Raw genomic sequence first — 115343 nt, 5'->3', positions numbered from 1 at the left:
AAAATCTGTTTTTCCGCCGCTTGGATGCTCGGTTGCGCCGCTAAATCCTGCTTTTCCGCCGCTTGGACTCGCTACTTAGCCGCTAGAATCCTACTGTTAAAATTCTTCATACAATGCTTGTATAGGTTTTACTAAAATGCGGTTTACCTCTTCAATTAGCTTACTTAACTGCATTTCTGCTTCAATCATTTTAGTAATTTTTTCATTTTGTTGGGCAAGCTGTGCCGTTTTTTGGGCATAGATCAGCTCATCTTCCAGTAAATCCTCGCCAGCTAATTGTTTTTGCTGTAGGTCCATTTGAATCTTACGGAAATTTTTAAATAGATTAAATGCCTCTTCATCTTCCTTAACAACTGTAACTGCTTCTTTCAACGCTTGAAATTCCGGTGTTTTACGGAAAGTCGCCTCTAACGCATTAATTTCATTATAAATATTAATCATAAACACATTTCCCCTTTTTAAATAAAGTAGACTATTAACCCTTGCACAATCCCAATCAATCCACCAAGAACTGCACCAAGTACTGTAATCATTTTAAATTCACGCTTTGAAATACCTAGTACAAGCTCCTCTAACTTCTCTACTGGGAAAGAATCCACCTGCTCTCGTACTACTTCTTGTAGATTTAAACGTTCCAAAACATCCTCTAATTTGTCTTCAGCTTTTACAAAAGCTTTTTCGATAACTTGTGGAATTATTGTTTCCTTCATCCATGAATTACCTTCTGGCCAGTAATGCGAAATTGGATGATTTAAGCGCTCTTCAACTGCTAATTGCTCTTTTACATAAGTTTGTAATTTTGATAATATCGGTTCAAAATGAATATCCTGCATGAAATCCATCGCTGGGCGCTCTTTTAATTTCTCCCATTCCTGCGTAAAAATTTTCGTTAATAACGCTGATGTTCCTGGTGCTTGCATAAATTTCACAAGCTCACGCTGGACCTTTGCTACGAGCGAAGAAGAATCACCTAAAAACATATTAATCATTCCGCCAAGCGATCCTTTTGATGATAAGAAGTCATCAATCATCGCCTTAATTGTCATCTCGCCCTCAGGTGATAAAAAATAATCCTCACCCTTTTCTAAAATATGACCAACCGCTAATGGAATCTTTGCATCAATTGCATTTTGAATATCTGCTGATAGTAGTGTACGAATTGATTTCGTTGATAGTGTATTCTTAACTGATTCAAATTGTCCCTCAACAATTGCTTCAACCTTTTGTTCAATTGTTGCTGGCATATTGGAAAATCCAGCTAATGTTAGCCAATCCTGAATCGTTTTATCATTTGTAAAAATCGTTTCCTCTACCTTTGTTTGAACAAATTGTTCCACCTTATCTTGAATATCTTTTGAGAAAAATTTCTTTCTAAAGGTTTCAGGTGTTAATAAATAATTCACAACTGTCAGTCCAAGTTGTTTTGCTAATTCATCACGTCTCTTTGGAATAAGGCCAGGTGTAAATGGTACTCGCCAATTTTTAATATAAATAGCTTCGTGTGGTCGAAAAAGCATTTTAATGGCTAGATGATTCGTTACACCACCGATTGCAGCTCCAATGACTGCCATAAATAATAATGTCACTAAAAAATTATCCATTAGTATCCTCTCATTTCAATTGTATTCACAATTGGCGTATTTTGTCGCCTAATGCACTCATTATAGCAGAGCAATGATTTTCGACGAAAGAAATATCTCTATTTAATTATATCTAATCATACACATCTCTACACACATTCCAATTCTTTAAGGTGATAGTTGCAAAATTACCACTATCCTTGAATAATAAAACTACATATATAAGAAATGGGGTTTGGTTATGATTCAGCATTTCAGCTTTAAGCCTTTATTTGAAAATTCTCAGCTCCCGGGATGGTCTATATCATTCTTTTATCAACGTGAACGTTATACAGCGGAGTACTTAAAAGATGGCGTTATCCAATGGAGTGAAGCTATCCCTCCAAATGAAGAGGATGTAAAAAAAATGATTCATGAGCTCATGTTGTACCATATTTACGACTAACAAAAGTATATTTTCCTGTACCCACACTGTATAAATACACATCTTTTTTACTATTTTAAGCACTGCTATTATCTTAAAATTGTTTAAGTATATTGAAATTCCCTTTTTATTTTTATACATTTATGTTATCAAGTATCAAATGTTTTTTTTGAAGGGGCAATTTCAATGAGTAAAGTCACTCTTTCGGATGACTTAAACAGTTATAATTCAAAAGCATTAATTCGTACAAAAGTATAAGAAGTTTTTTCCGAATTTTCCGCTAAAATTTTCGAGTTAGCGAATGAAGCTGACACTATTGATAGTAAAAAATTTGAGGCTCTTTCTGGCTTTAAAAGTGATTTTTACAATGAATATTGTAGTCAATTAAAAGCCTTTTTCAATTCATCTTCTAGTACTTTAGGTAAAAGACCTGTTAAGAATATCTATTTAACGTATAACGGCAAAAATTATATTTTTACACAGCAAGGTATCACAGAAAAAGCACCTGTTACCATTTCACTTTATTCAGGTGAAATACCGTTAAAAGAAACGCTACACGATGTGGAAAAAGCGTGCTTGAAATTACGTTTTCAACAAGAATAAAAATAGTGCAAACAGAAGGAGCCACCTCATATGAATGAGATGGCTCTTCGGCGAAAAGAGGGGTTGATTTCCGTTCCGACTGAGCGCTTTCCTGGGGGCGTCCGATGAGCCGCTTCACTCGCGTTGCTCGCTCCAGGGTCTCATCTGTGACGCTGATCCCCAAGGAGTCGCTCAGTCTCCACTCCAATCAACCACTTTGCTTAGCATGTATCTTCTGGCATGTCACTTTAATATATAGTGACAAACTGACAAACGAAATTTCAGTAAATCTGTGCGAAAGCGAAGTGCTACGTAGCAACAGCAATAACATTAGCGAAGGAAGAGGCTCAACGTTCCCACATAGGCAAGCGAGTAGCCTGGAACGGAAATCACCCTCATTATAAAGAGCCACCTCATACGAATGAGATGGCTCCTTTTTGGTTGCTATTAAAATAATTCATTTAAAAAAATCTGCAAGTAAAGCTCTCTTGAGATTTTTGACGTGTCGTTATATATGAGATGCATATGCTTCTTTCTCTAAACAAACTATCTTCTTTGCTCCATTTAAAGTTAGCATAACGGATTTTTAATTTCAATCATTTGATACTTGAAAATATTATTTTTTTCCAATTTACGAATTGAAATTCAAGTAAAAAAATTGATGTCAATATTTGTGTTTTGCCTGTAAATATTTTATGATTAAATCATCCAACAATTTTTTAAATCATAGGAGGTGTACACTTTGTTTACTTCCCTCATTCGGGCGGGGACAAAGGAATTATTTGGACGGAGACATATTGGGAATAACCATAAGGTTGGCGGCATTCGCCCTACTAATAATAATGACAGGATTTTTCGTTGCAACTGAATTTGCAATCGTTAAAGTAAGGACTACACGTATTGATCAATTGCTTGCAGAAGGAAATAAAAAAGCAAAAAATGCAAAACGTGTTGTTTCAGATTTAGATGAATACTTATCTGCATGTCAGTTAGGTATTACCATCACTGCTTTATTTCTAGGTTGGCTTGGTGAGCCTACATTTAAGATCATCTTGAATCCAGTGTTTGAATTTCTAAATCTGAGTGATAGCTTTACATCTATCCTTTCATTTATTCTTGCGTTCTCAATTGTAACGTTTATGCATGTAGTTATGGGGGAATTGGCGCCAAAAACATTAGCCATCCAAAAAGCAGAATTTGTCACATTACATCTTGCTGGCCCATTAATTTTATTCCACAATATTACTTATCCGATCATTAAGCTGTTGAACGGATCTGCACGTGCTTTAACAGGTCTTTTCGGCTTAAAAATGATGTCAGAATCAGAAGTAGCCCACACTGAAGAAGAGTTACGTATGATTTTGTCGGATAGTTTAAAAGGTGGAGAAATTAATAACGCAGAATATGAATATGTTAACAGTATTTTTGAGTTCTCTGATCGCCTTGCGAAAGAAATCATGGTCCCACGTACTGAAATCGTCGGAATTGAAAAAGAACTTACGATTAAAGAAGTTTTCGATTTAATGGGTGTTGAGCAATATACGCGTTACCCAATTATCGATGGTGACAAGGACCATATTATCGGCTTAGTCAATATGAAGCACTTATTAACCGCTTATATTAAAGACCCAGCAAATGGCGATAAACTAGTGATTGACTATATGCAGCCGATTATTCGCGTTATGGAAACCACGCAAATTAATGATTTGCTACTTAAAATACAGCGTGAACGCATTCATATGGCCATTTTAATGGATGAATATGGCGGAACATCTGGTCTAGTTACAATTGAAGATATTATCGAGGAAATTGTCGGCGACATTCAAGATGAATTCGATGAAGATGAAATCCCAGAGGTTCAGGAAATTGCAGAAAATCATTTTATTTTAGATGCAAAGATGCTACTAGAAAATGTTAATGATATGCTAGGTACTGACATAGAAGATGATGATATTGATACAATTGGTGGTTGGTTCATGACAAAGCGCTTTGATGCGGTCGAAGGAGACAGTATTGAAGAGCAAGGTTATGAATTTATCGCAAAAGAATTAGATACTCACCATATTTTATACTTAGAAGTTCTGAAATTACCTGAACGTGATTTATCAAATGAAAACGATGTAGACTATAATTAAATTGCCTTGTCGTATTTGCTGTGGTACGATTAAAATCATGCTTGTATGATTCAGGCTATAAAAATGGTTTTTAGCTCACAACCTATAATGGTGGGGCTTCTACTGATATAAAGTTAATATTTACGCAAAAAACGACTCCCTTACACGAGAAGGGGGTCGTTTTATAATGCCCGAAAGTTTTGCAAGGAGGAAACAAAATGGAGCTCTATACAAATTTACGGCAAGGGGAAAAAGGTGCTTGGTTATCAATCGGTACATATATAATACTGAGCTCGATCAAGCTAACGATTGGCTATATCGGAACATCGGAAGCACTAAAAGCAGATGGACTTAACAATACAACTGATATCATCGCCTCCATTGCTGTACTCATTGGATTGCGAATTGCCCAAATACCACCTGACTCTAATCACCAATATGGGCATTTACGTGCAGAAACCGTTGCGTCGCTTGTTGCATCGTTTATTATGCTAGTTGTTGGCTTACAGGTACTTGTTAATTCGATCAAAAGTCTTTGGGAGCCAGCTGGCACAGAACCATCGCTATTAACGGCCTATGTGGCAATCGGAAGTGCGGTAGTGATGTATATTGTTTATCGCTATAATTTGGCATTATCCAAAAAAATAAAAAGCGCTGCTGTTAAAGCGGCAGCCTATGATAATCGTTCGGATGCCCTTGTAAGTATAGGTACAGCAATCGGGATTTTTGGCGCAATTTTTGGTTTTCCTATTATCGATACACTAACAGCACTGCTTGTCGCTCTTCTTATTATTAAAACAGCCGTAGAAATTTTTTGGGAGGCTGTTCAGAGTCTCACAGATGCCTTTGATATTGACGAAGTCGAAACATTATCTGTATTAATACGTAATGTTGACGATGTGATCGAGCTTTTGGATTTTAAAGGCCGCTCACATGGCAATATGTATTTTATAGACGTGACCGTTTCAGTTGATCCTTATTTAAATGTTTTAGAAAGCCACCGCATCACTGAAGAAATTGAAAAAACTGTTATGAGAGAATGTTCCTTCTGTGAGGTTCTTGTGCATATTGAACCTCATGTTGAATTAAATCCCCCAGCAAATGACAACAAGTCTCCTACCAAATGATTGGTAAGAGACTTGTTTTTTATTTAATCGCAATATAAAGATCGACCTGCGCTTCTTGTGGGTTGGCGCAGCGTTCATCGTACAGTTCAAAGTCACCAGTGTACGTTCGTTCTACCCCTGAGTTTGCGAACCAAGCCCAGACATCCTGCCAAGCTTTCACGACAACTTCTACAAATGGACCTTTGTCAGAAGTAAATACTAAATAGTTGGCAGCTGGCACTGTTTTTACAACCATCCCTTCTGGAACTTCATCTGCAGCTAATACTTCCATTCCAAGTGTAATTGAATACTCTCCATTAACATCCGTTTCATAGTCAGAATATAGACCGTATGTTACTTGGTTTACTGGATTAGGTATTTGCCCTACTACATCTTGCTGATAAAAGTTCGTCCATAATTGTGGGATTTTTGCTTGAGAAGTTATTTCATTCGCATTGCTTGTTCGCGTTGAGATTCCTACGATTTGAAATGATTCTTTATTCATCACAACCGGTTCTTTTATTTCATGTGTTCGCCATCTTTTTAAGCTTGGTAAAAAAGATGCCAACATTTGACGTGCTTCTTCTTCCGCCATTCCATCTTCCTTTAAATGCGGCACACCAATTTCGATCATTTCTTCAACTGTCAGATTTGGCTGCTTAAACTCTCCTAATTCATAACAATATGTGCAATAATCCTGATTTTTGTGTCCTTCTTTTTCTGTACCAAGTAATGCCTCATCCACCAATGGCATTCCACAACTTTGACAATAACTTTGCATAATTAAATCCACCCTTCGTTCTATTTGTTATGACTATAACAAAGGAAACCTGACATCTGTATGTCATCAATTGCATGGAAATTATTTTTATTTATACAACTGCACAATTTCCTGTGCTCGTTTTTGCACAATCTCACTTATATGAGGTGGTTCTAACACTTTTACGCGATGACCAAAGCTAAGAAGAAAGCCATATAGCCATTCGTCCTCAGGCAATGCAATGTTAATAGTTGAACTCTCATGATCTACATGCTCAGCGCCAAATGATTCTTCTACTAATGTTGTTATTGCCGCATCGAAAGACAACGTAAGGTTGACTACATTTTGAGGGTCATGCCACTTTTTATCCCATGGAAGTTCGGATAAGTTGACTTCTTTACGCTGGAAGGTCGTCATCTCTTCTTTTAAATTTTTCATTCTCGAAATTTTAAAGAAGCGAAAATCTTCTCTCCATGTGCAATAGCCGTAAACATACCAAACCTTCCCTTTTTGGACTAACGTATGTGGCTCCAATAAGCGATTTGTTATGCGACCATGTGTAGTAGAATAGGAGAAACTTACACAATGCGCGTGTTCAATTGCTTTTTTTAATAATGTAATCTGATCCTTAAAAATGACATTCGGTCCCCAAGGGCTTAGGTCAATAAATAGTTGATCAATCGATTGTTTCACTTTTTCATCAGCAACACTCGTTAATTTTTCAAGCACTGCTTCGGCATGTGAATCTTCATATGTTGTTAGTGCACTTTTGATAGCAATAGAAAGTGACGCGAGCTCCTCCTTCGTCAGCACTTGCTTATCGACACGATAACCATCAATTAAACTTATACCACCATTAACACCCTGTTGGCTCATGACAGGAACCCCAGCACAGCTCAGCGTTTCAATATCCCGGTAAATAGTACGGACTGACACATTAAATAAATCGGCTAGCTCCTGGGCCTTCACCTTTTTTCGATTGATTAAAATCATCGTCATCGTTAAAAGACGCTCTAATTTCATGTTTGTACTCCTTACTTTATTTTTTCTATGTTAACCGCATTTTAATTACTAATCCTCTATCTATTTTAAGTATTTTTATAGTTTCATTCATTAAAAAACGACGGGCTACTACACTTTGTAGGAACTCGCCGTTTACTTATTTTTCAAGGTCTGTACTATTCATTAACCTTTATACACCACTACCCTCCGTCAGCCCGTGCTTCACAGCATAAAGAGCCGCCTGAGTTCGATCCTGTACATGTAGCTTCGTGAAAATATTAGAAATATGAGTTTTCACTGTTTTTTCTGTAACGAATAAGGAGGACGCAATTTCTCGATTACTTTTCCCTTTTGTAAGCTCTGCAAGCACATCCTGTTCACGAGGCGTTAGTGGATTTAACACATGAGGTGCATTTTTAGATTCTTGACGGTCCATTTCAAGAGTCGTTGTTGCTTCTGGATGTAATGTGTTTTCGCCTCGCATAATACGCCGAATAGACAATACCAATTCATCAGGCTCAATATCTTTTAACTGATACCCTGCCGCTCCAGCCTCCATTGCTGGCACCACATGATCACGGTCTGAAAAGCTTGTAAGCATTAAAATTTCTATTTGTGGAAACTTAGCTTTAATGCGCTTCGTTGCCTGAATACCATCCATTTCAGGCATAACTAAGTCCATGAGTATAATATCTGGCTGTATACTTTCTGCTAAAGCTACTGCCTCCAGTCCATTTTTCGCTTCTCCTACAACTTCAATATCTTTCTGTGTTTTTAAGAAAAATAATAATCCACGACGCACAACATGATGGTCGTCTGCGATTAATACACGTATCATTCTTTCCCCCCTTAATATGGTAAGCGGATTAATAGCTCTGTTCCTCTTCCAAGTTCACTCACCCAGTCAGCTGTACCACCAACTGATTTTGCACGATCCTTTATAGATTGCAAGCCCATTGAAAGTAGCTTCGTGTTGTTATCGATGACGAAGCCTCGTCCCTCATCACGAATAACAAGTAGAATATCCGTAGAAGTGACCGTAATATAAAGTGCCACTTCCAGTACACCAGCATGACGACGAACATTATTAAGTGCTTCTTGAGCTACTCGAAATAATGTTTCTTCGATCCGTGAAGGAAATTGCAGTACACCTGAGACTGTTACATGAAGCTTCAAGCCAAGCATTTCAGCATACACTTTTATCGCTTCAAGTAAACCATTTTCTAATCCTTTTGGACGGAGCTGCCAAATAAGAGCACGCATTTCCGTTAAGGCATCCTGTGTTAAATGCTGAATCTCTTTAAATGTTTCCTTAACATCACAATCATCCGTCATTTCAATACCAGCTCTCGCAGTTAAAGTAACTGAGAAAAGTAACTGGTTTACAGAATCATGTAAATCTCTAGCTAGACGGTTACGCTCCTTTACAAGTGCCATTTCTTGCTCCTGTTTTGTCAGTAAAATTCGCTTAATAGCTGATCCCATCTGAAATGCAACCGATTCAAGTAATGCTAGCTCTTCTTCTGAAAAACGCACGGTATCCTTTGATGCAACATTTAAGACACCAAAACGCTCTTGTCCCGATTGAAGTGGCACTGTTGCATGGTGTGTAATGCCCTCGTGATCACCAACATTTGCTGATATTGCGCTTTCAATTCGTTGACACTCAATAATATTAGAAGCTTTTTTTAATTCCTCATTACGATAACGAGAAACACACCAGCAGCCTCCTTTTTCTAAATAATGGCAACCTTTATACGCCAATGCCTCCGGTAAATTTTCATGGACAACAAGCTCTGACCGCCCTTTTTCATCGATAAAAAAAATCCAGCCTGTTTCAAAATTTGTGCCATTTAAAAACTTCACAAGTGCTCCCTTTAACATCGCCACTATTTCAGTTTCTTCATTTAATAACTCTGCAATTTCTTTTAAAATACTAATATTGGAATGCTCATTTTCCCTCACAAAAACACCTCTTCTTCGGCATTACTAATTTTATGATAACATTTCAAAGTCTGGAACGTCTGCCTCAGCCATTCATACTTTAGTCTGAAATTCATAAGAAAAGTATTTTGCTTATCTTTGTTAAGGTAATTTACTTCTAAAACTAGAACAACTATAATCGAACAAGTACATGGTTATAATAAGGGGAGAAGTTATATGTCTAAAAAAGAGGAAAATGGCTTATTATTTATTTGGATTGTCTCTGTCGTTGCTACACTAGGTTCCTTATACTTTTCTGAAATTCGTCATTATGAACCTTGTAAAATGTGTTGGGTCCAACGGATTTTCATGTATCCAATTGTCATTATGACTACTATTGCCTTTATTCAAAAAAATGCACGTATCGCTGTAACAACTGCTGTTTTTGCCATTATGGGCGGCAGTGTATCACTATACCATTATGGAATTCAAAAGCTTAGTTTCTTAGCTGAATCTGCACCTGCTTGTGGCGCTGTTTCATGCACAGGACAATATATTAATTGGCTAGGTTTTATTACAATACCATTTTTAGCGTTAACTGCTTTTATTTTAATTGCAGGGGCAAGCTTCTATTTAATGAAAGCTAGTAAAACAACAAATTAATTAAGGGGCCGTGTTCTAAGTTAGGAATACGGTCTTTTCTACGGAGGAAGATATATGTTTCATTATGAAATAAATACTAATAATTTGACAGTCGAGGACCTATTACGCAATCATTGGCGACTCGGTAAAAAACTGGTCCATGAATTGCGAATGGCAAAGGCTATCACAACAGTTGACGGAGAGCCTATTCAATGGAAAGATCCACTACAGGCAGGAACTATTATAAAATTTACATTTCCTATTCCACCATCTAATTATCAACCGACACCGGTTTGTGCTATAGATGTCGTCTATGAGGATGATCACTGCTTGATCGTTTCTAAACCAAAAGGCATGTCGACCCATCCAAATGATGCACGTGATACCCATACTTGTATGAATCATGTTATCGCACACATTAAAGAGCAGGGTGGCACTTATGCAGAGCATGTGCATCGATTAGATAGAGGGACACAGGGTTTGTTACTTGTAGCAAAGCATCCACTGGCTAAGTCAATTTTTGATCGTATGATCGAAGAAAAATCCATAATTCGAACTTACGCAGCAGAGGTACAAGGAAATCTACGTTCTTCAACAGGCACAATCGCCGAATCTATCGGAAAAGACCGACACCATGCAACAAGACGTGTTGTTTCAAAAACGGGACAGCATGCAGTAACACACTATGAGGTTGTCGCTCGCTATAAAAATTCTTGTGTTGTCCATTTAATTCTAGAAACGGGTAGAACACATCAAATCCGTGTACATTTAGCACATATCGGTCATCCGATTATTGGTGATACGATGTATGGAGCAAGAGAAACTGCAAGTGGTGACTATGAACTCCATGCCATTCAATTGGAATTCGAGCATCCATTTTTAAATAAACAAATCGTTGTAAAAGATCAACAGTAATTACCGCACTGCACTTCCCATTGTTAGACATTAGCTAACAATTGGAGGTGCAGTTTTTTCATGCCTTTTTTGTTTCTGACGTGCGAAAGTGCAACGACAGCAGCGACAAAAGCGGCTCATCGAAGACCCCAGGAAGCACCCAGTCTGAACGGAAATCACCCCCACGTTATAGTAATGATCCTTTACTTCAAACTTTTTACTTTTAATTATAAAAAAGTATAAATATAGCATTTACCATTTCTTCGTTTATTTTTTACAGTAAATTTAATATACATTTCCATTATTGGTAATGACGATGGATTTCTTTCATGATAGAATAGAGTAAATTGTCAGTCATCTGACATATTATGAGGAGGAATTTATTGATGAAATGGGTTAAAAGTATTGCAGCAACAACTCTAGCTGCGAGTTTACTAGCTACACCCGGTTTTGCTGCACACGCTGCAGACACAACACCAACAGCTAAGAAGGATGATTTCAAGTTAACAATTCTACACTCAAATGATACGCATGCACACGTTGAAGCTGCTCCACAGCGTGCAACAAAAGTAAAAGAACTTCGTGCTGCGAATCCAAACTCACTTCTTTTAGATGCTGGTGATGTTTTCTCTGGTACTCTCTACTTCAATCAATTTTCTGGAGAAGTTGATATGAAGTTAATGAACTCCATGGGCTACGATGCAATGGTATTTGGTAACCATGAGTTCGATTTAGGGTCAAGCCCAGAAGGACATGCTGCACTTGCGAAATTTGTTAAGGGAGCAGAATTCCCATTAGTAGGAGCTAACTTAGATTTCTCAAAAGATTCTTTATTTGACGGCTTACAATTCCAAACAGTTACAAAAGACTTTGAAAAAGGTAAAATTTATAACGGTATTATTAAAGAAGTCGATGGCGAAAAAGTAGGTATTTTTGGTTTAACAACTGAAGAAACACCTTCCATTTCAAGCGTTGCTAATGTTCAATTTGCAAACTATATTGACTCTGCAAAAAAAACAGTAGCAGAATTTGAAAAACAAGGTGTTAACAAAATTATCGCACTAACACATTTAGGCTTTGATGATTCAAAAGATTTCGATAACGACCAATTACTAGCTTCAACTGTAGAAGGTATTGATGTTATCGTAGGTGGTCATACACATACAAAATTAGACAAGCCTGTGAAAGCAGAAACGCAATTCAAGGACCCTACAATTATCGTTCAAACAGGTCAATATAGCGAAAATTTAGGTGAACTAGATTTAACATTCAACGATAACGGTGCAGTTGTTGACTACTTCGGTCAATTACATGCTTTAAATGATAAAGAAAAACCAGTAGCAGCAGATCCAGAGGCAGCTAAACTTTTAGCTCCATATTCTGAAAAAATTACTGCAGTTAAACAACAATCAACAGGCAATACTGCTGTGTCGACACTAGATGGCAAACGTGGTCTTTGGGGCGTACGTGCTGGCGAAACTAATCTTGGTAACTTAATTACTGATGGTATGCTTGCGGGTGCAAAGAAAATTGATCCAGAAGTACAATTTGCATTCCAAAATGGCGGTGGTATCCGCGCAAGTATTGACACAGGAGATATCACTGTTGGTGAAGTCATGACAGTTATGCCATTCGGTAATGCGCTTGGTATCGTAAAATTAACGGGTGCTGAAATCTACGAAATTGTAGAACATAGTGTGAAAGATTTCCCGAAAGAATTCGGTGGCTTCTTACACTTCTCAGGTTTACAAGTAGAGTTTGATGGCAAAGCACCAGCTGGTAAACGTGTAAAATCTATTAAATTAAATGGTAAAGAGCTAGATAAAGCAGCATACTATAAAGCTGCAACAAATACATTTACTGCCAAAGGTGGAGACGGCTACGAAACACTTGCAAAAGTATATGCTGATGGTCGTGTAAGTGAGCCTGGTACAATTGACTATGAAATGTTTATCCAACACTTAGATACACTGAAAAAAGTTGATCCAAAAGTAGAAGGTCGTATTATTGCCACAATTCCATTTACAGATATTGCAAAAGGCTCGGAAACAGAAGGCTATGTTCGCGATCTTTATTACCGTGATTTAACAAAAGGTACTTCTGCAACAACATATTCACCAAACGCAAACTTAACTCGTGCTCAAGCTGCATCATTTATCTCACGTGCATTACATCTTGAAGCTAAAGGTCAAGCAACATTCTCGGATATTGCTAACTTAAATCCTGCAACACAAAAAGAAATTACAGCACTTGCTGAGGCTGGAATTGTACAAGGTGTAAATGGTAAATTCAATCCTGATGCAAAAGTAACTCGTTCTCAACTTGCATTAATGTTTGCTCGTGCATACGACCTACAACATGATGCAAAAACGGGTTTAAAAGCTGATTTCAGTGATGTTTCTAAATACGATGCTGAAACACAAAATGCTATCGCACTTATGAAAGACTTAAAGATTGTTAGCGGCGCAAACGGCAAATTCATGCCTGGTAACAACGCTACACGTGCACATATGGCAAAAATGCTTTCTAACTACATTCCTTATGTAAAAGAATCTAAATAATATTATTAAGAATCCCGCTTCTCTAATTAGAGAGCGGGATTTCTATTAGAAATTAAATTTAAAATGATCTGGGTCCTGCCCAAATCGTTCATTACGATTTAACGTAGCCATTTTATCCATTTGAGCTACTGTTAATTCGAAATCGAAAATCTGTGCGTTTTCCTCAATCCGACTAGGTGTAACAGATTTCGGAATAACAAGTGTATCATTTTGTAAATGCCAGCGAAGGACTACCTGTGCAGCTGTCTTCCCTATTTCGCGCCCAATTTCCATAATCGTTGGATGATCAAGGACACCACCACGACCTAGTGGAGACCATGCCGTAACAGCAATTCCATGCTCACTACAAAATGCTCTTAATGCGTCTTGCTGTAAATATGGATGCACCTCTACTTGGTTAACCATTGGTGCAATATTTGCTTTGGCTAATAATTTTTGCAAATGATGCTCATGGTGATTCGAGACACCTGTTGCACGAATTAATTTTTCATCATATAAACGTTCAATTGCTCTATACGTTTCTTCAAATGTTTCAGGTACTGCCCAATGGGTTAAATATAAATCTAAATAATCCATATTTAATTTTTTTAATGATACTTCAAAAGCACGTAATGTTTCATCATAGCCTTGGTCATTATTCCAAACCTTTGTCGTCACAAAAATATCTTCACGTTTAACGCCTGAGTGACGAATAGCTTCGCCCACCTCAGTTTCATTACCATAAAGAGATGCTGTATCAATAGCTCGGTAACCAAATTGAAGAGCTTTATCAATGGCATTCAAAGTTTCATCACGCTCTGTCATTTTATAGACACCTAAGCCAAAGCGAGGCATTTCCACACCATTTGCTAACGTTTTTGTTGAATGTAAATTCAAAAATAACAACCCCTTTCTTTCCCTAGTTCCATTATACAAAAAATTGGTTTTAAGAAATATAAGGAAAATTTTCGGGGCAATTTCTTAATGTTTTTTTGTTTCCTCTTCAAGATCATCTACTTGGATAGGGTCTGGAATTCGATCGTCTTCCGCAAGCTCCAAACCATCACGTAAATGCTCCATTTGCTTTCCTAAATCCTTTAAATCTTGAAAGTTTCTAGCCATTGTACCGTTCTCGATATTCGGAACTTTTTTTTCCATTATCATCACCTCTCTTATAGTTTTCCCGAAATAGTTATTTCTGAACCATTTCTGACATATTTTATTCCGCTATATCGTTTCATTTTTATAGTGGATAGGCTATACTAAAAAGAGATGTCTTTATAAACATGAGGAGGGTTCTTCCATGAGTTTACTATTAATTATTGGTGTAACTGTAGCGTTCTTAGCTGCTATTTTCACTGCTGGTTACGAAGGCGACTACAGAGCAGACAAATAATACCTCAAGAAATCACTAAGCATGCATATGCTTAGTGATTTTCTTTTTTTTGAGAAGGACCTCGTCAGTTACTTCTCTTTTTTTTGGAACAATATAATTACTTGACTTTCAACACTTTATAAAATAAACTTACTTACATAAAGTAACTTAATAATTAAATACAACTTATATTTGGAGGTAATCTACTATGCATTTTCATGAAAAACCTAACACATATGTTACAAATGTTGAAATTAAAGTGAGTGATTTACAACGTTCATTAACTTATTATCAGGAGGTAATTGGCTTTAAAGTTTTACATCAGGAATCTCATAAAGCAACTTTAACAGCAGATGGCAAAACGGCTTTACTAACAATCGTCCAACCCGAAACAGTGGAAGAAAAAACGAGCTTAACAACTGGACTCTATCACTTTGCAATTTTATTGCCTACTCGTCGTGATTTAGCCAATATCATTTCTCATTTCCATAACAACGGCGTGTACTTCGGAGCATCCGACCACGATGTAAGTGAAGCATTATATTTAAATGATCCTGATAAAAACGGCATCGAGGTTTATGTTGATCGCCCTGAAAGTGAATGGACTTGGCATTTCGACCAAGTTCATATGGTTACTGAACCTCTTAAAATTCACTCTATATTAGAGGAAGGTGATGGTAGATGGAATGGTCTGCCTACTAATACGGTTATGGGGCATATTCATTTATCAGTATCTAATTTAGCTGCCGCAGAGGAATTTTATACAAAGGGATTAGGATTTGATGTTGTCACTCGCTACGGTGCACAAGCATTATTTATCTCAACTGGCCGCTATCACCATCATATCGGTTTAAACACTTGGCACTCTGAAAACGCACCAAAGCTTGGTGAAAATATGGTTGGCTTAAAAACATTTTCACTGCGTCTAGACAATGAAGAACAAGCAGCAACAATGAAAGAAAATCTTCGTGCAATTGGTGCACCGGTTACTAATATAGATGGAGGATTCCAAACAGAGGATCCAGCAGGTAATGTTGTTTTATTGAAATTTTAAAAGTGGTGCGGGTCTTTCCGTCAGTCAGTTTGAGGATTGTATCCGTCGCTTGACGGGCTTTCCGTCGCTTGCGAAGTTCTTTCCGTCACTTGATGGGTTCTTTCCGTCGCTTGACGGGTTCTTTCCGTTGCTTGACGGGTTTCTTTCCGTCGCTTGAAGGGTTCTTTCCGTTGCTTGACGGGTTTCCTTCCGTCGCTTGACGGGTTCTTTCCGTCGCTTGGGAAGTTCTTTCCGTCACTTGATGGGTTCTTTCCGTCGCATGCAGAAATAAAATAAAAAAATTTCACATCAGAAAAGCGCGAGAAATCAATGTTTCTAAATTGATTTCCCGCGCTTTTGAGGTTTTGACCAGTTATGTCCCAGCCTCTTTAATTTAACCCTGGGTATCCCTGTTGACGCAACGCTTCATAAATAACAATTGCTGCTGTATTCGATAAATTTAGTGAACGGACATGCTCACTCTGTGGAATGCGTAAGCACATTTCTCGACGCTCATACGCAAAATCCTTTGGTAAGCCAGTCGTTTCTTTTCCAAACATAAAGTAAATATCACGATCTTTATCACTAAAATCATGTGTCGTAAATGGCTCTTCACTATATGTCTCAATTAAATAAACGTCGCCATTTTTTGATGCCTCTAAAAAATCTTCTAGTGAATCATGATACACGACATTAACACTATGCCAATAATCCAAGCCCGCACGTTTTAGCATTTTATCGTCTGTAGAAAAGCCTAGTGGGCGGATTAAATGTAATGAGGTATTTGTTCCAGCACATGTGCGTGCAATATTTCCCGTATTCGCTGGAATTTCTGGTTGATATAAAACGATATGCAATGGCATAACGGTACACTTCCTTAACTAAAAAATTGTAAACCTTTGTTAATTTCAACAAGTACTTCCTCGTCTTGTTCTTTTACTTTTGCTTCAAGTAATGCAGATTGAGCCTGCTCCCCGCCGATTTTACCTAAAGCCCATGCTGCCGTTCCTCGAATAACAGGTCGTTCGTCCTTTTTAAGAAGTGCTACTAAATCTGGTACAGCAGCCTCCTCTTTAAAATGTGCGAGTGCCAAAATAGCATTACGTTGAATAGGCTTCTTCCCCCGCCATGAACCTGAGACATGTCCAAACTTTTCTTTAAAGTCACGATTTGAAATCGTTAAAAGTGGCACGAGTAGTGGCTTTGCTAGCTCTGGATCAGGCTTAAATTCCTCGTGTATCCAGTTAATCTTTCCTTTATTTTTTGGGCATACGGTCTGGCACGTATCACAGCCATACAAACGATTACCAATATGACTACGAAACTCATCAGGCAATGTTCCCTTCGTTTGCGTTAAAAAGGCTATACAACGTTGAGAGTTTAGCTGTCCCCCTTCGATTAACGCACCTGTTGGACAAACATCTAAACATAAACGGCAATCTCCACATTCATCCTCCATAGGCTTATCGGGTGCGAAGGGTATATTCGTAATAAGCTCCCCCAAATAGACGTAGGAACCAAACTCAGGCGTAATAATCGAGCAGTTTTTCCCGCCCCAGCCTATTCCTGCGCGTTCTGCTACTGCCCTATCCACAAGTGCACCTGTATCCACCATTGATTCAATGCGTACACCTTCTATTCGTGCTTCAAGCCAAGCAGATAATAATTTCAGTCGCTCACGTAATGCTGTATGATAATCGACACCCCATGAAGCGCGGCAAAAAATCCCACGCCTTGCTCCCTTCTTGCCAACAGGTGCATTTTGCATACGCGACGGATAGGCTACAGCTATCGCCACAATACTTTCTGCTCCCTCCAACAATTGTAGGGGTTCGGTACGTTTTTCAATATCACTTTCTTCAAAGCCCGACTGATAGCCAAGCTCTTGTTGGCGGCGCAGTCGATTTTTTAATTCTGTAAATGGAGCTGCTGTTGTAAAGCCAATTTTATCTACACCAATGGACATTGCATACGCCACAAATTCACGTTGTAGGTCATGTATGTTCATTTTATTTCCAACTCCTTACATGGTACAATAATTGAAATAAACAAAGTAGGTGATGTTTTATGCAAATTTCAATTAATCAATCTCTATTGACACAACATCCCGAGCTAAAAATCGGCATTATTCATTATACCAAAATTGTCGTTGCAGAATCGCCTCAAATGATTAAAGGCCGCATGCAATTGTATCAGGAAAATCTCTATTTAGAAATGCACGATAATCCTGTAACACAACGTGACGGTATCGCAGAATGGCGACGATTATGGAGAGAGCTTGGCGCTGATCCTAATCGTTATCGTCACTCAGCAGAAAGCTTAATGCGCAGAATTAGTAAGCAAAATTATTTAACACCGCTTCACTCTGGTGTTGATTTAAATAACCTCTTCTCCTTGCAATATGAAATTCCAGTAGGCTTATATGATATAGCTAAACTAAAAGGGAATATAGACATTGCACTTGGCAACGAGGAAACTGGCTATGAGGGCTTAAATGGGCGTTTTAATTCATTAAAAAATATCCTCTATAGCGGTGATGCTGAAGGAGCATTTGGGTCACCATTTGTCGATTCTAAACGTACGTCTGTTTCAGAAGAAACGACTGAGGCTCTACATATTTTCTACCTTCGCCCATCACTGTCAGAAGAAAATGCGGAAGAACTTCTTGCATCTGCTGGCAAAATGTTTAATCAAATTCATGGCGGCGATTATAAAATAGCCTTATTATCAAACGCAGCACCATCTACTACATTGTAAAAGGACGTGTTTTCATGATTAATCTTGCAGAAGCCGTTAAGCTAAAAAGTATTTTATCAAAAAAAGTTCAGGAGCTTGTTAGCGAATTACATCGTAGCGCCTTCGTAACTATTGAAAAAGGACAAACACCCAAAACAAGTAATCGTGCAATGAAAGTAATTGAAGCTGAATTAGCTCAAGTACGTCTCGATGTTCGTACATTGGATCGTTTAGTATATGAAGCAAATATAAAAAACTCAGTAGACTTTAAAGGCGGAAAACTAGCTTTAGTTGAAGCGATTGAGCTCGCAACACAGCTTCGTGCAGATGCCGAACTTTGCAAACAGTTTAGCATGCATGAAAAAGAAAGTGTACGCATGGGCTATGGTGAAAATACAATGCTTTATGAAATGGCTATGTATGAACCAGATGAGTACCGTGAACGTGCGATTACACTTGAAAAAGATGCACATAAATTATCGAATCTTATCAATACAAAGAATTATAGTGTTGAAATCGATTTCGATGATTCTCGTTATTTCTAATCAGGTCGTAAAATACTCAATAAAAAAGCATCCTTTTTGAACTGTACCCCAATTGTGTTTAACAATTGGGGATGTAGCTCATTTAGAGATGCTTTTTGTATTACTTTGTTAAATCATAATTAAATTCAAATTTTCCTGAATCGATATCAGTCCCATCATGAACTGCATCTCCAATCGTTAGTTAGTGTCAAACAATTGAGGTGTAGTTCATCACGAAGAGGTCTCTATAGGTTTTATTCAATTAACGCTCCTGTTTTAGTTTATAATTTAAGTTTCGCTTGGCGGAATTATTCCCCAAACAAGTAGAACAAAGAATACTAATCCAATTAAAAAGAAGATAAATGAAGCAGTAAATACTGGACCTATTGTATAAGTGAAGCGTTCTCTTTTCTGAATAATACCTGTTTTCCCACTAACCTGAGAAGCATATAACCTAGACATTGCTCCACCACTACTTGAAAAGTAAAACGCTCCTCCAGCAAAAGCCATACCAGTAAAAAACATTACTTCGATGAATCTTACAGAGAAAAATGAGGCAATAAAATACGTAATAATAACTTCTAGAATAAATGTCACTATCATAACAGTTATATTTTTCCTATTCATATAATCCCCCCTACTCTTCAAATTTAATGTTCCTTACTATGTATACGATTGAATCGAATCGAAGTTCCATCTTTTACTTAATTATACAGTTTGTTTTCGAAATTTTCAGTAAATATTTCGCTAGTCGTTTGAATTCCATATTTGCTTTTGCTGAAATTTTAAGGTGGGAGACCTGTACTTGACGCTTTGAGCTTTTCATATCACTTGAAACTGTATACAATAGATTTATGGGGTCGATGAGACTTCATATTGAATTGGATGTGCTGTTTTCAAAACTAGCTTTTGGTGCTAACTTAACTAAACCAATGACAAGTTACCTGTTACTGTATGACCAATGACTAATAACCAACTATAAGCAATGGCCATACTCAAACAACTTACAATTATTTGAAAAAGCCATCCAAATAGCTCTCTTACATCTTGTGTGTAAGAGAGCTTTTTAAAAGGTGAGGTAGAAAGACTAAATTTAAAATAAAATCAATTTATTAGACCATTGTTTATGGTATGAAACCCCCTAAAAAAAGCATTCTTTAGCTCTCTTCCATCTCATGTGAAGGAGAGTTTTTTCATGTCTATTTGTTCACTAACATGTACACAATGGATATATCTAAAGAAAGGGGCTAAACAATGACAAAACAACATGATTCAACAAACGAGCATGACATGACTTTGACAAATCGACAAGGACACCCTATTACTAACAATCAAAATATACGAACTGTCAGTAATCGTGGACCTGCAACACTTGAAAACTATGATTTTATAGAGAAAATAAGTCACTTTGACCGTGAAAGAGTACCTGAGCGTGTTGTACATGCCCGAGGTGCAGGGGCACATGGCTATTTTGAGACATACGGTGTTGTTGGGGATGAGCCTATTTCTAAGTATACAAGAGCAAAAGTATTTCAGGATAAGGGTAAGCAGACGCCCGTTTTTGTGCGCTTCTCAACAGTTATTCACGGCGGCCATTCACCAGAAACATTACGTGATCCACGAGGCTTTGCTGTAAAGTTCTATACTGAGGATGGTAACTGGGATTTAGTTGGCAATAATTTAAAAATCTTCTTTATCCGTGATGCCATGAAATTCCCTGATATGATTCACGCTTTTAAGCCTGATCCCATTACAAATATTCAAGACGTTGAACGTTTTTTTGATTTCTGTGCAAGCTCTCCAGAAACCTTCCATATGGTGACATTCGTTTATTCGCCTTGGGGGATTCCAGCTAACTATCGAATGATGCAGGGTTCTGGTGTTAATACGTATAAATGGGTTAATAGTGAAGGTAAAGCGGTATTAGTAAAATACCATTGGGAGCCACTACAGGGCATTAAAAACTTAACACAAAAAGAAGCGGAAGAAATCCAAAAGAAAAACTTCAATCATGCCACACAGGATTTATACGACGCAATTAAAAACGGTGATTATCCTGAATGGGAATTAAACGTACAAATTATGGAGGATGGGCCACACCCCGAGCTCGATTTTGATCCACTAGATGATACGAAGCTTTGGCCTAATGATCAATTCCCATGGCTTCCAGTAGGTAAAATGGTGTTAAACAAAAATCCAGAAGATTATTTTGCTGAGGTTGAACAGGCCACTTTCGGTACAGGTGTACTTGTGGATGGATTGGATTTCTCGGATGATAAAATGTTACAGGGTCGTACCTTCTCTTACTCTGATACACAGCGTCATCGTGTAGGTGCGAACTATTTACAGCTTCCTATCAATGCTCCTAAAAAACGAGTAGCAACCAATCAAAACGGTGGTCAAATGATGTACAAGCGTGATTTAGCTCCAGGGCAAAATCCTCATATTAACTATGAGCCTTCGATGTTAAATGGTTTAAAGGAAGCTACACAAACAGCTAAGGAATATACACCACTAGTGGAAGGCAATCTCGTTCGGGAATCCATTGATCGTCAAAGTAACACGAAGCAAGCTGGAGAAACATATCGCAATTTTGAACAGTGGGAGCGAGATGAGCTGCTTGAAAATTTAATTCGTGATTTATCAGTTTGTAATAAAGCCATCCAAGAAGCAATGATTGCATTAGCGGAAGAAGCAGATGAAGAATACGGTCTTTTATTAAAAGAAGGATTACAAAAAGCTCGAAATGATTCATCTTCATCTAAGCCGCTCGGTAATATTGATGGAGATGAAGCCCCTAAAGAAGCTGTAGATAAAGGACATGGCGCAGAGCCTTATTAATATTCATAATAAAACACTCAGCACAATATAAAGTGCTGAGTGTTTCTTTTAATGCACACCAGGCAAAATCTTCAGTACCTTTTCCTGTGCATCTAAAATTGCATCTACTCCTAACGGAATAGCAATATTTGTTTCTTCATGGCCAATTTTAAAGCCTGCTACAACTGGAATACCTAAATCTGCAAGATATTCTTTAATTAAACAGCTCTCTTACATCTGATGTGTAGGAGAGCTTTTTATGTGCATATAATTACCTCATCTTGCTTTAACGAATAAAGTAGCAACATGAAGAAACCATCTTAGCAATAATACTCCACCGAAAATTAACATGATTAAAAATCCAGTATAGTTAAACCGTTATGTAGCATTTTCTATCTCTCCTCATATTCATTTAAAAACTCCTATTATAAGAAACATTCGACAAATTAATCTTTAAAGTTTGTTTATGTTCATTTTAAGTTTATCAAAAGATGTTAAAAAACCTGAAAAAGCTGATTCTGAATATTTCGGAATTAATGCTATTATTTTTAATAAGTTTGGGATAGGTGTCGTCACGGTGAGCACTGCCGCTAAGTTTTCGCCTATTTTTATAACAAAAAAATATATTTATGAAAGTATATAGAGAGTTTATGATAAAACGTAATATTCTTTCTGACTATTCGGAATAACGAAGGGTGGGTTATATTATGTTAAAAAAAGGAACTCATTTTGAAATGTCTACAATGTATTGGGTTATATTATTAGGACTATTTTTACTTCTTAGTTATAAAAATTTATTCTTTGGTTGGTCAATACAAAACTATTTAACAAATAAAATAGAATTAGGAATTTTTAGCAGATATGTATTTATTTTATTCACAAGTTTTATAGAATCGTTTATTTATATTTTATTTATCCGTTTTTCTGTTTTCATATTCAATAGGGCTTTTTTTAAAAAAAATGAGTAAATTGATCACTTTTGGCTATTCTGAGGTCAAATCTTTATAAGAATATAACAATCCATAATAAGTAGCAATTAAAGAAATAGAGTTATTTTCTTATATATATAGCCATCCAAGAAGCAATGATTGCATTAGCGGAAGAAGCAGATGAAGAATACGGTCTTTTGTTAAAAGAAGGATTACAAAAAGCTCGAAATGATTCATCGTCATCTAAGCCGCTCGGTAATATTGATGGTGATGAAGCCCCTAAAGAAGCTGTAGATAAAGGACATAGCGCAGAGCCTTATTAAAAATAAAACGCTCAGCACAATATTACGTGCTGAGCGCTTCTTTTAATGCACACCAGGCAAAATCTTCAGTACCTTTTCCTGTGCATCTAAAATTGCATCTACTCCTAACGGTATAGCAATATTTGTTTCTTCATGGCCAATTTTAAAGCCTGCTACAACTGGAATACCTAAATCTGCAAAATATTCCTTCATTAAAGTAAACAGTGCCGCTTCATCCGCTCCTGTTTGCGTAAAGGAACCAATAATAACACCCGCTAACTGCTCAAGCTTTCTCGCTTGCTTTAAGTGCTGTAGCATCGAATCAATATGTGGAATCGTCTCCGCTAGCTCCTCGATCAATAAAATTCTACCTTCCGTGCGAACTTCAAATTTTGTACCTATCGTATTTACTAGGCGTCGTAAATTTCCTCCAATAATCTGGCCACGAGCTACACCAGGTGCAATCGTTGTTAATGGTGAAATATCCTCCGTATACTGTAATTCCATCGGTGAAAATAACTGTAAAAACATTCTCTTTGATACAGCATCTATTCTTTCTACAGACATAAGTAGAGGCCCATGAAACGTTACTAGATTCGCATATTCATTAATGGCGCAATGTAAATATGTAAGATCGGAGAAGCCCCAGATAATTTTTGGATTTTCCACTAATAGTTCATAGTCAATCTTTTCCGCAATTCGAGCAGAGCCATAGCCACCCTTCACACAAAAAATTGCCTTTATCTCTGGATTTTTTACCATCTCATGAAAGTCAGCTAGACGTTCTTCGTCGCTACCTGCTAGATAATCATGCTTTGCCTGAATCGTATCCCCAATAATATATTGAAGGCCTAAATCATCAAGAAAGGATGTCGCATCCCCTAGCATTTCGGGCTTCACTAGACTTGATAAAGCCACCAGACCTACTGTATCGCCCTTCTGTAAATGTGGTACGGTACTTTTCATCCTAATCCCTCCTATTGTTTTCACTATTCTAGCATATAGACAATATTGTAGCATTGATTAGTAGTGAAGCTAGTCCCTATAACATCTAAACTTCCGGGTGAATGGTCCGACTTTGGCTCTTCTAGCCATCTCTTTGGTGGGGCTATCCGTGACTTTAGCTGCTCTATCCACGACTTTGACGGGGCTATCCACGATTTTTGCTGCTCTATCCACGACTTTGACGGGGCTATCCACGACTCTGGCTATTCTATCCACGACTTTGACTATTCTATCCGTCGCTCTCGCCTTTCTATCCGTCGCTTTGGCTATTCTATCCACAACTTTGACTCTTCTATCCACGACTCTGGCTATTCTATCCACGACTCTGGCTATTCTATCCACGACTCTGGCTATTCTATCCACGACTTTGACTCTTCTATCCGCCGCTCTCGCCTTTCTATCCACGACTCTGGCTATTCTATCCACGACTCTGGCTATTCTATCCACGACTCTGGCTATTCTATCCACGACTTTGACTCTTCTATCCACGACTCTGGCTATCCTATCCACGACTCTGGCTATTCTATCCACGACTTTGACTCTTCTATCCGCCGCTCTCGCCTTTCTATCCATCACCTTGGCTCTACTATCCGCCGCAATAAACTCAAAATAAAAAAGCGCAGACTTTATATAAAATAAAGTCTACGCTTATTTTTTATTTTGTTCCGCCGTAAATAACCGTTACATTTGGATGGTTTAATAATTGACTTGCTGGGAAATCTTCCGTCACAATACCACTTTTTAATTTTTCGATAGCTTCTAGTTTCTTCTCACCAAAGGCAATTAACACGATTGCCTTCGCATTCATAATAGAGTGAATGCCCATTGTAATAGCATGTGTTGGTACATCTTTAAAGTCATCAAAATAAATTGCATTTTCAGTGCGTGTAGATTCAGTTAGCTCTACAATATTAGTTAGTGAATCAAAAGGCGTGCCCGGTTCATTAAAGCCAATATGTCCGTTAACGCCAATACCCAGAAGCTGTAAATCAATTCCTCCGGCTTCCTTGATGCGAGCATCGTATGCTACACACTCAGCATCTAACTCTTCAGCCTTACCATTTGGTAAATGTATATTTTCTTCCTTAATATCCACATGATTGAATAAATTCTCATGCATGAATGTCCAATAGCTTGCTGGACTTGATTGATCGAGACCAACATATTCGTCTAAGTTAAACGTAATAACGTCGCTAAAAGATATAGTTCCAGCTTGTTGGCGTTTCACTAATTCCTTATACATCCCTACAGGAGAACCACCCGTTGCTAATCCTAAAATACTTGCCGACTTCACTTGTAATTGCTTAGTGAAAATATCCGCTGCTACTTCGCTCATTTCATCGTAAGAATTTACTTCTATCCATGTCATTTTAGTTGTCATAGTCATATATATACCTACCTTGTAATCTTTATTATTAACTAAATTGGTAAATAGTTCACTAAATAGTAGCTAACACATTAATTTTACTAGTTATCCATCTAATTTTCTATTATTTTCTTTTTGAATATTATACGTGTATTCCCAAGCCATTTCGGTTATGTTATTTAATAAGGAAGTGAGGCGATTTAATGAATTCACAAATACAGCAATATTTGAAACACCTTCTTTTTCAAGGACCTTTAACTGAGCCGTCTATTAAACTACTTGGTCAATTACAAACAAGACATTTATACACCATCCCGTATGAAAACTTGGATGTTGCCTTGAAACAAGACATCTCCTTCTCAATTCCTGATATTTTTCAAAAAATAATTGTTCACAAACGTGGAGGCAATTGCTTTGAGCTAAATATTTTATTTAGCTGGCTACTTCGTGAACTCGGATTTTCTGTGACCAATCGCTACGCACAGTTTTGGCGCAACATTGAAGCAGATACTCCTACCGAAGATGTCCCTATGCATCAGCTCTTGCTTGTTAATTTTGCTGACCAATCCTATATTTCCGATGTTGGTGTAGGTGCATTAGCTCCTTGTAAGCCAGTTCCACTCATTGCTGGGCATCTCTACCGTGAAGGCAATGAACTTTATAAAATTGTACAAGATGATGCGAACGGCTGGATGCTGTACGAACAAACACAACACAATTGGCGTTTGCTCTATAGTTTTTTTGATGACGCTAACGATGCAAAGTTTGCTCCAAGACTTTCTAAACAACAAAATAAAATCGCTATGATTCGTACCCCTCGTGGACGACATACAATGCTTAACGACGAATTCCGAATATACGAGGGACACTCCCTAACAACCTATACAACACATAACGAAAAGGAATGGCTACAAGCACTTCAGCGTTTTTTTCATATTTCATTAGATTAGATGCTTCATGAATCGAGTAGGAGACTAGCCATTAATTGACTAGTCGACCTCTCACACCACCGTACGTACGGTTCCGTATACGGCGGTTCGAAAGTTTTATGGTTTTAAAATGATTTGGGAGAGACTTTTTAAATTTTGTTTCTCCCAGTATTTATTATTTAGGGCTCTATTTATGATTGGATTATTGGATGAACGCCAATATCCCTTTCGGGTATTTGCTATTCTGTAAGCGTCGTTCGGGCAGATACCAAGTTTCTTAAGGTTGCGATACTTGGTTGTGGTTTTCTTCCACTCTTTCCATCGACACGCTCTCAATCTTCGGCGTATATGGGCATCCATCTTTTTAGCGTATTCTCCAATGTCCGCGATTTTAAAGTAATTAACCCATCCCTGAATCAGGTAGTTGAGGCATTTAATTCTTTCATCCATTCGCATGCTTCGATTGCGATTCGTGAGATGGCGGATTCTATCTTCCAATTTCTGTTTACTTTTCTTCGGCACGTAAATCCTTGTTTGTTGCTTGTTTCGGTAGAAACTCACTCCTAAGAATGTCCGTGCTCTCGGCTTTCCCACTGCGGATTTCTCCTCATTTACCTTAAGCTTTAGTTTCTTTTCGATAAATGTTGTCATCCCTAATTTCACACGCTCTCCTGCTTTTAGACTTTTAACATAGATATTGCAGTCATCTGCGTAACGGACGAATCTGTGACCTCGTTTTTCAAGCTCTTTATCTAGTTCATGGAGAAGGATATTACTAAGTAGTGGACTCAGTGGGCCACCTTGTGGCGTGCCTTCTTGGCTATGTACTACGACCCCATTTGCCATAGTGCCAGCGTTGAGAAACTTACGGATTAGCTTTAAGGTTGGCTTATCCTTAATATATCCCGCAACTAGTGACATCAGTTTATCGTGTTGGACACGGTCAAAGAATTTTTCAAGGTCCATGTCTACCACGAATTTGTAGCCTTCATCCATATAAGATTGCGCTTGTGTAATTGCTTGATGGGCACTTTTATTTGGACGAAAACCATAGCTATAGTCACTGAAAATTGGGTCGATGATTGGTGTTAAGATTTGAACAACCGCTTGTTGAATAACGCGGTCTGTTACAGTTGGGATTCCCAATTTTCTCGTATCACCATTTCCTTTCGGAATTTCTACCCGTTTTACCGGTTGCGGTGTATATTGCCCTGTTTGAATTTGGCGAGTAATCTTTTCTTTATTTTCTTTTAAGTATTGGCGTGTTGCCTCTATATCTTTCGCATCGACTCCGGCAGCCCCTTTATTTCTACGTACCTTCTTAAAAGCTTCATTTAGATTATCTCGGTCTGTTATTAAATAAATTAGTCCATTTGTATCCATATGTTCTCATGGTATAGGTATGCATATGAACAGTTCCACTCTTTTCGTTGCGCGATTCACGTTCTGCGTTTCAAGGCAGCGAAAAGTCTTACGATTGGCTGTGTCTTCACTGTCATATAATGTGCCCTTCCATGTTCACTCCTTTCGTTCAGCCCTTCCCATTACTGGTACTATGGCTTCTGCTGACTTCTGATGATTCAGCTATCTATCACTAAATAGGTTCTGTTTCCAGGTATTCATCAGATCTCCCGGGGTAAGTCCGTCCACTTTCACCTCATATATCCGCCACATTTATTGCCCTGACTTCCGTGGATATTTTGGATTTTGATTTGTTTGGCAATCTCGTCCAGTCAGGACAACCTCGAATGTGATTCGTGTACCTCGGACCAAGGTTTTACCGCCTGCTTCCTTCAGATTCCGTGTCACCACGGACACCCTTGCACTTGGCTAGTGGTTCGCATATCCCAACGCCCACAGTGAACTTTCATCACCTAGTTGACGGACATGCCCGGCACACCAAAAAGCAAGCCTCCTCGTTACAGGAGACTTGCTTTTCCTATGGCTAACATTTAATTGGCTGTACGATCAAGCAGCTCAAAGATAACAACATCATTGTAAAGCTCCTTAACTAAACCGATACCATCTACAAAGTAATATGTCCATACTCCATCACTGTAAACGGACGTTTCTTCTAAAACAATAACATTATTATAATTAACACCACCTGCTTGGACAGTGCCATCTGTTGCTTTAACAGTATTTCGGACTCCTGTAATTACCCCGCCTTCATCCTCATGTAAAATCACGCCAATTCTAAGTGGTAATCCTAAATATAAATCGTAATGTGTACTAGACTCAGCGTCATTTGCTTGGCCATAAAACTCATCATCGCTAAATAAAAGCTCATCATTAAACAGCTTTTTCGAACTCAAATTTGTTACTGTCCACACATCATTTTTATCGTCATTATGACTATACTGATATTTTAATGTATAGTGATTTTTATCAGTCAAAGAATAATACGAATATGTATAGTCATACGCAGTATCTTTTAATAGATTCGGATTCGATAGCGTTAATGCACGAGCTAAAAATGCTGAAAAATGAGCTCGCGTTAAAGGTAAATTAGGCTTAAATGAACCATCATCATATCCTCTAGTTATGTTGTTACTAGAAATTGCTGAGATTTCCTTATAGCCTCTTGTCTTAGCTGAAACATCAGTAAAATAACTCTCTGATCCCTTTAATTTAAATGCTCTTTGCAACACAATTGCCATGTCCCCTCTTGAAAGAGTTGCATTCGGATTAAATTTCGTTGCTGAATCGAAAATACCAGCATTTTGCACTGCTGCAATTTCTTTATAATAGGGATGTGTAGTAGGAACATCCTGATACTTTGGATCTTTTACATTAGTTGTCTGTAATCCTAATGCACGTGTTAGCATGACAGCTACTTGTGCTCTCGTTACATATGCATTCGGTTTAAACAGGTCATTAGGATAGCCATTAATAATCCCTTTTTCTACTAAGTAATCAATTTCCGTTATCAATGTATTATCTTTGGACACATCTTTGAAGCTCGCTGCATGTGCGCCTTCCATAGGTATGAAGCAAACAGCCATCAATACCACACATACTATTTTCAACATTTGTTTCACGACTTTCCCTCTCTTTCTCCACTATTCATAATATACTTTTTTAGATATTATTTCCAATACACTTTTTTGCTTTAATTAATGTAAGCATCCAATGTCCACTTTTGTTGATACTCCTCGACGGCGGGGCTGGAGCCATCTCCTATATGTAAAAATCACTATTGCAGGCATACTCAAAAATAAGCCTTATTTGTCCAATGCCAATACGTAAAACAATAGATGTTATCTCCTTCTTTACACAGGGCATTAATGAGAATGGACTGTAAAGTAAGCCGAAAAGCTCGATCAACATAAACATTTCAGAAAGGCTTTCTTCCTAAGTGGTAAAAAACCGCTATGCATTCCACCCGATCAGGGCAATATATGTTTTTATGTGCGAAAGCGAAGCGTCAGCCAACAAGGCGTGTGGCTCCTTCCTTCATTTTTCATATACACTTCCTCGTAAATACCATTCGCAGGAGTCTCGCGGCTTTTTACCTTTATATTAAAGATAACTAAAACACAAACATTAATTAACTCCTTAAGAGACAGTTAGCGATCTTCTTCATGCTTCTTATAAATACCTAAGAGTAATATAATAAGCCCTATGACAAAAATCATTGGGAATAAAAACATCATAATCGATGCTGCCCAACCATTTCTAACCGTCATTGCATACGTTACGCCAATTAAAAAAGATAAAGATGGGGCAAATGCAATCATCGTGATGGTACCCCAAATAATATATTTGCCTTTCTCCGTCTTTTCTTCGCTTAATTGGAATGCCGCTATTAATCCTACTAATGCAATTATTAATGCAATGACAAACGCCATAAAATCACATCCCCTTTTCTTCTACAATATGCTGTATTCGTTAAATGGTTTGGTAACTTTAACACAAAGCTTCTTAAAAATATCCCTGTCATTCATCTAATGCCGTTATTTAATCAAAAAAATACCACAACCATCAAAATTATGGTTGTGGCTCTCTAAAATTTTATGTTGCCCGAACTAAAGGGCATCTTGCAAAATGACACCATCGCTCATTTTAATAATACGATCCGTATATGCAAGCATCTCTTCATCATGTGTCACCATTAAAGTAGTAATGTTTAAGGTTTTAGTCAAATCTCTAATTAATAACATAACCTCTTTTGATTTTTTAGAATCTAAACTTGCCGTTGGTTCATCTGCGAACAGAACTTTCGGTTTATGAATAATCGCCCGGGCAATGGCTACACGTTGCTTTTCTCCACCTGATAATGAAGAAGGATAAGAATCTTTCCGATGGTCCATCCCTACTAATTTTAGTATTCGATCAACTTCATTTTTTTGTTCAGACTTCTTTAACTTGGACTCAGAAACATCTAGCATTAACAGTAATTGTTCCTCAACTGTAAGAAAAGGTACAAGGTGTGCAAACTGAAAGACGAATCCAAACTTATTTGCTCGTACTTTTCGAACTTCTTCAGAGCTCATTGAAGTTAAATTGTTATCTTCAAATATAACTTGCCCATCTGATGCAGGCTGAAGTCCCGCAGCTATTGTTAGAAGCGTACTTTTACCAGAGCCCGATGCACCTACCAATGCTATGATTTCTCCTTCTTTTAGAGAAAGGTTTATGCCTTTTAATATTTCTTCTTTTACTTCGCCATTAGTAAACGTTTTTCTAACCTCATCAATTGTAAATAAAGTCATATTAAGCCTCTCCTTGCTGTATCGCTTGTAATGGTTCAATTTTTCTAATTTGAAGTCCTGAAATTGTAGCCCCAATAAATCCAATAATTAGGAACACTATCGATAATTGCGTCGTTGTCGCGATTGTTAAAGTGAAAGGCATCCCTTCTGGCGCTACCATATTAAATGCTTGGCTAAAGGTTACAGACAAAATAAGTGAAATAACTGTAATGATGGCCATCTGTGTCCATATCAATTGGAATATCTTACTTGTTTTCAAACCAATCGCTTTTAAAATTCCGTATAAGCCAATTTTTTGAACGTTCATCATATAGAAGAAGATAGCAAACAGCATCCCACTAATGACTACTAAAAACCAAACAATCATATTTAAAGACATTTGTTCTGCATTATAGCTTGGAATTGTATTAAGAAACTCTTTATTTGAAAATGATTCTAATCCAGCAAATTCTTTTGAAGAATCCCCGTCTGGTAAGAAAATCATCTGCATTTCATCAACACGGTAAATTTCTTTATAATCCTCTTCATTAATATAGGCAACAGGTGCATGACTATATTTCTTTTGATCGACAAATCCCTTTACTACAAACTTGCCACTAAATTGATTATTCGTTAATGTATCTCCTACTTTAATTCCTTTATCTTTCATTGAGCTGTCTAAAACGACTTCCTCATGTTTCACATCTTCAAATAAATCTGACTCAGTAGATGTAACAAAGGCAACACTTTGCTGCTTATTGTCCTTATCATTCAAAAAGCCCATTTGTAATGAAAAAGCTACTGCATCTTTTTCTTTGCTCAATATTTCGTTTTGTGTACTGTTATCTATTTTGGACAGATTATAAGTTTGATCTGCATCTTCATTCATATAAAATTGCCCTTGCGGTAAATCTTTAATTAGGGCGGCATTATCTTGTGACAATCCATTCGCCAAACCAGAAATAATAAATGTTAAAAAACTAACAAGAAAAACAATTGAACCTAATATTAAAAACCTTACTTTATTTTTCTTAATTTCTTTCCATGCAAGATTCATATTGAACTCCTCCATTCCTTTTTACATCCTTATCATAAAATCCTTAAATGAACGGAAGATGAACTAATTATTAAAAATGAGATGTTTTTAACTTCTTTCAGCAAATGTTTTATGTAACGTAAGTGAAACGGCAGTTACAAATGTTTTATGTAGCGAAAGCGAAGCGTCAGCAGAAATCCCCCACCTCTATAGTGGTGAGATAAATGCGGATTTAATCTACTTTTCATTACGTATACAAATACTAGCTGAAAGAAGTTAAAGCCTCCGGCGGATGTCACGGAATCGGAAAAGAATTCATAAAGGATGTTAGCCTAAAATCATCGCATCCATGCGATAACGGCTAACTGACCTGCATCACGCAGGCCTAAGCACAAAGCCGATTCCAGACGCAATTATGTCGAGGCATAATTGATCAAAAAAAAGCTCGTAATCCTTTTCTTTTTTGGTTTACGAGCTGATCTAATATTCATCATTATTATAGTAGTAGGCTTTTTTCCTTTGTCTGTACATTATGCAACCAACCACTTCATACATTTACAGATTTATTGGTCATCTAAGTGAATAACTGCCTTTTTATAATATTTCGGGGTTTCCTCTACCCTCGATTCGTACAAAATCACTTCTTTCACTGGAAATTGAGGAAGCTGAAACTCTTCTTTTAGCAACTCTTCGAATAGAAATTTACCGAATGCCTCATCCCATTTTCTCGCAACAGTTATATGTGGTGTAAAAGGCTTCATATCTAATTCAAATCCAGCTTTAATACAATCACGGTATACTATGTCTCTCACAAAACTTAATTGCTCAGATTCGAGCAGATCCACCCATAAAATTCTTGGATATTCTCTTCTTCCAAAAGTATTGAATCCTTGAATTTTTAATTCGAACGGAGAAACATTCATCAGATTTTTCCTCGTTTCATCCACTACAGCCTGTAATTGCCCTTCATCCGCATGACCTAAAAAAGCCAAGGTGATGTGATAATCTTCCCGGTGAACCCATCGTTTAAAATGAAAATCTGTTTTCATTTTTTCACATCTTGCATGAAGAGCTTCTTTAATATCTGAAGGAAGTGGAACTGCAATAAAAAAATGTCTGTTCATGTTCTTACCCTCTCTATGCATTGTAAATGTAACTTCCATCCCTACCTTATAGAAATGCAGGAATTCATGTATTATCATCAACCTAAATTTTAAAAGTATACTAAAACTGGCTCATCACCATAACGTGTGATTGATTTCCGTTCCGACTGGGCGCTTTGTCGCTGACGCTTCGCTTTCGCACAGAGCAGAGCTTCCTGGGACGTCCGATGATCCCCAAATAGTCGACCGACCAGCCTCCACTCCAATCTTTAAAATTAAGCCATACTCAGTAAATCGAATTTTTTTATTCTATATTCAAATCGAAAACAAAAGTTGATTTTCCTTCATTCAATTTTGCAATAACTTCGTAAATATAATATCCTTTTTCCGTTGGAAGGGTTATTTCGTTATTTTGAATTTCAATATTATCAATTGTACCATCTTCATTCTCCTGATTTACAATTATTGAAGGTGGGTTTTGATCAATTTCAATTCTTATTTTATCTCCCTTTTCAACAGTTAATGTTTCAAATTCTTCTGCTAAGCCATATTTATCAGGTGAATTAAGACTTCGAATTGTAACGTCATCATCTTTCAATTCGAAGTCGCCAATCTGCATCATGTAACCTTCATCATCTACAATAACTCGCCCCACTGGGTTTCCAAAAGAATCGGAATGTGATGAAGGTATTCCGTTACAACCAGCTATAATCATCACAATGAACATTAAATAAAACAAATTTTTCATAGCCACTCCTCCTCAACATCAATCACTATATAATAAAGTACCTTTTTTTACATATTTTATCATTGTTTTAATCAAAATAATTAAATTTACCATTATTAGTGTTATGTTTTAATCGATCAACTAAGGTAGGTTTGTTATGGGAAAAATTTTATGAGGTCTTTTCTTAGTAGGTGGCCGTTTTATATTTTATGATGATGCCTCTGCCTCAGAGATAAATGATAATTCTGGTGAGCAATTGCAGCTTGTAGAACAAGAAGAGGTAGAAACTATTTATTTTATTGAAGATCAAGATTGTATATTCTTAAATTAGTTTTGTCATGATTAGGTGAGGGGTTTTTGAAATCAAATTTGAAGGTTGCTACAGCACCTCAAATGATTAGAATCACTTGTATTCTACTCTTTTTAATGAGTGCTGGCGTGTCTGTTTCACCTGCAAATGCAGAGAAACTAAAACTAGAGAATAAGCGTGTTTATTAGGAAAAAATAAGTTTATTATTGAGCGAAAAAGGATTTCTTTGTTGCTATTTTGCTAATATATTCCAATCTTTACGGTACCATGCTGCTCATAAAAAATCCTCTCAAAAAATACATTTTGAGAGAATCTTAAATGCTATCTATAAATTTACTACAAATAAAAAAGAATCCTATCAAGGATTCTTTACTAAATATGATACCGGTGGTCGGGGTCGAACCGACACTCCAAAGGAACACGATTTTGAGTCGTGCGCGTCTGCCAATTCCGCCACACCGGCATAATGGAGATAAAAAAAATCGGAAAATCCGATTAAGAAATAAATTATGGAGGCGGCAACCGGATTTGAACCGGTGGTAAAGGTGTTGCAGACCTGTGCCTTACCACTTGGCTATGCCGCCATCATATTTGGAGCGGAAGACGAGGTTCGAACTCGCGACCCCCACCTTGGCAAGGTGGTGTTCTACCACTGAACTACTTCCGCAATAAATGGCTGGGGTACCTGGATTCGAACCAGGGCGTGACGGAATCAAAATCCGTTGCCTTACCGCTTGGCTATACCCCAAAAGTTAAATATATAAATGGGGCGACTGATGGGAATCGAACCCACGAATGCCTGAACCACAATCAGGTGCGTTAACCACTTCGCCACAACCGCCATATTACTATATATTTTATTGTTTTAAATTAAATGGGGCGACTGATGGGAATCGAACCCACGAATGCCTGAACCACAATCAGGTGCGTTAACCACTTCGCCACAACCGCCATGAAATTAATTAATTGGCAGGGGCAGTAGGAATCGAACCCACATCAAAGGTTTTGGAGACCTCTATTCTACCGTTAAACTATGCCCCTATGAATAAAAAACTGGTGGAGGGGGACGGATTCGAACCGCCGAACCCTAAGGAGCGGATTTACAGTCCGCCGCGTTTAGCCACTTCGCTACCCCTCCGGGAATACATGGTGCCGGCGATAGGAGTCGAACCCACGACCTACTGATTACAAGTCAGTTGCTCTACCAACTGAGCTACACCGGCAAAAAAAATATGGTGGGTCAGGACGGAATCGAACCGCCGACACTTAGAGCTTCAATCTAATGCTCTACCAACTGAGCTACTGACCCATATTTTTAAAAAAAATGGCGGTCCCGACCGGGATCGAACCGGCGATCTCCTGCGTGACAGGCAGGCATGTTAACCGCTACACCACGGGACCATTTTGGTTGCGGGGGCCGGATTTGAACCAACGACCTTCGGGTTATGAGCCCGACGAGCTACCACTGCTCCACCCCGCGATAATAAGGTGATTTATTTAAATAATGGTGGAGGATGACGGGCTCGAACCGCCGACCCTCTGCTTGTAAGGCAGATGCTCTCCCAGCTGAGCTAATCCTCCATCTGGGTATTGAATAAATGGTGACCCCTACGGGATTCGAACCCGTGTTACCGCCGTGAAAGGGCGGTGTCTTAACCACTTGACCAAGGGGCCTTCGTTTGGAATTAAAAATCCTTAAAGTGCTGGCGGAGAGTAAGGGATTTGAACCCTTGAGACAGTGTTAACCGCCTACACGATTTCCAATCGTGCTCCTTCGGCCACTCGGACAACTCTCCAAGAATGGCTCCGAAGGCAGGACTCGAACCTGCGACAACCTGATTAACAGTCAGGTGCTACTACCAACTGAGCTACTTCGGAATAATTTTAGTATATAGCCTAGCGACGTCCTACTCTCACAGGGGGAAGCCCCCAACTACCATCGGCGCTAAAGAGCTTAACTTCCGTGTTCGGTATGGGAACGGGTGTGACCTCTTTGCCATCATCACTAGACTATTTTAAAGACAAGATTTATTATAACGTATTTTTATTATAATTGCAAGCTTTTTTTAAAAAAACTATCTTATTCTTTCAAAACTGGATAAACGTGCATTGAATGTTTCAAACATTTTGGTTAAGTCCTCGATCGATTAGTATTCGTCAGCTCCATGTGTCACCACACTTCCACCTCGAACCTATCTACCTCATCGTCTTTGAGGGATCTTACTTACTTGCGTAATGGGAAATCTCATCTTGAGGGGGGCTTCATGCTTAGATGCTTTCAGCACTTATCCCGTCCACACATAGCTACCCAGCGATGCCTTTGGCAAGACAACTGGTACACCAGCGGTGTGTCCATCCCGGTCCTCTCGTACTAAGGACAGCTCCTCTCAAATTTCCTACGCCCACGACGGATAGGGACCGAACTGTCTCACGACGTTCTGAACCCAGCTCGCGTACCGCTTTAATGGGCGAACAGCCCAACCCTTGGGACCGACTACAGCCCCAGGATGCGATGAGCCGACATCGAGGTGCCAAACCTCCCCGTCGATGTGGACTCTTGGGGGAGATAAGCCTGTTATCCCCGGGGTAGCTTTTATCCGTTGAGCGATGGCCCTTCCATGCGGAACCACCGGATCACTAAGCCCGTCTTTCGACCCTGCTCGACTTGTAGGTCTCGCAGTCAAGCTCCCTTGTGCCTTTACACTCTACGAATGATTTCCAACCATTCTGAGGGAACCTTTGGGCGCCTCCGTTACCTTTTAGGAGGCGACCGCCCCAGTCAAACTGTCCGCCTGACACTGTCTCCTACCCCGCTAAGGGGCATGGGTTAGAATTTCAATACAACCAGGGTAGTATCCCACCGACGCCTCCTTCGAAGCTGGCGCTCCGAGATCTCTGGCTCCTACCTATCCTGTACAAGTTGTACCAAAATTCAATATCAGGCTACAGTAAAGCTCCACGGGGTCTTTCCGTCCTGTCGCGGGTAACCTGCATCTTCACAGGTACTATAATTTCACCGAGTCTCTCGTTGAGACAGTGCCCAGATCGTTACGCCTTTCGTGCGGGTCGGAACTTACCCGACAAGGAATTTCGCTACCTTAGGACCGTTATAGTTACGGCCGCCGTTTACTGGGGCTTCAATTCGCAGCTTCGCTTGCGCTAACCACTCCTCTTAACCTTCCAGCACCGGGCAGGCGTCAGCCCCTATACGTCACCTTACGGTTTTGCAGAGACCTGTGTTTTTGCTAAACAGTCGCCTGGGCCTATTCACTGCGGCTCTCATGCGCTTGCACGCTCAAGAGCACCCCTTCTCCCGAAGTTACGGGGTCATTTTGCCGAGTTCCTTAACGAGAGTTCTCTCGCACACCTTAGGATTCTCTCCTCGACTACCTGTGTCGGTTTGCGGTACGGGCACCTCTCACCTCGATAGAGGCTTTTCTTGGCAGTGTGAAATCAGGAACTTCGTCCATACGGACTCGCCATCACAGCTCAACGTTACAGTGTGCGGATTTGCCTACACACACGCCTTACTGCTTGGACGCGCACAACCAACGGCGCGCTTACCCTATCCTACTGCGTCCCCCCATTTCTCAAACGGTGAGGAGGTGGTACAGGAATATCAACCTGTTGTCCATCGCCTACGCCTATCGGCCTCGGCTTAGGTCCCGACTAACCCTGAGCGGACGAGCCTTCCTCAGGAAACCTTAGTCATACGGTGGACGGGATTCTCACCCGTCTTTCGCTACTCATACCGGCATTCTCACTTCTAAGCGCTCCACCAGTCCTTCCGGTCTGACTTCAACGCACTTAGAACGCTCTCCTACCACTGACATCGTAGATGTCAATCCACAGCTTCGGTGAATCGTTTAGCCCCGATACATTTTCGGCGCAGCGTCACTCGACCAGTGAGCTATTACGCACTCTTTAAATGATGGCTGCTTCTAAGCCAACATCCTGGTTGTCTGTGCAACGCCACATCCTTTTCCACTTAACGATTACTTTGGGACCTTAGCTGGTGGTCTGGGCTGTTTCCCTTTTGACTACGGATCTTATCACTCGCAGTCTGACTCCCGTGTATAAATATCTGGCATTCGGAGTTTGTCTGAATTCGGTAAACCGGGATGGCCCCCTAGTCCAAACAGTGCTCTACCTCCAGTATTCTCATCACGAGGCTAGCCCTAAAGCTATTTCGGAGAGAACCAGCTATCTCCAAGTTCGATTGGAATTTCTCCGCTACCCACACCTCATCCCCGCACTTTTCAACGTGCGTGGGTTCGGGCCTCCAGTAAGTGTTACCTCACCTTCACCCTGGACATGGGTAGATCACCTGGTTTCGGGTCTACGACCACGTACTAATTCGCCCTATTCAGACTCGCTTTCGCTGCGGCTCCGCCTTCTAAAGCTTAACCTCGCACGTAATCGTAACTCGCCGGTTCATTCTACAAAAGGCACGCTATCACCCATTAACGGGCTCTAACTACTTGTAGGCACACGGTTTCAGGATCTCTTTCACTCCCCTTCCGGGGTGCTTTTCACCTTTCCCTCACGGTACTGGTTCACTATCGGTCACTAGGTAGTATTTAGCCTTGGGAGATGGTCCTCCCGGATTCCGACGGAATTTCACGTGTTCCGCCGTACTCAGGATCCACTCAGGAGAGAACGAACTTTCGACTACAGGGCTTTTACCTGCTCTGGCGGACCTTTCCAAGTCGCTTCATCTAACTCGCTCTTTTGTAACTCCGTATAGAGTGTCCTACAACCCCAAGAGGCAAGCCTCTTGGTTTGGGCTCTTCCCGTTTCGCTCGCCGCTACTCAGGGAATCGATTTTTCTTTCTCTTCCTCCAGGTACTTAGATGTTTCAGTTCCCTGGGTCTGCCTTCAAGACGCTATGTATTCACGTCAAGATACTACGCGATTAAACGTAGTGGGTTCCCCCATTCGGAAATCTCCGGATCAAAGCTCACTTACAGCTCCCCGAAGCATATCGGTGTTAGTGCCGTCCTTCTTCGGCTCCTAGTGCCAAGGCATTCGCCGTGCGCCCTTAATAACTTAACCAAGTTATTAAGCCTATAAAAAAAACTTAAAAAATAAATGTGTTTGTTACAATTTCAATGTCGTTTTATCCAGTTTTCAAAGAACAAGTTTTGAAGTATTTCATTCAGAAGAATGAACCTTCAAAACTGAACGCAAAACGTAATCTTACAAACCCTAGGTTTGTATTCCGAAAATATCCTTAGAAAGGAGGTGATCCAGCCGCACCTTCCGATACGGCTACCTTGTTACGACTTCACCCCAATCATCTATCCCACCTTCGGCGGCTGGCTCCAAAAGGTTACCCCACCGACTTCGGGTGTTACAAACTCTCGTGGTGTGACGGGCGGTGTGTACAAGGCCCGGGAACGTATTCACCGCGGCATGCTGATCCGCGATTACTAGCGATTCCGGCTTCATGTAGGCGAGTTGCAGCCTACAATCCGAACTGAGAACGACTTTATCGGATTAGCTCCCTCTCGCGAGTTGGCAACCGTTTGTATCGTCCATTGTAGCACGTGTGTAGCCCAGGTCATAAGGGGCATGATGATTTGACGTCATCCCCACCTTCCTCCGGTTTGTCACCGGCAGTCACCTTAGAGTGCCCAACTAAATGATGGCAACTAAGATCAAGGGTTGCGCTCGTTGCGGGACTTAACCCAACATCTCACGACACGAGCTGACGACAACCATGCACCACCTGTCACCGTTGTCCCCGAAGGGAAAACCATATCTCTACAGTGGTCAACGGGATGTCAAGACCTGGTAAGGTTCTTCGCGTTGCTTCGAATTAAACCACATGCTCCACCGCTTGTGCGGGCCCCCGTCAATTCCTTTGAGTTTCAGTCTTGCGACCGTACTCCCCAGGCGGAGTGCTTAATGCGTTAGCTGCAGCACTAAGGGGCGGAAACCCCCTAACACTTAGCACTCATCGTTTACGGCGTGGACTACCAGGGTATCTAATCCTGTTTGCTCCCCACGCTTTCGCGCCTCAGCGTCAGTTACAGACCAGAAAGTCGCCTTCGCCACTGGTGTTCCTCCAAATCTCTACGCATTTCACCGCTACACTTGGAATTCCACTTTCCTCTTCTGCACTCAAGTCCCCCAGTTTCCAATGACCCTCCACGGTTGAGCCGTGGGCTTTCACATCAGACTTAAAGGACCGCCTGCGCGCGCTTTACGCCCAATAATTCCGGACAACGCTTGCCACCTACGTATTACCGCGGCTGCTGGCACGTAGTTAGCCGTGGCTTTCTAATAAGGTACCGTCAAGGTACAGCCAGTTACTACTGTACTTGTTCTTCCCTTACAACAGAGTTTTACGATCCGAAAACCTTCTTCACTCACGCGGCGTTGCTCCATCAGGCTTTCGCCCATTGTGGAAGATTCCCTACTGCTGCCTCCCGTAGGAGTCTGGGCCGTGTCTCAGTCCCAGTGTGGCCGATCACCCTCTCAGGTCGGCTACGCATCGTCGCCTTGGTGAGCCGTTACCTCACCAACTAGCTAATGCGCCGCGGGCCCATCTTATAGCGACAGCCGAAACCGTCTTTCAGTATTTCACCATGAAGTAAAATAGATTATTCGGTATTAGCCCCGGTTTCCCGGAGTTATCCCAAACTATAAGGTAGGTTGCCCACGTGTTACTCACCCGTCCGCCGCTAACGTCAAAGGAGCAAGCTCCTTCTCTGTTCGCTCGACTTGCATGTATTAGGCACGCCGCCAGCGTTCGTCCTGAGCCAGGATCAAACTCTCCATAAAAAGAAATTTGATTAGCTCAAATTGTTTTGCTGGCATCATGTTTGATGTCCAAAATTTTGTTCCGTTCACTAACTCAAGGTTAGCTACTAAAAACTTTATTGATTACGTTTTGCTTGTTCAGTTTTCAAAGTTCATTTATCATCGCTCGTTTTCGGCGACTTCTTTATATTAACATCTCACTCAAATCATGTCAACAACTTTTTTTCGAAAAAGTTTTTTTCTTCATTTCGTTGAGTTATTTTGTTATGTCTTAGCGACAATTAATATAATACAATATCGATATATTAGTCGTCAACAACTTTTTCAAAAAAATATCGAGGTATTTTTTTTACCTCGATATTTAGCATACTACAGTCCTTGCTCCATTTCTAGAGCTTCTTTATTTACCTTATAATGACGGTGGAATATCATTTCGCTTTTCGCAACGATAGGTTCAATTTGAATATAGCCTTTATCCACTAAATATTCTATAAACACTTCTAAATCCACTGAATAATTCATAAGCTCATCATGGTCGTGCAATTCCTGAATCGTCCAACTTTCTTTTGCTTGCATTACTTCTAAAATATGTTGAGCGCCGTCTCGAGTACGAGAATGTATTAAAAACTCACTTGCTAAAAACAATAACTCTAATCGTTTTTCAATCGGCTCATTACTCGTTACAAGCTCCTCATATAACTTATAAATCGCCGGCTCGATTTTTTTCACTTGTGCCCAAACAGTTACTTCCGGATAAAGTCCACTATCAATAATGGATAAACGCCCTAAATGATGTAACGAATCTACTACATGATTATAAGCATCAAGATAACTACCCTTATCAAAGTACTCTTTCCCTTCTAAGTAACGTCGAATTAATTTTGAGAATTGAATACCCGTTTTAATTTTACGACCGCTAAACGGAAATTCCTGTAATTCAATTTTTAATTTATGAAGAAATTCATTACGATCAAATAATACTCTACCAAAGAAAATCCAATCGACCACTTTTTTATTTGAGCCAATTAGTAACCATTTTCGTATTATTTTCTCACTAACAGTATGTAAAGCTACTTTATTCCCTTCATATACGTAATGTTTCGTAAAGACTGGCTTTTCCGCTTCTTTTACAATAATAAGTAAGACTGTATCAAAAGTATCTGTAACATTACTTTGTTCCTCACGTTTTTCCACTAAAATAACGCCTAATGTATTCGACTGACTTGCACGTTCCTGGTATATCGGACGTAAAACTTGCTCCATGTTCAGCCCTCCTCTATTTGCTTATAACCTTTTATCTTCATTCAGCGGATGTCACGGATTTTCAAAATCCTTACGCATAGTTTGTCTGCAGCTAAAGCGCAGCGTCAGCTACAAATGTTTTCTGTGCGAAAGCGCAGCGACAGCAACAATTACGCCAAGGCGAAATCGATTTCGTTAAAATTTCGACATACTCTAAAAGTATTCCTTCTTTCTATACTCCCAAAGCTAAAATACTTTGTTCTTATATGTTATAGTAGATTTTAGATTGGGAGGCAAGATGTTAAATGAAACCTTACAAAAGTAAAATTAATAAAATCCGTTCATTCGCATTAGCACTTATTTTTATCGGCTTTGTAGTTATGTATGGGGGAATCTTCTTTAAAAACAGTCCTATTCTAGTATTAATTTTCATGTCCCTTGGTGTACTTTGTATTATTGGTAGTACAGTCGTATATGCATGGATTGGTCTTCTCTCAGCACGAGCTGTTCAAGTAGAATGTCCTAATTGCCAGAAGCACACAAAAGTATTAGGCCGTGTAGATATGTGTATGTACTGCAATGAACCATTAACGCTGGATCCAACTCTAGAAGGAAAAGAGTTCGACCAATCTTATAATAAGCAAAAAAAATCCTAGCCCTTATATAAGAGCTAGGATTTTTCATTACACCTTTGCAGATTCATCTTTACACGTTGGACAAGTACCGTAAATCTCTAAACGATGCGAATGCACATCAAAGCCTGTTACTTGTGATGCAAAATGTTCAATTTCATCGAGACCAGGGTAATGGAAATCGACTATTTTCCCACAGCATTCACAAATCATATGATAATGATCATTTGTAATGAAATCAAAGCGACTTGAAGCATCACCAAATGTTAGTTCTTTCACTAAACCAACTTCACGGAATACGCGAAGATTATTATAGACAGTCGCTACACTCATATTCGGGAATTTCCCTTCAAGTGCTTTATAAATTTCATCCGCCGTTGGATGTGCCATAGATTGAATTAAATATTCTAAAATCGCATGACGCTGAGGAGTAATACGTACACCAGTTGTTTTTAACGTGTCAAGTGCATCCTGTAAATGCGTTGCAGACATCGTCATGCACCTCTTTCATAAATATTATTAATTTATAATAGTTATAAATAGTGTATCGAATTAGACTTACTTCTGTCAACATTCGTACATTTTCTAAATCAATAACATTTAAATATTAAGGGACATACGCTATCTATTGCTTAATACATTACTGGCCCCATTTTGCAATATATTGATAAACGCTAAGAACCGATTCGTATACCACTTCAATAGCCTCTTGATAAATCCATTACATTTTCTAAATCTGTTTCACCACGTAACCACTTCTCTAAACTTGGCTTAAAAATCTCTAAGCTACGTTCAACATATCGGGATGAGTGACTTGAAATATGTGGAGATACAATAACATTCGGTAAAGTCCATAAAGGATGATTAGTAGCTAAAGGTTCTTGTTCAAATACATCTAAAACAGCATAACCAATTTCACCTGATTGAATAGCATGAACCAGAACGTTATCCTCTACTAAGTTTCCACGACCAAAATTCATAAATATAGCATCATTTTTCATCGCTTTAAAATGTTTTTCTTTCAATAAATGTGTAGTTTCTGCTGTTTTAGGTAATACAGAAATGACAATATCAGCTTTTGGTAGAGCTTCGATTAATCGATCAAAGCTCACCATGTCATTCATATAAGCCGCTTCTTTCCCTGAACGGTTACAGCCAATTGTCGTAACACCAAAAGCTTGCAATAAACGACCTACTTCCGAGCCGATTGCTCCTGGCCCTAAAATAAGTGCTGTACTATCACGCAACTCGGTTTGTTTCGCTTTTTTTGACCATTCGCTTTTCTTTTGCTGCTCATACATCCAAGGCAGTGCACGCTTAATCGCTAAAATATGGGCAAGCATTGATTCTGCCATTGGTGTTTTATGAATGCCACGCACATTTGAAACTAAAATCCCTCGTTCAACAATGGCTTGAGCTGGCATTTTTTCTATTCCCGCTGAAGCTACAAAAATCCACTTAAGATTTATGGCATACTGAATATTTTCATCATTTAAATCTTCACCATATGTTACAAGCACATCTGCTTTTTGTAGCTCATCGTTTGATAATCCACTTTCAAAAATAAAATCAACTTGTGGAAATTGTGCTACCAGTGGTTCGCGTAAGTCTGGTCTTGGTTCAAATGTAAAATATATTCTCATTGCTTTGCCTCCCATTCTGTTAAATATGTATATACTTCTTCTATATGATTTTTCACACGTACTTTACGCCAAGCCTTTACCAAATTTCCTTCTATATCAATTAAAAATGTTGAACGTTCTATCCCCATATATTCACGTCCATACATTTTCTTCAGCACCCATACTCCATACGCCTCTGCAACTGCATGATCTTCATCCACTAATAATGAAAATGGTAATCCGTGCTTATCTATAAATTTGGTATGCTTTTTTGCATCGTCAGGACTAATGCCAAGTACAACTGCATTTAATTGACTAAAATCTTCATGCTTATCACGGAAGTCACATGCCTCCGTCGTACAGCCTGGTGTCATATCTTTAGGATAAAAATATAAAATAACATTTTGTCCCTTACAATCCGCTAACTTTACAATTTCTCCTTTTTCATTCACAAGGGAAAAATCTGGTGCTTTTTTTCCTTCTATTAAAGTCATATCAATCTCCTCCTCTGTATGATTCATTTTACTCTAAGAAACAAAACAAGTCATATTCCTTAATTTCTTTGGATTTCTTGCACTGATAGGTCTACAATAGATGAAGTATAAAGATTTAGGAGGCAATATATATGAATCACACAAAATCTGAGGCAGTACACGCAGAAGCGCTACAGCATATCGTTGGTGGTGTAAATAGCCCTTCTCGTTCTTATAAAGCAGTTGGCGGAGGCTCACCTGTTGCCATGGTCCGTGGGAAAGGTGCTTATTTTTGGGATGTTGATGGCAACCGTTATATCGACTATCTAGCAGCTTACGGCCCTATCGTTACTGGTCACGGTCATCCACATATCGCAAAAGCAATTACAAACGCTGCTGAAAACGGCACTTTATTTGGTACTCCAACTGAATACGAGGTTACTTTTGCAAAAATGCTAAAAGAAGCAATTCCATCAATGGATAAAGTACGCTTTAATAACTCTGGTACAGAAGCAGTCATGACAACAATACGTGTCGCGCGTGCTTATACTGGTCGTACAAAAATTATGAAGTTCGCTGGCTGCTATCACGGTCACTTTGACTTAGTACTAGTAGCTGCTGGTTCTGGTCCTGCGACTTTAGGTACCCCAGACTCAGCAGGTGTTACAACTTCAACAGCAGAGGAAGTAATTACTGTACCATTTAATAATCCTGAAGCATTTACAGAAGCTATGGATAAATGGGGCGATCAAATTGCCGCTATCTTAATAGAGCCTATCGTTGGAAACTTCGGTATTGTAGAACCAAACCCAGGCTTCCTAGAATTAGTTCATGCAACAGCCAAGGAAAAAGGCGCATTAACAATTTACGATGAAGTGATTACTGCATTCCGCTTCCACTATGGTGGTGCTCAAAACTTATTAGGCTTAACACCTGACCTTACTGCACTTGGTAAAGTAATCGGCGGTGGTTTACCAATCGGTGCATATGGTGGCCGCAAAGAAATTATGGATACAGTTGCTCCACTTGGTCCTGCCTATCAAGCAGGTACAATGGCCGGAAATCCTGCATCCATGCAAGCTGGTATTGCCTGCCTAGAAGTATTACAAACGCCAGGTATTTATGATGAAATGGACCGTCTCGGAGGCATTTTAGAGGAAGGTATCTTGGCTGCTGCGAAAAAACATGATGTAACAATTACTCTTAATCGTCTTAAAGGGGCTCTTACAATTTACTTTACAGATGTGACAGTAGAAAACTATGAGCAGGCCGAAAACTCAGACGGCGAAATCTTTGGCCGCTTCTTTAAATTAATGCTTGAACAAGGCGTTAATTTAGCTCCATCGAAATATGAAGCATGGTTCTTAACAATAGCGCATACAGAAGCTGATGTTCTTGAAACAATTAAAGCAGTAGATCATGCATTTTCTCAATTGTAACAAAGGCGCAAAAACGTCTGTTCAACAGTTTCTTTCAAGCTGAAAGGGGCACTTTTGCCTCATCGTGAATAGAGCAATTTAGTGTTGACGAAATCAGCGTCTTAGTTTAATTACAACTATAAATGAAAGGCGGCTCTCTTAAGAGTCGTCTTTTTCATTTAAATGACATACAAATCTATGTATTTTATGAACACTTCCTTCTATAATGTAAAGAAGCATCCATTATGCCTCGGCATAAAGAAGTTAAAATTTTAGACAGAAAGGACATCCATTTTCTATGAAATTAGGTGCCCGTGTATTTAAAACTGGTGTAGCCATTGTGTTCGCACTATTTATTGCTGAGTTGCTAGAGTTACCTTCACCTGTTTTTGCTGGAATTGCAGCTATCTTTGCGATTCAGCCATCTATTTATCGCTCCTATCAAACGATCGTTGAGCAAGTACAGGCCAATATTATAGGTGCTACTATCGCGGTCATTTTCGGCTTACTTTTTGGTCACCATGTAGTAGCAGTTGGCATTGCCGTCATTACTGCTATTGGCTTAATGTTAAAATTTAAACTTGAAAAATCGTTGTCTCTAGCACTTGTCACAGTTGTAGCAATTATGGAGATTCAGGGTGATGACTTCATTACATTTGGCCTTATTCGCTTTATTACCATTTTAGTTGGGGTGTTAGCAGCATTTGTCGTCAACCTATTCTTCCTGCCACCAAAATATGAAGTAAAGCTTTTCCGTAAAATTTACTTTTTACAGGATGATATAATTCGCTGGACGAGACTTGCTGTGCGTCAAGCATCTGAGCATACTTCTACAAAAGAAGCATTAAGCAAATTTAAGAACCGTATGCAACGAGTTGATACACTGTATGATTTTTATAAGGAAGAGCGTAATTACTTAAAAAATAAAAAGTATGTAAAAGCACGTAAATTAGTTGTTTATCGCCAAATGATCACAACGTCAAAGAAAAGCTTGGAGCTGCTTCAGCGTCTTCATAATCACGAAAACGAATTAGCACAGCTACCGACACAATTTCATTTAATGATTCAAGAGCGGCTTGATTTCCTGCTAACTTACCATGAGCAGCTACTGTTAAAATATACTGGGAAATTGAAGCCCGAACATTCAGAGTGGAGTAAAAACATCGATTATGTTCAGCGCAATGAGTTAATGGAAATATTCATTAAACAAATAACTTATGCACATGATGAAGGCGATACAGAATTCTCGAGCTATCACTTGCTTTATATTTTATCGCGTATTTTAGATTACGAAGAAAACCTAGAGCATTTAGATACGCTCATCGTGTCTTATCAAACTCATCATGGTCATGAAATCAATGTGGAATTTGAAGAGGAATTTATTTAATATCAAAAAACATACAAAAGGGCGAAGGGTTGGCATTATATCCATCTCTTCGCCCTTTTCTATTAACTTTTCATTTTCGGATCAAGTGCATCACGCAGACCATCCCCCATTAGATTAAATCCAAGAACCGTTAACATAATAGCCAAGCCTGGGAATATCATTGTCCACGGTGCCTTCAATAAATAGATACGTGCATCCGCAAGCATTTTTCCCCACTCTGGTGATGGTGCTTGAGCTCCTAATCCAAGGAAGCCTAGTGCTGCCGCTTCAATAATCGCTGTCGCTATCGCTAGCGTTCCTTGTACGATGATTGGCGTCATTGAGTTGGGTAAAATATGCGAGAATAAGATTCGTGAATCACGCATTCCAATCGCCTTTGCTGCTACGATATATTCCTCTTCTTTAACACTCAATACTTTCGAACGAATTAAGCGTCCAAAGTTCGGTACATTAATAATCGCAATAGCAATCAATGCATTTTGTAATGATGGCCCAAGTACTGCTACTACTGCAATAGCTAGTAAAATACTAGGGAACGCTAACAAAATATCGAAAATACGCGAGATAATCGTATCAATCCATCTTCCATAATACCCCGCAATAATGCCAAGTAAACTACCTACAATAACAGAAAGAATAACAGAAAAAAAGCCTACCGATAAAGAAATACGAGTGCCATGTATGATTCTAGACAAAATATCCCGACCAAAGTCATCAGTGCCAAACCAATGCTCACTTGACGGCGCTAATAAACGCTTCGTTAAATTTTGTTCATTAATACCTTCAGGAGCAATCATCGGACCAAACATAGCAATTAAAATGAAAAATAGTACAATGCCTGCACCTACTAGGGAAATTTTGCTCTTTTTAAAGCTACGCCAGCCTTCTCTCCAAGGACCTGACGCACGTTCACGACTTGGTGCTGCCTCTGTTTTTATATTTATCGCTCCAGTCATTATCGCATCTCCCCTCTACTTGTATTTAATCCGTGGATCGATCACTGTATACAGTAAATCCACAATCAAGTTAATCATGATAAAAATAAAAGCAATTACTAAAATACCTGATTGAATAACAGGATAATCTCGGAAGCCAATCGCATCATAAATATAACGACCAATTCCAGGCCAGCTGAAAATTGTCTCTGTTAAAATTGCACCGCCAAGCAATAAGCCTGTTTGCAAACCGATTACTGTTAACACGGGAATCACTGCATTTTTCAAAGCATGTTTATACACTACAATAAACATTTTTTGTCCCTTTGCCCGTGCAGTACGTACATAGTCAGAGCGCATGACTTCAAGCATCGACGACCTAGTGATCCTCGCGATAATCGCCATCGGAATTGTCGCAAGTGCCATCCCCGGCAATACTAATCTCTTTAAAACCTCAATAAATTGATCAAAGCGTCCTTGTATAAGCGTATCCAGTAAATAAAAATGAGTAATGGAAGTGATCGGATCTCGTACATCCTCTCGTCCAGACGTTGGAAACCAGCCAAGCTGATTACTAAAGGCCCACTGTTCCATCAAACCAAGCCAGAAAACGGGCACGGACACCCCAACTAAAGCAACAACCATTGCTACATAATCAAACCACGAGTTTTGAAACCATGCCGAAATAATTCCAGCATTCACTCCAACTACCACTGCGATAATCATTGCAAATAGTGCGAGCTCAGCTGTCGCTGCTAAATATGGAATTATTTCCTCTGAAACAGGTAACTTAGTTCGTAGTGATATCCCTAAATCCCCCTGAAAAACGCCACCTAAATAACTAACATATTGCGTATACCATGGCTGATCTAATCCTAAACTTGCGTTTAATGCTTCGACCGCCTCTTTCGTTGCCTGTTGCCCTAAAATTACTTGCGCTGGGTTACCAGGGATTGCACGAATTAACATAAAGACGATAAAAGTCATTCCAAGCAAAACTGGGATTAATTGAAATACACGTCTTCCCATATAGTGAAGCATCTTCTTCACCCCTCTGTTATTTTCATAATATACTTTTGCATCAGGTGTATTGATTAATCGTTTTTGTCCACTTTTTTAAATTAGAGGATTGTCACCATAACGTGGGGTTGATTTCCGTTCCGACTGGGCGCTTTGTTGCTGTCGCTTCGCTTTCGCACAGATAAAACATTTGCCGCTGACGCTTCGCTTTCGCGCAGATAAAACATTTGTTGCTGCCGCTACGTTAGCACTACGCTTTCGCACAGAGCAAAGCTTCCTGGGGGCGTCCGATGAGCCGCTTCGCTTCGCTCCAGGGTCTCGGGGCAACAGGATGTTGGTCACGAAGGCGTTATCACAGGACGTGATAGTTTTAGCCTTCGTTCCTCTAACGCTGATCCCCAAGGAGTCGCCCTGTCTCCACTCCAATCAACTTATATACATGGCGTTTTAACAATGGCATTCCCAACTTTTGATGATGCGTCACATAAAAAAATAACTCTAGCCTACCAAAAAACGAGTATTTTCATATAATTCTTTAGTAAAAAGAATCTGCGAGATTTCTACGGCTTACCCGCAGAAAAGCAAGCAGATTCTTCTAAATCCTTATTAAAATAGAATTCTACTATCTACTGCATATCTACTGCATCTAAACGGTCAGAACCTGTTGGATGTGCAATATAGTTTGTAACTTTAGTGTTCGCAGCTAAAATTGGAGTAGAGTGAGCAAGTGGAACCCATGGAGCATCCTTAGAGATAATCTCTTGAGCTTGCTTGTAATATTCATTACGCTTGTCCTCATCAATTTCAGTTTGTGCAGCCACTAATAGTTTGTGTAGTTCTTTGTTGTCATAGAACGTATAGTTGTTAGAGCCAATATTGTCAGCGTCTAATAATGTGTAAAGGAAGTTATCCGCATCTCCGTTATCGCCTGTCCAACCAAGTAAGAACGCATCCGCTTCACCGTTTTGCGCTTTTTCTAAATACGTAGCCCATTCAAAAGAAACAATTTTAGATTTTATGCCAACATCCTCTAAGTTCTTTTGAATAGCTTCCGCTACTTTTTTACCGTCAGGCATGTATGGACGTGGAACTGGCATAGCCCATAGCTCAATTTCTTTTCCATCATAACCAGCCTCAGCTAATAATGCTTTTGCTTTTTCTGGATCATACTCATAACCTTCAACCTCATCGTTGTAGCCCGCGATTACTGGAGGTATCGGATTTTTTGCTGGCTCCGCTAAGCCTTCAAAGAATGCATCTACTAATGCTTGTTTATCAATTGCATAGTTTACTGCTTGACGAACTTTCACGTTATCAAATGGTGGACGTGTTACCGTTAATCCAAGATAACCAACATTCATAGATGGACGTTCGATTAATTGTAATTGTGCATTTGATTCGATTGAAGCTTTATCAGACGGGCTTAGACCATCTGCAATATCAATATTGCCTGCCGTTAAATCATTTAATCGCGCTGAGTTATCTGGAATTGAACGATAAATAACTTTATCTAATTTTGGTACACCATCAATATAGTAATCTGAATTTTTTTCAATAGTAATCGCATCATTGCGTACCCAGCTCACAAATTTAAATGGACCTGTACCTACTGGATTTGTAGATAATCCTTCTTCATTTGCTTCAAAAGCTGTTGGAGAAGCAATTGCAAAAGGAGACATTGCTAAATTTTTCAGGAAAGGTGCTTGTGGTTGGCTAAGCTTGAATACAACAGTATAATCATCTTCAGCAGTTACCGATTCAATAACTTGCTTATCACCCACTACAAATTGAGAACTAAAATAAGGGTATTTGTCAGTATCTGACTTCCAACGCTCAATATTTTTAACAACTGCTTCTGCATTGAAATCAGTGCCATCATGGAACTTTACACCTTCTTGTAACTTGAATGTGTATGTTAAACCATCTTCTGACGGCTCCCATGATTTCGCTAAACCTGGTTGAATCGATACATCTCTATCACCGAAATTAACTAGTGTTTCATAAATATTAGCTGTAACTGTAAAGGACTCTCCGTCTGTAACAACAGCAGGATCTAGTGCGACAGAATCTCCACCACGACCATAGACTAATATTTTTGGTTCACCACTGCTAGCTGTATCGCCACCAGTTGAAGTATCTTTACTACCCGTATCCTTAGTATCTGAGCCACCACAAGCAGCTAAGATTGTCGAGAGAACAAGGATAAGCATTACACCCAGAGTCCAAAGCTTCTTTTTCTTCATTGATTTTCCCCCTAAGTTTTTTTATATCATTGAATGTTGGATTGCGGGATAAAGATGGCAAGCAACATAATGACCCGGCTTCACTTCTTGCATTTTTGGGACTTCTTGAGAACATTCTTCCTTTTTAAAAGGGCATCTCGTATGGAAAGTGCAACCACCTGGCGGATTTGAAGCACTTGGAATATCTCCAGAAATAATGAGCTGTTCACGTTCAAACGTAGGATCTGGAACAGGTACCGAGGATAGCAGTGCCTGTGTATAAGGGTGAAGTGGCTCAGCATATAAATCCTCACTAGCCGTAAGCTCTACTAACTTTCCTAAATACATCACACCTACACGATTACTAATATGGCGTACAACTCCCAAATCATGGGAGATAAAAATATAAGTTAACTTTAAGTCCTTTTGTAAGTTTTGCAATAAATTCAATACCTGAGCCTGTATGGATACATCGAGTGCAGAAACGGGCTCGTCCGCAATAACCATACGAGGATTCGTCATAAGTGCACGGGCAATACCAATACGCTGCCTTTGACCACCACTAAATTGATGTGGGTACCGTTTCACATGGTATTCATTTAACCCTACGATTTCGAGAAGCTCTAAAACTTTTTGTTTCCGTTCCTTTGCATTGCCTATTCCATGAACAATAAGAGGCTCCTCTAATATTTTCCCAATATTATGTCTCGGGTTAAGAGAGGCATAAGGATCTTGGAAAATCATTTGAATATCTCTACGCGCTTTACGCATTTCATTGTTGGATAATTCTGAAATCATTTTGCCTGCAAATTCAATTCTTCCCTCTGTTGGCTCAAGTAATCGCATTAAGAGTCGACCAGTAGTTGATTTGCCACATCCCGACTCCCCTACAATGCCTAAGGTTTCCCCTTCAAAAACCTCAAAGGAAACATCATCCACTGCCTTTACATCGCCAACCTGTGTATTAAGGATGCCTTTCCGAATCGGAAAATACTTTTTTAAGCCATCAACCTTCAATAACACTTTCGACATGTTGCTCCACCTCCTGTTTCCCTAGTAAAAAACATCTGGATTTATGCTGCTCTGCTGCTTCATATAAAGGTGGTGTTTCTTGTACACAACGATCCATCACAAATTCGCAACGCGCTGCAAAACGACAGCCTACCTGAACACTTCCTGGTTTTGGTACACTGCCCGGTATAGAGTAAAGATTGTCCTTTTTATAACGCATATCAGGTACAGATTTAATAAGTCCTTGTGTATAAGGATGCTTAGGATTAGCGAAGATCTCTTGAATAGGCGCCTCCTCTACAATCTGACCAGCATACATGACAATTACACGCTCGCATGTTTCTGCTACAACACCTAAATCATGTGTTATTAATAACACAGCTGTATTTAAACGTTTATTTAAATCTTTCATAAGCTGCAAGATTTGAGCTTGAATCGTAACATCTAATGCAGTAGTCGGTTCATCAGCAATTAATACCTTCGGATCACAGACAAGTGCCATCGCAATCATAACCCGCTGTCGCATTCCACCTGATAATTGATGAGGATAATCTTTTAATAATTCCTCAGCACGCGGTAAACCTACAAGCTTCATAATTTCTATTGCCCTTGCAAAGGCTTTCTTTTTCGACCACTTCGGATTATGAATTAAAATCGCCTCTTTTAGCTGATCCCCAATAGTAAATAAAGGATTTAAGGATGTCATAGGCTCCTGAAAAATCATCGCCACATCTTTTCCACGAATTTTCTGCATTTGTTTATCAGATAATGTCGCGAGATTTTTGCCATCTAATAGTATGTCTCCACCCGTTATTTTTCCTGGTGGTGATGGTATTAATCCCATAATAGATAAAGAGGTGACACTTTTACCGCTTCCTGATTCCCCTACAATCCCTAAAATTTCTCCCTCATGTACAGAAAAATCAATATCATCTACGGCAGGAATTTGTCCATCATCTGTAAAAAAGGTTGTCTTTAAACCTTTTAACTCTAGTAGCTTTTTCCTCATGATTAATCGCCCCATCCTACCTATATTTTACTTAATTACATATGTCCTAAAAAAACTATTCTAACTATCATTTTTTTCTATATTTTCAGATAATTCTATCTAAAAAATATTACTCTTTCAATCATTATTATTCTTCAATAAACATAAATTTTCTACATCATTCGATTTTTGTATTAATAATATCTTATTAAACGAAAGTAATTTATAAAGATAACAAAAAAATAGCCTCCCATTTACATTTAAATGGAAGACTTTTTATAGTTTATTTACTATTAACGTGCATATGCATCCTCAGTGACTTTATCTTGAATATCTCAATCTAAATGTTGCACTTGGAATAAATTATAGTATGTTCCCTCTTTTTGCATTAATTGCTCGTGTGTACCACTTTCAATTAATTGACCATGATCGATAACAAGAATTTTATCAGCATGTGTAATTGTAGAAAGTCTGTGAGCAATAATAATTGTTGTACGCTCATGCGCAAGTGCATCTAGTGATTCTTGAATAAGCGCTTCACTTTCTAAATCCAATGCAGAGGTTGCTTCATCTAGTATTAAGATAGGTGGATTCTTTAAAAATACACGAGCGATCGCTACTCGTTGCTTTTGGCCACCTGATAACTTCACACCGCGCTCCCCGACCTTTGTGTCATAGCCATTTGGCAAGCTCATTATAAAATCATGTGCATTTGCCGCCTTGGCAGCAGCAATGACCTCTTCATCAGACGCATCTGGCTTACCCATTAAGATATTCTCTTTTACTGAATCACTAAACAAAATATTATCCTGTAGGACTATGCCAATTTGTGAGCGTAAAGAATGTAATGTTACATCTTGAACATCATATCCATCAATACGCACTGTCCCACTCGTTGTATCGTAAAAGCGTGGAATCAAACTAATAATGGTTGATTTACCTCCACCGCTCATACCTACAAACGCTACTGTCTCTCCAGCATTAATAGTGAAATTAATATTGTTTAAAATTTGTGAGCCATCAGCTTCATATTGAAAGTTCACATTGTCAAAGCGGACCTCACCATTTGCCCGAGGTAGCTCTAACGCATTCGCCTTGTTTACTACTTCATATGGTTCGTCTATCAATTCAAACATTCGATCCATCGATGCAATGGACTGTGTTAACATCGTTGATGAACTTACAAGACGACGTAGTGGACCATAAAGGCGTTCTATATAAGCAATAAAGGCAACCATCGTTCCAACTGAAAGAGATCCATTAATAACCTGATAACCTGCATAAGCAATTACTAAGAGAGGTGCTACATCCGTGATTGTATTCACTACTGCAAAGGATTTAGCATTCCATTTTGTATGGTCCAGTGCCTTCTCTAAAAATTCACCGTTTGCTTCATCAAATAATTTTTGTTCATGTTTTTCTAGTGTGAAGCTCTTAATAATGCTCATTCCAGCTACACGTTCATGTAAATAACTTTGTACACCTGCAAGTGCTTGCGAACGTTTACGTGTTAAAGACCGAAGTTTACCAAAGAAGAACTTCACACTAAATGCATAGAACGGGAATGCAACTAGTGCTACTAGCGTCAGCTTAACATCCATTGCAAACATAATACCGATAGCAATAACGATTGTCGCAAGGTCGAGCCAAATATTCATTAAGCCTGTCATGACAAAGGTTTTTGTTTGTTCCACATCATTAACAACTCTTGAAATAACATCACCAGCTCTTGTATTTGCATAGTACCTTAAACTTAGTCGCTGTAAATGCGCATATATTTGTTGTCGAATATCAAAAAGCACTTTGTTACTAACATGTTGAGCAAAATATTGACGGTAATATTCAATCGGTGGTCGAATAATAAAGAATACAATGATCGTACCACCTAACCAGTAAAACAGCTCTTTCGTTTTCTCAGCATCCGTTAGATTGTCTGCAGCGATTATATCATCTAACACAATTTTTATGAGTAACGGGATAAATAACGGAATTGCAAATTTCACTATACCGATTAATATTGTTAAAATAATTTCCCATGTATATGGTTTTACAAACTTCATATAACGCTTTATGCTATCCAATTCATATCACATCCTTATCAAAAAGCCTCACACTTTTTGTGGCAAAAATTGAGTATCTCATTACATGATTATCATTTGACTTATCACTTTGCCACACAAAAAGAAACAGACATCCAAAACTGAATGCCCAAACGTATTATAGCAATATTTCGTTTGAAGTACAGTTAATATAACTTTGTCACTAACTATTTTGGAATTAGAATAGCCAATTCACGCCATAAAAAAACACCCATTAGTAAAACTAATAGGTGCTACTAACAATCATCTGCTTGCATATCGAGCTGAAACTTATATCGATTTGTCCAGGCATCGATGAAATCAGGTGCAAAGGGTCCTCTTTTTTGTTGAATCCAGCTAATTAATTTATCGACATTGCGCTTTAAAATTTTATCAATGACATCTGGATAAGACATTTCCTTCCGATGCAACTCATATTCATCCTCATCTAGGAGTGAAAAAGACATGTCAGGAAAAACTTTTATATCCAAATCATAGTCAATATATTTAATGGCATTATTATCGAAAACAAATGGTGAGCTTAGATTACAATAATAATACACACCGTCCTCACGTAGCATGCAGATGATGTTAAACCAGTGCTCCGCATGGAAATAACAAATAGAAGGCTCTCTCGTTAGCCAAGTACGACCATCGGATTCTGTCACAAGTGTCCGTTCATTCGCACCGATAATGATATTTTTCGTTCCTTTTAACACCATTGTTTCTTGCCAAACACGGTGGATACGGCCATTGTGCTTATAACTATGTATTTGTATCGTTTCTCCTTCTACCGGTATTGCCATTTTTGAAGCCCACCTTTTCGTCTATGCTACCTAAATCTAGCAGTCTCTAGTATATTATAGCAATGTGTACGCGAAAGGTGTAGTTAGAAAACCACAAATTTCCCTGCGCTCTTTTAAATTTGTACAAAATTTTGTGAATTTGAAGCAAATTTAATCAAAACGATCACTCAATTGGCGTTTTTTGTTTCTAATTTTCATATCGGAGCTGGCGGTTTTTCTTTTGACCCGAGCAGGTTTCTTGGCTACCTGAGCAGTTCTCCTTGACACGAGCACTTCTCTTGGCTACCTGAGCAGTTCCTCCCCTGTCCCGAGCAGTTCTTTCGTCTGCCTGAGCGTTTCAGTTTCTCACAAGTCCCGCTTTTCTAAATAGAATTAAAAAGGAGCTGCCTTTTTTAAATCTTTTCGATTTAGACAGCTCCTTAGAGGTAAATGCAGCTATGCAATTACAAAGTGTTATTCACCAAGGTCTTGGTTAGTTTTTTTGAAGTTTCCTGAAGCTGGAGCTTTCTTTTGCTCTGCTTTAGCATTTTGCTTTTGCACTTCAGTAACGTCTGTTTCATAACCAAATTCTTGACTTTGACGTTGCATGTTTTTATTTGGCTGGAAATTTTGGTTGTTGTTCTTTTTCATGATCATTCACCTCCACGCTAATTATTGTGTACCGAGGTAAATGTTTTTATGCCCATAAATTTTTATAAAAATAATTTTGTCGATTAATCCTTTATTTCTTGCCAGATTTTCAGCATCGGAACAGGCATTGGTAATAACTCTATCTGTTCGCGAGTCAGCCATTCGCCCTTTACTGTTGAATTACATTTCATAAAATAGCTATTTAGATGCCATGTTAAATGTGAAAAAACATGTTTAAATGTTAGCAAATCTTGTTGAGATTGAACTTTTATAGCATAGTCATTCATAAAAGTATCTATTGAATCTTTACCATGTTCAAGCATCGGAAACTGCCATAGATTAGCTAATAAACCCTCTGCTGGACGCTGCTCCAATAAAATTCGACCTTTGTCATCTTTACATACAAGAACATCATACGTGATATGCTTCATCTTTACTTTTTTAGATTTAACAGGCAGTTTTTGGGGCTCACCTTCATTAAATGCAGTACAATATTCCCGAACTGGACATAATAAGCACTTTGGGGAAGTGGGTGTACAAATAAGCGCCCCAAGCTCCATTAAACCTTGATTGAAGGACGATGCATTTTCAGGATCGATAAGTTCTTCAACTGCCGCTTCAAAAATCTTTTTAGTCTTTGGAAGTGCTATATCATCATGAATAGTAAGCACACGACTTAAAACACGCATAACATTGCCATCAACTGCATGTTCGGGTTTATTATAGGCAATACTTAAAATAGCTCCAGCAGTATACGGACCTACACCTTTTAATTTTGAAATTTCATGGCGATTATCGGGTACTACCCCACCGTAGTTCTCTAATACCTCGCGAACACCCGCTTGTAAGTTACGTGCACGGGAATAATAGCCTAGGCCTTCCCAATGCTTCAATAAATATTCTTGTGGTGCTTCGGCGAGTAATTCTAATGTTGGAAAACTTTCCATAAAGCGATTGTAATAAGGAATAACTGTGTCGACACGTGTTTGCTGTAGCATCACTTCCGATACCCATATTTGATAAGGGTCCGTAGTATGCCTCCAAGGTAAATCACGTTTCTCAACATTAAACCATTCGACTAAAGATTGTCGAAATTCTGTTACATATGGATAATTCACAATGACCTCCAGTGTATTTACGATTTAAATTATGGTAAAAAGGGTATACAATTAAGATAAGATCATTTGTGTGAGACGTCTTAAAACAACATATTCAGCACAAATGTTCATTAAGTAAATATCAGGTATTACGAATTATTGAAATATACATGTATGCAAATTGTACGCTAATTTTATGCATACTAGGAGTGGATATTTTTGGATTCAGGTACACATTTCGTTATGGGTATTGCCCTCGGTGGTCTTGCATTAGCCGATCCCGTAATAGCAAATCATTCAATGACATTTACTGCAGTAATTGCAGGTACGATTATTGGCTCACAGGCGCCTGATGTCGATACAGTATTAAAACTACGCAACAACGCTGTTTATATTCGACATCATCGTGGAATTACACATTCACTACCAGCAGTAGCGATTTGGCCCATCTTAATTACAGCAGTTTTATCATTTATTTTTCAAGATGCAAATGTGTTTCATTTATGGCTTTGGACGTTTTTAGCTGTAGTACTTCACGTCTTTGTTGATATCTTCAATGCGTATGGTACACAAGCATTCCGACCATTTTCTAGCAAATGGGTTGCACTCGGTGTCATCAATACATTTGATCCTATTATTTTTACACTACATTGTCTTGGCATTTTACTTTGGGTATTTGGTGCAAATCCAATTTGGACATTTAGCATCATGTATGTCATTATCATCGTTTACTATATTTTACGATTTGCAGTTCAAAAGGCTGTTAAGAACGCTGTGCATAATACTCTTCAGGATGAGGAGTATGTAATTGTAGCTCCTACAATGCGATTCTTCCACTGGCGAATTGCTGCAAAATCAAAAACGCATTATTACGTTGGTCGTGCATACGGGCGAACTGTTAATATTTACGATAAATTTGAAATAGAACCTTTACCAAAAACGCCTCTTATTGAAACAGCCATGAAAGATCGCAATCTCGCTGCATTCACGTCATTTTCGCCATTATATCGGTGGGAAATTTCAGAGCTTGAAAATGGCTTAACAGAAGTGAGATTAATTGATCTGCGTTACCGTAGTGAAAATCGCTATCCTTTCGTTGCTGTCGCTCATTTAAACGATGACAACGAAATTATCACATCATACACAGGCTGGATTTTTACAGAAGATAAACTCCAGAAAAAATTACAGATTGGCGCAAGTAATTAAACAGCAAACCCTGACCAGCATTGGTCAGGGTTTTGTTATTGCACCATATCATCGCTAGCATCAAGTAAATGTGAGTATTTGGGATTGCGTCCTGCAAATGCATGCAACTTATCACCATAGCTAGTAATTAATTGACGTACTAAATTTTCAGTGTAATCTGCCCCACGATAGTTATAGCCAGCTTTAGCAGATGTTGATTCAAAATCACTCCATAAAAGTTCAATCCATACTCGTGCACGCCCTACGGACATCTGTGGATTTTTTGCAAGTAACTCCGCTGTAAGCTTTTCGATTTTTTCTTCCACTTATTTGCCCACCTTTATTGGAGATAGAATTGAAACAGGTAGCGCTTCTTGATATTTTTCGCCCCCTAAACGATGTCCCCAAGCAAAGCGTCCTTTTAAATAATCCACTTGAAAAAATTCATTTTCAGAGCCGTCTATACGATACATCTCTCCAGGAATTATTGTATCTAAATCCACTAAATACGCAGCCACCATTAAAGCCTTACGCTCATACACTGCAAATTCATTAATGATTCCTAGCTGCTCCGCCTTTCGTGATTTTTCCTTAAGCATGGCTATTTCTTCTCGTAATTCATGCTCTGACATTACAGCATAATTTTTTTCGTTCATTCCTCATTCTCCTTTTCTTCTATAAAACGATCGATAACCTCTATAGGAAAACCCTTTTGATAGAGCACCTGCTTTATTTTCATTTTCAGTTCATAACCAGTATACTTCGATGAGTACTTTTTCCAAACTTTTTCGCCTTGTACATTAAGTAGCTGTTGCCATTCATCTTCACCTTGTTCAAGCTCTATTTGCCCCAGCACCTCATCTACAACAGTAAAAGAATACCCTTTTCGCATTAAAAAATCTTGAATTTTAGCTTTTACTTGCGTTGGCGTTTTCTTTTTTTCTGATCGAACGACCTTGCCAGCCAGCTGTGTCGCAAGTTTTACCTGTTCCTCATGACTATATGTAGCAAGTACCTCATCCTGTAAGCTCTTATCAATCCCCTTTTTCATAAGATCTTGTCTAATCGCCTTAGGACCTTTTTTCATAGTAGCCTTTTTCGTATCGAGTAATGCTTTGGAGTACGTTTCATCATTTAAAAAGCCATATGATTTCAACTTTTGTATAGCCTCTAAAATAACTGCCTCCCCAAATTCTAATGTGAGAAGCTTTTTCTTTACTTCATGCTCACTCCGCATTTGATAAGATAAAAAATTTAGCCCTTTATTAAAAGCTTTTCGAATCTCATCCTCATAGGCAATTTCCTGTATATCAAATTCCTCAAGCACTTTCCCCTTTGTTAATCCAAATTGAAGGAGAATTGCCTCATCTACAGGAAAAGCATATTCTTCGTTCAAATATATATTATAACGCTCTGGATTGTTTTTTTGACGTGCAATTTTCGTAATAATACGCATTGGTAACACCTCACTAATCACCATTATAACATTTTTCGTGGGTATTGCTTTTTCCCCACAGTATTCGCATGTTCGCGGGTATTTTCACGTTGCGCGCGGATATTCACTTTCCTTCGCGGGTATTTTCTCGTCTCGCGCGGATTTGGAGGTTCTATCCACGACTTTGGCGGTTCTATCCATCACTTTGATGATTCTATCCACGATTTTGAAGGTTCTATCCGTCACTTTGGCAGTTCTATCCACGATTTCGAAGGTTCTATCCACCACTCATAGTTCTATTCGCCATTTCAGAAGTTCTCTCCGTTATTTGATTGATTTCTATACTGACCATTCCATTTAGACAGGAATGGATAAAAAACAACTGCCCTGGAAATCGGTTTTAATGATTACTCATCATCCAAAATTTGCTTCTCTTCCGCGGGTATTACTTCAGAGAGATTAACATTGGTAATTAGATAGATGGTAAACTTGCTCATATAGAGTAGTTTAAAAAAGGGAGGGATTCTTATGAAGATTGTTATTGCAGGTGGTACTGGTTTTGTAGGGAGAGCTCTTACAAAGCTATTGCAGGAAAAAGGACATGAGATCATTATTTTAACCCGGAACAAATCAGGTCGAGAAAACGATATTCAATATGTACAATGGCTACAACAAAATACACGACCTGAACAGTTGTTAGATGATGTCGATGCATTTGTTAATTTAGCAGGAATTTCTTTAAATACTGGACGTTGGACAAAAAAACAGAAGAAAGCCATTTATACGAGTCGTATGGAAGCGACACTTGAAATAGTACGTATTATGGAGCATCTTACCTCAAAGCCAAAAGTGCTTGTCAATGCAAGTGCAGTCGGGATCTATCCTACTTCTACAACGACTATCTATACCGAAGACTCCACAGACTATGCAACTGATTTTTTAGGCACGACAGTTTATGATTGGGAACGCCATGCAAAACGTGCTGAGAAATTAGGGGTTCGAGTTGCCCTTGCACGTTTTGGTGTTATTTTAGGTCGTACTAGTGGTGCACTTCCTTCCATGTTACTACCATATAAATTGCATATCGGAGGCACAATAGGTTCAGGTGAACAAAGGCTTTCATGGGTTCATGTCGAGGACGTAGCACGAGCTATATATTTCGCAATTACGAATAATGCTATTCATGGCCCTTTTAATGTTACTGCACCTCATGCAACACGCATGAAGGATTTCGGAATAACAATTGCAAGTGTAATGGGAAAACGCCATTGGATGCCTGTACCAAGCATTGCAATGCGTTTAGCGTTAGGTGAGCAAAGCACGCTTGTATTAGAAGGTCAGCATGTGTTACCAACTGTTTTAGAAAAACTTCATTTTACATTTAATTTCCCACATTTAAACGACGCTCTTAAAGATTTATTGTAGAATCTAGTCGGATATTTTTTTGAATATAACGCATCCTAATGAAAAAGAAAGGATGCGTTTTTATGTGGAAACAGCATATAGTAGGAGCAACAATCGCTACTTTTATTATTGCCGCAGCAATTAGCTTTAATCCATTTTCTGCTTTTAGCTCTGATGAATACAACTGGGGCTTTAAACGAGCAAAAAACGGTGAACAAGCCGAGGCTGGAGCTCAGCTTGATCAGCTACTTGAGCAATATGATGCTATTTATAAAGGTAAGCCTGATAAAAAGGTTGCGTATTTAACCTTTGATAACGGCTATGAGAATGGCTTTACAGAAAGTATTTTGGATACTCTGAAGAAGGAAAACGTACCAGCTACCTTCTTTTTAACTGGTCATTACTTAGAAAGCGCCAGTGATTTAGTGAAACGCATGGTTAAAGATGGCCATACTATTGGTAACCATTCATACGGACACCCAAATATGGCGAGGCTAACTCCCGATGGTATGCGTACTGAATGGAAGAAACTCGACGATAAGTTACGTGAATTAACAGGCATTGAACGTACAACATATGCCCGACCACCTGAAGGTACATTTAATGCGAAAGTATTAGAGGTAGGCAATGCTGCAGGCTATCGTCATATTTTTTGGTCTGTTGCCTTTAAAGACTGGGTAAGAGATGAACGACGTGGTGCAGATTATGCGTATAATGCACTAATGGAACAGCTACACCCTGGTGCTGTAATTTTAATGCATACAGTTGCTCAAGATAATGCAGAAGCACTTCCAATGTTTATTGCTGAAGCGAAAAAACAAGGCTATACATTTTTATCTCTTGACGATTTAGTTTTAGAACATGAAGATTTCCCTGTCGCTTTGCAATCGTCTACTCCTTAGTTATAATGGGGAGATGATATTAAAAGAACAGGGACGTGGAACGCTTGACGCAACAAACAACAATGGAAGTAGGACAACAATTCCCACTAACAATAAAAAGACTTGGTATTAATGGCGAAGGAGTAGGCTTTTATAAACGCAACGTTATATTCGTAAAAGGCGCAATTCCTGGTGAAGAAATTACAGCACAAGTGACGAAAACACAGCGAAACTTTGCCGAAGCTGAAATATTAGCAATTCGCAAAGCTTCAAAATATCGTCAGGAAGCACCTTGCTCCGTTTACAACGAATGTGGTGGCTGTCAGCTTCAGCATATGACCTATGAAAAACAGCTAATCGAAAAGCGTGATATCGTTATTCAAGCATTAGAACGCTATGCTAAGCCTTTAGCTAACACAGTTGACGTGCGCAAAACGCTAGGGATGGAAAATCCATGGAATTATCGTAACAAAAGTCAATATCAAGTACGTAAAGAAGGTAAGCGTGTCTATGCAGGGCTATTTGCGGAAGGTAGCAACAAGTTACTAAACATCAATGATTGCCTTGTCCAACACCCAGTTACATCAAAAATTACGGTCGCAACACGTAAAATTTTGCAAAAACTAAATATTACTATTTACGATGGTCGTACACTTGATGGATTAGTACGTACGATTGTTGTACGTACAGGAATTCGTACTGGTGAAACGCAAGTCGTGCTCGTAACAACACGTAAGGAAATTCCACATCTAGCGGAACTCATTACACGTATAAAGAAAATCGACCCAAGTATCGTATCGATTGCACAAAATATTAACCGCGAGAAAACATCGTTAATCTTTGGCGATGAAACGATTGTTCTCGATGGTAAAGATACGATTCATGAGGAGCTTGGCGAATTAGCCTTTGATTTATCAGCTCGTGCCTTTTTCCAACTGAATCCAACACAAACCGTTCATCTCTATGATGAAATCAAAAAAGCAGCAGCATTAACAGGCAAAGAAACAGTTGTTGATGCTTACTGCGGTGTTGGGACAATCGGTCTATGGCTAGCTGACAAAGCGAAAGAAGTTCGTGGAATGGATGTTATTCCAGAAAGCATTCAGGATGCACGTAAAAACGCCCGAAACCATGGCTTCAAGCATACAAAATACGCAGTCGGCACAGCAGAAAGTGTATTAGCAAAATGGCGCAAAGAAGGATTCACACCAGATGTTATTACAGTAGACCCACCACGCACAGGTCTAGCACCAGAGTTCATACGTACGGTGTTGAAGCTAAAACCGAAGCGCTTTGTCTATACGTCTTGTAATCCTTCAACATTGGCGAAGGATTTAAATGAATTATCGAAGTTTTATGATGTGGAGTATATTCAGCCTGTGGATATGTTTGCACAGACGGCGCAGGTGGAGTGTGTGGCAAAGCTTGTGTTGAAGAATAAATAGTGATGAAAAAGGACGTCTTCTATCGGGGACGTCCTTTTCTCCATTTTATATCATTTCAAAATCAAAACGATTGCAGTACATATAAAATAAATGATAGGGAATAGAACATTATAGAGACTTATTTCTATTACCAATTCCAACAAATGTAAAGCATATTTTCAATATGTAAACCACTGAGTTCTTACAAATATATATTATTCTAGCTATAATTTATCTATAAACACAAAATTAAAAGGAAAGGGGTATCTTCATGTTCAAAAAAATATTAGCTTTCACTCTTACCATCACTGCTTTATATCTATTTGTAAATATTAGGAATAAAGCAGAAGCCAGTTCATTAGAAAATGATACTATTGAAGAAGGAAAAACTATTGCTACATTCGATTTAAACAATCCAGAAAAGCAAGAACAAGAAATCACATTATCAAATAATGAAACAGCTGTAGTAGGACTAGAGCCAGTATCAAATCCTTTGACTAGAGCATCAAATGGAACTTACAAAGCTTATTGGTATTCTGGAGTAGCTAATGCTCACTTCTATTTCACTGTTAGTAACAATAAAATCACACAAGTATATGATGGATGGCACTTGTTCGTGGGAACTAGTGTAAAATCAGCAAACTTAACATTAGACTCTTCAAAACAAGCTACGTATTATTTTGAATTTGGGACTCCAATTTGGGATTTTGGTGGATGGAATGGATGGTTAAGAGCAAAAATTGATAATAATAATAATGTCAAATACTCTATTAAATAATTAAAGGAGATAGAGAAATGGGTCTAACCTATATAATAATGACACTTATCAGTTTTATAGTCATAGCTTTTATTGTTACCATTGCCTTTAAATTAATAAAAAAATATGTAGTATTAAAAAAATAAACCACTCTCACTCTCAACAAACTGCCATGAAAACAAGTTGTACTTACCTGAGCGTTTTAACATAAATAGGAGGCACTGAGTGACGTTTTTGAGACAGTAATAAAACACCTTATTCTACAACCAGTTGACATTATAAACCCGCGACTGGTTGTTTAATTTCGTTTTATCTTAATATTGTTATAATAGTAAATCTATTCTTCGACAATGTTTATTACTCACGTATTTATCGTGCGATAAATATCATCAAGGTAGAACATTTCACAATATAGCGAGAAGTGAAACATTTCAAGTGAGGAATTACAGCTGACATACCCTTAAAAAAACCTTTGAGATACTTGGGCTATTTTAAGTTGTCAGAATCATGCAAGAGCCTTCAAAGTACTGGATTATATTAGGGAAAAGAAAAAGCACTCGTTGTGAGTGATATTACATCGAATGCTTTGTATTATTTGCTTCACCACATAACGTTTGTTTAAACGCTTAATTATTTTGTTTTTTAACTTATAGAAAAAGACATTTCCTTTATTTTCCTATTCCTACATCAAAACAATAAATTTATTTTTTCTTCAATTGCATTTGATTAATACAATAATTCATCAATTGAAACCTCGTAAATTTTTGCTAATATTTTCAAATTATCAATGTCAGGATATGTACGATTATTCTCCCATTTCGAAACCGACTGTCTAGATATATTTAATTTTTTAGCTACTTCTATTTGAGTTAAATTTTTCTTTAACCGGTATTCTTTTAGTCTATCACCTATTTTCATAAATTCTCCTCCTCGTATATTAGTAGTAAAAGAATTTCCAGCTGATCCGGACAGTTAAAGGATTTCTGTTTGATTATCTATCTAAAGGAAGTAGTTACCTTAAGGATTCTCAATTTTTTATATCTTATTTGTTTGAACCTTGCATTGCAGAGGGAGCCAAATAGGAAATTGTACAAACTTATGTTATTCAAAGAATATTCCGATAATTACACTCTGTATGAATACCATACCATTTACTCTAAAAGTTTCAAAATCACTATTTGTTGAAAAATGAACAAAAAGTGATAAAAATCTGAATATTAAACACTTTTAATAGTTCTTCATAAAACTTGTTAAAATGTTCTTAGAAAATTATTTTGTTTTGCATAAGGACATTATAAAGTTATATTGCTTGTAGCCGTATATAAAGGTAGAAAGAAAAATATATTAAATAGAAACAAATTAAATAGCAGCAAAAAAAGGCGTCTCCTAAAATTAAGAGACGCCCTCATTTTTTATTTTTATATGTACTGCACAGCTCAAGCTGCCTGGTGGATGACGGACGGTCCAGAAAAATCAGCACCTTAACCAATAACCCAGGATTTAAAAGATTTTTATACTTTAAGTTTTTAACTTTAATTAAAAGAACTTTGAAACGTAAACTTTGGTCTTTCAACTTTTATCTTTGAGCTTTCAACTTAGTTTGTTTAAAGCATCAATTGTTGTAAGGCATGTTTAAGGTTTTAACTCGCACACATGCCTTGAAGCGCGAGCGACTTTTCGTTTTCCGTTTTCGCTAGGCCATGCATATTTAGTTACGCTTGCACTTCAATAAATGTCGTTGCGTTTGATTCCGATAATACCGCGTCGACCTCTGATTCAAATTCTTCAATTCGATTATTTAACGCTTCAATTTTCTTTTTAACATTCATCGGATCAATTAACTCGTACTCGTTTCTTTTCATAAATGTCTCCGTATGTAATTTTACTTCTTCTGGAGATTGTTTTTCTTTATTTCCTAATATATTCACTAAATACGTTTCTAGCTTTGCTGGCAACGCATCATTTTCTTTAGCAACCATATTTACCGCTGAACGATATTGCTGTTGCATGACTTCTAACAGTTTCTTTTCATATTGAATGGACTGTTTGCGTTCAATTGCTTCTGCTACAGTCATTTCTTCTTTTCCTACAATTACTTTTGTTTTAGCATTGGACTCTACAACTAGTGCCTTAATTCGGTTGCGGTAGTCAATTAAGCTAACTACTTTATCGTATGAAGCTTGCATTTGCTTTTCATATTCTTGCATTTCTACACCATTAATTTTGCTATTACTTTTACGATTGGCTAACACTGCACTCACTTCATTCGTTGCTGCTTCAATGCGGTGGTTTAGCATCTTTAACTCTGTTAATGCACGGTGGATCGATATTTTTTTATAGTCAGTCATAATTTAATCTCCTTAAAATAATTAGTAATCTAAGCGAGTGTTCTTCTATTATATAGAGATAGAAATCCAAAGTCCAAATATTACCTATCTACTAATTTTATTTGATTTTATGAAAGCTTGTCTGTATAATATGATTCTAGGTGCCAAACCTATGTGACATGGACGGAACATCCTTGTCACGCAAAAAACGCCATAACAGCACGGATTTGCTGGGCGTTTTTTGTTTTATGAGCGGGAGATGAGCCCCGCTCTTTTTATTTTCTCTAAAAACAGTCTCCGAGCTGAGTAATTCTTCTGATTCCCCGAGCGTCTTTAAGGATAATTTCCAAAAGACAATACCCCTTACACCGACACTGGTTGCTTATTTTTATTTCGTCCAAATACTAGTAAAACAATGGCTACAGCTAGCAAAAGCATTGCTACCAGTAAAAGAAGGCTATAATTTTTTACATATTCTAAATAAATGCCACCTAAAAATGGCCCTGTTAAGCTACCAATACTTAGTGCAATGCCGCAAAGGAGATTTCCGGTAGGCAGTAGTTCCTTTGGTGTTAATTCAGCCATATAGGTAATCCCTAATGAAAACATTGAACCGACTAGTGTTCCTGTAAAGAAAAATGCGATGGCTACTGCAATTTGTGAATGCTCTAAAAAACTGGCAATGCCAAAAATAACAGCTCCTCCAAACGAGCCGATCATTAAGACATTACGTCGTCCTACTTTATCCCCTATGGCTCCAAGTGGCACTTGTGTTAAAATCCCACCAAATGTAAAGACTGATAAAATAATAGGAATCATATTTACATCGAAATCTTTACGTAAAGCATAAACTGGGAACAGCGCATTTAAAGAAGATTCTAAAAACCCATAAACAAATGGCCCTAAAAATGCAATCCACCCAAATACAATGGCCATTTTATAGCGCTGCCAGCCTCTTGCATGTAAGTCTCCCGTTAAACGCTCTGGCTTTTCATTTTGTAAGAGGAATACAAAAGACCACGCGAATAAGCACATAATTGAGGACACAATAAACGGTAATGCCTCTGAAATTTGTATTAGTTTTACCATTAATGGACCAACTGCAAAGCCCGTGCTAAAGGATAAGCCGTAAATCGCCATCCCCTTCCCTAAGCTTTTATAATCTGAGGTGCTTGTAATCCACGTCTGTGTTGCAAAGTGTAATGCATGATCCCCTACCCCAATAAGTAAGCGAAGGATAAACCAAAAAGTTACACTCTTCCATAAAGGAAATGCTAATAGTGAAGCGAAGACAAGTGCACCACCAATTAAAATAATCGGTTTATAGCCCCATTTTCTTAATGGTTGCTCGATAAACGGTGAGATTAATAAAGTTCCTATGTATAAACCTGTTGCATTCAATCCATTCAACGCGGAGGATACTCCATCACGTTCGAAAATAATTGAAATCAGTGGTAAAAGCATCCCTTGTGAAAAGCCTGATATAGATACAATTAACACTAAAATGGCAAATCTTTTTTTGCTGTAATCTGAGAAGTATGTCATTTTTCCCTCCAACATCAAGTCTTTTTCCAAATAACAGCATATCAAAAAGCCTTAGCGCTCACCACATGTGATTTTACGCTAAGGCCTAACTAACACTTATCTCCATTTAATTGTATAAACACGAATTTCGGCTTTTACATTGGCCGAGTACTTGTTTAAACTCCCTCCTTTTCGAGTTAGAGTTTTTAGGACTTTTAAAATCAGCTCCTTTACTTTTTCTTAATATTAATTTAACACACAGAATCAATATTGTAAATATTCTGTCTATTATTTTTTTAAAATAATCGCATAGTCCTAGGTGTTTACCTAAGCATTGAAATTTAGTCCCAAATCAGCTACTATGGAGGGGACGAAATGAGGTGTATGTATGTCAAATCCAATCAATGATAAAAAGCAGCAAGTGAATTACTTAAGAGAACGTCTTGAAATATTTTTAGAAGTTTTAGATGCGATTGATCCTGAAACAACTGAATTAGAGGATATTGATCGTTTAATTCAAATGATGGATGATTTAGAAGACAAAATGGAGCAATTTAACGCTCGTGAAAAATAACTGATAAAAGCAAGTGGAGAGCTTTTCCACTTGCTTTTATCTTCTGTTATTTAATAGCAATCCCAATTATAAAGAACTTTACTAAAATCTTTACGTTTCAGCTCATCCTCTGTAATGAAAAAGTTGCCGACCCCAACATCCCCCCATAGAATATGATCGCCTACACTGTCAATCTGAAGCAACAAGACTGTTGAATCTGTATAGTCCCCATAAGCTCGTGGATCATCCTGAGTAAAAAATGGATATCCCCCGATTTTATGACCTGTACTATTTAATGTTTCATAAAATGAGTCTACTAAATTATCATTGTCTTCTATATTAGCAAGAATCTTCGCATAGGGTTTTTCACTTCTAAAGTCATTTGCTGATAATGGTTCATAGCTTTTTTCAAAAGATAATGCCATTTCTTTTTCCACTGGAAAGTAAAATTCTTCTTCTTTCGCTTCAACAAATGAGAAGTCTTGTACTAACTGCGACTCATCACTGACAATATGCTCGTGGAAAATGACGCGGAAGCCTTCCTGATTTTGACCATCATCAAAGTCCATCCCAAGCACATCATCGTAGCCATCAATATAAAACTGTAAGATTCCCTCTTCAGGGAAATGCGGTAAATGCTTAGGTACATCTGCAAAATTAATTTGTGCTAGTAATTTTAATGGTTGCCCTTCAGGACTTTTCGGATATTCCATTGACAACGGAAAATACGGATCGCCTGCAAACTTACTTTCAAATAAAGATGTTTTTCGTTCTTCCGTTTCAATAAATACGGTTGGCTGAATCGTTTCCTCTATTACTGTCCTATATTGTTCAAATGCTTCAGGTAAATTAAGTAGCTTCATGGTATAACCTCCTAAAGTAGACTTAGCACCATTATAGAACAAACGTTCCTTTTTAACAATCTTTATTTTGATGAAATTATCGCTTTTGTATAAAGAAGGAAACCTTCGTTCATCGGTAGAAATAGTCAACTAAGTGCTAAAATAAAATGACCGCTCTGGACATTTGATCAGCTTCGCTCCAAAAGCAATCAGCCCCGCCCTAAAAGAGATCACCTTCTCGGAAAATGCCTTCGTTTCCTACTATTACTTTTCTTAAGATATTGTTTATTCCCCTGCTTCAATTATCTTAATAATAGCTTAACGATAGATAAAACTTTATTAACATAATTTCACATTAAAATTACCTCTTTTTGAGAATAGACCTTTAATTCCGACCACAATGAGTTGTACTCTTTTTTTCATTAGTTGAAAAGAGTATAATGTAACGTGGAAATAATCAAATTTTCTATGGGGGGCAATACCAAATGAATTTACAAATTTTGGAGAAAAGTCTTTACAATTTAATTACAGAAACATCTACAAATTTACCTAAAGACGTACGTCGTGCAATTAAGAAAGCTAAAGATGCTGAAAATGCTGGTACTCGTGCAGCAATGAGCTTAGACACAATCTCAAACAATATTATTATGGCAGAAGAAAATGTATCGCCAATCTGTCAAGATACGGGTCTACCAACATTCAAAATTTATACTCCTGTTGGTGTAAACCAATTAGAAATTAAAGAAGCTATTAAAAAAGCTATTAACGATACATCTGCTGATGCAAAATTACGTCCAAATGCTGTTGATTCGTTAACTGGCGAAAACAGCGGAAATAACATTGGTGAAGGTCTACCTGTTATGAAATTCGAGCAATGGGAAAAAGACTACATCACAATTAAGTTAATCCTTAAAGGTGGCGGCTGTGAAAACAAAAACATTCAATACAGCCTACCATGTGAACTTGAAGGTCTTGGCCGCGCTGGTCGTGACTTAGATGGTATCCGTAAATGTATCATTCACTCAGTATACCAAGCTCAAGGTCAAGGCTGTTCAGCTGGCTTTATCGGTGTAGGTATCGGTGGTGACCGCTCTTCTGGTTACGACTTAGCGAAAGAGCAGTTATTCCGTCATGTGGAAGATACAAATCCAAATGCTGATCTTGCTAAATTAGAAGAATATGTAGTGAAAACTGCAAACACATTTGGTATCGGTACAATGGGCTTCGGTGGTGAAGCAACATTACTTGGCTGTAAAATTGGTGTGATGCACCGTATCCCTGCATCATTCTACGTATCAGTTGCTTATAACTGCTGGGCATACCGTCGTATGGCTGTGGACATCGATCCTCAAACTGGCGAAATTATTAAATGGCACTACCAAGAAGGCGAAAAAATTACATTTAAAGAAGATGAAGTTGCAGCAACAACAGAAGATACTTCTACAAATACAGTAGAACTTACTGCACCAATTACTGAGGAGCAAATTCGTGCTCTAAAAGTTGGTGACGTTGTATCTATTACTGGTCGTATGTATACTGGTCGTGACGCAATTCACCATCACTTAATGAGTCACGATGCTCCAGTTGATCTTAATGGACAAGTTATTTATCACTGTGGCCCTGTAATGGCAAAAGATGAAGAAGGCAACTGGACAGTTAAAGCAGCTGGTCCAACTACTTCTATTCGTGAGGAGCCATATCAAGGTGACATCATGAAAAAATTTGGTATCCGTGCTGTAATCGGTAAAGGTGGTATGGGACCAAAAACACTTGCTGCATTAGAAGAGCATGGCGGCGTTTACTTAAATGCAATCGGCGGTGCTGCTCAATACTACGCAGACTGCATTAAAGGTGTAGATGGCGTTGATCTAATGGAATTCGGTGTTCCAGAAGCGATGTGGCACTTAAACGTTGAGAAGTTCACAGCTGTTGTAACAATGGACTCTCACGGTAACTCTCTACATGCAGACGTAGATAAATCATCACTAGAAAAACTTGCGCTACACGCAGAAAGAGTTTTCTAATAAAGATAAAATTTCTTTTACTTTGAATAGCAGTAATGATTATTTTAGCTGTGGCGGCAGCTACACTACAAAAAGAGTTTAAAATTAAATATGCAGTAATTCCTAAAGTAGGGTAATTCACTGCACAAATTCGAAAGGCACAGAATATTCCTAATGAATAATCTGTGCTTTTCTTATGTTCAAAATTATTTCAAAAACCTTATAATCACCTCAATCTCAATCTAGGACTGCTTTTATCCACCTCCATAAAAAATCCTCTTCAAATTTTTTACTTTCTTTTCCCAAATACCTTTGTTATAATAATTCTAAATAAGAAATGAATTAACTGAAAGCTATTTTCAATTAATCAACATTCAAAAACATTATTTTATAAAGGTTTTGATATTGATTTTCATTATCAGGAGGGATAAAGTTGGAACACACTAATCGAGAAAATTATAATATAATTGAGAAAATGAAAGAACATGCAGAATTAATTGCTGCCCTTTTAGCAGGTTTGTTCATTTTTCTTGCATGGCGTTTAGATACTAACGAGCAAACTACAGCTTCTGTTCTTTTATATATTGTTGCATTTTGCGTTGGTGGATTTGCTAAAGCTAAAGAAGGTATTGAAGAAACCATTGAAGATAGGAAACTCAATGTCGAACTACTGATGGTATTAGCCGCAATCGGTTCGGCAGCAATTGGTTATTGGACGGAGGGTGCTATTCTTATTTTCATTTTTGCTGTAAGTGGCGCTCTCGAAACATATGCAATGAATAAAAGTCATCGTGAAATTTCCGCACTCATGAATTTACAACCTGAAGAGGCTTGGCTTGTTCGTGGTGACTTTGAACCAATGAAAGTTTCTGTCTCTACATTGCAAATTGGAGATCACCTGCTCATAAAACCCGGTGAACGAGTACCGGCAGACGGAGTAATTTTTAAAGGGCAATCTTCTATTGACGAATCGGCCATTAGTGGTGAGCCATTGCCAGTTGCAAAACGTGAAGGCGATGAAGTATTTGCGGGTACTGTTAACTTAAATGGTGCCATTACAATGGAAATGACAAAACCAAATTCCGAAACACTATTCCAAAAAATTATTACACTTGTCCAAAATGCACAAAGTGAAAAATCACCTTCTCAACAGTTCATAGAAAAATTCGAAGGTACGTATGTAAAAATTGTGCTACTTACTGTTGCTCTAATGATGTTCCTACCACATTTTTTACTTGGTTGGGACTGGACAACAACATTCTACCGTGCAATGGTACTTTTAGTTGTCGCATCTCCTTGTGCCCTTGTAGCAGCCATTATGCCCGCTACTTTAGCAGCAATTTCAAACGGTGCAAAAAACGGTGTGCTATTTAAAGGCGGTTTACATTTAGAGCATCTAAGTGTATTGCGTGCTCTAGCTGTCGATAAAACAGGTACATTAACACAAGGAAAACCAGTTGTGACTGATTTTATTGTTCGTGAAGGAATAGAACGAGAAATGGCGCTGGCTACCCTAGTTGGGATTGAATCGCAATCGAATCATCCACTTGCACAAGCCATTACTTCATATGCAAAGGCTGAAGGTCTTACAAAGTTTCCACAGGCCACTATTGAAGATATCCCAGGTTGGGGCATCAAAGGGTATGTTGATCATATAGAATATCAAGTTGGGAAACCTGATTTTGTAGGCGCAGAGGAAGCTGAGAATTTTGCAGATGGCGTAGCAACAAAACTTGCTGCAGAAGGCAAAACAGTTATTTTTATTCGTGACAAAAACGGCATTGTCGCATTAACAGCTTTAAAGGATACCGTTCGTAATGAAGCGAAAAAAGCAGTAGCCTTACTAAAAGAGCTAGGCATTAATGTCGTCATGCTGACAGGTGACAACGAGAAAACAGCGAAGGTTATTGCCAAAGAAGCAGGCGTGACGGAATACGTTGCCGAATGTCTCCCTGAAACAAAGGTGACGGAGATGAAACGTCTACTTTCTCAACATAAATATGTAGGGATGGTCGGAGATGGCATTAATGATGCACCTGCATTAGCAACAGCAACTACTGGGATTGCTATGGGAGAAGGTACCGACGTTGCACTAGAAACAGCAGATGTTGTTTTAATGAAAAATGACTTATCAAAAATTGCCTATGCAGTACGTTTATCACGTAAAATGCAGCGGATCGTTAAACAAAACATCATCTTCTCTATCGGGATTATTGTATTACTAATAGCCTCAAATTTTTTACAAATCGTCGACTTACCTCTAGGTGTAATTGGACACGAAGGAAGTACCATTTTAGTTATTTTAAATGGCTTACGTATGCTCAATAAAAACGTTTAACCTCCCCACTAATTATTAGCCTTACCAATCGGGCTGGCTTTTACGGGCAGTTTTTCCCCACCTTTACGCTTCACGCTTCACTTTATTACTGCCCGTTAATGCGGGATAAAGTGAAACTTAATCAGTGGGGGTTCTCTTCAATCCCCACTGATTTTTAGCCTTCACCAATCGGGCTTTTACGGGCAGTTTTCCCCACCTTTACGCTTCCCTTTATTACTGCCCGTTAAAGCGGGGTAAAACAAACAGCCTCGTATCACAAAACGTGATATCGAGGCTGTTCTTTTCGAGATTGCTAATTGTTTGTTAAAGTCTCATGCTTAACAAATTCTTTTTGCAATGCTTTTTTCTGCATGGTCGCATTTAAAATGCCACCGAAAATTAAAATAATCCCCGTGAAATATAGCCAAAGCATTAAAATAATAACCCCACCAATACTGCCATATGTAGCGGAATAATTTGCAAAATTACTAATATAAAAGGAAAAAACATATGTTACCGCCAGCCAGGCAAGAGTTGAAAACAATGCTCCCGGCCAAACACCTATTAACTTCAAACGAGGACTTGTATTCGGAACAACCCAATAGATTCCCATTAATACTATAAAAATAAGTAGTAGTGGCATCGACCAGCGTAATCTTTCCCAGATAATTTCAAACTGTTCTTCAATACCAACAATAGAAAATAAGAAATGCCCAATTTGTTGCCCAAAAACCGGTAAAAGTAGCGCGACAGCAATAACAATGACAAATGCTATAGTGAACACAAGGGACAACCCTCGATCTATGATACTCCCCCTAGTCTCTGTATCGTAGGCCTTGTTCAAGGCTCTAATCAACGCATTAACTCCTTTGGAAGCAGACCATATTGTTCCAAGCACCCCGATGGATAATAAACTACTATTACGGATTGTTAAAATTTCATTTAATGTATCTTCAATAAGCCTATATACCTCATCTGGCATAACATTCACCAGAAATGCATACACTTGCGTCGTATCGAAATTCAAATATGGTAATAATGTGACTAGAACAATTAGTAGCGGGAAAAAAGATAGTAAAAAGAAATAAGCCAACTGCGCGGCAAGAGCTGATACTTCCACTCGCTGTAAGCGTAGTATCAAATCTTGCATAAAGCCCTTTGATGTCATTACATCTACAGTGTCTTCGTCTGGTGAGACAAATGATTTCACCACACCGACCGCTGTATGTATAGATGCTTTTTTCTTTTCCAAACAAATTCCCTCCTATACGACAACTATTCTTTATCAGGTAAAGAAAAGGCTGATTTCGTTTCATTAATCATGCCTTCGATTGTAGAAGGTAATTCTTTAAATTCATCAACTTTTTCAACGATTGTGTTGACATTTTCTGATACACTTTCACATAGCACTTTAGCGGCCAATACTTTTTCCTCCACTAGTACCTGTAACTCTTCTCGATTGGCTGCATAGTACGAGATTGACTCTTTCACTTTTTTCGTTGTAGCGATAGTTTTTTCACGCGTTGCACGGTCAAACATACTTAATGCAGCACCAACTGCGGCACCTACTACGATAGATGCTAATAATTTACTTCGTCCCATATTAAATACCTCCTGCCTGGTAAATGTATATTCCTTTAAAATGACTAAACTACTTACTGCCCTTATTCTACCCAATAACAGTCTATTTTTAAAGCAATGCCCAAATTCAGTGTTGACATTTTTTTTATTCAATGAAATGATATTTCCGAGGATTACGAAAGGTAGGTTTAAACAAATGGATTTATCAGTACCGTCAAAAGAAAACGTTATTTATATGGTCGATCAAATGAAAGACAAACTTCGCATGGTTAATGTTGATGCAATGAAATCAGAAAATTTCGATGAAGCTAACTACGAAGACCTAGTCTATTTATACGAAATGGTCATGAAGCGCAACACATTTAGTCCAAGTGAGATGCAAGCCATTGTTGCTGAATTAGGCTCATTACGTAAATAAGAAAGCTTCCCTATCCAAATAAAGCTAACAAAGATAAAAAGCTATTAGCATAAGTTGCTAATAGCTTTTTGGTTTTAAAGACCTTATTGCTTAACGTTTCAACTTATTCAGCTTTTTTTGCGGCAGAGCCGTCCTCTTCTACAAGAGGTTGAATTAACACTTCTACACGTCGATTTTTCGCACGACCCTCAGGAGTATCATTCGGAGCAATAGCTTTGTTTTCGCCATAACCTTTAGCACTAATGTTCTCAGACTTTAATTGAGAATTACTATTCAAAAGAACCAGATAGAATTTTGAAGCACGCATTACTGATAACTCCATATTTGATGAGAAATTAGGTCCTGCTGGAACATTATCTGTATGCCCCGTGATGACAATGCTACGTGGTGGATTAGATACTAATACATCCGCAAGTTCCTCCACAACTGGAATATATTCTGGTTTAACATCTGCTTTCCCTGGATCAAACAGAATACTATCACGAATTGTTACAAGTAAACCTTCATCAGTCATCTCTGTTGCAAATTGACCTTCCATCTCGTTAACAGCGATGAAATTATCAACACTATCTTTAATTTCAGCTAACTCCTTCTGATCCTTTAAATATGCAGAATTTTGTTGTGGTTGTTGGTCACTTTCTGCATTCGGACTTTGTATCGGTGCAGGTTGCTCTAAAAAGCCTGTGCCACCATCAAATACCTGAGTAAACACTGCTGACATTTTATCTAGCTTCTCTTGGTCTACTGAACTGGATGCGAACAGTACAATAAATAATGCTAATAACAGCGTCAAAATATCAGCGTACGGCACTAACCAAGACTCATCAACGTGTTCCTCATGCTTTTTTTTCTTAGCTTTCTTTGCCAAGGCCGCCCGCCCCGCTTTCATCCGAAATTTGACGACGTTCTTCCATTGTTAAATAAGAAGATAATTTTTGTTCGATAACACGTGGTGCCTCCCCTTCTAATACGGAAAGGATACCTTCAATCATCAAACGTTTTTGTTTTACTTCTAAAGCAGATTTACGTTTTAATTTATTGGCAAATGGATGCCATAATACGTAACCTGTAAAAATCCCTAATAATGTAGCCATGAAGGCAGCTGAAATGGCATGCCCTAATTTATCGATATCATTCATATCTGATAATGCGGCAATTAAACCTACTACCGCACCAAGTACCCCTAATGTCGGAGCATATGTACCAGCTTGTGTGAAGATTAGCGCACCACTTGCATGGCGTTCTTCCATTGCTTCTACTTCTTCTGTTAAGACATCACGAATATAGTCCGCATTTTGTCCATCAATTGCTAATGTAAGTCCATTTTTTAAAAATGGGTCTTCAATCTCTGAAGCTTTACTCTCAAGCGCTAAGAGACCTTCACGGCGAGCCAAATCTGCCCATTGTGAAAACATCTTAATAATCTCAATATCATCTGCTAATTTTGTTTCTTTAAAAATATTTTTAAATAGCTTTGGTACTCGCTTTAACTCCTTCATTGGGAAGGCAATTGTTACTGCTGAAATAGTACCGAAAATGATAATTAGAATGGCTGCTGGGTTATAAAACGCACTTAAATTTACACCCTTTAGTACCATCCCTGTTAACAGCGCAATAAACGCTAAAATTAACCCTACTACCGACGATAAATCCATTTTTAAACCTCCAAATCTCCTATTAAACTTTATTTCGTCTATTTTTCCAAATGTTTAACATAGTATAAATGTATTTCACAAATTTTTCGATGTAATAATTACTTTTTATTCATTTTTCGACCATATTTGATTATATTGAATTAAGAATAGTACATAAAATTGTCTTTAAATGAAAAAAGTTAAGAGTTTGTTATTATCATTCGACACAAAATTACTAAAACATAACAAACTAGCTGATGAAAGTAGGAGTAAATAAAAAAAAATCAGTACCTCTATATAAGCTGTTCGATCGATAATATCAATACCTCGGCATAATTGCATCCGGAATCGGAGAAGGCTTTAGGCCAACAGATGTTTTTTGCGCGAAAGCGAAGCGGCAGCAGCACGATGTTTTTTGTGCGAATGCGAAGCGGCAGCGAAGGGAGCTACTGACAAATGGACTTTATCAAAGCTTGACATGTAAATTTTATGATTGGTTCTAAGCAACTGAATATAGACGGTATTACTACAGACGGGCAAATAGACTCATTTACCGCGATGGTAACTAGATCATTTAAGCAATTTGTTCCTTCTATATTATTCTAGACTAGGTATGTTGTGAATGTCATAAATTATCCTTACATTTTCCTATTAACCTATTGTATAATTACTATAAGATAATATTGTAGATTATTTTAGTAGAGAGGAGCTTTTATTATGTTCATTACGACTGTATTAGGTTTTTCAGTAGTTTTACTAATTTCTCTAGGATTCTTCATCCACTACTTACAAGTCGGTTTAGATACTAAATCTTCAGTAACTGTAGATCCAATGCCAAAAGAAAAATATTAATTTCATTAAAAAAACAGCTACTAGAAAACATAGCTGTTTTTTTCTTTATTCAATAGAAGAATACCACCCTAAAAGATTGCGTGATGAATGTGGATGTGGTCCCTTTTCAACAGGTTTTCAAACACCTACTGGAATAGAGGAACTCAGCCTAAGAACACCACATCCTGTTTTGAGCGGGGGAATTACTCCCATGTGAAATTTGATTTTTTCAATTATTTCGATTCGCTAAATACATTACTTAATTTCTTTTTTTTTCATAAAATTGCGTGAATATTGTCATTATTATTTGCATATTTAAAGATTTGCTCTACAATATTTTTGTAGGGAAGGGAGCAATCTTTCATGTCAATGTTACAAGATATTCTAAAGTTTAATGTAGATTTCGTTCAAGAAAAAAAATATGAGCCTTTTATTACAACAAAGTTTCCTGATAAACGCATCGTTGTGTTATCTTGTATGGATACTCGTCTTGTAGAGCTGTTACCTAAAGCTATGAATTTACGTAATGGCGACGTAAAAATCGTTAAAAGTGCCGGCGCATTAGTTAGTCACCCTTTTGGTGCAATAATGCGTAGTTTACTTGTAGCTGTTTATGAACTACAAGCAGATGAGGTTTATGTTGTTGGCCATTACGACTGCGGTATGAGTGCAGTTGACCCAGAAGCAATGCTAAGTAAAATGGTTGCTAGAGGGATTAACCCTGAAACCATAAAAATGATGGAATATTCAGGTCTTGATTTAAAAGAATTTTTACGTGGCTTTGGCGACGTAGCCACAAGTGTAAAGAAAAGTGTCGATACAATTCGAAATCACCCGTTAATGGTTAAAGACGTACCTGTTCATGGCTTAGTAATTGACCCAAATACAGGTCGACTTGATTTACTCGAAGACGGTAATAAACAATAGTTAGAAAAAGAATCGTCTATCTGTCATTGTTCGAAAGATAGACGATTCTTTTTTAATCCTCTAAACGTGCATACATATAATGATCCACCCATTGACCATTAATGTACAGAAGCTTTCTTAAAAGACCTTCACGCTGAAATCCAGACTTTTCTAAGACGCGGATAGAAGCATTATTTTGTGTTGAGACATAAGCCTCTACACGATGTAAGCCTACTTGTTCAAAAGCAAATTGCACGACCATATTAACTGCTTCTGTCACAATCCCTTTCCCTACATAAATTTCATCCATCGCATAACCAACAAATGCACTTGAGTATGGTAAACGTTTGACGGCATAAAGAGCAATATGTCCTATTAAATTATTTGTACCCGGCTCAAAAATACCGAAAGTATATTCCCGCTTTGAGTCCATTAGGTATAAGCTTTCTTGAATTTTTTTATATTGAGCATCAATTGTATAATAATCAGGTCGCTGTAAAGGCTCGTATGTAGACCAAAAGTATTTATTACGGCTTACGAGACCAGTTAAACTTTGTGCATCTTTTTCTTGAAATGTGCGAATGTAGCATTTGCCCCCTTGAATTGATACCACATTTTCACCCTTTTTCCTCAATAATCTCCAAATCTTAAGCACCATTTCTCCACACTAACCTTCCGCAAATTGTCATTACATTTTAATGCTTGAATTCATTTTTTTAAGTTTTACTTTAATTGTATGTAAAAAAAGATACTGCTACAACTAAAACATCTCGTCTTGTTGTTACAGCATCCATATCATTATTTAATTTTTTGTTTTTGTTTTCTTAGGTTTCTCTTCTAGCAATTCAAGACTAGAAGATTCAGCATCTTCTAAATGCGTTTTGTCTAAGACATTTGTTAAATGAAGGCCGCGTTTTTTTGCCTCACGTTCGATATGTGCAATTGTTTCTTGCAGCACTTGTACACGCGCATATTTTTTATCGTTACCTGGCACTAGAATCCAAGGAGCATTTTTCTTATCTGTCTTCTCAAACATTTCATTTGCAGCATCCATATACTGAGGTGTTTTTTCACGATTACGCCAGTCTTCATCCGTTAGCTTCCAAGACTTATATGGATCCTTCTCACGTTCTTTAAAACGTTTAAGCTGCTCCTCATCAGATACATGAAGCCAAAACTTAATGATAATATAATCCCCTGCTGTTAAAATCTTCTCAAAATTATTAATTTCTTCGTATGAACGAGACCACTCTTCTTTAGTTGCAAATCCTTCAATACGCTCAACTAATACACGACCATACCAAGAACGATCGAAAATAGCTACTTGCCCATGTTGTGGAAGTTTTCTCCAAAAGCGTTGTAAATAATTGTAGCGCAGTTCATGAGGCTGAGGTGCTGAAATTGGATGTACGACATAACCACGTGGATCAGCACGCTCAATTAGACGTTTAATAGCGCCACCTTTTCCAGCAGCATCCATACCTTCAAACACTAAAATTAATCCAATTTTATTGTTTAATAAAAACTGTTGAGCATTTAACATTTCATATTGGAGTACTTTTAATTTCTTTTTATACATTTTTTTATCTAGTTCAATTGATAGATCTAGATTATTTAAATTTTGGGTCATTAAAACTTCACTCCTTACAGTTGAATACCCTTATTGTACTAAAGAAATATATGCATGCCTATGCAAATGGTAAATTGTAGATGATTTTAACTTATTTCAGCGAGTGTACAAACATCCGCTGAAATAGAAGAACTCAGTCTAAGAACGCCACGTCCTGTGGCAACGACTGAGTGACCAACATCATGTTGGCCCAAAGCCCCCGGCAGATGTCACGGAATCGGAAAGGAATTCTTAGGGGATGTTAGCCTAAAATCATCGCATCCATGCGATAACGGCTAACTGACCTGCATCGGTGCTGTGTTGCCGCTGCCGCTTCGCTTTCGCACAGACAAAGACACGTTGCTGTCGCTTCGCTTTCGCGCAAAAAACATCTGTTGCTGCCGCTACGTTAGCACTACGCTTTCGCACAAAAATCATCTGTTGCTGCCGCTACGTTAGCACTTCGCTTTCGCACAAAAATCATCTGTTGCTGCCGCTACGTTAGCACTTCGCTTTCGCACAAAAAACATCTGTTGCTGCCGCTACGTTAGCACTTTGCTTTCGCACAAAAAACATCTGCAGGCCTAAGCACAAAGCCGATTCCGGACGCAATTATGCCGAGGCAAAATTGATCGAAATAACACGATACATTGTTGGAATTTTCCGTTATAATGAAATTATTATCTCACAGTCCTATACTTATTTGTCTTTTCCCTATACAATTTAACACGAAGGGAGAGGAAAACATGCCTCGATTTATTTTGATGACAGTAACTTTTATTGTCTCACTTATCCTAACCTTTACATCCTATTTCATGAAAATAAACGGTCAATCTTCGTTAGAAATCTCAAATCGTTTTCCTGTAATATTTGCACCTTTTAATGCTAGTTATGTGATTTGGATTGTGATTTACATGTTACTTGGTTATTGGTTAGTCATGAATATTAAAAAGACAACTATTAAACAGACTGTTCTCTTTAGTAGCATATGTATCATGCAGGCGTTAACAATTGTTGTTTGGCATCACGAACTATTTATCGTGACAATCGCTAGTATGTTTATTTTAGTACTGTATTTATTTTTGTTGTACAATACGTATCCTCTCAGCGATAACTCACCTTCAGGTCGTATACCCTTCTCGATTTACTTGGCATGGGTTACATTTATACTAATGACTAACGTAAGCTTTACGCTAACATCTTATCAATGGAACGGTTTTGGCCTTAGTAATCCACTTTGGGCAGTTATTTTACTGACAATCGGAGTCGCAATAGCGCTACATATTCGATTCCACCATTTTGATATTATGTATCCAAGTGTATTTATCTGGTCCTATGTTGGAGTCGCATTACATAATGGTTTGGATGAGCTACTTGTGACAACGGCAGCCTTATTTTTATGTGGCGTGCTACTTGTCGGTATATTATTTATTAAAAAAAATCCTGCCTACCAAAAATAAATTGGTTTGCAGGATTTTTAGTCTTTACATAACTAAGTATATTATTCTTCATCTAATGTTGTTAAGATGATTGGTTTATCCTTTGTAACGATAATGGAATGCTCAATTTGGGCAACTAATGATTTGTCTGGCGTAACGAATGTCCAGCCATCACCAGCTTCGACAATATGCTCCGCTTTAGCTGAGATGAAGGGCTCGACTGCAAGCACCATACCCTCTTTCATAATTGTAGAATCCCATGCATCATAATAGTTTAAAATATGATTTGGCTCATCGTGTAACGAACGACCTAAACCGTGACCTGTTAGGTTCATAATCACTGTTAAATCATTGGCATATGCTTCACGTTCAACAGCTTTTCCGATTTGGTTTAGTTTTGAACCAGCTTTTACTTTTGTCATTGCACGATCAAAAGCACTTTTAGCTACACGACACAGTTTTTCTTTATCTTCACAGCCTTCACCAACTACAAATGAAATGCCCGTATCTGCAAAGTAGCCATTTAATGAACCAGATACATCAATGTTTACGATATCTCCCTCTTCAATCACACGTTTACCTGGAATACCATGTGCTACTTCCTCATTCACACTAATACATGTGTATCCTGGGAAATCATATTCCCCTTTAGGTCCAGAAATTGCTCCTGCCTCAGCAAACATATGGCCTGCAATTTCATCTAGTTCAAGTGTTGTTACACCTGGTTTTGTAGCTGCCTTCATTGCTTCACGAATTTCAGCACAAATACGGCCGATTTTTTTAAAGGCTTCAATCTCTTCTTGCGTTTTTACGATCATTTTTAACGTCCCTTTCATCTAATATCTATTCATTAATATAACATAACTTTTTATACAAAAAACGCTAAACGCTTTAATTATTATATGCCATCTTAAATTGTAAAGTGCTAAAAAACAGGCTCATCATCTTAACGTGTGGTTGATTTCCGTTCCGACTGGGCGCTTTCCTAGGGGCGTTCAGTCGGAACGAAGATCAACTTATATACATTGTATACTTTTCAACAAATGTCATCCCTAACTGGCAAAAAAAACCCTCCACTCATGTGAAGGGCATAATAATTATGATTTTCGTTGCATTAATTGAGGAGCTGCTGTAAATAACAGGACTCCGACAATTGCTGTTAAAACCGTTGCTGGCAGCATATATGTACCATTATAGATGATTGAATAAATCCATGCATTTTGATCGCCAGCATACTCTGAGAAAAACACAGCGCCAGCAGTTGTATGTGCAGCATAACGTAAAAACCCTGCGAATACAGTTCCTAAAATAATATAAAGCGCCATTTTTGTTTTGTTTAAATTTTTAGCAGCTTCAAGCACTGGTTGGCGAACAACAGCCGCTAAACCAACTACTGTGAAGGCAACACCATAATCGAGTAATCCTTGAAGCCAATGTACAATTGTAGCACCAAACATTGTCTGCATAACACCAATTAGTAAGCCCGTTGTTAGCCCTGGAATAAGGCCCCAACGGAATGCTATTAAAATAATTGGCACCATCACTAGGCTAACAGAGCCACCTTGTGCCCATACTTTAAAGGAAACTTGATCGAGCACAAGGCCAATCGCTGCGAATATCGCAATTTCCACAAGCATTAATAATCGTTTATTGTCCATATTATTCTCTCCTTTGTTCCGATGTAGGATACAAGAGAAGGAATAGAAATGCGCTGATATGTCCCTATCTGACATCAATAGCTTTCATCTTCATTCGGCACGCTTTCGGCTGAATAAAGAAAAACGATGTCAGGACAGAGCCTCACATCGTAAAAGTGTCAGTTTCTATCCACATCCCTACGCAAGCGTTAACTTACAGGTTCAAAGAGTCAAGGCATTACGTGCCCAGTCTCAGCTGACATCATCAGCTCCCCTTGTGGTCGTTACATCTAAATTATTCGAACAACCTCATTGTACGAAAACATGGTGATGATTACAACCTCTTCCAACTTTTTTTTTGAAACTTTGCCGCTTTTCATGCGTAAATATATAAAAAGGAGGTACAACTATGGAGAACCAAAAAACTTTATCTGCCTTTAGTTATCTCAGTATTTTTTTCGCACCTGTTATTGTGCCATTAGTAGTGTACTTTGTTTCAAAAGATGACTCCGTAAAGAAAAACTCTATCCGAGCACTTATATCACATTTAATTCCATTCGTGTTTGGAATTATCTTCTTTGCCGTCTTTGTTTTCTCAACCTTATCATTGAACAATTTTGACTCGAACTCAGACAGCACTACGTTTCTTATCATCTGGTTTGCTTCAATGGCAATTTACTTACTCATCACTCTAGGAATCGTCATTTGGAATATTGTTCAAGCCGTTCGCGTTATTCGATAAGTTTCATTACGGTATTTAACGGGTAGTACTAATAGTCAAAGGAGCTGTTATTTTTATGAAAGTATCTAAAGTTGTTAAAACCGCCGTAAAATTAGCACCTATCGTGATCCCGATTGTAAAAAAAGTAATCGCTACAAAGAAAGCAACGACTAATCACTCCAAAAACATCTATAAATAGGGTTAATAACAAGAATCTGCTTACTTTTTTCAGCAGATTCTTTATTTTTCGCTAATTAACAGTTCGCTATCTTCTATATGGCACTGTAAAATAAAATTTAGCAATACACATGAGGAGCTGTTTATGATAAATACCGAAAAACAATTAATGAGCTTGGTTAACGCTGCGCAGGTCCTAACCTCAACACTCGATATAGACCAAGTGTTAGAAAAACTTATTAGTGAAGTACTCCATGTGATTAAAGGTGCTGATGCAGGTGTGCTGTTTATGTTAAATACAGAAACAAATCGTTTAATTGCTAAGCATGCTATTGGTTATGATCTAGCTTACTTGAAGAAAATTCACCTTGCCTCAAATGAAGGGATGACTGGAAAAGTATTCTCTCAAAAAAAGGCATTTAGATTCCACTCTAGCGATGATGTAACTGAAAACATGGCCGATTTATTTCCACAGTATGAAGAAAACTATACAAAAGCAGTCGGTGATTTTACTTACCCGAAAAGTGCTGTTTGTGCTCCGCTTCTTGATAAAAGTAATTCATGTATAGGCGTGTTAACGATTGTTAACTTTTCAGGAGATACACAGTTTGAGAATAGTGATTTAACAATGCTACAAGCATTTGCAAATCAGTCCTCGATTGCCATCGAAAACGCAAAATTATTTACTCAAAATGAGCGTTCTAAACGTATTTATAATGCTTTAACACGTGTCTCTTTAACACGAGGCCGACTAAACGAAATGATTGATACACTCGCTTCCTTACTAGGACAGTCTGTAGCTATTATCACTGATTTTTACGATTTACTTGTCGCATCTTCTTCAACAGCAAAGCTTGCAACCGAAATTTTAAAAGAGCAAGAATCAGAGCATCTTCATACAGTTGTTCAGCAGTGCGTGCGACATCAAGTACATATACCCATCAACCATGAAATGTATGTAAGCTATTTGTTTCCCATCCATATAGAGCGGGGTGTTATAGGAATACTGTTGATTGTTATGGATCACCATTTACAGATGGATCCTCTAGATTTATTCGCAGTAGAACAGGCAAGTGCTCTTTTCGCCTTACAATTAGCAGAGGAGGAAAAGGAGCTTGAAATTTCTTTTAAATATGATGGTTATTTGTTACAACAGCTACTAAACTTGAATTTTAATGCCTTTTATAAACGCCAAGAAGCCCAACAAGCTACCCATTATTTATGTGCTACTCTACAGCTTGAAGGAAGTAAGTATGGTGTTGCTCAAACTAAAAAAAAGCAGCAACAATTTAGTAAGCTGCTCTATCGTTTAACACGTTTATTTTCCTTACCAGTTTTCATCTCAGAACATGATTCGCACTACCATTTTTTATTTATGAACAATCTAAGAGAACCAGTTGAACAATTTAAAGAAAGCATTCAACATTTCTTCAAGCTCCTCGATCAGGATTCTAAAAAGTACAATTCACTTTCGTTTATGGTTGGCCTTGGGAGACACTTCGACTCAATTGAAAATATCTCCAGTTCTTACCGGGACTCAAAAAAGTGCATAGACTATTTACAAACACTCGAACAAGCACCGTTCATTTTATCCTACGATAAGCTTGGACCTTACACCCTTTTCTTAAATAACGACCCACAGGAAATGGCAGAATATGTAGAGATGAAACTTGGACCCATTATCAAATATGACAAACAGCATAAAACTGATTTGTTATATACATTAAAGGTATTTTTCGAGAATAATCAGAATCGCAAACAAACAGCCGAGGCATGCTTTGTACACCTAAACACCATCAAATATAGACTTCAGACAATTTTTTCATTGATAGAAATTGATGAACAAAACGGGAAAACTATGTTTGAATTAAATCTCGCAATCTATATGCTTTCCTACTTACAGAACGCAAAGTTGGCCAAAACAGACAAAGTGTAGTTCTTATCTTTGTCTGTTTTTACATAGTATTTTATTAGTATTCATTGTTATACTAAACCATACTTGTTGAATTTTCAGAATATTTGTATTAAGCAAGGGGGGCTTAACAGGAATGGAAATGTGGAGTTTGTTTACGATTATTGCTTCACTGGCTTTATTAATTTTTCTAGCACTACGTGGTTTCAGTATCATTATTATTGCGCCAATTGCCAGTTTAATCGTCATCATTTTAAATCAAATGCCTATTTTAGATTCACTACAGGACAACTATATGAGCGGGTTCATAAACTTTATGAAAAATTACTACCTCATCTTCTTATTTGCCGCAATTTTCGGTAAATTTATGGATGATAGTGGCGCTGCTCGTGCAATAGCAGAAAAACTTTTAAATATTATGGGACGTCATAGTAAATTTAACGCGCTAATGGCAGTCGTCATCATTTGTGCTTTTTTAACATTAGGTGGCATTAATACATACGTTGTTATTTTCGCTATTTTACCAATTGCTAAGCCATTATTTAAAGCTATGAATATACCTTGGCATCTATTTACAGGAGCATTTTTCTTTGGCATGGCAACCTTTACGATGACTATGCTTCCTGGTTCACCATCTGTACAAAACATTATCCCAACGAAATATTTAGGTACAACAGCTACTGCAGCACCGGTTGTTGGGATTGTTGCTACGATTACTATTATTCTTTTTAATTGCTTCTATTTAAAACGTCAATTGTCTAAATCTGAGGCGCGTGGTGAAACTTATGAAAATATGAAAAATCCAGAAAAACAGGATTCAAAAGCTTTTGAGGCAAGCGAGAGAAAATTACCACCTTTTATCTTAAGTATTTTGCCACCAATCTTCTTAATTGTTACATTAAACGTCTTTAAAGTAGATATTCTCTACACATTAATGCTTACAGTACTTGTTTCCATCATTATCTTTTGGAAATACATAGACAACAAATTACAAGCAATTAATGTAGGAGCAACAAATACCGTTTTACCTATCGTCAATACAAGCGCTGATGTTGGTTACGGCACCGTTATTGCAGCGACAGCTGGTTTTGGGGTAATAACAGAAATGCTGGCCAACATACCAGGAAGTCCTTTAATTTCTCTTTATGTCGCTATTGCGGCACTTGCAGGGATTACCGGTACTGCCTCTGGTGGACTTGGAATTGCGATGGAAACACTGGCTCAAACTTATTTAGATCTAGGTATTAATCCAGAGGCACTTCATCGCATTGCGACAATTGCCTCCGGTAGTTTAGATTCATTACCACACAATGGTGCCGTTATTACTGTACTGGCAGTTATAGGTTTAACACATAAAGATGCCTACAAACATATATTTTTCGTTTCAGTAATTGGGCCTCTTGTGGCGGCAATTCCTGCATTAATTGCTGCGATCTTAATTTATTCGTAAATATTAATTAAACAGTAGGAGATGAACAAACATGAAAGTCTCACTTTTCGCAACATGTTTAGTAGATATGTTTCAAACAAATGTGGGCAAAGCAACTGTAGAACTTCTAGAACATCTTGGCTGTGAAGTCATATTTCCAAAAGGGCAAATTTGCTGCGGGCAACCTGCCTACAACTCCGGCTATGTTAAAGAAGCAAAGGAAGCAATGAAAAACATGATAACAGCATTTGATAATGCTGAATATATTGTCTGTCCTTCTGGTTCTTGTGCTTATATGTTCCGCGAATATGAAAAAGTTTTTGCAGACGATGCTCAATGGTCGGCTCGTGCAAAAAGATTGGCTAACAAAACTTATGAATTAACACAATTTATCGTAGAGGTTCTTGGCATTACAGACGTGGGTGCTAGTTTCAATGGAAATGTGACCTATCATATGTCCTGCCATATGACACGTTTACTTGGTGTAAAAAGCGCGCCTTTCACATTACTAGACAATGTGAAAGGTTTGACGTATACAGAGCTACCTAACAAAACAACTTGCTGTGGTTTCGGTGGTACATTCTCGGTTAAAATGACACCTATTTCTGAGCAAATGGTTGATGAAAAGGTGCAGCATATTATTGAAACAGGTGCCACTTATTTAGTTGGCGCAGATGAAGGCTGTTTAATGAATATTCGCGGTCGTGCGGAACGATTAGGTGCACATATACAAGTACTTCATATAGCTGAAATTTTAAATTCTCGAAAAGCGGAGGTGCGTGCATAATGCCAATGAAGGTCGGCAATGAATCTTTTAATAATCGTGTTGGAGAAGGCATACAAAATACCTTTATGCGTAGTGCCGTTTCAGGTGCACAAGACCGATTAGAAACAAATCGTCAATTGGCTACCGAGGAGCTTGGTAATTGGGAGGAATGGCGTTCCCTAGGTGAAGAGATTCGTCAGCATGTACTTGCAAACCTAGATTACTATTTAACACAGCTAAGTGAACAGGTCGCTGCACGTGGTGGTCACGTTTTCTTTGCAGCCACTGCGGAAGAAGCCCAAGTCTATATCGCTGAAGTCGCTAATAAAAAGCAAGCCAAAAAAATCGTTAAATCAAAGTCAATGGTAACAGAAGAAATTGACTTAAATCATTATTTAGAGGAGCATGTTGGCTGCCGTGTCATCGAAACTGATTTAGGAGAATACATTTTACAGCTCGACAACGACTTGCCTTCACATATTGTCGCACCCGCTTTACACCGTAAGAAGGAACAGGTACAGGAAAGCTTCCAACGTCATCATCACTATGAAGGCTCTGAACGTCCCGAGGAACTAACAAAACACGCACGAAAAATGTTACGTGATGATTATTTAACTGCGGATATCGGAATTACGGGCTGTAATTTCGCAGTTGCCGAAACTGGCTCTGTTTGCATCGTAACAAATGAAGGAAATGCTGATTTATCGACAGCATTACCAAAAACACAAATTACAGTAATGGGTATGGAAAGGCTTGTTCCAACGTTTGAAGAGCTAGAAGTACTAGTCAATATGCTAACAAGAAGTGCAGTAGGTCAAAAACTGCCTAGTTACGTAACTGTATTAAGCGGTCCTCGTCAAGAAGGTGATGTAGATGGCCCAGAAGAATTTCATTTAGTTATTGTTGATAATGGGCGATCCGAAATTTTAGGCAGTGAATTCCAAGCAATTTTACAGTGTATTCGTTGTGGTGCATGTGCTAATATTTGCCCTGTTTATCGTCATGTAGGCGGTCATTCATACGGTTCTATTTACTCTGGACCTGTTGGGGCTGTCTTATCTCCATTGCTTGGAGGATATGATGAATATAAGGAACTACCATTTGCTTCAACACTTTGTGGGGCTTGTACTGATGTTTGTCCAGTAAAAATTCCGCTACATGAGTTACTTCATAAGCATCGACAAACCATTGTGGAAAAGGAAGGTCGTGCTCCAGTATCTGAACGCTTCCTTATGTCTATTTTCGGTATTGGCTCCTCATCAAGCGGTATGTATAAATTCGGATCTAAAGTTGCATCAAGTGTTTTAAAACCATTAACAAAAAATGAGCAACTATCAAAAGGCATTGGCCCATTAAAAAATTGGACAGATATTCGTGAATTTCCTGCACCTAAAAAAGAACGCTTCCGTGACTGGTTCGAAAATCGACAAAAAGGAGATGATTAAGGGATGGTAGGCACAATTCAAAATCGCGAGACATTTATCCGTCAATTATCTTCTAGACTTCAACGTTCAGCTATACCAACACATGTGGAACGTCCTCAATGGCGCCATACACCGCAGCATAAAACGTTACAAAACTTATCTCAGAATGAGCTATTGGGCGTCTTACAAAAACAATGCACACGCATCAATACGAACTGCGTTGTGACATCTGCTACTGATTTAGCTACGACACTAGAAAAAGTTATTGACGATTATGATGGTGGTCCCATTATGACTTGGCAGGATGAACGATTTGACGCTTATGGTCTGACAGCGCTGTTTTCAGATACATTATCTAAAAAACAAATCGAACTGCACACTTGGGATCCGACAACTGGCAGGGACAATATAGCACTAGTAGAGAAAGCAAATATCGGAATTACAATTAGTGATATCACACTGGCGGAATCCGGTACAGCTGTACTTTTTAGCAATCCAAATCACGGTCGAACTGTTAGTTTCTTACCTACAAAATCCATCATTTTAATGCCAAAAAGCTCCATCGTACCTCGAATGACGCAGGCCGCTGTACAAATTCGAGAGCGTCTACAAAATGGTGAAACGCTTGCTTCTTGCGTTAATTTTATTTCCGGACCTAGTAACTCTGCCGATATTGAAATGATTTTAGTTGTCGGTGTTCACGGCCCTATGTACATGACCTACATCATTATTGATGATTTATAGAAAAAGAGGCGTATCGTTTTACGCCTCTACTTCACTTCAAACCAAGTTTGACTGTGACCATTCATTGTTTTTTCGACATGTAGAACTGCGGGCATTGTAGCTTTTAATTCTGCAACGTGTGATATGACACCAATCATGCGTCCAGAATCTTGTAAATCAATAAGCGTATCAATCGCCTTATTCAATGCTTCTTCATCGAGAGAACCAAAGCCTTCATCAATAAACATCGTTTCTATGCGGATATTCCCCTGAAAGCTTTGAATGACGTCTGCCATACCAAGAGCAAGACTTAAAGATGCATTAAACTTTTCTCCACCTGATAATGTTTTCACATCTCGTAATTGATCCGTATAGGCATCATATACATCTAACCCAAGCCCACTTTGCTTAGCATGCTTTTCTAAACGATCTGAACGTCGTAGCTCAAATTGGCCATTGGATAAATGGTGTAGACGGATGTTTGCTGCCTCTGTAATTTTATCTAAATAATTGATTTGAATATAACGCTCAAAGGACAGCTTTTTCGCATTCTGTCCATTTAACATTGCATAGAGCTCCTTCACTCGTCCTGCCTCTTTTTCAAGTAAGCGTATCTCTTGCTCCGCTTCCTCTACCTTTTCGATAAAGTCTGCGCAAGCTTGCGCAAATCCTTCCATCTGCTGCAAAACTTTAAAAGCTTCCTCATATGTTACACGAAGCATCTCTACCTTTTCTTCCATTACCGTTAAATCTTGTTTCTCTTGTCCTTTAAGATGCTTTTCTCCCTCGGTAATTTGTACCTGCAACGTATTTATTTGCAGAGCGTAATCACTACAAGCCTTCCGTAAAGTCTCTATTTGTAACACGCTACGCTTCGCCACAGCATACTCTTCATAGCTTTCAAAACCTGCTTCCTTCATACTTACTGAAAATTGCTCACGCTTTTCATCCATTTTCAGTTTTAATTCTTCGTAAGCTTGTTTAGTTATTTCTAGGGTCATTCTAGCATTATTTGTTGCTTCTTTGGCCGACTGTAAATTTTGCTGACTAGCATGCCAATCAGTTTGTAAAGCCACCTTGTGTGAACCTATATCGACAATCGCCTGCTTTAATGATTGTAACGTCTTAAGATTTTCTGGAATATGCTTTTGTTGCTCTTCCACAATTGCTTGTTGCTTTGTAAATTCCTTCGTCTTTTCAGCTAAATACTGCTCTAGCTTTATTTGCTTTTCTTGTAGCTGCTCCATTCGTGCACGATAATCCTTTTGTTGCATACGTACATTAACTAATTGATTGCTCACTACTTTTAAAATTGTAATTTGTTGCTCTATATTTTGTAAGGAAGCTACAATTTGCGCTTGATTCGCTTGATCAATCTCATTAGACGCTAACTGCTCTTGCGCCTCTTGTAAAAGTTGCTTTGTAGAATTTAATAAAGCTTCTTTCTCTAAAAACTTGCGCTCATCAGTAGCCGCCTTTACTCGTAAAACTTCTACTTGTGCTAATTCGATCATCTCTAATTGTTCGCGATGTGTTTCAAGATGTGTTGTACTACCACACACTGGGCAAGGCTCCCCGCCCTTCAACTGCTGCGCTAAAATACTTGCCTGACTTGCAATCCATTGCTGCTCTAGCTGTTGAAGAGCCTGCTTACTTTCTTGATAGTGGGCGTTAGTAATGATTACTTCGTGCTCCGCAGTCTCAACTGCTCTAGTGTATTTTTCAACTTGCGCTAGTAATGATACTTGCTCTTTTAGCTTCGGTAGCTGTTCTAAATACCCCTCATATGGCTCCAATTGTGTTTCATATTGCTCCATTGTTGTTGTTAGTTGCTGAAATTGCCTTTGTTCTTTTTCTACGATTGTACTATTATCGTCTACGGCTCGTTTTGCTGTTACAACATATTGTTCAGCGATTTGCATTTGCTGAACGTTTTTCTCATAGGCCTCAAACTTCGGCAATAATGCTTGTAGCTGTAATTCCTGTTGTAAAACTTGCTGACGTTCAGGCTCTTTCGCCTCTTCAATGGTAAATTTCTCTTGTGCTATTTTTAACTGAGCTTCTGCGTTTTGCTGTTCGATCATTGTTTGCTGATAGGATTGTTCTTTACGATTTTGCTCGGCACGTAAGTCGATGCATTGTTGCTCAAGTATGAGGAGACGCTCCGCTTGCTCTGCCAATGCAATTTCACGTTCTTTTGCACTATATATCTCTTGTTCTTGTAGCAATGCCTGCAGACGATTCTGACGATTGATTTGCTCGTCAAATTGTTCATTGAGTGTTTTCGCCATACTATAATATTCTTGTTCTTTTTGATGATGCGCATAAGCTTCTTTATAGCGCTGCTGTTCTACTTGTATACATTCAGTATAATAGACCTGCTCCTCATCTAGAGCTTTCTTCAGCTGATGCATATTTTCGGTATTATTATTAATACAAGTAAATAAAGATGACGAACGCTGTGGTAAAGCCCCTGCAATTTGGCCAAGAAGGTGCTCCTTTAATTGTTTAGCACGCAGCAAATCACTTTCAGCTTCTTTTCGTTTCGCATCAAGTCTTTTTGTCATAGCACCAAAGCGGTCCGTTTTAAAAATTTTGCGTAAAATCACTTCTTTATTTGTAGAATCCGAGGTTAATAGCTTGCGAAATTCACCTTGCGGCAGCATCACAATTTGGCTAAACTGATCTTTTGTTAGACCTATTATTTCTTGTAGCTTTTTATCTACCTCAAGCGTTTGTTGCTTTTCTACAATACTAAAATCAAGTTTGTCTTCTTTAATTTCAGCCAGTTCAATTTTCTTTCCAGTAACACTTTTATTTTTGGCTTTAATATGCCCCGGCTGACGTAAAATTTGATAAACCTTACCATGCATTTCAAAGATGAGTTCTACAGCAGTATACACATCATCATCTGCAAATCCACTTCGTAGCATAGCAGTATCCTGACGATCCTCACCGCTACCCGCTCCATAAAGTGCAAAGCATATAGCATCAAAAATTGTCGTTTTCCCCGCACCTGTTTTTCCGGAAATCGCAAATAAACGATGGTCACCGAGCTGTTGAAAATCAATCACTTCTGTGTTTTTATATGGACCGAATGCAGTAATCGTTAACTTTAATGGCTTCATTTTACTGTCTCTCGCTCCTCATCTAATAATTCCTGCAGCATCTCTGTAAATAGACGCTCTGTATCTTGATCTGGCTGTACACCAATTATATCTTTAAAAAATGATCGCAATAAATTGATGTCTTCTACCTTTTCCGTCTCAACCGCTTGAATTTCATGTTGAACTTCTTGGCGTAATGCTTTACGCTCAACATGCATTGCATGAGGAAACACTGTCCGGATACGTTCCATCGGCGAAGCTACTGACGTCGTATCTGTTAAGCGGACAAATACATAATCATCACTTGGTGATAATTTCAATAAATCATCCATTAAACCCTCTACGACACGTAAATCTCGTCTCGGTACGAGCTTTCGTTTTGTTACAGCGAGATCTCCTTGTGCATCTAGCTCAACGATTAAAAAACCCTTCTCATGTAAGTGCTCAGATAATGAATACTTCAATGGAGAGCCAGCATAGCGAATCGTGTCATTCAATACAAAATGCGCTTTATGTAAATGCCCAAGCGCCGTGTAGTTGAAAGGCTTAAATAACGCTGCATTTATACAATCCGAACCTCCTATTGATAGAGGACGCTCAGAATCACTAGTATTCGCTTCTTCCTCACCATACTTCGTTACAAAGGCATGTCCAACAAAAACATTACGCTTTGTCGTATCCATACTTTGTACAATATGATCGATTATTTTTTCCATCGCATCTTGATGAGATCGAATGGAATCATCATCTAAAATAGTCCTTACTGAAGCTGGCTCTGCATATGGTACGAGATGAAAATGTACTTCACCATTCGCATCATGTAAAACGATCGGTGCATGATCTTTCGTAAATTGACCTTTAATATGTAAGCCACTATCGCTCATTAAACTACTGCCAAAGTTCAATCGACCTGCGCTATCATGGTTCCCGGCAACTGCTAACACCGGAATTTTCTTCTCAAGTACAATTTCCGCCACAATATCGTTTAGTAAATTCACTGCCTCTATAGGGGGCATCGAACGGTCATATAAATCACCTGCTATAATGATTACATCCGGCTTTTCCTCATCAATAGCTTGCATAAATTGCTGTAAAATATAATGCTGATCCTCCGTCATGTATACGCCTTGTACAAGCTTCCCTAAATGCCAATCTGCTGTATGAAATATTTTCATTCTTTGCGCCTCCTGTCTATCTCATTTTATCATGGCTGATAGATTGATTGGTTTTCCTTTTATTAGTTTAAAAATTATAATTAGGCTCCTTGCCATACTGTGGGGAACTGAGGTGTCGGGGGAACTGTCGCTCTTAGGGTTCTTTCCGTCGCTTCGGCGATTCCTTCCGTCGTTCTATGGGGTCTTTCCGTCACACCGACAATTCTTTCCGTCGCTTCGACAATTCTTTCCGTCGCTTCGGTTCTTTCCGTCACTTTGAGGGTTCCTTTCGTCGCTTCGGCGATTCCTTCCGTCGTTCTGTGGGGTCTTTCCGTCGCTTCGACAATTCTTTCCGTCGCTTCGGCTCTTTCCGTCGCTTTGAGGGTTCTTTCCGTCGCTTCGGCGATTCCTTCCGTCGTTCTATGGGGTCTTTCCGTCACACCGACAATTCTTTCCGTCGCTTCGACTCTTTCCGTCGCTTTGAGGGTTCCTTCCGTCGCTTCGGCGATTCCTTCCGTCGTTCCAGAGGTTCTTTCCGTCACTCCATCGATTCTATCCGTCGTCCTGAGATTCTATCCATCACTTTTATCGATTTACATAAAAAAGAGCATCATTGCCGATGCCCTATTGTAAATATTTAATATTGAAATGTTCTTTATGATAGAATTGCTCTAACCTTTTCCATAAAAGCAGCATATCCAGTAAAACCTTGAATGATGCTTGCAGCAGGACTTGGTTGTTCTTTTTCTTTTTCTTTTTCTTTTTCTTTTTCTTTTTCTTGTTCTTTTTTCTGCTCAGCCTTCTCTTGCTGCTCTAAAATCTGCTCAAATGATATCGGGTTTGGCTTCGGCAATTCATTTGAAGAAATAGCTAGTGCGTTACTGCCACTATATTCATGTAAAAATGCATTAGCCATTTGACGATAGCCTTCAAAATTTGGATGTACATCAGAGATATTAGGTAAAAGGTTCGTCGCGTTTAACCCGAAAGCATCATAGACGTTTACAAAAGTTGCACCAGCATGCTCTGCCTGTTGCTGTAAAATCGTATTTAGCTTGATGAGCTGTGCATTTGTGCCTTCTTTCTGCGTAGCGTGCACATTGGGATAGGCAAAATAATAGCCCATGACAAAGATCTTTGCTTTAGGCGCTCGCACTTTCAATTCCTCTAAAATTTCTACCATATTTTTTCTGACAATATTTAATGCATAATCTGTTTGTAGCTGTGAAAAGGCTAATGTGCCCGCAGTCGGGTTGACCTGTACGAGACGTAGTAAATCATTGGCACCTGCCGAAACAGTGATAAGCGTTGCATTGGCTAATAAATCACTTGCTTCCTCTGATTTTACTCGTTTCAAAACATCAGCTGTAGTGAAACCTGGGAAAGCGAGCTCCTTCGTATAGAAACTCAATTGCCCAGTCATCCCTAATCTCATGGCGATTAAATCACTATAGCCTGTATCAATCTGTCGATAAGGTGTTTGACCAGCCGCCAATGAATCGCCAATTGACAGGTAGTTTTCACTCTGAGCAAAAGCAGATGAAACACCAAATACCATCGTAAGTACAACTGTACCAATTAAGCTTAGTAATCGTTTCATCTGCTCAACTCCTGTCCTTTACTTAAAATGCCCAGCTACCTTTGCGGAAAATTGGCTCTACAGTTCCATCTGGTAAAATACCATCAATGTCCATTTCACCACTGCCAATCATAAAGTCCTCATGTGTTACTGAAATATTTGCTCCTAATGCTTCAAGCTGTCCATTTTCCAAATCTCTTCCACCCTCCAAGCAAGTTGGATAAGCTTCGCCAATCGCTAAATGGTTCGATGCATTTTCATCAAATAACGTGTTAAAATATAAAATTTCTGATGCTGAAATTGGTGATTCATGTGGTACAAGTGCTACCTCACCTAAATAGCAAGAACCTTCATCTACATGAATAAGCTCCTGTAATAAATCATGTCCTACCTGTGCTTCAGCCTTAATAATTTCGCCTTCTTCAAATGTCAGTTTAAAGCCATCAATAATATTCCCTTGATAAACTAATGGTTTTGAATTGCTGACATAACCATTTACACCTTGCTTCAGCGGTAACGTATAAACCTCTTCCGTTGGCATATTAGCAATAAAGACCGTATCATCTGGCGTTTTACTACCTCCAGTAAGCCATTTATGCTGTGGCGCTAACGCAATTGTTAAATCAGTGCCTGGTGCTGTATAGTGAAGCTTCGCGTATTTTTTACTATTTAGTAGGGCTGCACGAGATTCTAAATTCTTTACATGTTCACGCCAGTTTTCAACAGCGTTCCCATCACCGATACGAACCGTTTTAAAAATAGCTTCCCATAGTGCTGGTACTTGTTTTTCAACACCTAAGTTCGGGAATACTTTCGCTGCCCATTTAGGAGAAGGTACAGCAACAATCGACCAAGCTATTAGATCCTTCATTACGGCGTTGCGATAGTTTTTCAGTGCAGCTCCTGATACCTTTTGATGTGTTGCTAGACGGTCTGCTGGAATACCTGCTAATTTATCAGGATCTGCAGCATCAATCCATAATAGCGCCCCTTTACGTTCAATCAGCTCATCACGCATTTTAACTACCCATTCAGGGAAACGATTAAATTCCTCATCTGAGGCATGCTCAAAATAAGCACGATCCATTTCATCATCTGATAAGTTTACATGGACACGACCTGCTCCAGCCTTATAAGCCTCTTTCACAACTAAACGTGCAAAGTCCAGTGCTTCCACTGATGTATTGACTAATAAGTATTGCCCTGGCTGAATATTGACACCAACTTTTACTGCAAGCTCTGCGTATGCTTGTAATTTTTCTTCAAAAGTCATATTATTTCCCTCGCTTCTGTCCAATTGTTTTTGAATTACCTTCCACTAGACTGCTATCGTGCCATATTTTTTGCACAGGCTTGCCAGGAATTTCTCTTGTCCATTTTTTATACGTTTTTTCATCACGATAAGATAATAATGTCAATACTTCTCCATCTGCTCCAGCACGACCTGTGCGGCCAGAACGATGCAAATATTGTTCAATTGTTCGTGGGACATCGACATGAATAACATGTGTTAAACCTGCAATATCTAAACCACGTGCAGCAATATCTGTCGCAATTAAAATACGCGCCTCTCCTTTACGGAAAGCATCTAACGCTTTTTTACGTTCTTCTTTTTTCATGTCAGAGTGTAATGTCACAATCGGTGCAGAGCGGTATTGTAATTTCGTTTCTTTCATCAGCAATTGATCAATATTGTTGACGAAAGCTAATGCACGTAATCCTTCCGTATGCGATAGTCGGCGTAGGAAATCGGTTTTATCTCGCTCCTCCACTTTCACGAAAGAGTGTACAACTTTACCAACCTTTAACATATCTTCAGGCTTAATTTTGAAGCGTACTGGCTCGAACATCATGCGACTAGCCACTAGTTCAATTTCCTCGGTAATTGTTGCAGAAACAACAACTACTTGACGCCCAAATGCTGAACCTTCGATAAAGGATTTTACGACAACACGATATTCACGACTAAGTAACTGATCACACTCATCTAAAATGACTGTTTCAATTTCTTTTAGCTTTAATTTTCCAGCACGCGCTAACTCATTTAATCGACCAGGTGTTCCTACAACGATTGTCGGTTTTTTCTTTAACTTTTCGATTTGACGTGCAGAGTTTGCACCACCAATTAGTTGTTGAACTGTAATATCAGAACCTGCTGTCCATTCACGGATAACCTCTACAATTTGCATTGCTAGCTCCTGTGATGGGGCTACGATAAGTCCTTGTGTTTGTTTTTTTGAGCCGTTTACTTTATTTAGTAAAGGCAGTACATAAGCTAAAGTCTTACCCGATCCTGTCGGCGATTCAGCTACAATATCTTTGCCCTCAAGCATTGCTGGAATCATTTCTTCTTGAATTTTCATCGGTTCTTCAAATTTCCATTTTGCTTGTAAATCTTCATTTAATAAATTTATTACTGACATGTAATTTCCCACCTTCTATCTGCTTGACACTAGTTTAACACACTAATCATTTTCCTACTTCATATGTACGTAAACCATTGTTTAATCGTTTCAATAAAAATTCTTTAAACAAATAAATCTACTCACTCATACACGGTATTTGTAAGCTCTAAAACCCTTTCACTTGAGCTGTCTTAAAGGCTAGAGGCTTACCCGCGAAAAGCGAGCAGATTTTATTTGAATCATTCAATTGTTACCCTACTATGTCATAGCCACATGCTAAAATAGCGCGTTCTGCTAAAACAATTAATGAGTCAATATATTTATCACTTAACTTTAAATCCCGATTGACGATAGATAATTCTGTACACCCTAACACGATACGATCACAATTAAGTGCAAGCATCGCCTCTTCTATCGGCTGCCAATCCTCCTTAGAGACATCCTTTCCAGCCTTTACGTAATCGTAAATGATAGACATAACTTTTTCTTTCATAGTATCGTCTGGGACAACTGGTGTTATACCAAATTCCTCTAACGCATCTTGATACATGCGTGAAGTTAATGTACCTGTTGTCGCTAAAATGCCGACACGCTCTGCCCCTAAGTCATAGGCACGCTTTGCCGTTTCACGAATCATATGCAAAACGGGAACTGGGGAGCCTTCAACGATATCATCATAAAAGGTATGTGCCGTATTGCACGGAATAGCAATCATATCTGCTCCAACAGAAGCAAGCTTTTTAGCATCTGCGACTATCACTGGAACTGGATTTTCCTTTGTATTATCTAAAATAAAGGCAGTACGATCTGGGATATTCGTATCATTATCAATAATTGTATGTAGATGCTCCTGATCCTTCGTTGCCTTCGTACGTCTTACAATCATTTCACCAATAAACATTGTTGCAAGTGGACCAACGCCACCAATTATACCTAAAGTTTGTTTTTTCATGAGTTAGACAGACCTTTGTTGTTAAAATATTTCTTATATTTGCGATAAAAGCTTAAATTATCGATCGTTACATTCAACCAACGTTTGGCATTCATATCCTTATAATTAAAAATAGAATCTGTTGCAAGTCCTTGGCGAATAAGACTTTTTGCTTCTATCACCAGTTGTTCATTTTGTACATATTTAAAGAGTACACCGTTTGGCACAATTGTCCAAAGATGCTTGTTCTGCACATATGTTAGCTGTTGCTTGCTACCGCGAATGAAATCATCGGCAACATATTGCATTAAGTTATAGCCACTTGCTGTCACATAATAATTCGAAAGCTCATTATGTAATTCAATACTTAATAATTTATATTGACCATCACGTTCATCATACTTCATATCCAACGTAGCAAATCCCTGGAACTGTATTTCCTCCAGAAACGATTTCACACAATCCATTAAATCCTTATCATATGTCGTCATAATTGCTACATAGCGTCCAATACCTTCTGGAGAATGCTCCTCTAAAATTGGGTTACCTATAGAAAGTAGCTTTGCCTTACCATCTTGTCCAACATAAGCATTTACGACACGCATCTTCGCATCTTCGCCAGGAATATATTGCTGGATCATTAAGTCATCTCGGTATGCCGATTCTTTATAAATCGCATGGAAAATGGCATCCTTTTCCTCATGATCGCGTGCAATATACACATTTTTCTTATCAGGGAAAATACATGACGCATACTTTGTCATATTCAAAGGCTTAATGACAACCGGATAATCAAAAGGTATATCAAATTCCTCATAATCATTCACTGTGCAAACATGCATCGCTGGATATTGAAAACCAAAATCCGCACAAAGTTCATACATACTCTCACGTGTTAATAGCTGATTAGCAAGTTTGGCATCAACATATGGAACGACAAAATATTTAGCTAGTTCCTCTTTATGTTGGACAATTTTCTTCACATAAAATTCATCACAGGCTAATAACAGTAGTTTTTTACCTGCATATTCCTCAGCAATTGCCTTTAATGCAACTACAAATCTTTCATCAATATGAAGCCTCGGTACTTCATGAAATGTTAATAAGTCACTCTGTTGTATTTTCTCCATATTTGTATGGTTTAATGCTAGTGGTTTAACTCCATATGACTCGTAAAATGCTCTCGCCATGCCGTAAGCATTCATTTCATCTCCTAATAAAACCGGTAAAAAAGCGTGCTCAATGGCCATTCTGCTCAACTCACTTTAGCTTTTTTTAGGCTGATCACCATAACGTGGGGTTGATTTCCGATCCGACTAGGCGCTTTCTTGGGGGCACCTAGCCTTCACTGTACACGGTATTCATTTAAATAATTATCTTCCCTAACTTTTGGTGATGGGCCTTTTTTATTAGTGTAACATACTTTCCTTGTACTCCTGATAACTCCCTTGAATCTATTTATGAACTGCTACAGCTTGTTTACCTAACTCTTGATAGCTTTTAAAAAATTGATTCACATTATACGTGACATAGCCTTTTAATGGGTCCATAACAACTACTTTATCTCCTAAATGCCCTGTTAAGACAACAGCATGTAAGTTCATATACGCTTTACGCGATTCCGTTTCACCTTCATAAATCCAGCCCTTAGTTGAGCTTGTTTTGGGTGTTGATAAATCTAATGTCACCCATGTCACAACTGGTACCCCCTCACGGACAAGCTGTAATATTTCTTCCTGTGAAGCACCAGTCATATTTGTGACACGTAAATCTGCCTTTTTATCTGCTATTACTGCTTCTGCCGCTTTTACAATTGGAGCTGCAAAGACATACATACCCTCATCTTTATTACTCGGATTGCCTGCAAAAGCCTGGTCTGGATTTGGACCAATGCGTTGTCCTCCTACGATACGTATATCTTGCTTTGGTAAATACTTATCAGCCATTTCAAGCTTCGTAACATTCATACCATAATAATTTAAAACAGCTGTTAACGATGTTATTTCACAGCCATGCGGTAGTTCAGGATTTTGCATAACAACTGGTACATCTAGCTCCTGCTCATCCCTTGAAAAATGTGTTTGCAATCGATAATATGGCTTTGTTGAATCATACGTAAAATGTTCGATTGTCGTATAGCCATCGTTTTTCGCACTATTATCAATAGTAGTTGCAGCAATAGCATATTCCCGTCCCTCTTTCAGTTTCGAAAATTTCGCTTCTCCCTCATCAGAGCCAACCACATCCTCAACGATTTCACCTTTCTCTACATCTGTGGCAGTTACGTAAAGGTTAGGAATCGGTGCACCACTATTAAACTCTACCGTTAATACAGTTAATTCATTTTTTTGCCTTTCTTGCTGAGAAAACTGATTGCAGCTCGAAAGTAGCATGGTTATCATAAGACCTATTAGTAAAAGGCGTTTATCCCTCGTCCACAAGACAAATTCCGCTCCTATCCAGTTTGAAGATAATCACTTCACTTCTATTATTTCAATTTGTCGTAGACTCTATTATACGCTAGTTTCATAGACGTTCCTATTTTAACTTGGTTCACCCTTTACATGTAAAAAAATGACTCAGGTTTTAGCCCTCATTCAGCAGATGAGCAATCCAGGTATTACTGATTTTGCTACTTTCGAGTTTCACATTTTACATGCTCAATTTAGAGCGTGCTTACTTTTGGACGCAATGTATGCTTTAACACTTTACCAGAAGCATTACGTGGCAATTCTTCTAAAAATTCAATTTCATGTGGCACTTTATATTTCGCCAGCTGAGTCCGACAATAAGCCAATATCGCCTCTTCATCAAGGGACTTTCCTTCCTTTAAAACGACAAATGCTTTCGGAACCTCACCATATACTTCATGTGGTAAACCTACAACTGCAGCTTCAAAAATTTCTGGCAGTTGATATAAAACCTCTTCTACCTCGATAGGGTAGATATTTTCGCCACCACGAATGATCATATCTTTTTTACGATCGACAATATAGAGATAGCCTTCTTCATCAAAACGTCCTAAATCTCCTGAATAGAGCCAGCCATCTTTAATTGTTCTCGCTGTTTCTTCAGGATTACGTAAATAGCCTTTCATCACCTGTGGTCCTCTGACACAAATTTCCCCTACTCCACCTGCTGGTACAGCTTCACCAAAGCTATCGACAACACGGACGTCTGTCTGTGCTAATGGTTTTCCGACTGATCCAATCTTTGTCAATGCATCGACATCTAAAAGGGAAGTAGCAGCAGGAGAATTTTCAGTCTGTCCATATAGGTTTTGTACTTTCACATTAGGGAATGACTCTTTCACTTGCTTAACAAGTTCATATGGCATCGGTGCTGCCCCATAACCTAATAAACGTAAATTTTCAAATGTATGTTCCTTAAAGTCAGGTGTATTTAAAATAATCGTATACATGGACGGAACACCAAAGAAAATTGTCGCTGCTGTCGTAGCAAGCTGTTCTAATGTATTAGTCGGAGAAAAAGCCTCTTCAATAACAATAGTACCGCCTTTATAAAACATCGGCATCGCAAATACATGAAGCCCTGCACAATGAAATAAAGGCGTACAAATAAACATTCTATCCTCATTGGTCATATTCATAGATGACGACCATATTTCCGCTGAGGATACAATATTTTGATGTGTTAACATAACGCCTTTTGGTTTACCAGTCGTCCCAGAAGTATACATAACAACCGCTGTATCATGAGGCTCCAAATTGACAACTTGCCTTTGACCTGTATAGTTCTTAATAACTTCTTTCATTTCTTTAAACCCTACAACATGTTGAAATGGATATGAAATATCTGCGAGTATATCTTCTAATCTTTCATCATAAATAAGACCTTTAGCTTCTGAATGGTTAAAAATAAATTCGACCTCTGGGGCAGCTAATTTTGTATTAATAGGCATCACCACAAATCCAGCTAATTGAACACCAATATAAGCGATTAAAAATAAATCTGAATTAAGCGTATAGAGTGCAATCACATCATCTTTTTCATAGTCCTGCTCTTGTAAGTACGCTGCAAACTTTTCTGCACATTTATAAAAATCACTATAGCTCATCTTTTTGCCATCGTATAACGTTGCAATTCCTTGTGGTTGTTGTTTAGCGTAATTTTGAACAATTTCTGTCATTAACATCGTCATCAAAAGCCCCCCAATTTTTAATATGCATAACCCTCATATTGCGTAGAATCTCCATAAAAGAATAACCATTACGATAATACGAAAATTCAGAAAATTATACTTACATTTTATCAAGCTATGAAAAAGTTAGCAATTTTTCTACACATCAGAAAAATATGAGTCTCATCACAGAAAGTTAAAGATAACATTTTGTTAAGCACCAGTCGGAATGGCGATCAACCACACGTTATGGTGATGAACCAGACATTTTACGTTTCTATTAAGTTCTGTTAGGTGTATGATAGTTGTACATATTTTTAGGAAAGGCATGGTTAAAATGCTGTATGCACTTTTAGGAGATTTACATTCTAATATAGAAGATACGAAGGCAGTTTTAGCCCATATTCAGCAAACTGCGAAAGATGCAAGGATATTAGGATTAGGTGATTTATATGAATGTACTGTCAGTAAAAAAAAGGCACAAATACTGTCCGATTTACCGCTACAAAAAGCTGCAATAGTGGAAAATGATTTTGAAAAGCTACTAACATTCCCCTCTATTCGTGGCAATCAAGAGGAGCGTATTACACATGTAACGGGCATCAAACGTTTTACAGAACTACCTGAAACAATCGAAATTGATGGTGCAACACTTATGCACGGACATCAATTTCAATGGAATGTGACATGGCAGCCTACATTTCCCCTATTCAAAAAACCGCTTCTTTTCTTCGGACATAGTCATGAGTCAGGTATTTATCATCAAAATAAAAAGCTACCTATTCATATTCGCTTTGGCCAACCGATCGCATTACAAGAAAAGCACTACGGCATCAACGTTGGCTCTGTCGTCGATCACCGTGAGTGGTGTCTCTATGATAGTGATAAACGAACAGTAACATTTATGTGCGTTCCTTCTGTCAATAAGGTTCGCGTTTAAGATTCACGTAAGTCTACATACGACAATTGCCTTGCTTACCGTAGCGTCGCAGATGAGACCCTGGAGCGCTAGCGAAGCGGCTCATCGGACGCCCCCAGGAAGCTTTGCTCTGTGCGAAAGCGAAGCGGCAGCGACAATGTTTTATCTGTGCGAAAGCGAAGCGACAGCAACAAATGTTTTATCTGTGCGAAAGCGAAGCGGCAGCAACAAATGCTTTATCTGCGCGAAAGCGAAGCGACAGCGTCAAATTTTTTATCTGTGCGAAAGCGAAGCGACAGCAACAAATGCTTTATCTGTGCGAAAGCGAAGCGGCAGCAACAAATGTTTTATCTGTGCGAAAGCGAAGCGGCAGCAACAAATGCTTTATCTGCGCGAAAGCGAAGCGGCAGCGACAAATGTTTTATCTGTGCGAAAGCGAAGCGACAGCGACAAATGTTTTATCTGCGCGAAAGCGAAGCGACAGCGACAAATGTTTTATCTGCGCGAAAGCGAAGCGGCAGCGACAAAGCGTCCAGTCGGAACGGACATCAACCACACGTTATGGTGATGCGCCTACTTTTTGTAAATCATCACATCCACAAAAAAACGCTAAAATCGACTTCGACTCTAGCGTTTTTCACCAAACTAGCAATATTCACAGTCCTGTAAAGCATCGAGTAATTTTTCCATGTCGCAAATTTGATCGCACATCGTTTGAATCATATTTTTCAGGATTGGTATTAATTCTTGGCAAATACAGAACCTTAAAACATTTTGCGCTAGTCGAACTCCTCCCTGATGGTGAACAATCATTTCTCGAAGATAGTTTATATTAATGTTATTAGAAACTGGTGGTAAGCTCATTGCCTTGAACATAGCTTCCGTAATTTCTTTATAGGCGCACATATATTCGTACAATTCATATTCTGAATTTTGCACGATACAGCATCTATTTTGTATCGCTTCTAAACATTCAACAATCTCTGCACTTGTTTCTATTATTTCTAATGCAAGATTTTGTACAGGTATATTTGTTGTGTATCGCAAAACATTTTCTGACATTTTAATAGCCGCTACTTGATGTGGTAAAATTTGCTTAATAAAATTTTCTGAAATGCTACAGGTAAGGGTCACATAGGTCATGCCCTGAATCATTTTATCGAGAATCCTTTGGTATTCCGCTAAATAAGCCTGTGTAACATTACTGAGTTCAATTGGTTTAGCCATTAGACACACTCCTTTCAGAGTAATGTATGCCTGATCGGTTGTAGTGTGGTAGACAATTGTACCAACTGATGATCATTTATCCCCCATCGTTTTTGATAGAAGTATTTTATGGCTGGCAATGTGCTTTTGCCACAAAAACGAACTATTCTTCTTTATATGTATCCAAGCATTTTTGACATATACATTTATTATGCTCTTGAGGCACTGCGTCAAAAATTCTCTCAGGAAAACTTTCTGTCATACACCAGCAATTGTTTTGCCCTTTCGCTACTCCACAATGATTTTCTTGTCCACATAACGGGCAACAATTTCCCTCCATTCTTACACCTCCCTACATTTCTACATTGTAAAGTAACAATAGAGGAGTACTCAATTTTATACTCCTCCCATAATAGCTTATTGCTTTTTCCCATGAATCTGTTGCTTTACTTCTTCCTTGTTCGTATCACTATATATTGCTGTACCAACCCCACCACTTTGGGCTAGCAGTTTTTTTACTTCATTGTAAGATAAACCAGCTTCTGCATTTTTTCTTTTAACTTCATCAATATCTGTTCCAACAGCAGTAAACTGATCTTCGTTATGTTCAGTCATACAAATCCCTACTTTCTATAATTCATCAGGCTGCATTTCGATTAATTCATCGCCTTCTCTTTTCACTTTTTTATTTAGCTCTTTAATCGGTATAGCATCTACTGTTTGCATATCTTCATGTAAATCGAAAAGACTAATAGTATCTGATTCAACCATGTCTGGTTTGTTCTTGCTTGCTAAATTCATAAATACCTTTTTCTCATGTGGTACGTTTTCTATGTCCATCATTTCACACTCCTTTATCCATAGTATGAGCAATGTTGAACAGGTTATGTGGCTTTCGTTTTTGCAGTTTATTGACGCGGTGATATTCAGAGATTTGAATGACCCGAACATTTCCTGGATGCAACTCATGATAAATCCCTCTACTATCTGTAAAGGATATATATTGATCTCGTTCACTTCGAACTAAAGCCTCTGCTTTTTCTTGTGATTCGATATGAATAAATCTTCTTACATAATGCATTTCATCAAAGAAATAAGTAATTTTAAATTCCTTCACTTATAAATAGCTCCTCAATTACTGGATTTGACGTTTGTTTACCGCTTATCATATCCAACTAACTGCAGTTGCTATCCTCAAAAAAATATTTTCGGTATTTTCTATAGGTCATGCATAACCTATATTAAAGCAACTATTTTTTGGAGGTGATGATTGTGATCCATACAGTTAAAGCAGGAGAAACATTGTCTCAAATAGCTAGAGATTACCGAACACCACTATCGTCCATAATTGCAGCTAATCCAGGGATAGATCCAAATGTACTTTATATCGGACAACAAATTGTTATACCTGGGTTTCCTGATCCAAATACAATCCCTTATAAAATTGATATTTCTACTGAAAATCGTTGGCTACGGTTATATAAAGACAATATTCTTCAAAAACAATACCCAATTGCAGTTGGTAGAATGTTACACGATACGCCTATTGGCAATTTTATTATTATTAATAAGGCTCCAAACCCTGGAGGTCCGTTTGGGACAATGTGGATGAGTTTATCTAAAGAGCATTATGGTATTCATGGAACCAATGATCCTAGCTCTATTGGTCATGCAGTTTCACGTGGCTGTATTCGCATGCATAATCAGGATGTCGAAGAACTTGCACGCATTGTTCCAATTGGCACTGGCGTTTTTATCCATCCTTAAAATCAACAGAGGCTAGGACATAACTGGTTAAAACCTTAAAAAGCGAGGGAAATCAATTTTAGAAACGTTGATTTCCCTCGCTTTTCTGATGTAAAATTTTTTAATTTCGCTTGAAAAATATACTTATGTCCCAGCCTCATGTCGTAGAAAAGATGGACAAGGAAATTCGCAACAGAAATGAATCTAAAAACATTCCTAATATTTTATCGGAATGTTATGTAGAATTATCGGAATGTTTTTTAGTTTTATCGGAACATTATGTAGATTTATCGGAATGTTTTCCAATTTCATCGGTACATTATGCTGATTTGTCTAATGTTAATGCTCCTTGGGCAGTAAGTTTCCGTATAGGATGAAACGCTTAAAGCTATACTACATAATGCTGAAGCAACGCAACAAATTCAATTTTCATTTAGAATCAGGAGGGAATATGCTTGTCCACGAAAGACAATATATTATCTATTTTCGCCTTAGGTGGCATTAATGAGATTGGCAAGAATATGTATGTAGTACAGTATGGGAATGATATTTTAATTATCGACTGCGGCGCTAAGTTTCCAGACGAAAGCTTACTAGGTATCGATTTAATAATTCCTGATATTACGTACCTACAAGAAAATAAAGAAAAGATTAGAGCATTAATCGTAACACATGGACATGAGGACCATATTGGTGGTATTCCTTATCTCCTAAAAAAGATAAATGTTCCTATTTATGCGACACGTTTTACGCTTGGCTTAATCGAGTTAAAGCTAAAAGAGCATAAGCTTTTACGAGAGACCGATTTAATAGAAATTCATTCCGATTCATCATTAAATTTCGGACAAGTTGATGTTAGTTTCTTTAGAACAAACCATAGTATACCTGATTGCTTAGGAATCGTTATTAATACACCTGAAGGAAATGTAGTCCACACTGGAGATTTTAAATTTGATTTAACCCCTGTCAATAATCAGTTTGCTGATATCCATAAGATGTCTGATATAGGATCAGAAGGCGTGCTAGTACTTATTTCTGAAAGTACGAATGCCGAACGACCTGGATTAACTCCTTCAGAGCAGCTTGTCGGTCATCATATTGAAGATGCATTTTTACATGCCGAGCGCAAAATTGTTATTTCCACCTTCGCTTCCAATGTCAATCGCGTACAACAAATTGTAAATGCTACGATTGCTACAAATAGAAAGCTTGCATTGCTTGGACGTAGTATGGTGAATGTTGTAGATGTGGCACTTGAGCGAGGATATTTAGACGTTCCGGAAGATCTGTTGATTGATGCTCGTGAGGTTAAATATCTTCCACCTGAAGAAGTGGTTGTATTATGTACTGGTAGTCAGGGTGAGCCATTAGCTGCACTCTCTCGTTTGGCAAATGGGAATCATCGTGAAGTAAAAATTTTGCCTGATGACACAGTTATTTTAGCCTCATCCCCTATTCCAGGGAATGAGAAGGGTGTTTCACGGATCGTCGATAATTTGTTCCAGTTAGGTGCGAAGGTTATTTATGGCTCTTCTAGTCATACAGGTATGCACGTTTCAGGTCATGGCCACCAGGAAGATTTAAAACTAATGCTGACGCTCATGAAGCCCAAATTTTTCATTCCGATTCATGGTGAATTCCGTATGTTACATCAGCATCGTTTGCTAGCTGAGTCCGTCGGTGTCAAAAGAGGGCATACGTTTATAATGAAAAACGGGGATGTTGTTGATATTGAAAATGCAATGGCTAGGCAAACGCGTAAAATTCCTTCAGGTGATACGTATGTCGACGGTATCGGTATTGGTGAAGTCGAAGGAATTGTCTTACGAGATCGCAAACAGCTGTCAGAAGACGGTATGCTTGTTATCGTTATAACACTTAATAAAATAGATGGTGCCTTTATTTCAGAACCAGATACAATTTCGCGAGGCTTTGTTTATGCCAAAGACTTTGAGGAGCTGTTAAAGAAAGTAAATATTCTCGTCAAAGAAACAATTAATGAACTTCAGGAAGAAAGTAAGCAGCCAATCCATGTCTTAAAAAGAGAAATCAAAAGAGCAGTCGGTCAATATCTATTTACACAAACAAAAAGAAAACCAATGATTTTACCTATAATTATCGATATTTAAAAAAGTCGGTGTGAAGGTTCTTTTCCCCTTTTGCACCGACTAAATTCATTTTATAAACATTAACTGCCCCTAAAAGCCCAATTGATACAGATTTATCAAAGAAATTAGTTTTTACTTTCGGATTACTCCATCTTTTTTAAAGTTCAGACCCGTGCATTTCTTTGTAAAGCTCTCCCTTAAATATTTTATGAAGCATAACATCGTAAAAATAATGAACCTGATTTAATCCATGCTGTAAATGTTGCGAGTGATTTTCTATTTGCCTAGAAAATTTGTCAAAATGCTGTGGTAGTCCTTCTACTGCGGTTATCAATGATTCTTTATTTTTTAATAAAAGCTGTATCGTATTTAAAAGCTGTACCACTTTATGTTGGATATCAATCATCGGAATATCAATAAGTATATGATACAAATGATGCCATTCTTTGATTGGATACCAACTGAGAAAATGCAATAAATAATCACTTAAAATAATCGTTTCATTTGGCATAATAGCCACGACATCATTTGCAATACATACTTCATTTTCACATTGATATATATATTTATTCGTTTCCTTCAAATGAGCTCTCGTAAGAATGATCGTTTTAGCTGGTACTGGTGCACACTTTAAACATTTATTAAATATCATATTAATCTTTGGTACTTGTTCAATTTCACCATTTAGCATTAACTGTTTTAAATATTCTGCAGTCACTAAGGGCAATCCGACATTTGTAAAATACTCCTCCCTCGGTACTATTTTTCCCTCTTTTATTTTAGCAACTTCATCTAATCGATAACGCTTTACCATGCCTGAATCCTCCATTCTTTAACTTAGTTATGTATACCCAAAACAAGCCACTGAAGAATCATCAACACTATTTTCCACAAACTTTTTCTCTTAATAAAATCTTCCCATTCACAATTGTACCATTTTACAATAACATTCACTCTATTATACCACTATAATAGTATAGGCAATTTTAATTTTTTTCACTAGCTTTTTACATAGAGGTGAATCATATGTCAGACTTTTTAAAGCTAGTAGGTGAACAGCTCCGTATTATTAGGGTTTCCAAAGGGCTTAGTCAAGAAGAAGTGGCTGAAAGAACAGGGAAGTTAGGTTTTAGTAAAGGACGAATCTCAAATATTGAACATGGGCAATCTAATATCACATTGAGCACTTTAGAAACGCTGATGAAAGCATTAGACATTGCCCCTGAGGAACTTTTTAATTTTCAAAAATTATCTGGTGTTACTGATATTAAGGAAAAGAACATCATGCTTGACATACATCGCTCCTTATTAAGGGAGCGTGATTTAGACGAGGTAAAATACGTAGTACGCATTACAAAGGATTTTTTAGATACGATCGATTCACAATCAAAGAAAAACAGCTCCAATAGTCAATGACGTTGGAGCTGTTTTGACGTATATCTACAAATTCCTCTTTTACTTTTTCTAGCTCATCGCCATAACATGTGATTCCACAACTTTTGGTGAAGAACTTTTTTCTTTCATTAGGCCTACCCTTATTTTGTCCATATAAAAAATCCATTTAGTCTAAACCAAATGGATTTTTTCCTTACATTCCAAACTTTTGGCGATAGCCGCATTTTCTACATAGCTCTTCTACGGCCTCTCTTCGTGAAAATCCGTCGACAATATTGTTTGCACGCTCACCCTGAACAATGTCAGTGAAGGATTTCTCGTTCACATTCCCCAAATTAATAACGCCCTCACCATCAAGACAGCACGGCACTACTGTACCATCCACAAGAATAGCAGCTTGGCTTCGAAGTGCATGGCAAAAGCCTTTTCCTTCATCCTCAGGCTCAAGCAAGCTTGGCCATCTGAATTCATGATCCTGATTTAAATAAATATTTTTAGCAATCTTCACGCCTTTACCGGGCTGCACTGTTTCTTCGATGCGATAATCAAGATTATATTCATTTTCTAAAATATTGAGCGTTTCCCTATTTCTTCTCGCTGCAATATCCGATACATGATCCTTTTGTAAATTCCATAAACGATATGAAATAATCGTATTATATTCTCTCGCAGCACGAACAAAATCCAATATATCCCCTAAATATTTCTCACGATTCTCCGACCCCTCATGACCATCGAAACTATGTAAAGAGAAATTGATTTGGCGTAAGGCTGGTTTCCCTAATATCTTTTCACGATTCTTTTTAATCAGTGTACCATTCGTTGTAATATTAACTTTAAAACCTTTCTCATGTGCTGCGTCAAGGAGCTGATCAATACGTGGATGTAAAAGCGGTTCCCCTTTTACATGCAAATAAATATATTTCGTGTGAGGACGTATTTCATCCAATATTTTATTAAATTGCTCCACTTTAATAAGTCCCTTTGCACGAGCCGTTGGAGGACAAAAGCTACATGCTAAATTACAGACACTCGTTATTTCTATATAAACTTTTTTAAATGTTCTCAACGTTGATTCACCGTTCCAGTTCTTTAATTATTAAAACTCTCTTCATTTTAACAAATTTTACGATAAGGAACAGTCTTTCCGTCTCCATCCCTTACATTATTTATATCTCTCAAGGCTCATCACCATAACGTGTGGTTGATTTCCGTTCCGACTGGGCGCTTTGTTGCTGACGCTTCGCTTTCGCACAGAAAAAAATTGCCGCTGTCGCTTCGCTTTCGCGCAGATAAAACATTTGTTGCTGTCGCTTCGCTTTCGCACAGAAAAACATTGCCGCTGACGCTTCGCTTTCGCACAGATAAAACATTTGTTGCTGACGCTTCGCTTTCGCGCAGATAAAACATTTGCCGCTGTCGCTTCGCTTTCGCGCAGATAAAACATTTGTTGCTGACGATTCGCTTTCGCACAGATAAAACATTTGTCGCTGACGCTCCGCTTTCGCGCAGAGCAAAGCTTCCTGGGGCGTCCGATGAGCCGCTTGGGGCAACAAATGTTTTCTGTGCGAAAGCGTAGTGCAAACGCAGCGTCAGCAACAGGATGTTGGTCACGAAGGCGTTATCACAGGACGTGATGTTTTTAGCCTTCGTTCCTCTGCCTGCTCGCTCCAGGGTCTCATTTGTGACGCTATGGCGATGAACCTTTATGTAAGACTGTCAAAAATTAAAACTTCTATCTGCAGGGCTATTTTTCATACCAACAGATAGAAGTTTTTTGTCACACATTCCGTTTATAATTTTTTGTACCATCATATGAATACAGTATTGGCTTTCCATCCACATATGTTTCTAAATGAACAGGACGACCCCATAGCTGATAAATATATGGCAAAACGTTTTCTAAATAGCGTGGGTCTAGCTCCATTCCCTCATACCCATGCAATAAATAGAGCTCTCCGTTACGGAGGTAATCCCCATTTTTAACAACGATATATGGGAACCCCCC

110 protein-coding genes, 16 tRNA genes, 3 rRNA genes, 1 pseudogene and 1 riboswitch (1 of these 131 only partly in view) are annotated in these 115343 nt (G+C 38.3%); of the genes and pseudogenes, 42 read left to right on the top strand and 88 right to left on the bottom strand.

Going from position 1 to position 115343, the window contains the following annotated elements; all coding sequences use genetic code 11:
* Positions 1 to 96 precede the first annotated feature (96 nt).
* Positions 97 to 441 (bottom strand): YlbF family regulator, encoded by a 345-nt coding sequence (locus ACB089_RS03280; protein WP_068986035.1) that lies wholly within the window; start codon positions 439 to 441, stop codon positions 97 to 99.
* A 17-nt stretch (positions 442 to 458) separates the two neighbouring features.
* Positions 459 to 1601 carry a DUF445 domain-containing protein gene (locus tag ACB089_RS03275; protein WP_374965283.1) on the bottom strand — a complete coding sequence of 381 codons (1143 nt, stop codon included), beginning with the start codon at positions 1599 to 1601 and terminating at the stop codon, positions 459 to 461.
* A 220-nt stretch (positions 1602 to 1821) separates the two neighbouring features.
* Between ACB089_RS03275 and ACB089_RS03270 the strand changes: the two genes are divergently transcribed.
* From ACB089_RS03270 to ACB089_RS03260, 3 genes are all read left to right on the top strand, one after another.
* Positions 1822 to 2025 carry a YheE family protein gene (locus ACB089_RS03270; RefSeq protein ID WP_368637052.1) on the top strand — a complete coding sequence of 68 codons (204 nt, stop codon included), beginning with the start codon at positions 1822 to 1824 and terminating at the stop codon, positions 2023 to 2025.
* Positions 2026 to 3428: 1403 nt separating this feature from the next.
* A complete protein-coding gene (locus ACB089_RS03265; protein ID WP_374967655.1) occupies positions 3429 to 4721 on the top strand; it encodes a hemolysin family protein in 1293 nt (430 codons plus the stop codon).
* A 197-nt stretch (positions 4722 to 4918) separates the two neighbouring features.
* A complete protein-coding gene (locus ACB089_RS03260; protein ID WP_374965282.1) occupies positions 4919 to 5827 on the top strand; it encodes a cation diffusion facilitator family transporter in 909 nt (302 codons plus the stop codon).
* Between the two features lie 19 nt (positions 5828 to 5846).
* On the opposite strand, the gene ACB089_RS03255 is transcribed toward ACB089_RS03260, so the two are convergent.
* From ACB089_RS03255 to ACB089_RS03240, 4 genes are all read right to left on the bottom strand, one after another.
* A complete protein-coding gene (locus ACB089_RS03255; protein ID WP_374965281.1) occupies positions 5847 to 6587 on the bottom strand; it encodes an effector binding domain-containing protein in 741 nt (246 codons plus the stop codon).
* Between the two features lie 87 nt (positions 6588 to 6674).
* Positions 6675 to 7589: a helix-turn-helix transcriptional regulator gene (locus ACB089_RS03250; protein WP_374965280.1), complete on the bottom strand. Its 915-nt coding sequence runs from the start codon at positions 7587 to 7589 to the stop codon at positions 6675 to 6677.
* A gap of 169 nt (positions 7590 to 7758) precedes the next feature.
* On the bottom strand, positions 7759 to 8406 hold the full coding sequence (locus tag ACB089_RS03245) for a response regulator transcription factor (protein WP_068986043.1): 648 nt from the start codon (positions 8404 to 8406) through the stop codon (positions 7759 to 7761).
* Between the two features lie 11 nt (positions 8407 to 8417).
* Positions 8418 to 9533 carry a GAF domain-containing sensor histidine kinase gene (locus ACB089_RS03240; RefSeq protein ID WP_374965279.1) on the bottom strand — a complete coding sequence of 372 codons (1116 nt, stop codon included), beginning with the start codon at positions 9531 to 9533 and terminating at the stop codon, positions 8418 to 8420.
* A gap of 195 nt (positions 9534 to 9728) precedes the next feature.
* Between ACB089_RS03240 and ACB089_RS03235 the strand changes: the two genes are divergently transcribed.
* The 3 genes from ACB089_RS03235 to ACB089_RS03225 all read left to right on the top strand — a co-directional run bounded on the left by ACB089_RS03235 (position 9729) and on the right by ACB089_RS03225 (position 13588).
* Positions 9729 to 10154 carry a disulfide oxidoreductase gene (locus ACB089_RS03235; RefSeq protein ID WP_374965278.1) on the top strand — a complete coding sequence of 142 codons (426 nt, stop codon included), beginning with the start codon at positions 9729 to 9731 and terminating at the stop codon, positions 10152 to 10154.
* Positions 10155 to 10208: 54 nt separating this feature from the next.
* Entirely contained in the window at positions 10209 to 11048 is an 840-nt protein-coding gene (locus tag ACB089_RS03230; RefSeq protein ID WP_374965277.1) for an RluA family pseudouridine synthase, read from the top strand.
* Between the two features lie 365 nt (positions 11049 to 11413).
* Positions 11414 to 13588: a 5'-nucleotidase C-terminal domain-containing protein gene (locus ACB089_RS03225; RefSeq protein WP_374965276.1), complete on the top strand. Its 2175-nt coding sequence runs from the start codon at positions 11414 to 11416 to the stop codon at positions 13586 to 13588.
* Between the two features lie 45 nt (positions 13589 to 13633).
* Here the strand turns inward: ACB089_RS03225 and ACB089_RS03220 are convergent, their stop codons facing one another.
* Complete coding sequence (locus ACB089_RS03220; RefSeq protein ID WP_374965275.1) at positions 13634 to 14464, bottom strand: aldo/keto reductase; 831 nt, start codon at positions 14462 to 14464, stop codon at positions 13634 to 13636.
* 84 nt (positions 14465 to 14548) lie between these two features.
* Entirely contained in the window at positions 14549 to 14725 is a 177-nt protein-coding gene (locus ACB089_RS03215) for a hypothetical protein (protein WP_374965274.1), read from the bottom strand.
* A 425-nt stretch (positions 14726 to 15150) separates the two neighbouring features.
* On the opposite strand from ACB089_RS03215, the gene ACB089_RS03210 reads away from it, so the two are divergent.
* Entirely contained in the window at positions 15151 to 15996 is an 846-nt protein-coding gene (locus ACB089_RS03210; protein ID WP_374965273.1) for a VOC family protein, read from the top strand.
* A 368-nt stretch (positions 15997 to 16364) separates the two neighbouring features.
* Here the strand turns inward: ACB089_RS03210 and trmL are convergent, their stop codons facing one another.
* Together trmL and queG are read right to left on the bottom strand one after the other, a co-directional pair.
* Complete coding sequence (trmL, locus tag ACB089_RS03205) at positions 16365 to 16838, bottom strand: tRNA (uridine(34)/cytosine(34)/5-carboxymethylaminomethyluridine(34)-2'-O)-methyltransferase TrmL (protein ID WP_368637035.1); 474 nt, start codon at positions 16836 to 16838, stop codon at positions 16365 to 16367.
* 14 nt (positions 16839 to 16852) lie between these two features.
* Positions 16853 to 17983, bottom strand: a complete 1131-nt coding sequence (gene queG, locus ACB089_RS03200) for a tRNA epoxyqueuosine(34) reductase QueG (RefSeq protein WP_068986053.1) — start codon at positions 17981 to 17983, stop codon at positions 16853 to 16855.
* A gap of 59 nt (positions 17984 to 18042) precedes the next feature.
* Between queG and ACB089_RS03195 the strand changes: the two genes are divergently transcribed.
* Both ACB089_RS03195 and ACB089_RS03190 read left to right on the top strand, forming a co-directional pair.
* Complete coding sequence (locus ACB089_RS03195; RefSeq protein WP_374965272.1) at positions 18043 to 18732, top strand: B3/4 domain-containing protein; 690 nt, start codon at positions 18043 to 18045, stop codon at positions 18730 to 18732.
* A 14-nt stretch (positions 18733 to 18746) separates the two neighbouring features.
* Positions 18747 to 19256, top strand: coding sequence for a hypothetical protein (locus ACB089_RS03190; RefSeq protein ID WP_374965271.1), 510 nt, complete (start codon positions 18747 to 18749; stop codon positions 19254 to 19256).
* Positions 19257 to 19523: 267 nt separating this feature from the next.
* On the opposite strand, the gene ACB089_RS03185 is transcribed toward ACB089_RS03190, so the two are convergent.
* Positions 19524 to 19862: a hypothetical protein gene (locus tag ACB089_RS03185; RefSeq protein ID WP_374965270.1), complete on the bottom strand. Its 339-nt coding sequence runs from the start codon at positions 19860 to 19862 to the stop codon at positions 19524 to 19526.
* A gap of 627 nt (positions 19863 to 20489) precedes the next feature.
* On the opposite strand from ACB089_RS03185, the gene ACB089_RS03180 reads away from it, so the two are divergent.
* Positions 20490 to 22076 (top strand): catalase, encoded by a 1587-nt coding sequence (locus ACB089_RS03180; protein ID WP_374965269.1) that lies wholly within the window; start codon positions 20490 to 20492, stop codon positions 22074 to 22076.
* 48 nt (positions 22077 to 22124) lie between these two features.
* Here the strand turns inward: ACB089_RS03180 and ACB089_RS03175 are convergent.
* Positions 22125 to 22277 (bottom strand): annotated as a pseudogene (locus ACB089_RS03175) (LD-carboxypeptidase); the annotation flags it as partial.
* Positions 22278 to 22762: 485 nt separating this feature from the next.
* Between ACB089_RS03175 and ACB089_RS03170 the strand changes: the two are divergent.
* Positions 22763 to 23023, top strand: a complete 261-nt coding sequence (locus ACB089_RS03170; RefSeq protein ID WP_374965268.1) for a hypothetical protein — start codon at positions 22763 to 22765, stop codon at positions 23021 to 23023.
* 116 nt (positions 23024 to 23139) lie between these two features.
* Complete coding sequence (locus ACB089_RS03165) at positions 23140 to 23307, top strand: hypothetical protein (RefSeq protein ID WP_374965267.1); 168 nt, start codon at positions 23140 to 23142, stop codon at positions 23305 to 23307.
* Positions 23308 to 23349: 42 nt separating this feature from the next.
* On the opposite strand, the gene ACB089_RS03160 is transcribed toward ACB089_RS03165, so the two are convergent.
* Positions 23350 to 24252, bottom strand: coding sequence for an LD-carboxypeptidase (locus tag ACB089_RS03160; RefSeq protein WP_368637028.1), 903 nt, complete (start codon positions 24250 to 24252; stop codon positions 23350 to 23352).
* 63 nt (positions 24253 to 24315) lie between these two features.
* On the opposite strand from ACB089_RS03160, the gene ACB089_RS03155 reads away from it, so the two are divergent.
* The gene (locus ACB089_RS03155; protein WP_374965266.1) at positions 24316 to 24930 is read left to right on the top strand and encodes a hypothetical protein; all 615 of its coding nucleotides are present in this window, start codon (positions 24316 to 24318) and stop codon (positions 24928 to 24930) included.
* 16 nt (positions 24931 to 24946) lie between these two features.
* On the opposite strand, the gene nagB is transcribed toward ACB089_RS03155, so the two are convergent.
* Positions 24947 to 25660, bottom strand: a complete 714-nt coding sequence (gene nagB, locus ACB089_RS03150; protein ID WP_374967654.1) for a glucosamine-6-phosphate deaminase — start codon at positions 25658 to 25660, stop codon at positions 24947 to 24949.
* 200 nt (positions 25661 to 25860) lie between these two features.
* Between nagB and ACB089_RS03145 the strand changes: the two genes are divergently transcribed.
* The gene (locus ACB089_RS03145) at positions 25861 to 26607 is read left to right on the top strand and encodes an arylamine N-acetyltransferase (RefSeq protein WP_374965265.1); all 747 of its coding nucleotides are present in this window, start codon (positions 25861 to 25863) and stop codon (positions 26605 to 26607) included.
* Positions 26608 to 26703: 96 nt separating this feature from the next.
* Here the strand turns inward: ACB089_RS03145 and ltrA are convergent, their stop codons facing one another.
* The 7 genes from ltrA to ACB089_RS03110 all read right to left on the bottom strand — a co-directional run bounded on the left by ltrA (position 26704) and on the right by ACB089_RS03110 (position 34167).
* Positions 26704 to 27969, bottom strand: coding sequence for a group II intron reverse transcriptase/maturase (gene ltrA, locus ACB089_RS03140; RefSeq protein ID WP_374965264.1), 1266 nt, complete (start codon positions 27967 to 27969; stop codon positions 26704 to 26706).
* Between the two features lie 569 nt (positions 27970 to 28538).
* Positions 28539 to 29618 carry an S-layer homology domain-containing protein gene (locus tag ACB089_RS03135; protein WP_374967653.1) on the bottom strand — a complete coding sequence of 360 codons (1080 nt, stop codon included), beginning with the start codon at positions 29616 to 29618 and terminating at the stop codon, positions 28539 to 28541.
* Between the two features lie 537 nt (positions 29619 to 30155).
* Entirely contained in the window at positions 30156 to 30437 is a 282-nt protein-coding gene (locus tag ACB089_RS03130) for a hypothetical protein (protein WP_374965263.1), read from the bottom strand.
* A gap of 177 nt (positions 30438 to 30614) precedes the next feature.
* Positions 30615 to 31301 carry an ABC transporter ATP-binding protein gene (locus tag ACB089_RS03125; protein WP_374965262.1) on the bottom strand — a complete coding sequence of 229 codons (687 nt, stop codon included), beginning with the start codon at positions 31299 to 31301 and terminating at the stop codon, positions 30615 to 30617.
* 1 nt (position 31302) lies between these two features.
* On the bottom strand, positions 31303 to 32337 hold the full coding sequence (locus ACB089_RS03120) for an ABC transporter permease (protein ID WP_374965261.1): 1035 nt from the start codon (positions 32335 to 32337) through the stop codon (positions 31303 to 31305).
* Between the two features lie 542 nt (positions 32338 to 32879).
* Positions 32880 to 33479, bottom strand: a complete 600-nt coding sequence (gene thpR / locus ACB089_RS03115; protein ID WP_374965260.1) for an RNA 2',3'-cyclic phosphodiesterase — start codon at positions 33477 to 33479, stop codon at positions 32880 to 32882.
* A gap of 244 nt (positions 33480 to 33723) precedes the next feature.
* Positions 33724 to 34167, bottom strand: coding sequence for a hypothetical protein (locus ACB089_RS03110; RefSeq protein WP_374965259.1), 444 nt, complete (start codon positions 34165 to 34167; stop codon positions 33724 to 33726).
* 336 nt (positions 34168 to 34503) lie between these two features.
* Between ACB089_RS03110 and ACB089_RS03105 the strand changes: the two genes are divergently transcribed.
* Positions 34504 to 34644 carry a hypothetical protein gene (locus tag ACB089_RS03105; protein WP_374965258.1) on the top strand — a complete coding sequence of 47 codons (141 nt, stop codon included), beginning with the start codon at positions 34504 to 34506 and terminating at the stop codon, positions 34642 to 34644.
* A 194-nt stretch (positions 34645 to 34838) separates the two neighbouring features.
* Here the strand turns inward: ACB089_RS03105 and ACB089_RS03100 are convergent.
* The 20 genes from ACB089_RS03100 to ACB089_RS03005 form a co-directional block, all read right to left on the bottom strand.
* Positions 34839 to 34919, bottom strand: a tRNA-Leu gene (locus ACB089_RS03100).
* A gap of 47 nt (positions 34920 to 34966) precedes the next feature.
* Positions 34967 to 35040: transfer RNA gene (locus ACB089_RS03095), tRNA-Cys, on the bottom strand.
* A gap of 8 nt (positions 35041 to 35048) precedes the next feature.
* Positions 35049 to 35123, bottom strand: a tRNA-Gly gene (locus tag ACB089_RS03090).
* Between the two features lie 6 nt (positions 35124 to 35129).
* Positions 35130 to 35204 (bottom strand) — tRNA-Gln (locus ACB089_RS03085).
* A gap of 17 nt (positions 35205 to 35221) precedes the next feature.
* Positions 35222 to 35297 (bottom strand) — tRNA-His (locus tag ACB089_RS03080).
* 34 nt (positions 35298 to 35331) lie between these two features.
* Positions 35332 to 35407 (bottom strand) — tRNA-His (locus tag ACB089_RS03075).
* A gap of 16 nt (positions 35408 to 35423) precedes the next feature.
* Positions 35424 to 35497, bottom strand: a tRNA-Trp gene (locus ACB089_RS03070).
* Positions 35498 to 35510: 13 nt separating this feature from the next.
* Positions 35511 to 35594: transfer RNA gene (locus tag ACB089_RS03065), tRNA-Tyr, on the bottom strand.
* 9 nt (positions 35595 to 35603) lie between these two features.
* Positions 35604 to 35679, bottom strand: a tRNA-Thr gene (locus ACB089_RS03060).
* A 10-nt stretch (positions 35680 to 35689) separates the two neighbouring features.
* Positions 35690 to 35765 (bottom strand) — tRNA-Phe (locus ACB089_RS03055).
* 16 nt (positions 35766 to 35781) lie between these two features.
* Positions 35782 to 35857, bottom strand: a tRNA-Asp gene (locus ACB089_RS03050).
* A 4-nt stretch (positions 35858 to 35861) separates the two neighbouring features.
* Positions 35862 to 35936 (bottom strand) — tRNA-Met (locus tag ACB089_RS03045).
* A gap of 25 nt (positions 35937 to 35961) precedes the next feature.
* Positions 35962 to 36037: transfer RNA gene (locus ACB089_RS03040), tRNA-Val, on the bottom strand.
* An 18-nt stretch (positions 36038 to 36055) separates the two neighbouring features.
* Positions 36056 to 36130: transfer RNA gene (locus ACB089_RS03035), tRNA-Glu, on the bottom strand.
* A 30-nt stretch (positions 36131 to 36160) separates the two neighbouring features.
* A tRNA-Ser gene (locus ACB089_RS03030) sits at positions 36161 to 36252 on the bottom strand.
* Positions 36253 to 36257: 5 nt separating this feature from the next.
* A tRNA-Asn gene (locus ACB089_RS03025) sits at positions 36258 to 36334 on the bottom strand.
* Between the two features lie 16 nt (positions 36335 to 36350).
* Positions 36351 to 36466, bottom strand: a 5S ribosomal RNA gene (gene rrf, locus ACB089_RS03020).
* A gap of 117 nt (positions 36467 to 36583) precedes the next feature.
* Positions 36584 to 39511 (bottom strand): 23S ribosomal RNA (locus ACB089_RS03015).
* 182 nt (positions 39512 to 39693) lie between these two features.
* Positions 39694 to 41245: ribosomal RNA gene (locus ACB089_RS03010) — 16S ribosomal RNA — on the bottom strand.
* The 16S, 23S and 5S rRNA genes sit together here with 16 tRNA genes alongside, the layout of an rRNA operon.
* Before the next feature lie 348 nt (positions 41246 to 41593).
* Complete coding sequence (locus tag ACB089_RS03005; protein ID WP_374965257.1) at positions 41594 to 42487, bottom strand: nucleotidyltransferase-like protein; 894 nt, start codon at positions 42485 to 42487, stop codon at positions 41594 to 41596.
* Between the two features lie 284 nt (positions 42488 to 42771).
* On the opposite strand from ACB089_RS03005, the gene ACB089_RS03000 reads away from it, so the two are divergent.
* Positions 42772 to 43122 (top strand): YgzB family protein, encoded by a 351-nt coding sequence (locus tag ACB089_RS03000; RefSeq protein ID WP_374965256.1) that lies wholly within the window; start codon positions 42772 to 42774, stop codon positions 43120 to 43122.
* 27 nt (positions 43123 to 43149) lie between these two features.
* Here ACB089_RS03000 and perR read toward each other — a convergent pair whose 3' ends face one another.
* The 3 genes from perR to bcp all read right to left on the bottom strand — a co-directional run bounded on the left by perR (position 43150) and on the right by bcp (position 45214).
* Positions 43150 to 43590 carry a peroxide-responsive transcriptional repressor PerR gene (perR, locus tag ACB089_RS02995; protein WP_374965255.1) on the bottom strand — a complete coding sequence of 147 codons (441 nt, stop codon included), beginning with the start codon at positions 43588 to 43590 and terminating at the stop codon, positions 43150 to 43152.
* 206 nt (positions 43591 to 43796) lie between these two features.
* On the bottom strand, positions 43797 to 44741 hold the full coding sequence (locus tag ACB089_RS02990; protein WP_374965254.1) for a D-2-hydroxyacid dehydrogenase: 945 nt from the start codon (positions 44739 to 44741) through the stop codon (positions 43797 to 43799).
* Positions 44738 to 45214 carry a thioredoxin-dependent thiol peroxidase gene (gene bcp, locus ACB089_RS02985; protein ID WP_368638234.1) on the bottom strand — a complete coding sequence of 159 codons (477 nt, stop codon included), beginning with the start codon at positions 45212 to 45214 and terminating at the stop codon, positions 44738 to 44740. Before bcp ends, ACB089_RS02990 begins: the two co-directional genes overlap by 4 nt.
* Before the next feature lie 131 nt (positions 45215 to 45345).
* On the opposite strand from bcp, the gene ACB089_RS02980 reads away from it, so the two are divergent.
* Positions 45346 to 46632 (top strand): glutamate-1-semialdehyde 2,1-aminomutase, encoded by a 1287-nt coding sequence (locus ACB089_RS02980; protein WP_374965253.1) that lies wholly within the window; start codon positions 45346 to 45348, stop codon positions 46630 to 46632.
* Between the two features lie 277 nt (positions 46633 to 46909).
* Complete coding sequence (locus ACB089_RS02975; protein WP_368638236.1) at positions 46910 to 47998, top strand: aromatic acid exporter family protein; 1089 nt, start codon at positions 46910 to 46912, stop codon at positions 47996 to 47998.
* Between the two features lie 62 nt (positions 47999 to 48060).
* Here the strand turns inward: ACB089_RS02975 and nikC are convergent, their stop codons facing one another.
* The 10 genes from nikC to mutY form a co-directional block, all read right to left on the bottom strand.
* Positions 48061 to 48954 carry a nickel transporter permease gene (nikC, locus tag ACB089_RS02970; protein ID WP_374965252.1) on the bottom strand — a complete coding sequence of 298 codons (894 nt, stop codon included), beginning with the start codon at positions 48952 to 48954 and terminating at the stop codon, positions 48061 to 48063.
* Positions 48955 to 48969: 15 nt separating this feature from the next.
* The gene (locus ACB089_RS02965) at positions 48970 to 49974 is read right to left on the bottom strand and encodes an ABC transporter permease (protein WP_374965251.1); all 1005 of its coding nucleotides are present in this window, start codon (positions 49972 to 49974) and stop codon (positions 48970 to 48972) included.
* 75 nt (positions 49975 to 50049) lie between these two features.
* Complete coding sequence (locus ACB089_RS02960; protein WP_374965250.1) at positions 50050 to 50217, bottom strand: hypothetical protein; 168 nt, start codon at positions 50215 to 50217, stop codon at positions 50050 to 50052.
* A 362-nt stretch (positions 50218 to 50579) separates the two neighbouring features.
* Positions 50580 to 52196: an ABC transporter substrate-binding protein gene (locus tag ACB089_RS02955; protein ID WP_374965249.1), complete on the bottom strand. Its 1617-nt coding sequence runs from the start codon at positions 52194 to 52196 to the stop codon at positions 50580 to 50582.
* 21 nt (positions 52197 to 52217) lie between these two features.
* Complete coding sequence (locus tag ACB089_RS02950) at positions 52218 to 53207, bottom strand: ABC transporter ATP-binding protein (protein ID WP_374965248.1); 990 nt, start codon at positions 53205 to 53207, stop codon at positions 52218 to 52220.
* A complete protein-coding gene (locus tag ACB089_RS02945) occupies positions 53182 to 54195 on the bottom strand; it encodes an ABC transporter ATP-binding protein (RefSeq protein WP_374965247.1) in 1014 nt (337 codons plus the stop codon). The genes ACB089_RS02950 and ACB089_RS02945 overlap by 26 nt, the downstream gene beginning before the upstream one ends.
* Positions 54196 to 54509: 314 nt before the next feature.
* Positions 54510 to 56255, bottom strand: a complete 1746-nt coding sequence (locus tag ACB089_RS02940; protein ID WP_374965246.1) for an ABC transporter ATP-binding protein — start codon at positions 56253 to 56255, stop codon at positions 54510 to 54512.
* A gap of 254 nt (positions 56256 to 56509) precedes the next feature.
* Positions 56510 to 57058: a DUF402 domain-containing protein gene (locus ACB089_RS02935; RefSeq protein ID WP_068986629.1), complete on the bottom strand. Its 549-nt coding sequence runs from the start codon at positions 57056 to 57058 to the stop codon at positions 56510 to 56512.
* Between the two features lie 453 nt (positions 57059 to 57511).
* The gene (locus ACB089_RS02930) at positions 57512 to 57688 is read right to left on the bottom strand and encodes a gamma-type small acid-soluble spore protein (RefSeq protein WP_374965245.1); all 177 of its coding nucleotides are present in this window, start codon (positions 57686 to 57688) and stop codon (positions 57512 to 57514) included.
* Between the two features lie 83 nt (positions 57689 to 57771).
* Positions 57772 to 58806 (bottom strand): A/G-specific adenine glycosylase, encoded by a 1035-nt coding sequence (gene mutY / locus ACB089_RS02925; RefSeq protein WP_374965244.1) that lies wholly within the window; start codon positions 58804 to 58806, stop codon positions 57772 to 57774.
* 198 nt (positions 58807 to 59004) lie between these two features.
* Here mutY and ACB089_RS02920 point away from each other — a divergent pair, with 198 nt between their 5' ends.
* The gene (locus tag ACB089_RS02920; protein ID WP_368638245.1) at positions 59005 to 59991 is read left to right on the top strand and encodes a metal-dependent hydrolase; all 987 of its coding nucleotides are present in this window, start codon (positions 59005 to 59007) and stop codon (positions 59989 to 59991) included.
* Positions 59992 to 60026: 35 nt separating this feature from the next.
* On the opposite strand, the gene ACB089_RS02915 is transcribed toward ACB089_RS02920, so the two are convergent.
* From ACB089_RS02915 to recX, 3 genes are read right to left on the bottom strand one after another with little or no spacing between them, the layout of a single operon-like run.
* Positions 60027 to 60296, bottom strand: coding sequence for a YfhJ family protein (locus tag ACB089_RS02915; RefSeq protein WP_368638246.1), 270 nt, complete (start codon positions 60294 to 60296; stop codon positions 60027 to 60029).
* Positions 60297 to 60626, bottom strand: a complete 330-nt coding sequence (locus ACB089_RS02910) for a YfhH family protein (RefSeq protein WP_368638247.1) — start codon at positions 60624 to 60626, stop codon at positions 60297 to 60299.
* Positions 60623 to 61426, bottom strand: a complete 804-nt coding sequence (gene recX / locus ACB089_RS02905) for a recombination regulator RecX (RefSeq protein ID WP_374965243.1) — start codon at positions 61424 to 61426, stop codon at positions 60623 to 60625. The genes ACB089_RS02910 and recX overlap by 4 nt, the downstream gene beginning before the upstream one ends.
* Positions 61427 to 61933: 507 nt before the next feature.
* Between recX and ACB089_RS02900 the strand changes: the two genes are divergently transcribed.
* The 4 genes from ACB089_RS02900 (at position 61934) to ACB089_RS02885 (ending at position 65892) form a co-directional block, all read left to right on the top strand.
* Complete coding sequence (locus ACB089_RS02900; protein ID WP_374965242.1) at positions 61934 to 62830, top strand: TIGR01777 family oxidoreductase; 897 nt, start codon at positions 61934 to 61936, stop codon at positions 62828 to 62830.
* Positions 62831 to 62892: 62 nt separating this feature from the next.
* A complete protein-coding gene (locus ACB089_RS02895) occupies positions 62893 to 63711 on the top strand; it encodes a polysaccharide deacetylase family protein (RefSeq protein ID WP_068986637.1) in 819 nt (272 codons plus the stop codon).
* Positions 63712 to 63755: 44 nt separating this feature from the next.
* Entirely contained in the window at positions 63756 to 65135 is a 1380-nt protein-coding gene (gene rlmD, locus ACB089_RS02890; protein ID WP_374965241.1) for a 23S rRNA (uracil(1939)-C(5))-methyltransferase RlmD, read from the top strand.
* A gap of 250 nt (positions 65136 to 65385) precedes the next feature.
* A complete protein-coding gene (locus ACB089_RS02885) occupies positions 65386 to 65892 on the top strand; it encodes a DUF5626 family protein (RefSeq protein ID WP_374965240.1) in 507 nt (168 codons plus the stop codon).
* Positions 65893 to 66597: 705 nt separating this feature from the next.
* Here the strand turns inward: ACB089_RS02885 and ACB089_RS02880 are convergent.
* The 3 genes from ACB089_RS02880 to ACB089_RS02870 form a co-directional block, all read right to left on the bottom strand.
* Positions 66598 to 66789, bottom strand: a complete 192-nt coding sequence (locus ACB089_RS02880; RefSeq protein ID WP_134025995.1) for a helix-turn-helix transcriptional regulator — start codon at positions 66787 to 66789, stop codon at positions 66598 to 66600.
* A gap of 794 nt (positions 66790 to 67583) precedes the next feature.
* Positions 67584 to 68219, bottom strand: a complete 636-nt coding sequence (locus ACB089_RS02875) for a hypothetical protein (protein ID WP_374965239.1) — start codon at positions 68217 to 68219, stop codon at positions 67584 to 67586.
* A gap of 342 nt (positions 68220 to 68561) precedes the next feature.
* Positions 68562 to 69743 (bottom strand): MFS transporter, encoded by a 1182-nt coding sequence (locus ACB089_RS02870; protein ID WP_374965238.1) that lies wholly within the window; start codon positions 69741 to 69743, stop codon positions 68562 to 68564.
* A gap of 367 nt (positions 69744 to 70110) precedes the next feature.
* Here ACB089_RS02870 and ACB089_RS02865 point away from each other — a divergent pair, with 367 nt between their 5' ends.
* Positions 70111 to 70296 carry an SE1561 family protein gene (locus ACB089_RS02865; RefSeq protein WP_068986641.1) on the top strand — a complete coding sequence of 62 codons (186 nt, stop codon included), beginning with the start codon at positions 70111 to 70113 and terminating at the stop codon, positions 70294 to 70296.
* A gap of 50 nt (positions 70297 to 70346) precedes the next feature.
* Here ACB089_RS02865 and ACB089_RS02860 read toward each other — a convergent pair whose 3' ends face one another.
* Positions 70347 to 71138, bottom strand: a complete 792-nt coding sequence (locus ACB089_RS02860; protein ID WP_374965237.1) for a YwqG family protein — start codon at positions 71136 to 71138, stop codon at positions 70347 to 70349.
* Between the two features lie 464 nt (positions 71139 to 71602).
* Between ACB089_RS02860 and ACB089_RS02855 the strand changes: the two genes are divergently transcribed.
* Positions 71603 to 73141 carry a fumarate hydratase gene (locus tag ACB089_RS02855; RefSeq protein WP_368638254.1) on the top strand — a complete coding sequence of 513 codons (1539 nt, stop codon included), beginning with the start codon at positions 71603 to 71605 and terminating at the stop codon, positions 73139 to 73141.
* A gap of 412 nt (positions 73142 to 73553) precedes the next feature.
* Positions 73554 to 75458: a heavy metal translocating P-type ATPase gene (locus ACB089_RS02850; protein WP_374965236.1), complete on the top strand. Its 1905-nt coding sequence runs from the start codon at positions 73554 to 73556 to the stop codon at positions 75456 to 75458.
* Positions 75459 to 75750: 292 nt separating this feature from the next.
* Here ACB089_RS02850 and ACB089_RS02845 read toward each other — a convergent pair whose 3' ends face one another.
* Together ACB089_RS02845 and ACB089_RS02840 are read right to left on the bottom strand one after the other, a co-directional pair.
* Positions 75751 to 76689: a YihY/virulence factor BrkB family protein gene (locus ACB089_RS02845; RefSeq protein ID WP_374965235.1), complete on the bottom strand. Its 939-nt coding sequence runs from the start codon at positions 76687 to 76689 to the stop codon at positions 75751 to 75753.
* A 23-nt stretch (positions 76690 to 76712) separates the two neighbouring features.
* The gene (locus ACB089_RS02840; RefSeq protein ID WP_374965234.1) at positions 76713 to 77039 is read right to left on the bottom strand and encodes a YtxH domain-containing protein; all 327 of its coding nucleotides are present in this window, start codon (positions 77037 to 77039) and stop codon (positions 76713 to 76715) included.
* Positions 77040 to 77214: 175 nt separating this feature from the next.
* Between ACB089_RS02840 and ACB089_RS02835 the strand changes: the two genes are divergently transcribed.
* Entirely contained in the window at positions 77215 to 77436 is a 222-nt protein-coding gene (locus ACB089_RS02835; RefSeq protein WP_068986647.1) for a DUF1128 domain-containing protein, read from the top strand.
* Between the two features lie 103 nt (positions 77437 to 77539).
* On the opposite strand, the gene motB is transcribed toward ACB089_RS02835, so the two are convergent.
* Positions 77540 to 78304 carry a flagellar motor protein MotB gene (gene motB / locus ACB089_RS02830; RefSeq protein WP_068986648.1) on the bottom strand — a complete coding sequence of 255 codons (765 nt, stop codon included), beginning with the start codon at positions 78302 to 78304 and terminating at the stop codon, positions 77540 to 77542.
* Positions 78288 to 79091, bottom strand: coding sequence for a flagellar motor stator protein MotA (gene motA, locus ACB089_RS02825; RefSeq protein ID WP_068986649.1), 804 nt, complete (start codon positions 79089 to 79091; stop codon positions 78288 to 78290). Before motA ends, motB begins: the two co-directional genes overlap by 17 nt.
* A gap of 696 nt (positions 79092 to 79787) precedes the next feature.
* Between motA and ACB089_RS02820 the strand changes: the two genes are divergently transcribed.
* A complete protein-coding gene (locus ACB089_RS02820; protein WP_368638259.1) occupies positions 79788 to 79922 on the top strand; it encodes a hypothetical protein in 135 nt (44 codons plus the stop codon).
* A gap of 342 nt (positions 79923 to 80264) precedes the next feature.
* Entirely contained in the window at positions 80265 to 80828 is a 564-nt protein-coding gene (locus ACB089_RS02815) for a beta-class carbonic anhydrase (protein WP_368638260.1), read from the top strand.
* 52 nt (positions 80829 to 80880) lie between these two features.
* Here the strand turns inward: ACB089_RS02815 and ACB089_RS02810 are convergent, their stop codons facing one another.
* The 3 genes from ACB089_RS02810 to ACB089_RS02800 form a co-directional block, all read right to left on the bottom strand.
* Complete coding sequence (locus ACB089_RS02810) at positions 80881 to 81465, bottom strand: GNAT family N-acetyltransferase (RefSeq protein ID WP_368638261.1); 585 nt, start codon at positions 81463 to 81465, stop codon at positions 80881 to 80883.
* Between the two features lie 144 nt (positions 81466 to 81609).
* The gene (locus ACB089_RS02805; protein ID WP_374965233.1) at positions 81610 to 82437 is read right to left on the bottom strand and encodes a polyphosphate kinase 2 family protein; all 828 of its coding nucleotides are present in this window, start codon (positions 82435 to 82437) and stop codon (positions 81610 to 81612) included.
* A gap of 252 nt (positions 82438 to 82689) precedes the next feature.
* Positions 82690 to 82854 (bottom strand): hypothetical protein, encoded by a 165-nt coding sequence (locus ACB089_RS02800; protein ID WP_374965232.1) that lies wholly within the window; start codon positions 82852 to 82854, stop codon positions 82690 to 82692.
* 308 nt (positions 82855 to 83162) lie between these two features.
* Here ACB089_RS02800 and ACB089_RS02795 point away from each other — a divergent pair, with 308 nt between their 5' ends.
* Positions 83163 to 83876: a hypothetical protein gene (locus ACB089_RS02795; protein WP_368638263.1), complete on the top strand. Its 714-nt coding sequence runs from the start codon at positions 83163 to 83165 to the stop codon at positions 83874 to 83876.
* 41 nt (positions 83877 to 83917) lie between these two features.
* On the opposite strand, the gene map is transcribed toward ACB089_RS02795, so the two are convergent.
* Together map and thiT are read right to left on the bottom strand one after the other, a co-directional pair.
* Positions 83918 to 84673, bottom strand: coding sequence for a type I methionyl aminopeptidase (gene map / locus ACB089_RS02790; protein WP_374965231.1), 756 nt, complete (start codon positions 84671 to 84673; stop codon positions 83918 to 83920).
* A 279-nt stretch (positions 84674 to 84952) separates the two neighbouring features.
* Positions 84953 to 85513, bottom strand: coding sequence for an energy-coupled thiamine transporter ThiT (gene thiT / locus ACB089_RS02785; RefSeq protein WP_368638265.1), 561 nt, complete (start codon positions 85511 to 85513; stop codon positions 84953 to 84955).
* Positions 85514 to 85670: 157 nt separating this feature from the next.
* Positions 85671 to 85778: riboswitch (TPP riboswitch) on the bottom strand.
* A gap of 123 nt (positions 85779 to 85901) precedes the next feature.
* Between thiT and ACB089_RS02780 the strand changes: the two genes are divergently transcribed.
* From ACB089_RS02780 to ACB089_RS02755, 6 genes are all read left to right on the top strand, one after another.
* The gene (locus ACB089_RS02780) at positions 85902 to 86234 is read left to right on the top strand and encodes a DUF4870 domain-containing protein (protein WP_374965230.1); all 333 of its coding nucleotides are present in this window, start codon (positions 85902 to 85904) and stop codon (positions 86232 to 86234) included.
* A gap of 301 nt (positions 86235 to 86535) precedes the next feature.
* Positions 86536 to 88326, top strand: coding sequence for a helix-turn-helix domain-containing protein (locus tag ACB089_RS02775; RefSeq protein ID WP_374965229.1), 1791 nt, complete (start codon positions 86536 to 86538; stop codon positions 88324 to 88326).
* 112 nt (positions 88327 to 88438) lie between these two features.
* The gene (locus ACB089_RS02770; RefSeq protein WP_374965228.1) at positions 88439 to 89752 is read left to right on the top strand and encodes a GntP family permease; all 1314 of its coding nucleotides are present in this window, start codon (positions 88439 to 88441) and stop codon (positions 89750 to 89752) included.
* A 31-nt stretch (positions 89753 to 89783) separates the two neighbouring features.
* Positions 89784 to 90518, top strand: coding sequence for a (Fe-S)-binding protein (locus ACB089_RS02765; RefSeq protein WP_374965227.1), 735 nt, complete (start codon positions 89784 to 89786; stop codon positions 90516 to 90518).
* Positions 90518 to 91942: a LutB/LldF family L-lactate oxidation iron-sulfur protein gene (locus ACB089_RS02760; protein WP_374965226.1), complete on the top strand. Its 1425-nt coding sequence runs from the start codon at positions 90518 to 90520 to the stop codon at positions 91940 to 91942. The genes ACB089_RS02765 and ACB089_RS02760 overlap by 1 nt, the downstream gene beginning before the upstream one ends.
* A 3-nt stretch (positions 91943 to 91945) precedes the next feature.
* Positions 91946 to 92665 (top strand): lactate utilization protein C, encoded by a 720-nt coding sequence (locus ACB089_RS02755; protein ID WP_374965225.1) that lies wholly within the window; start codon positions 91946 to 91948, stop codon positions 92663 to 92665.
* A gap of 26 nt (positions 92666 to 92691) precedes the next feature.
* Here ACB089_RS02755 and ACB089_RS02750 read toward each other — a convergent pair whose 3' ends face one another.
* Together ACB089_RS02750 and ACB089_RS02745 are read right to left on the bottom strand one after the other, a co-directional pair.
* Positions 92692 to 95772 carry an AAA family ATPase gene (locus ACB089_RS02750; RefSeq protein ID WP_374965224.1) on the bottom strand — a complete coding sequence of 1027 codons (3081 nt, stop codon included), beginning with the start codon at positions 95770 to 95772 and terminating at the stop codon, positions 92692 to 92694.
* The gene (locus ACB089_RS02745; protein WP_374965223.1) at positions 95769 to 96926 is read right to left on the bottom strand and encodes an exonuclease SbcCD subunit D; all 1158 of its coding nucleotides are present in this window, start codon (positions 96924 to 96926) and stop codon (positions 95769 to 95771) included. The genes ACB089_RS02750 and ACB089_RS02745 overlap by 4 nt, the downstream gene beginning before the upstream one ends.
* Before the next feature lie 176 nt (positions 96927 to 97102).
* Here ACB089_RS02745 and ACB089_RS02740 point away from each other — a divergent pair, with 176 nt between their 5' ends.
* Positions 97103 to 97546: a hypothetical protein gene (locus tag ACB089_RS02740; protein ID WP_374965222.1), complete on the top strand. Its 444-nt coding sequence runs from the start codon at positions 97103 to 97105 to the stop codon at positions 97544 to 97546.
* Positions 97547 to 97560: 14 nt separating this feature from the next.
* Here the strand turns inward: ACB089_RS02740 and ACB089_RS02735 are convergent, their stop codons facing one another.
* The 7 genes from ACB089_RS02735 to ACB089_RS02705 all read right to left on the bottom strand — a co-directional run bounded on the left by ACB089_RS02735 (position 97561) and on the right by ACB089_RS02705 (position 105982).
* Positions 97561 to 98505 (bottom strand): SGNH/GDSL hydrolase family protein, encoded by a 945-nt coding sequence (locus tag ACB089_RS02735; RefSeq protein ID WP_374965221.1) that lies wholly within the window; start codon positions 98503 to 98505, stop codon positions 97561 to 97563.
* 22 nt (positions 98506 to 98527) lie between these two features.
* On the bottom strand, positions 98528 to 99757 hold the full coding sequence (locus ACB089_RS02730) for an aminopeptidase (protein WP_374965220.1): 1230 nt from the start codon (positions 99755 to 99757) through the stop codon (positions 98528 to 98530).
* 1 nt (position 99758) lies between these two features.
* On the bottom strand, positions 99759 to 100907 hold the full coding sequence (locus tag ACB089_RS02725; RefSeq protein ID WP_374965219.1) for a DEAD/DEAH box helicase: 1149 nt from the start codon (positions 100905 to 100907) through the stop codon (positions 99759 to 99761).
* A 232-nt stretch (positions 100908 to 101139) separates the two neighbouring features.
* Positions 101140 to 101841: an aspartate/glutamate racemase family protein gene (locus ACB089_RS02720; RefSeq protein WP_068986337.1), complete on the bottom strand. Its 702-nt coding sequence runs from the start codon at positions 101839 to 101841 to the stop codon at positions 101140 to 101142.
* Positions 101838 to 103070, bottom strand: coding sequence for an ATP-grasp domain-containing protein (locus ACB089_RS02715; protein WP_374965218.1), 1233 nt, complete (start codon positions 103068 to 103070; stop codon positions 101838 to 101840). The genes ACB089_RS02720 and ACB089_RS02715 overlap by 4 nt, the downstream gene beginning before the upstream one ends.
* A gap of 204 nt (positions 103071 to 103274) precedes the next feature.
* Positions 103275 to 104261 (bottom strand): C39 family peptidase, encoded by a 987-nt coding sequence (locus ACB089_RS02710; RefSeq protein ID WP_374965217.1) that lies wholly within the window; start codon positions 104259 to 104261, stop codon positions 103275 to 103277.
* Positions 104262 to 104485: 224 nt separating this feature from the next.
* Positions 104486 to 105982: a class I adenylate-forming enzyme family protein gene (locus ACB089_RS02705; protein WP_374965216.1), complete on the bottom strand. Its 1497-nt coding sequence runs from the start codon at positions 105980 to 105982 to the stop codon at positions 104486 to 104488.
* A 316-nt stretch (positions 105983 to 106298) separates the two neighbouring features.
* Between ACB089_RS02705 and ACB089_RS02700 the strand changes: the two genes are divergently transcribed.
* Both ACB089_RS02700 and ACB089_RS02695 read left to right on the top strand, forming a co-directional pair.
* The gene (locus ACB089_RS02700) at positions 106299 to 106901 is read left to right on the top strand and encodes a metallophosphoesterase (RefSeq protein WP_368638305.1); all 603 of its coding nucleotides are present in this window, start codon (positions 106299 to 106301) and stop codon (positions 106899 to 106901) included.
* 52 nt (positions 106902 to 106953) lie between these two features.
* Complete coding sequence (locus ACB089_RS02695) at positions 106954 to 107448, top strand: hypothetical protein (protein ID WP_374965215.1); 495 nt, start codon at positions 106954 to 106956, stop codon at positions 107446 to 107448.
* A gap of 77 nt (positions 107449 to 107525) precedes the next feature.
* Here ACB089_RS02695 and ACB089_RS02690 read toward each other — a convergent pair whose 3' ends face one another.
* The 5 genes from ACB089_RS02690 to ACB089_RS02670 form a co-directional block, all read right to left on the bottom strand.
* Entirely contained in the window at positions 107526 to 108107 is a 582-nt protein-coding gene (locus ACB089_RS02690) for a DUF305 domain-containing protein (RefSeq protein ID WP_374965214.1), read from the bottom strand.
* Positions 108108 to 108249: 142 nt separating this feature from the next.
* On the bottom strand, positions 108250 to 108426 hold the full coding sequence (locus tag ACB089_RS02685) for a cysteine-rich CWC family protein (RefSeq protein WP_374965213.1): 177 nt from the start codon (positions 108424 to 108426) through the stop codon (positions 108250 to 108252).
* 77 nt (positions 108427 to 108503) lie between these two features.
* Positions 108504 to 108701: a gamma-type small acid-soluble spore protein gene (locus ACB089_RS02680; protein WP_374965212.1), complete on the bottom strand. Its 198-nt coding sequence runs from the start codon at positions 108699 to 108701 to the stop codon at positions 108504 to 108506.
* Between the two features lie 15 nt (positions 108702 to 108716).
* Positions 108717 to 108926 (bottom strand): hypothetical protein, encoded by a 210-nt coding sequence (locus ACB089_RS02675; protein WP_374967652.1) that lies wholly within the window; start codon positions 108924 to 108926, stop codon positions 108717 to 108719.
* A 4-nt stretch (positions 108927 to 108930) separates the two neighbouring features.
* A complete protein-coding gene (locus ACB089_RS02670; RefSeq protein ID WP_374965211.1) occupies positions 108931 to 109203 on the bottom strand; it encodes a hypothetical protein in 273 nt (90 codons plus the stop codon).
* Between the two features lie 155 nt (positions 109204 to 109358).
* On the opposite strand from ACB089_RS02670, the gene ACB089_RS02665 reads away from it, so the two are divergent.
* Both ACB089_RS02665 and ACB089_RS02660 read left to right on the top strand, forming a co-directional pair.
* Positions 109359 to 109853, top strand: a complete 495-nt coding sequence (locus ACB089_RS02665; RefSeq protein ID WP_374965210.1) for a L,D-transpeptidase family protein — start codon at positions 109359 to 109361, stop codon at positions 109851 to 109853.
* Between the two features lie 434 nt (positions 109854 to 110287).
* Complete coding sequence (locus tag ACB089_RS02660) at positions 110288 to 111961, top strand: ribonuclease J (protein ID WP_374965209.1); 1674 nt, start codon at positions 110288 to 110290, stop codon at positions 111959 to 111961.
* Between the two features lie 136 nt (positions 111962 to 112097).
* Here ACB089_RS02660 and ACB089_RS02655 read toward each other — a convergent pair whose 3' ends face one another.
* Complete coding sequence (locus ACB089_RS02655) at positions 112098 to 112754, bottom strand: hypothetical protein (RefSeq protein ID WP_374965208.1); 657 nt, start codon at positions 112752 to 112754, stop codon at positions 112098 to 112100.
* 212 nt (positions 112755 to 112966) lie between these two features.
* Between ACB089_RS02655 and ACB089_RS02650 the strand changes: the two genes are divergently transcribed.
* Complete coding sequence (locus ACB089_RS02650; protein ID WP_374965207.1) at positions 112967 to 113356, top strand: helix-turn-helix domain-containing protein; 390 nt, start codon at positions 112967 to 112969, stop codon at positions 113354 to 113356.
* A gap of 172 nt (positions 113357 to 113528) precedes the next feature.
* Here the strand turns inward: ACB089_RS02650 and ACB089_RS02645 are convergent, their stop codons facing one another.
* The 3 genes from ACB089_RS02645 to ACB089_RS02635 all read right to left on the bottom strand — a co-directional run.
* Positions 113529 to 114404 carry a radical SAM/SPASM domain-containing protein gene (locus ACB089_RS02645; RefSeq protein ID WP_374965206.1) on the bottom strand — a complete coding sequence of 292 codons (876 nt, stop codon included), beginning with the start codon at positions 114402 to 114404 and terminating at the stop codon, positions 113529 to 113531.
* Between the two features lie 109 nt (positions 114405 to 114513).
* Complete coding sequence (locus tag ACB089_RS02640) at positions 114514 to 114888, bottom strand: hypothetical protein (protein WP_375122129.1); 375 nt, start codon at positions 114886 to 114888, stop codon at positions 114514 to 114516.
* A gap of 227 nt (positions 114889 to 115115) precedes the next feature.
* Positions 115116 to 115343, bottom strand: partial view of a SpoVR family protein gene (locus tag ACB089_RS02635; protein WP_374965204.1) — the 3' end only. The gene runs 1176 nt beyond the window's last position; the window shows 228 of its 1404 coding nt (coding positions 1177-1404); its start codon lies beyond the right edge, outside the window; the stop codon is at positions 115116 to 115118.

Source organism: Lysinibacillus sp. RS10 (assembly GCF_041956855.1).
In the GTDB taxonomy this organism is placed as follows: Bacteria; Bacillota; Bacilli; order Bacillales_A; family Planococcaceae; genus Lysinibacillus; species Lysinibacillus xylanilyticus_A.
This window is presented reverse-complemented; position numbering and strand designations above follow the sequence as displayed.

What these genes read in the sequence shown, in the direction of transcription:
- ACB089_RS03280 (WP_068986035.1), bottom strand. Translation starts at nt 441, where the DNA reads ATGATTAATATTTATAATGAAATTAATGCGTTAGAGGCGACTTTCCGT.
- ACB089_RS03275 (WP_374965283.1), bottom strand. Translation starts at nt 1,601, where the DNA reads ATGGATAATTTTTTAGTGACATTATTATTTATGGCAGTCATTGGAGCT.
- ACB089_RS03270 (WP_368637052.1), top strand. Translation starts at nt 1,822, where the DNA reads ATGATTCAGCATTTCAGCTTTAAGCCTTTATTTGAAAATTCTCAGCTC.
- ACB089_RS03265 (WP_374967655.1), top strand. Translation starts at nt 3,429, where the DNA reads ATGACAGGATTTTTCGTTGCAACTGAATTTGCAATCGTTAAAGTAAGG.
- ACB089_RS03260 (WP_374965282.1), top strand. Translation starts at nt 4,919, where the DNA reads ATGGAGCTCTATACAAATTTACGGCAAGGGGAAAAAGGTGCTTGGTTA.
- ACB089_RS03255 (WP_374965281.1), bottom strand. Translation starts at nt 6,587, where the DNA reads ATGCAAAGTTATTGTCAAAGTTGTGGAATGCCATTGGTGGATGAGGCA.
- ACB089_RS03250 (WP_374965280.1), bottom strand. Translation starts at nt 7,589, where the DNA reads ATGAAATTAGAGCGTCTTTTAACGATGACGATGATTTTAATCAATCGA.
- ACB089_RS03245 (WP_068986043.1), bottom strand. Translation starts at nt 8,406, where the DNA reads ATGATACGTGTATTAATCGCAGACGACCATCATGTTGTGCGTCGTGGA.
- ACB089_RS03235 (WP_374965278.1), top strand. Translation starts at nt 9,729, where the DNA reads ATGTCTAAAAAAGAGGAAAATGGCTTATTATTTATTTGGATTGTCTCT.
- ACB089_RS03230 (WP_374965277.1), top strand. Translation starts at nt 10,209, where the DNA reads ATGTTTCATTATGAAATAAATACTAATAATTTGACAGTCGAGGACCTA.
- ACB089_RS03225 (WP_374965276.1), top strand. Translation starts at nt 11,414, where the DNA reads ATGAAATGGGTTAAAAGTATTGCAGCAACAACTCTAGCTGCGAGTTTA.
- ACB089_RS03215 (WP_374965274.1), bottom strand. Translation starts at nt 14,725, where the DNA reads ATGGAAAAAAAAGTTCCGAATATCGAGAACGGTACAATGGCTAGAAAC.
- ACB089_RS03210 (WP_374965273.1), top strand. Translation starts at nt 15,151, where the DNA reads ATGCATTTTCATGAAAAACCTAACACATATGTTACAAATGTTGAAATT.
- trmL (WP_368637035.1), bottom strand. Translation starts at nt 16,838, where the DNA reads ATGCCATTGCATATCGTTTTATATCAACCAGAAATTCCAGCGAATACG.
- queG (WP_068986053.1), bottom strand. Translation starts at nt 17,983, where the DNA reads ATGAACATACATGACCTACAACGTGAATTTGTGGCGTATGCAATGTCC.
- ACB089_RS03195 (WP_374965272.1), top strand. Translation starts at nt 18,043, where the DNA reads ATGCAAATTTCAATTAATCAATCTCTATTGACACAACATCCCGAGCTA.
- ACB089_RS03190 (WP_374965271.1), top strand. Translation starts at nt 18,747, where the DNA reads ATGATTAATCTTGCAGAAGCCGTTAAGCTAAAAAGTATTTTATCAAAA.
- ACB089_RS03185 (WP_374965270.1), bottom strand. Translation starts at nt 19,862, where the DNA reads ATGAATAGGAAAAATATAACTGTTATGATAGTGACATTTATTCTAGAA.
- ACB089_RS03180 (WP_374965269.1), top strand. Translation starts at nt 20,490, where the DNA reads ATGACAAAACAACATGATTCAACAAACGAGCATGACATGACTTTGACA.
- ACB089_RS03170 (WP_374965268.1), top strand. Translation starts at nt 22,763, where the DNA reads ATGTTAAAAAAAGGAACTCATTTTGAAATGTCTACAATGTATTGGGTT.
- ACB089_RS03165 (WP_374965267.1), top strand. Translation starts at nt 23,140, where the DNA reads ATGATTGCATTAGCGGAAGAAGCAGATGAAGAATACGGTCTTTTGTTA.
- ACB089_RS03160 (WP_368637028.1), bottom strand. Translation starts at nt 24,252, where the DNA reads ATGAAAAGTACCGTACCACATTTACAGAAGGGCGATACAGTAGGTCTG.
- nagB (WP_374967654.1), bottom strand. Translation starts at nt 25,660, where the DNA reads ATGACATGGATAGAAGTAAATTCTTACGATGAAATGAGCGAAGTAGCA.
- ACB089_RS03145 (WP_374965265.1), top strand. Translation starts at nt 25,861, where the DNA reads ATGAATTCACAAATACAGCAATATTTGAAACACCTTCTTTTTCAAGGA.
- ltrA (WP_374965264.1), bottom strand. Translation starts at nt 27,969, where the DNA reads ATGGATACAAATGGACTAATTTATTTAATAACAGACCGAGATAATCTA.
- ACB089_RS03135 (WP_374967653.1), bottom strand. Translation starts at nt 29,618, where the DNA reads ATGTTGAAAATAGTATGTGTGGTATTGATGGCTGTTTGCTTCATACCT.
- ACB089_RS03130 (WP_374965263.1), bottom strand. Translation starts at nt 30,437, where the DNA reads ATGGCGTTTGTCATTGCATTAATAATTGCATTAGTAGGATTAATAGCG.
- ACB089_RS03125 (WP_374965262.1), bottom strand. Translation starts at nt 31,301, where the DNA reads ATGACTTTATTTACAATTGATGAGGTTAGAAAAACGTTTACTAATGGC.
- ACB089_RS03120 (WP_374965261.1), bottom strand. Translation starts at nt 32,337, where the DNA reads ATGAATCTTGCATGGAAAGAAATTAAGAAAAATAAAGTAAGGTTTTTA.
- thpR (WP_374965260.1), bottom strand. Translation starts at nt 33,479, where the DNA reads ATGGAAGTTACATTTACAATGCATAGAGAGGGTAAGAACATGAACAGA.
- ACB089_RS03110 (WP_374965259.1), bottom strand. Translation starts at nt 34,167, where the DNA reads ATGAAAAATTTGTTTTATTTAATGTTCATTGTGATGATTATAGCTGGT.
- ACB089_RS03005 (WP_374965257.1), bottom strand. Translation starts at nt 42,487, where the DNA reads ATGGAGCAAGTTTTACGTCCGATATACCAGGAACGTGCAAGTCAGTCG.
- ACB089_RS03000 (WP_374965256.1), top strand. Translation starts at nt 42,772, where the DNA reads ATGAAACCTTACAAAAGTAAAATTAATAAAATCCGTTCATTCGCATTA.
- perR (WP_374965255.1), bottom strand. Translation starts at nt 43,590, where the DNA reads ATGTCTGCAACGCATTTACAGGATGCACTTGACACGTTAAAAACAACT.
- ACB089_RS02990 (WP_374965254.1), bottom strand. Translation starts at nt 44,741, where the DNA reads ATGAGAATATATTTTACATTTGAACCAAGACCAGACTTACGCGAACCA.
- bcp (WP_368638234.1), bottom strand. Translation starts at nt 45,214, where the DNA reads ATGACTTTAATAGAAGGAAAAAAAGCACCAGATTTTTCCCTTGTGAAT.
- ACB089_RS02980 (WP_374965253.1), top strand. Translation starts at nt 45,346, where the DNA reads ATGAATCACACAAAATCTGAGGCAGTACACGCAGAAGCGCTACAGCAT.
- ACB089_RS02975 (WP_368638236.1), top strand. Translation starts at nt 46,910, where the DNA reads ATGAAATTAGGTGCCCGTGTATTTAAAACTGGTGTAGCCATTGTGTTC.
- nikC (WP_374965252.1), bottom strand. Translation starts at nt 48,954, where the DNA reads ATGACTGGAGCGATAAATATAAAAACAGAGGCAGCACCAAGTCGTGAA.
- ACB089_RS02965 (WP_374965251.1), bottom strand. Translation starts at nt 49,974, where the DNA reads ATGCTTCACTATATGGGAAGACGTGTATTTCAATTAATCCCAGTTTTG.
- ACB089_RS02955 (WP_374965249.1), bottom strand. Translation starts at nt 52,196, where the DNA reads ATGAAGAAAAAGAAGCTTTGGACTCTGGGTGTAATGCTTATCCTTGTT.
- ACB089_RS02950 (WP_374965248.1), bottom strand. Translation starts at nt 53,207, where the DNA reads ATGTCGAAAGTGTTATTGAAGGTTGATGGCTTAAAAAAGTATTTTCCG.
- ACB089_RS02945 (WP_374965247.1), bottom strand. Translation starts at nt 54,195, where the DNA reads ATGAGGAAAAAGCTACTAGAGTTAAAAGGTTTAAAGACAACCTTTTTT.
- ACB089_RS02935 (WP_068986629.1), bottom strand. Translation starts at nt 57,058, where the DNA reads ATGGCAATACCGGTAGAAGGAGAAACGATACAAATACATAGTTATAAG.
- ACB089_RS02930 (WP_374965245.1), bottom strand. Translation starts at nt 57,688, where the DNA reads ATGAAAAAGAACAACAACCAAAATTTCCAGCCAAATAAAAACATGCAA.
- ACB089_RS02910 (WP_368638247.1), bottom strand. Translation starts at nt 60,626, where the DNA reads ATGAACGAAAAAAATTATGCTGTAATGTCAGAGCATGAATTACGAGAA.
- recX (WP_374965243.1), bottom strand. Translation starts at nt 61,426, where the DNA reads ATGCGTATTATTACGAAAATTGCACGTCAAAAAAACAATCCAGAGCGT.
- ACB089_RS02900 (WP_374965242.1), top strand. Translation starts at nt 61,934, where the DNA reads ATGAAGATTGTTATTGCAGGTGGTACTGGTTTTGTAGGGAGAGCTCTT.
- ACB089_RS02895 (WP_068986637.1), top strand. Translation starts at nt 62,893, where the DNA reads ATGTGGAAACAGCATATAGTAGGAGCAACAATCGCTACTTTTATTATT.
- ACB089_RS02885 (WP_374965240.1), top strand. Translation starts at nt 65,386, where the DNA reads ATGTTCAAAAAAATATTAGCTTTCACTCTTACCATCACTGCTTTATAT.
- ACB089_RS02880 (WP_134025995.1), bottom strand. Translation starts at nt 66,789, where the DNA reads ATGAAAATAGGTGATAGACTAAAAGAATACCGGTTAAAGAAAAATTTA.
- ACB089_RS02875 (WP_374965239.1), bottom strand. Translation starts at nt 68,219, where the DNA reads ATGACTGACTATAAAAAAATATCGATCCACCGTGCATTAACAGAGTTA.
- ACB089_RS02870 (WP_374965238.1), bottom strand. Translation starts at nt 69,743, where the DNA reads ATGACATACTTCTCAGATTACAGCAAAAAAAGATTTGCCATTTTAGTG.
- ACB089_RS02865 (WP_068986641.1), top strand. Translation starts at nt 70,111, where the DNA reads ATGTCAAATCCAATCAATGATAAAAAGCAGCAAGTGAATTACTTAAGA.
- ACB089_RS02860 (WP_374965237.1), bottom strand. Translation starts at nt 71,138, where the DNA reads ATGAAGCTACTTAATTTACCTGAAGCATTTGAACAATATAGGACAGTA.
- ACB089_RS02855 (WP_368638254.1), top strand. Translation starts at nt 71,603, where the DNA reads ATGAATTTACAAATTTTGGAGAAAAGTCTTTACAATTTAATTACAGAA.
- ACB089_RS02840 (WP_374965234.1), bottom strand. Translation starts at nt 77,039, where the DNA reads ATGGGACGAAGTAAATTATTAGCATCTATCGTAGTAGGTGCCGCAGTT.
- ACB089_RS02835 (WP_068986647.1), top strand. Translation starts at nt 77,215, where the DNA reads ATGGATTTATCAGTACCGTCAAAAGAAAACGTTATTTATATGGTCGAT.
- motA (WP_068986649.1), bottom strand. Translation starts at nt 79,091, where the DNA reads ATGGATTTATCGTCGGTAGTAGGGTTAATTTTAGCGTTTATTGCGCTG.
- ACB089_RS02820 (WP_368638259.1), top strand. Translation starts at nt 79,788, where the DNA reads ATGTTCATTACGACTGTATTAGGTTTTTCAGTAGTTTTACTAATTTCT.
- ACB089_RS02815 (WP_368638260.1), top strand. Translation starts at nt 80,265, where the DNA reads ATGTCAATGTTACAAGATATTCTAAAGTTTAATGTAGATTTCGTTCAA.
- ACB089_RS02810 (WP_368638261.1), bottom strand. Translation starts at nt 81,465, where the DNA reads ATGGTGCTTAAGATTTGGAGATTATTGAGGAAAAAGGGTGAAAATGTG.
- ACB089_RS02805 (WP_374965233.1), bottom strand. Translation starts at nt 82,437, where the DNA reads ATGACCCAAAATTTAAATAATCTAGATCTATCAATTGAACTAGATAAA.
- ACB089_RS02800 (WP_374965232.1), bottom strand. Translation starts at nt 82,854, where the DNA reads ATGATTTTTGTGCGAAAGCGTAGTGCTAACGTAGCGGCAGCAACAGAT.
- ACB089_RS02795 (WP_368638263.1), top strand. Translation starts at nt 83,163, where the DNA reads ATGCCTCGATTTATTTTGATGACAGTAACTTTTATTGTCTCACTTATC.
- map (WP_374965231.1), bottom strand. Translation starts at nt 84,673, where the DNA reads ATGATCGTAAAAACGCAAGAAGAGATTGAAGCCTTTAAAAAAATCGGC.
- thiT (WP_368638265.1), bottom strand. Translation starts at nt 85,513, where the DNA reads ATGGACAATAAACGATTATTAATGCTTGTGGAAATTGCGATATTCGCA.
- ACB089_RS02780 (WP_374965230.1), top strand. Translation starts at nt 85,902, where the DNA reads ATGGAGAACCAAAAAACTTTATCTGCCTTTAGTTATCTCAGTATTTTT.
- ACB089_RS02775 (WP_374965229.1), top strand. Translation starts at nt 86,536, where the DNA reads ATGATAAATACCGAAAAACAATTAATGAGCTTGGTTAACGCTGCGCAG.
- ACB089_RS02770 (WP_374965228.1), top strand. Translation starts at nt 88,439, where the DNA reads ATGGAAATGTGGAGTTTGTTTACGATTATTGCTTCACTGGCTTTATTA.
- ACB089_RS02765 (WP_374965227.1), top strand. Translation starts at nt 89,784, where the DNA reads ATGAAAGTCTCACTTTTCGCAACATGTTTAGTAGATATGTTTCAAACA.
- ACB089_RS02760 (WP_374965226.1), top strand. Translation starts at nt 90,518, where the DNA reads ATGCCAATGAAGGTCGGCAATGAATCTTTTAATAATCGTGTTGGAGAA.
- ACB089_RS02755 (WP_374965225.1), top strand. Translation starts at nt 91,946, where the DNA reads ATGGTAGGCACAATTCAAAATCGCGAGACATTTATCCGTCAATTATCT.
- ACB089_RS02750 (WP_374965224.1), bottom strand. Translation starts at nt 95,772, where the DNA reads ATGAAGCCATTAAAGTTAACGATTACTGCATTCGGTCCATATAAAAAC.
- ACB089_RS02745 (WP_374965223.1), bottom strand. Translation starts at nt 96,926, where the DNA reads ATGAAAATATTTCATACAGCAGATTGGCATTTAGGGAAGCTTGTACAA.
- ACB089_RS02740 (WP_374965222.1), top strand. Translation starts at nt 97,103, where the DNA reads ATGGGGTCTTTCCGTCACACCGACAATTCTTTCCGTCGCTTCGACAAT.
- ACB089_RS02735 (WP_374965221.1), bottom strand. Translation starts at nt 98,505, where the DNA reads ATGAAACGATTACTAAGCTTAATTGGTACAGTTGTACTTACGATGGTA.
- ACB089_RS02730 (WP_374965220.1), bottom strand. Translation starts at nt 99,757, where the DNA reads ATGACTTTTGAAGAAAAATTACAAGCATACGCAGAGCTTGCAGTAAAA.
- ACB089_RS02725 (WP_374965219.1), bottom strand. Translation starts at nt 100,907, where the DNA reads ATGTCAGTAATAAATTTATTAAATGAAGATTTACAAGCAAAATGGAAA.
- ACB089_RS02720 (WP_068986337.1), bottom strand. Translation starts at nt 101,841, where the DNA reads ATGAAAAAACAAACTTTAGGTATAATTGGTGGCGTTGGTCCACTTGCA.
- ACB089_RS02715 (WP_374965218.1), bottom strand. Translation starts at nt 103,070, where the DNA reads ATGGCCATTGAGCACGCTTTTTTACCGGTTTTATTAGGAGATGAAATG.
- ACB089_RS02705 (WP_374965216.1), bottom strand. Translation starts at nt 105,982, where the DNA reads ATGACGATGTTAATGACAGAAATTGTTCAAAATTACGCTAAACAACAA.
- ACB089_RS02700 (WP_368638305.1), top strand. Translation starts at nt 106,299, where the DNA reads ATGCTGTATGCACTTTTAGGAGATTTACATTCTAATATAGAAGATACG.
- ACB089_RS02695 (WP_374965215.1), top strand. Translation starts at nt 106,954, where the DNA reads ATGAGACCCTGGAGCGCTAGCGAAGCGGCTCATCGGACGCCCCCAGGA.
- ACB089_RS02690 (WP_374965214.1), bottom strand. Translation starts at nt 108,107, where the DNA reads ATGGCTAAACCAATTGAACTCAGTAATGTTACACAGGCTTATTTAGCG.
- ACB089_RS02685 (WP_374965213.1), bottom strand. Translation starts at nt 108,426, where the DNA reads ATGGAGGGAAATTGTTGCCCGTTATGTGGACAAGAAAATCATTGTGGA.
- ACB089_RS02680 (WP_374965212.1), bottom strand. Translation starts at nt 108,701, where the DNA reads ATGACTGAACATAACGAAGATCAGTTTACTGCTGTTGGAACAGATATT.
- ACB089_RS02675 (WP_374967652.1), bottom strand. Translation starts at nt 108,926, where the DNA reads ATGGACATAGAAAACGTACCACATGAGAAAAAGGTATTTATGAATTTA.
- ACB089_RS02655 (WP_374965208.1), bottom strand. Translation starts at nt 112,754, where the DNA reads ATGGTAAAGCGTTATCGATTAGATGAAGTTGCTAAAATAAAAGAGGGA.
- ACB089_RS02650 (WP_374965207.1), top strand. Translation starts at nt 112,967, where the DNA reads ATGTCAGACTTTTTAAAGCTAGTAGGTGAACAGCTCCGTATTATTAGG.